The organism is Stenotrophomonas forensis (assembly GCF_028752115.1).
Lineage (GTDB): Bacteria > Pseudomonadota > Gammaproteobacteria > Xanthomonadales > Xanthomonadaceae > Stenotrophomonas > Stenotrophomonas forensis.
The window spans coordinates 4,028,859-4,141,951 of sequence record NZ_CP082270.1 but is presented as its reverse complement, the minus strand read 5'-3'; the positions used below and the strand labels follow the sequence as shown (position 1 = coordinate 4,141,951).

Annotated in this window: 100 protein-coding genes (2 of these 100 cut by a window edge); 56 read left to right on the top strand and 44 right to left on the bottom strand. The window is 66.8% G+C overall.

Features of this window, described 5'->3' with window-relative positions; genetic code table 11:
- From K5L94_RS18975 to gnd, 8 genes are all read left to right on the top strand, one after another.
- On the top strand, positions 1 to 63 hold the final stretch of the coding sequence (locus tag K5L94_RS18975) for a CsgG/HfaB family protein (RefSeq protein WP_008267582.1). It extends 930 nt beyond the left edge of the window; the window shows 63 of its 993 coding nt (coding positions 931-993); the start codon falls outside the window, past its left edge; it ends in the stop codon at positions 61 to 63.
- Positions 64 to 233: 170 nt separating this feature from the next.
- A complete protein-coding gene (locus K5L94_RS18970) occupies positions 234 to 512 on the top strand; it encodes a YbeD family protein (protein WP_005411067.1) in 279 nt (92 codons plus the stop codon).
- Complete coding sequence (gene lipB / locus K5L94_RS18965; protein ID WP_006470564.1) at positions 500 to 1,210, top strand: lipoyl(octanoyl) transferase LipB; 711 nt, start codon at positions 500 to 502, stop codon at positions 1,208 to 1,210. The genes K5L94_RS18970 and lipB overlap by 13 nt, the downstream gene beginning before the upstream one ends.
- 18 nt (positions 1,211 to 1,228) lie before the next feature.
- Positions 1,229 to 2,239: a lipoyl synthase gene (gene lipA / locus K5L94_RS18960; protein ID WP_053450823.1), complete on the top strand. Its 1,011-nt coding sequence runs from the start codon at positions 1,229 to 1,231 to the stop codon at positions 2,237 to 2,239.
- 282 nt (positions 2,240 to 2,521) lie between these two features.
- Positions 2,522 to 4,699: a carboxy terminal-processing peptidase gene (locus K5L94_RS18955; RefSeq protein WP_053450822.1), complete on the top strand. Its 2,178-nt coding sequence runs from the start codon at positions 2,522 to 2,524 to the stop codon at positions 4,697 to 4,699.
- Between the two features lie 187 nt (positions 4,700 to 4,886).
- Positions 4,887 to 5,486 carry a DUF2242 domain-containing protein gene (locus K5L94_RS18950; RefSeq protein WP_049458253.1) on the top strand — a complete coding sequence of 200 codons (600 nt, stop codon included), beginning with the start codon at positions 4,887 to 4,889 and terminating at the stop codon, positions 5,484 to 5,486.
- A 23-nt stretch (positions 5,487 to 5,509) separates the two neighbouring features.
- On the top strand, positions 5,510 to 6,742 hold the full coding sequence (locus K5L94_RS18945) for a hypothetical protein (protein ID WP_187299781.1): 1,233 nt from the start codon (positions 5,510 to 5,512) through the stop codon (positions 6,740 to 6,742).
- Positions 6,743 to 6,752: 10 nt separating this feature from the next.
- Entirely contained in the window at positions 6,753 to 7,658 is a 906-nt protein-coding gene (gene gnd / locus K5L94_RS18940; protein ID WP_053450821.1) for a phosphogluconate dehydrogenase (NAD(+)-dependent, decarboxylating), read from the top strand.
- A 214-nt stretch (positions 7,659 to 7,872) separates the two neighbouring features.
- Here gnd and K5L94_RS18935 read toward each other — a convergent pair whose 3' ends face one another.
- Complete coding sequence (locus tag K5L94_RS18935) at positions 7,873 to 8,916, bottom strand: oxidoreductase (protein WP_180879402.1); 1,044 nt, start codon at positions 8,914 to 8,916, stop codon at positions 7,873 to 7,875.
- Positions 8,917 to 9,087: 171 nt separating this feature from the next.
- Here K5L94_RS18935 and K5L94_RS18930 point away from each other — a divergent pair, with 171 nt between their 5' ends.
- The 4 genes from K5L94_RS18930 (at position 9,088) to K5L94_RS18915 (ending at position 13,446) form a co-directional block, all read left to right on the top strand.
- Entirely contained in the window at positions 9,088 to 9,471 is a 384-nt protein-coding gene (locus K5L94_RS18930; RefSeq protein ID WP_006470382.1) for a BON domain-containing protein, read from the top strand.
- A 204-nt stretch (positions 9,472 to 9,675) separates the two neighbouring features.
- On the top strand, positions 9,676 to 11,493 hold the full coding sequence (locus tag K5L94_RS18925; RefSeq protein ID WP_164087034.1) for a sensor histidine kinase: 1,818 nt from the start codon (positions 9,676 to 9,678) through the stop codon (positions 11,491 to 11,493).
- Positions 11,490 to 11,930: a response regulator gene (locus tag K5L94_RS18920; protein WP_005411057.1), complete on the top strand. Its 441-nt coding sequence runs from the start codon at positions 11,490 to 11,492 to the stop codon at positions 11,928 to 11,930. The genes K5L94_RS18925 and K5L94_RS18920 overlap by 4 nt, the downstream gene beginning before the upstream one ends.
- Positions 11,931 to 11,934: 4 nt before the next feature.
- Complete coding sequence (locus K5L94_RS18915; protein ID WP_274511160.1) at positions 11,935 to 13,446, top strand: ATP-binding response regulator; 1,512 nt, start codon at positions 11,935 to 11,937, stop codon at positions 13,444 to 13,446.
- A gap of 82 nt (positions 13,447 to 13,528) precedes the next feature.
- On the opposite strand, the gene K5L94_RS18910 is transcribed toward K5L94_RS18915, so the two are convergent.
- Positions 13,529 to 14,272 carry a proteasome-type protease gene (locus tag K5L94_RS18910; RefSeq protein ID WP_274511159.1) on the bottom strand — a complete coding sequence of 248 codons (744 nt, stop codon included), beginning with the start codon at positions 14,270 to 14,272 and terminating at the stop codon, positions 13,529 to 13,531.
- A 91-nt stretch (positions 14,273 to 14,363) separates the two neighbouring features.
- On the opposite strand from K5L94_RS18910, the gene folK reads away from it, so the two are divergent.
- Positions 14,364 to 14,849 carry a 2-amino-4-hydroxy-6-hydroxymethyldihydropteridine diphosphokinase gene (folK, locus tag K5L94_RS18905; RefSeq protein ID WP_164087068.1) on the top strand — a complete coding sequence of 162 codons (486 nt, stop codon included), beginning with the start codon at positions 14,364 to 14,366 and terminating at the stop codon, positions 14,847 to 14,849.
- Positions 14,850 to 14,909: 60 nt separating this feature from the next.
- On the opposite strand, the gene K5L94_RS18900 is transcribed toward folK, so the two are convergent.
- On the bottom strand, positions 14,910 to 15,647 hold the full coding sequence (locus tag K5L94_RS18900) for a pteridine reductase (RefSeq protein ID WP_008265570.1): 738 nt from the start codon (positions 15,645 to 15,647) through the stop codon (positions 14,910 to 14,912).
- 59 nt (positions 15,648 to 15,706) lie between these two features.
- Between K5L94_RS18900 and K5L94_RS18895 the strand changes: the two genes are divergently transcribed.
- Together K5L94_RS18895 and K5L94_RS18890 are read left to right on the top strand one after the other, a co-directional pair.
- On the top strand, positions 15,707 to 16,891 hold the full coding sequence (locus tag K5L94_RS18895) for a class I SAM-dependent methyltransferase (protein WP_274511158.1): 1,185 nt from the start codon (positions 15,707 to 15,709) through the stop codon (positions 16,889 to 16,891).
- Positions 16,888 to 17,280 carry a VanZ family protein gene (locus K5L94_RS18890; protein ID WP_049458854.1) on the top strand — a complete coding sequence of 131 codons (393 nt, stop codon included), beginning with the start codon at positions 16,888 to 16,890 and terminating at the stop codon, positions 17,278 to 17,280. Before K5L94_RS18895 ends, K5L94_RS18890 begins: the two co-directional genes overlap by 4 nt.
- A gap of 135 nt (positions 17,281 to 17,415) precedes the next feature.
- On the opposite strand, the gene K5L94_RS18885 is transcribed toward K5L94_RS18890, so the two are convergent.
- From K5L94_RS18885 to K5L94_RS18875, 3 genes are all read right to left on the bottom strand, one after another.
- The gene (locus tag K5L94_RS18885) at positions 17,416 to 19,773 is read right to left on the bottom strand and encodes a beta-N-acetylhexosaminidase (RefSeq protein WP_274511157.1); all 2,358 of its coding nucleotides are present in this window, start codon (positions 19,771 to 19,773) and stop codon (positions 17,416 to 17,418) included.
- A gap of 111 nt (positions 19,774 to 19,884) precedes the next feature.
- Positions 19,885 to 22,548: a TonB-dependent receptor gene (locus tag K5L94_RS18880; protein WP_274511156.1), complete on the bottom strand. Its 2,664-nt coding sequence runs from the start codon at positions 22,546 to 22,548 to the stop codon at positions 19,885 to 19,887.
- 143 nt (positions 22,549 to 22,691) lie between these two features.
- Positions 22,692 to 23,708 carry a glucokinase family protein gene (locus K5L94_RS18875; protein ID WP_053450812.1) on the bottom strand — a complete coding sequence of 339 codons (1,017 nt, stop codon included), beginning with the start codon at positions 23,706 to 23,708 and terminating at the stop codon, positions 22,692 to 22,694.
- Positions 23,709 to 24,084: 376 nt separating this feature from the next.
- On the opposite strand from K5L94_RS18875, the gene K5L94_RS18870 reads away from it, so the two are divergent.
- The 6 genes from K5L94_RS18870 to K5L94_RS18845 all read left to right on the top strand — a co-directional run bounded on the left by K5L94_RS18870 (position 24,085) and on the right by K5L94_RS18845 (position 33,035).
- Positions 24,085 to 25,374, top strand: a complete 1,290-nt coding sequence (locus K5L94_RS18870) for a sugar MFS transporter (protein WP_053450811.1) — start codon at positions 24,085 to 24,087, stop codon at positions 25,372 to 25,374.
- Positions 25,375 to 25,413: 39 nt separating this feature from the next.
- A complete protein-coding gene (locus tag K5L94_RS18865; RefSeq protein ID WP_006391719.1) occupies positions 25,414 to 26,481 on the top strand; it encodes a LacI family DNA-binding transcriptional regulator in 1,068 nt (355 codons plus the stop codon).
- Between the two features lie 7 nt (positions 26,482 to 26,488).
- Positions 26,489 to 27,517: an SIS domain-containing protein gene (locus tag K5L94_RS18860; protein ID WP_053450810.1), complete on the top strand. Its 1,029-nt coding sequence runs from the start codon at positions 26,489 to 26,491 to the stop codon at positions 27,515 to 27,517.
- Positions 27,517 to 28,665 (top strand): N-acetylglucosamine-6-phosphate deacetylase, encoded by a 1,149-nt coding sequence (gene nagA, locus K5L94_RS18855; protein ID WP_053450809.1) that lies wholly within the window; start codon positions 27,517 to 27,519, stop codon positions 28,663 to 28,665. The genes K5L94_RS18860 and nagA overlap by 1 nt, the downstream gene beginning before the upstream one ends.
- Positions 28,665 to 29,732: an acyltransferase family protein gene (locus tag K5L94_RS18850; RefSeq protein ID WP_053450808.1), complete on the top strand. Its 1,068-nt coding sequence runs from the start codon at positions 28,665 to 28,667 to the stop codon at positions 29,730 to 29,732. Before nagA ends, K5L94_RS18850 begins: the two co-directional genes overlap by 1 nt.
- A 273-nt stretch (positions 29,733 to 30,005) precedes the next feature.
- On the top strand, positions 30,006 to 33,035 hold the full coding sequence (locus K5L94_RS18845) for an autotransporter family protein (protein WP_053450807.1): 3,030 nt from the start codon (positions 30,006 to 30,008) through the stop codon (positions 33,033 to 33,035).
- A gap of 163 nt (positions 33,036 to 33,198) precedes the next feature.
- Here K5L94_RS18845 and K5L94_RS18840 read toward each other — a convergent pair whose 3' ends face one another.
- Positions 33,199 to 33,630, bottom strand: a complete 432-nt coding sequence (locus K5L94_RS18840; RefSeq protein ID WP_053450806.1) for a hypothetical protein — start codon at positions 33,628 to 33,630, stop codon at positions 33,199 to 33,201.
- Between the two features lie 374 nt (positions 33,631 to 34,004).
- Between K5L94_RS18840 and K5L94_RS18835 the strand changes: the two genes are divergently transcribed.
- The 10 genes from K5L94_RS18835 to K5L94_RS18790 all read left to right on the top strand — a co-directional run bounded on the left by K5L94_RS18835 (position 34,005) and on the right by K5L94_RS18790 (position 47,378).
- Positions 34,005 to 35,039, top strand: coding sequence for a S41 family peptidase (locus K5L94_RS18835; RefSeq protein ID WP_080374965.1), 1,035 nt, complete (start codon positions 34,005 to 34,007; stop codon positions 35,037 to 35,039).
- A 3-nt stretch (positions 35,040 to 35,042) separates the two neighbouring features.
- Positions 35,043 to 35,378 (top strand): hypothetical protein, encoded by a 336-nt coding sequence (locus K5L94_RS18830; protein ID WP_053450804.1) that lies wholly within the window; start codon positions 35,043 to 35,045, stop codon positions 35,376 to 35,378.
- A 49-nt stretch (positions 35,379 to 35,427) separates the two neighbouring features.
- Positions 35,428 to 35,862, top strand: coding sequence for an SseB family protein (locus tag K5L94_RS18825; protein ID WP_006470037.1), 435 nt, complete (start codon positions 35,428 to 35,430; stop codon positions 35,860 to 35,862).
- 224 nt (positions 35,863 to 36,086) lie between these two features.
- Positions 36,087 to 38,876 (top strand): type VI secretion system Vgr family protein, encoded by a 2,790-nt coding sequence (locus K5L94_RS18820; protein ID WP_274511155.1) that lies wholly within the window; start codon positions 36,087 to 36,089, stop codon positions 38,874 to 38,876.
- The gene (locus tag K5L94_RS18815) at positions 38,866 to 39,795 is read left to right on the top strand and encodes a DUF4123 domain-containing protein (RefSeq protein ID WP_053450803.1); all 930 of its coding nucleotides are present in this window, start codon (positions 38,866 to 38,868) and stop codon (positions 39,793 to 39,795) included. Before K5L94_RS18820 ends, K5L94_RS18815 begins: the two co-directional genes overlap by 11 nt.
- Entirely contained in the window at positions 39,792 to 42,710 is a 2,919-nt protein-coding gene (locus K5L94_RS18810; protein ID WP_274511154.1) for a T6SS effector BTH_I2691 family protein, read from the top strand. The genes K5L94_RS18815 and K5L94_RS18810 overlap by 4 nt, the downstream gene beginning before the upstream one ends.
- A complete protein-coding gene (locus K5L94_RS18805) occupies positions 42,707 to 43,456 on the top strand; it encodes a putative type VI secretion system effector (protein WP_148564998.1) in 750 nt (249 codons plus the stop codon). Before K5L94_RS18810 ends, K5L94_RS18805 begins: the two co-directional genes overlap by 4 nt.
- Before the next feature lie 39 nt (positions 43,457 to 43,495).
- Positions 43,496 to 44,686 carry a hypothetical protein gene (locus K5L94_RS18800; protein ID WP_053450801.1) on the top strand — a complete coding sequence of 397 codons (1,191 nt, stop codon included), beginning with the start codon at positions 43,496 to 43,498 and terminating at the stop codon, positions 44,684 to 44,686.
- Positions 44,683 to 45,438, top strand: a complete 756-nt coding sequence (locus K5L94_RS18795; protein WP_274511153.1) for a putative type VI secretion system effector — start codon at positions 44,683 to 44,685, stop codon at positions 45,436 to 45,438. Before K5L94_RS18800 ends, K5L94_RS18795 begins: the two co-directional genes overlap by 4 nt.
- 1,226 nt (positions 45,439 to 46,664) lie before the next feature.
- Positions 46,665 to 47,378 (top strand): putative type VI secretion system effector, encoded by a 714-nt coding sequence (locus K5L94_RS18790; RefSeq protein ID WP_148564995.1) that lies wholly within the window; start codon positions 46,665 to 46,667, stop codon positions 47,376 to 47,378.
- 44 nt (positions 47,379 to 47,422) lie between these two features.
- Here the strand turns inward: K5L94_RS18790 and K5L94_RS18785 are convergent, their stop codons facing one another.
- The 3 genes from K5L94_RS18785 to K5L94_RS18775 form a co-directional block, all read right to left on the bottom strand.
- Positions 47,423 to 48,643, bottom strand: a complete 1,221-nt coding sequence (locus K5L94_RS18785) for a multifunctional CCA addition/repair protein (RefSeq protein WP_053450797.1) — start codon at positions 48,641 to 48,643, stop codon at positions 47,423 to 47,425.
- A 113-nt stretch (positions 48,644 to 48,756) separates the two neighbouring features.
- Complete coding sequence (locus K5L94_RS18780) at positions 48,757 to 48,993, bottom strand: hypothetical protein (protein ID WP_053450796.1); 237 nt, start codon at positions 48,991 to 48,993, stop codon at positions 48,757 to 48,759.
- A 66-nt stretch (positions 48,994 to 49,059) separates the two neighbouring features.
- Positions 49,060 to 51,045, bottom strand: a complete 1,986-nt coding sequence (locus K5L94_RS18775; RefSeq protein WP_053450795.1) for a transglycosylase SLT domain-containing protein — start codon at positions 51,043 to 51,045, stop codon at positions 49,060 to 49,062.
- A gap of 151 nt (positions 51,046 to 51,196) precedes the next feature.
- On the opposite strand from K5L94_RS18775, the gene K5L94_RS18770 reads away from it, so the two are divergent.
- The 3 genes from K5L94_RS18770 to K5L94_RS18760 all read left to right on the top strand — a co-directional run bounded on the left by K5L94_RS18770 (position 51,197) and on the right by K5L94_RS18760 (position 54,987).
- Entirely contained in the window at positions 51,197 to 51,604 is a 408-nt protein-coding gene (locus K5L94_RS18770; protein WP_053450794.1) for an ExbD/TolR family protein, read from the top strand.
- 58 nt (positions 51,605 to 51,662) lie between these two features.
- Positions 51,663 to 51,893 (top strand): hypothetical protein, encoded by a 231-nt coding sequence (locus K5L94_RS18765; protein ID WP_274511152.1) that lies wholly within the window; start codon positions 51,663 to 51,665, stop codon positions 51,891 to 51,893.
- A 232-nt stretch (positions 51,894 to 52,125) separates the two neighbouring features.
- A complete protein-coding gene (locus K5L94_RS18760) occupies positions 52,126 to 54,987 on the top strand; it encodes a TonB-dependent receptor (protein ID WP_274511151.1) in 2,862 nt (953 codons plus the stop codon).
- A gap of 86 nt (positions 54,988 to 55,073) precedes the next feature.
- Here K5L94_RS18760 and fhuE read toward each other — a convergent pair whose 3' ends face one another.
- From fhuE to K5L94_RS18740, 4 genes are all read right to left on the bottom strand, one after another.
- Positions 55,074 to 57,233, bottom strand: a complete 2,160-nt coding sequence (fhuE, locus tag K5L94_RS18755) for a ferric-rhodotorulic acid/ferric-coprogen receptor FhuE (RefSeq protein WP_274511150.1) — start codon at positions 57,231 to 57,233, stop codon at positions 55,074 to 55,076.
- A 229-nt stretch (positions 57,234 to 57,462) separates the two neighbouring features.
- The gene (locus K5L94_RS18750; RefSeq protein WP_274511149.1) at positions 57,463 to 57,939 is read right to left on the bottom strand and encodes a hypothetical protein; all 477 of its coding nucleotides are present in this window, start codon (positions 57,937 to 57,939) and stop codon (positions 57,463 to 57,465) included.
- Between the two features lie 75 nt (positions 57,940 to 58,014).
- Positions 58,015 to 58,566 carry a M23 family metallopeptidase gene (locus K5L94_RS18745; protein WP_274511148.1) on the bottom strand — a complete coding sequence of 184 codons (552 nt, stop codon included), beginning with the start codon at positions 58,564 to 58,566 and terminating at the stop codon, positions 58,015 to 58,017.
- Positions 58,567 to 58,712: 146 nt separating this feature from the next.
- Positions 58,713 to 59,195 carry an Lrp/AsnC family transcriptional regulator gene (locus K5L94_RS18740; protein ID WP_040007093.1) on the bottom strand — a complete coding sequence of 161 codons (483 nt, stop codon included), beginning with the start codon at positions 59,193 to 59,195 and terminating at the stop codon, positions 58,713 to 58,715.
- A gap of 72 nt (positions 59,196 to 59,267) precedes the next feature.
- On the opposite strand from K5L94_RS18740, the gene K5L94_RS18735 reads away from it, so the two are divergent.
- Positions 59,268 to 60,137: an EamA family transporter gene (locus K5L94_RS18735; protein WP_049457692.1), complete on the top strand. Its 870-nt coding sequence runs from the start codon at positions 59,268 to 59,270 to the stop codon at positions 60,135 to 60,137.
- A 65-nt stretch (positions 60,138 to 60,202) separates the two neighbouring features.
- On the opposite strand, the gene K5L94_RS18730 is transcribed toward K5L94_RS18735, so the two are convergent.
- From K5L94_RS18730 to K5L94_RS18715, 4 genes are all read right to left on the bottom strand, one after another.
- Positions 60,203 to 60,940, bottom strand: a complete 738-nt coding sequence (locus K5L94_RS18730; RefSeq protein WP_180879119.1) for an endonuclease/exonuclease/phosphatase family protein — start codon at positions 60,938 to 60,940, stop codon at positions 60,203 to 60,205.
- Positions 60,941 to 60,993: 53 nt separating this feature from the next.
- Positions 60,994 to 61,827, bottom strand: a complete 834-nt coding sequence (locus K5L94_RS18725; protein WP_164087065.1) for a thiol:disulfide interchange protein DsbA/DsbL — start codon at positions 61,825 to 61,827, stop codon at positions 60,994 to 60,996.
- A gap of 106 nt (positions 61,828 to 61,933) precedes the next feature.
- Entirely contained in the window at positions 61,934 to 62,584 is a 651-nt protein-coding gene (locus K5L94_RS18720) for a thiol:disulfide interchange protein DsbA/DsbL (protein WP_053450786.1), read from the bottom strand.
- Positions 62,585 to 62,690: 106 nt separating this feature from the next.
- Complete coding sequence (locus K5L94_RS18715) at positions 62,691 to 63,491, bottom strand: c-type cytochrome (protein WP_053450785.1); 801 nt, start codon at positions 63,489 to 63,491, stop codon at positions 62,691 to 62,693.
- Between the two features lie 156 nt (positions 63,492 to 63,647).
- On the opposite strand from K5L94_RS18715, the gene yihA reads away from it, so the two are divergent.
- Positions 63,648 to 64,250 (top strand): ribosome biogenesis GTP-binding protein YihA/YsxC, encoded by a 603-nt coding sequence (gene yihA / locus K5L94_RS18710; RefSeq protein ID WP_053450784.1) that lies wholly within the window; start codon positions 63,648 to 63,650, stop codon positions 64,248 to 64,250.
- Positions 64,251 to 64,323: 73 nt separating this feature from the next.
- Here the strand turns inward: yihA and K5L94_RS18705 are convergent, their stop codons facing one another.
- From K5L94_RS18705 to K5L94_RS18695, 3 genes are all read right to left on the bottom strand, one after another.
- The gene (locus tag K5L94_RS18705) at positions 64,324 to 65,295 is read right to left on the bottom strand and encodes an MBL fold metallo-hydrolase (RefSeq protein ID WP_053450783.1); all 972 of its coding nucleotides are present in this window, start codon (positions 65,293 to 65,295) and stop codon (positions 64,324 to 64,326) included.
- Between the two features lie 632 nt (positions 65,296 to 65,927).
- A complete protein-coding gene (locus K5L94_RS18700; RefSeq protein ID WP_053450782.1) occupies positions 65,928 to 66,752 on the bottom strand; it encodes a helix-turn-helix transcriptional regulator in 825 nt (274 codons plus the stop codon).
- Positions 66,749 to 67,453, bottom strand: a complete 705-nt coding sequence (locus tag K5L94_RS18695) for a VIT1/CCC1 transporter family protein (RefSeq protein ID WP_053450781.1) — start codon at positions 67,451 to 67,453, stop codon at positions 66,749 to 66,751. Before K5L94_RS18695 ends, K5L94_RS18700 begins: the two co-directional genes overlap by 4 nt.
- Before the next feature lie 152 nt (positions 67,454 to 67,605).
- Here K5L94_RS18695 and K5L94_RS18690 point away from each other — a divergent pair, with 152 nt between their 5' ends.
- Entirely contained in the window at positions 67,606 to 68,970 is a 1,365-nt protein-coding gene (locus K5L94_RS18690) for a glutamate--cysteine ligase (RefSeq protein ID WP_053450780.1), read from the top strand.
- 49 nt (positions 68,971 to 69,019) lie between these two features.
- On the opposite strand, the gene K5L94_RS18685 is transcribed toward K5L94_RS18690, so the two are convergent.
- Both K5L94_RS18685 and K5L94_RS18680 read right to left on the bottom strand, forming a co-directional pair.
- Entirely contained in the window at positions 69,020 to 70,276 is a 1,257-nt protein-coding gene (locus tag K5L94_RS18685; protein ID WP_053450779.1) for an NnrS family protein, read from the bottom strand.
- 66 nt (positions 70,277 to 70,342) lie between these two features.
- Positions 70,343 to 71,401, bottom strand: coding sequence for an NAD(P)-dependent alcohol dehydrogenase (locus K5L94_RS18680; RefSeq protein ID WP_053450778.1), 1,059 nt, complete (start codon positions 71,399 to 71,401; stop codon positions 70,343 to 70,345).
- Positions 71,402 to 71,508: 107 nt separating this feature from the next.
- On the opposite strand from K5L94_RS18680, the gene K5L94_RS18675 reads away from it, so the two are divergent.
- Complete coding sequence (locus K5L94_RS18675) at positions 71,509 to 72,393, top strand: LysR family transcriptional regulator (protein WP_053450777.1); 885 nt, start codon at positions 71,509 to 71,511, stop codon at positions 72,391 to 72,393.
- Positions 72,394 to 72,460: 67 nt separating this feature from the next.
- On the opposite strand, the gene K5L94_RS18670 is transcribed toward K5L94_RS18675, so the two are convergent.
- Complete coding sequence (locus K5L94_RS18670; RefSeq protein WP_274511147.1) at positions 72,461 to 73,123, bottom strand: TetR/AcrR family transcriptional regulator; 663 nt, start codon at positions 73,121 to 73,123, stop codon at positions 72,461 to 72,463.
- A gap of 78 nt (positions 73,124 to 73,201) precedes the next feature.
- Between K5L94_RS18670 and K5L94_RS18665 the strand changes: the two genes are divergently transcribed.
- Positions 73,202 to 73,897, top strand: coding sequence for a DAPG hydrolase family protein (locus K5L94_RS18665; RefSeq protein WP_053450775.1), 696 nt, complete (start codon positions 73,202 to 73,204; stop codon positions 73,895 to 73,897).
- 12 nt (positions 73,898 to 73,909) lie between these two features.
- Here the strand turns inward: K5L94_RS18665 and K5L94_RS18660 are convergent, their stop codons facing one another.
- Both K5L94_RS18660 and K5L94_RS18655 read right to left on the bottom strand, forming a co-directional pair.
- Positions 73,910 to 74,326, bottom strand: a complete 417-nt coding sequence (locus K5L94_RS18660) for a VOC family protein (RefSeq protein ID WP_053450774.1) — start codon at positions 74,324 to 74,326, stop codon at positions 73,910 to 73,912.
- A gap of 59 nt (positions 74,327 to 74,385) precedes the next feature.
- Entirely contained in the window at positions 74,386 to 75,489 is a 1,104-nt protein-coding gene (locus K5L94_RS18655) for an alkene reductase (RefSeq protein ID WP_053450773.1), read from the bottom strand.
- A 131-nt stretch (positions 75,490 to 75,620) separates the two neighbouring features.
- On the opposite strand from K5L94_RS18655, the gene K5L94_RS18650 reads away from it, so the two are divergent.
- On the top strand, positions 75,621 to 76,526 hold the full coding sequence (locus K5L94_RS18650) for a LysR family transcriptional regulator (protein WP_053450772.1): 906 nt from the start codon (positions 75,621 to 75,623) through the stop codon (positions 76,524 to 76,526).
- Positions 76,527 to 76,536: 10 nt separating this feature from the next.
- On the opposite strand, the gene K5L94_RS18645 is transcribed toward K5L94_RS18650, so the two are convergent.
- Positions 76,537 to 76,956: an Imm70 family immunity protein gene (locus tag K5L94_RS18645; RefSeq protein WP_053450771.1), complete on the bottom strand. Its 420-nt coding sequence runs from the start codon at positions 76,954 to 76,956 to the stop codon at positions 76,537 to 76,539.
- Positions 76,957 to 77,141: 185 nt separating this feature from the next.
- On the opposite strand from K5L94_RS18645, the gene frmR reads away from it, so the two are divergent.
- The 4 genes from frmR (at position 77,142) to K5L94_RS18625 (ending at position 81,072) form a co-directional block, all read left to right on the top strand.
- A complete protein-coding gene (gene frmR, locus K5L94_RS18640) occupies positions 77,142 to 77,417 on the top strand; it encodes a formaldehyde-responsive transcriptional repressor FrmR (protein ID WP_008266233.1) in 276 nt (91 codons plus the stop codon).
- A gap of 59 nt (positions 77,418 to 77,476) precedes the next feature.
- Complete coding sequence (locus K5L94_RS18635) at positions 77,477 to 78,586, top strand: S-(hydroxymethyl)glutathione dehydrogenase/class III alcohol dehydrogenase (protein ID WP_164087579.1); 1,110 nt, start codon at positions 77,477 to 77,479, stop codon at positions 78,584 to 78,586.
- Between the two features lie 50 nt (positions 78,587 to 78,636).
- On the top strand, positions 78,637 to 79,467 hold the full coding sequence (gene fghA / locus K5L94_RS18630) for an S-formylglutathione hydrolase (protein WP_053450769.1): 831 nt from the start codon (positions 78,637 to 78,639) through the stop codon (positions 79,465 to 79,467).
- Positions 79,468 to 79,626: 159 nt separating this feature from the next.
- Positions 79,627 to 81,072 (top strand): GGDEF domain-containing protein, encoded by a 1,446-nt coding sequence (locus K5L94_RS18625; protein WP_053450768.1) that lies wholly within the window; start codon positions 79,627 to 79,629, stop codon positions 81,070 to 81,072.
- Positions 81,073 to 81,106: 34 nt separating this feature from the next.
- On the opposite strand, the gene K5L94_RS18620 is transcribed toward K5L94_RS18625, so the two are convergent.
- Positions 81,107 to 81,577, bottom strand: coding sequence for a hypothetical protein (locus tag K5L94_RS18620; protein ID WP_053450767.1), 471 nt, complete (start codon positions 81,575 to 81,577; stop codon positions 81,107 to 81,109).
- A 5-nt stretch (positions 81,578 to 81,582) separates the two neighbouring features.
- The gene (locus K5L94_RS18615) at positions 81,583 to 82,029 is read right to left on the bottom strand and encodes a universal stress protein (RefSeq protein WP_053450766.1); all 447 of its coding nucleotides are present in this window, start codon (positions 82,027 to 82,029) and stop codon (positions 81,583 to 81,585) included.
- Between the two features lie 141 nt (positions 82,030 to 82,170).
- On the opposite strand from K5L94_RS18615, the gene K5L94_RS18610 reads away from it, so the two are divergent.
- The 4 genes from K5L94_RS18610 to K5L94_RS18595 all read left to right on the top strand — a co-directional run bounded on the left by K5L94_RS18610 (position 82,171) and on the right by K5L94_RS18595 (position 87,285).
- Entirely contained in the window at positions 82,171 to 83,079 is a 909-nt protein-coding gene (locus K5L94_RS18610; protein ID WP_053450765.1) for a LysR family transcriptional regulator, read from the top strand.
- 176 nt (positions 83,080 to 83,255) lie between these two features.
- Complete coding sequence (locus K5L94_RS18605; protein ID WP_053450764.1) at positions 83,256 to 84,770, top strand: MFS transporter; 1,515 nt, start codon at positions 83,256 to 83,258, stop codon at positions 84,768 to 84,770.
- A 23-nt stretch (positions 84,771 to 84,793) separates the two neighbouring features.
- Entirely contained in the window at positions 84,794 to 85,876 is a 1,083-nt protein-coding gene (locus K5L94_RS18600) for an HlyD family secretion protein (RefSeq protein ID WP_053450763.1), read from the top strand.
- A complete protein-coding gene (locus K5L94_RS18595) occupies positions 85,873 to 87,285 on the top strand; it encodes an efflux transporter outer membrane subunit (protein ID WP_274511146.1) in 1,413 nt (470 codons plus the stop codon). The genes K5L94_RS18600 and K5L94_RS18595 overlap by 4 nt, the downstream gene beginning before the upstream one ends.
- Before the next feature lie 107 nt (positions 87,286 to 87,392).
- On the opposite strand, the gene K5L94_RS18590 is transcribed toward K5L94_RS18595, so the two are convergent.
- From K5L94_RS18590 to K5L94_RS18570, 5 genes are all read right to left on the bottom strand, one after another.
- Entirely contained in the window at positions 87,393 to 87,731 is a 339-nt protein-coding gene (locus K5L94_RS18590) for a hypothetical protein (protein ID WP_053443843.1), read from the bottom strand.
- 77 nt (positions 87,732 to 87,808) lie between these two features.
- Complete coding sequence (locus K5L94_RS18585; RefSeq protein WP_274511145.1) at positions 87,809 to 88,750, bottom strand: DegV family protein; 942 nt, start codon at positions 88,748 to 88,750, stop codon at positions 87,809 to 87,811.
- A gap of 95 nt (positions 88,751 to 88,845) precedes the next feature.
- Positions 88,846 to 89,478 carry a 2-hydroxychromene-2-carboxylate isomerase gene (locus tag K5L94_RS18580; protein ID WP_053450760.1) on the bottom strand — a complete coding sequence of 211 codons (633 nt, stop codon included), beginning with the start codon at positions 89,476 to 89,478 and terminating at the stop codon, positions 88,846 to 88,848.
- Between the two features lie 20 nt (positions 89,479 to 89,498).
- Complete coding sequence (locus K5L94_RS18575; RefSeq protein WP_080374963.1) at positions 89,499 to 90,782, bottom strand: amidohydrolase family protein; 1,284 nt, start codon at positions 90,780 to 90,782, stop codon at positions 89,499 to 89,501.
- Positions 90,782 to 92,191 carry an amidohydrolase gene (locus K5L94_RS18570; RefSeq protein ID WP_053450759.1) on the bottom strand — a complete coding sequence of 470 codons (1,410 nt, stop codon included), beginning with the start codon at positions 92,189 to 92,191 and terminating at the stop codon, positions 90,782 to 90,784. Before K5L94_RS18570 ends, K5L94_RS18575 begins: the two co-directional genes overlap by 1 nt.
- Before the next feature lie 159 nt (positions 92,192 to 92,350).
- Between K5L94_RS18570 and K5L94_RS18565 the strand changes: the two genes are divergently transcribed.
- The gene (locus K5L94_RS18565) at positions 92,351 to 93,127 is read left to right on the top strand and encodes an AMP nucleosidase (protein ID WP_005414446.1); all 777 of its coding nucleotides are present in this window, start codon (positions 92,351 to 92,353) and stop codon (positions 93,125 to 93,127) included.
- A 43-nt stretch (positions 93,128 to 93,170) separates the two neighbouring features.
- Complete coding sequence (locus K5L94_RS18560; RefSeq protein WP_008264653.1) at positions 93,171 to 93,710, top strand: DUF924 family protein; 540 nt, start codon at positions 93,171 to 93,173, stop codon at positions 93,708 to 93,710.
- A gap of 72 nt (positions 93,711 to 93,782) precedes the next feature.
- Here the strand turns inward: K5L94_RS18560 and grxD are convergent, their stop codons facing one another.
- From grxD to K5L94_RS18545, 3 genes are all read right to left on the bottom strand, one after another.
- A complete protein-coding gene (gene grxD, locus K5L94_RS18555; protein WP_049455915.1) occupies positions 93,783 to 94,709 on the bottom strand; it encodes a Grx4 family monothiol glutaredoxin in 927 nt (308 codons plus the stop codon).
- A 172-nt stretch (positions 94,710 to 94,881) separates the two neighbouring features.
- Entirely contained in the window at positions 94,882 to 95,499 is a 618-nt protein-coding gene (locus tag K5L94_RS18550) for an SGNH/GDSL hydrolase family protein (protein ID WP_180879096.1), read from the bottom strand.
- 3 nt (positions 95,500 to 95,502) lie between these two features.
- Positions 95,503 to 96,777: a pyridoxal phosphate-dependent aminotransferase gene (locus K5L94_RS18545; RefSeq protein ID WP_053450757.1), complete on the bottom strand. Its 1,275-nt coding sequence runs from the start codon at positions 96,775 to 96,777 to the stop codon at positions 95,503 to 95,505.
- 113 nt (positions 96,778 to 96,890) lie between these two features.
- Between K5L94_RS18545 and rsgA the strand changes: the two genes are divergently transcribed.
- Both rsgA and K5L94_RS18535 read left to right on the top strand, forming a co-directional pair.
- Positions 96,891 to 98,000, top strand: coding sequence for a ribosome small subunit-dependent GTPase A (rsgA, locus tag K5L94_RS18540; RefSeq protein ID WP_008265397.1), 1,110 nt, complete (start codon positions 96,891 to 96,893; stop codon positions 97,998 to 98,000).
- 176 nt (positions 98,001 to 98,176) lie between these two features.
- Positions 98,177 to 99,430, top strand: coding sequence for a flavohemoglobin expression-modulating QEGLA motif protein (locus K5L94_RS18535; RefSeq protein WP_274511144.1), 1,254 nt, complete (start codon positions 98,177 to 98,179; stop codon positions 99,428 to 99,430).
- Between the two features lie 429 nt (positions 99,431 to 99,859).
- On the opposite strand, the gene K5L94_RS18530 is transcribed toward K5L94_RS18535, so the two are convergent.
- The 6 genes from K5L94_RS18530 to K5L94_RS18505 form a co-directional block, all read right to left on the bottom strand.
- Positions 99,860 to 102,160 carry a TonB-dependent receptor gene (locus K5L94_RS18530; protein ID WP_053450755.1) on the bottom strand — a complete coding sequence of 767 codons (2,301 nt, stop codon included), beginning with the start codon at positions 102,158 to 102,160 and terminating at the stop codon, positions 99,860 to 99,862.
- Positions 102,161 to 102,308: 148 nt separating this feature from the next.
- The gene (locus tag K5L94_RS18525) at positions 102,309 to 102,851 is read right to left on the bottom strand and encodes a hypothetical protein (RefSeq protein WP_053509579.1); all 543 of its coding nucleotides are present in this window, start codon (positions 102,849 to 102,851) and stop codon (positions 102,309 to 102,311) included.
- Positions 102,826 to 103,446, bottom strand: a complete 621-nt coding sequence (locus tag K5L94_RS18520) for a hypothetical protein (protein ID WP_230078921.1) — start codon at positions 103,444 to 103,446, stop codon at positions 102,826 to 102,828. The genes K5L94_RS18525 and K5L94_RS18520 overlap by 26 nt, the downstream gene beginning before the upstream one ends.
- 207 nt (positions 103,447 to 103,653) lie before the next feature.
- Entirely contained in the window at positions 103,654 to 104,394 is a 741-nt protein-coding gene (gene phbB / locus K5L94_RS18515) for an acetoacetyl-CoA reductase (RefSeq protein WP_274511143.1), read from the bottom strand.
- A gap of 24 nt (positions 104,395 to 104,418) precedes the next feature.
- Positions 104,419 to 105,747: a CitMHS family transporter gene (locus K5L94_RS18510; RefSeq protein ID WP_053509619.1), complete on the bottom strand. Its 1,329-nt coding sequence runs from the start codon at positions 105,745 to 105,747 to the stop codon at positions 104,419 to 104,421.
- A gap of 75 nt (positions 105,748 to 105,822) precedes the next feature.
- Positions 105,823 to 106,959 carry an OprO/OprP family phosphate-selective porin gene (locus K5L94_RS18505; protein WP_274511142.1) on the bottom strand — a complete coding sequence of 379 codons (1,137 nt, stop codon included), beginning with the start codon at positions 106,957 to 106,959 and terminating at the stop codon, positions 105,823 to 105,825.
- A gap of 232 nt (positions 106,960 to 107,191) precedes the next feature.
- Here K5L94_RS18505 and K5L94_RS18500 point away from each other — a divergent pair, with 232 nt between their 5' ends.
- The 4 genes from K5L94_RS18500 to K5L94_RS18485 are packed head-to-tail and all read left to right on the top strand — an operon-like array spanning position 107,192 to position 110,996.
- Positions 107,192 to 107,881 (top strand): response regulator transcription factor, encoded by a 690-nt coding sequence (locus tag K5L94_RS18500; protein ID WP_053450752.1) that lies wholly within the window; start codon positions 107,192 to 107,194, stop codon positions 107,879 to 107,881.
- Entirely contained in the window at positions 107,874 to 109,265 is a 1,392-nt protein-coding gene (locus K5L94_RS18495) for a sensor histidine kinase (RefSeq protein WP_274511141.1), read from the top strand. Before K5L94_RS18500 ends, K5L94_RS18495 begins: the two co-directional genes overlap by 8 nt.
- Entirely contained in the window at positions 109,262 to 110,317 is a 1,056-nt protein-coding gene (locus K5L94_RS18490; RefSeq protein WP_274511140.1) for an ABC transporter substrate-binding protein, read from the top strand. The genes K5L94_RS18495 and K5L94_RS18490 overlap by 4 nt, the downstream gene beginning before the upstream one ends.
- 28 nt (positions 110,318 to 110,345) lie before the next feature.
- Positions 110,346 to 110,996, top strand: a complete 651-nt coding sequence (locus K5L94_RS18485; RefSeq protein WP_008268765.1) for a response regulator — start codon at positions 110,346 to 110,348, stop codon at positions 110,994 to 110,996.
- 534 nt (positions 110,997 to 111,530) lie between these two features.
- On the opposite strand, the gene K5L94_RS18480 is transcribed toward K5L94_RS18485, so the two are convergent.
- Positions 111,531 to 113,093, bottom strand: the 3' portion of a protein-coding gene (locus K5L94_RS18480; RefSeq protein ID WP_274511139.1) for a hybrid sensor histidine kinase/response regulator. It continues 1,080 nt past the right edge of the window; 1,563 of the gene's 2,643 nt are visible here — the last part of the coding sequence; the start codon falls outside the window, past its right edge; the stop codon is at positions 111,531 to 111,533.

Sequence of the window (113,093 nt, the reverse complement as noted above, 5' to 3'; positions counted from 1 at the left end):
GTGGAAGACGAAATGGGCAACAAGGGCTGGGTCAACTCCACCCTGATGGAAACGGCCAAGTAAGCCGCCTGCGTGCCGGCCCCGCGCCGGCACGCGCCGCCTGCCGGGGCCGGCCTTCGTGGACGGCCCTGCCAGGGGCGCGGCCCCGCTGCAACGCAGCGGCTCGCCGGTGCCGCCTTTGACTTTGATGAATACTCTTGGGTTTGTTGCCCTGCGGCCCGATAATGGGGGGCATGGAAATCAAGTCCGACAACCCCGACCACGGCTTCCAGTTCCCCGGCCAGTTCGAGCTCAGCGCGATGGGCCCGGCCAACCGCGGCCTGGAACATGAGCTTCCCCGCCTGCTGCTGGCGGCCGGCATTGATGTCGTCAATGAACGCATCAGCTGGAAACACTCAAGCAACGGCAAGTACGTGTCCGTCCGCATCGTGTTCAAGGCCGAGAGCCGCGAACAGTACGACCTGGCGCACCAGGCGCTGCGCGACCACCCGGAAGTGAAGTGGACGCTGTAGCCGACAGCTGCCCGGCCGAAGCCGCCCCGGAAGACCGCGCGCCGCGCCCGGCGGTGGTCCGTGACCTCGGCCGCCAGGCATACGAGCCGGTGTGGCGTGCCATGCAGCGCTTCACCGACCAGCGCAGCGACGCCGACGCCGACGAGCTGTGGGTGGTCGAGCACGACCCGGTGTTCACCCTGGGCCAGGCCGGCAAGGACGAGCACGTGCTGGCGCCGGGCGAGATCCCGGTGCTGCACGTGGACCGCGGCGGCCAGGTGACCTATCACGGCCCCGGCCAGATCGTGGTCTACCCGCTGTTGCGCCTGCCGCGGCTGGGCATTGGTGTGCGCGACTATGTCTGCCGCATCGAGCAGGCCCTCATCGATACCCTGGCCGAGTGGAACATCGGTGCCGAACGCCGCGAGGGCGCCCCGGGCGTCTACGTCGGCGGCGCCAAGATCGCCGCGCTCGGCATCCGCGTGCGCCGCGGCTGCACCTTCCATGGCCTGGCCTTCAACGTGTCCATGGACCTGGAACCCTTCCACCGCATCAACCCCTGTGGCTATCAGGGGTTGCAGGTGACATCGGTAGTAGACTTGGGCGGGCCCTCCGGGATGGAGGCCGTCAAGCCGGTGCTGCTGGACCACCTGGCCCGCCAGTTCGGCCTGCTGCTGCAGCACACGCCCGAACTGCCCGATCTTTCTGCGGCCGCCTGACCGCCCCCCGGAACTGCCATGACTGAAACCACCGCCCGTTCCATTCCCCTGCAGATCGTGCAGGGCGACTCTCCGTCCGCCGCGCCGTTGCAGGCCGGGGTCAAGCAGCTGGGCGGTGACAAGATCAACCGCTCGCCGGTGCAGTTCGCCGATGCGCCGGTGCTGCGCAAGCCGTCCTGGATCCGCGTGCGCATTCCTTCGGGCAATGCCGTGCAGAACCTGAAGGCCAAGCTGCGCGAGAACCGCCTGGTGACCGTGTGCGAGGAAGCCAGCTGCCCGAACATCCACGAATGCTTCGGCCACGGCACGGCCACCTTCATGATTCTCGGCGAGGTCTGCACCCGCCGCTGCTCGTTCTGCGACGTGGCCCACGGCCGCCCCAAGCCGCCGGATGCCAACGAGCCGGCCAGCCTGGGCCAGACCGTGGCCGACATGGGCCTGAAGTACGTGGTGGTGACCAGTGTCGATCGCGATGACCTGCGCGACGGCGGTGCCCAGCATTTCGTCGACTGCATCACCGCCATCCGCGAGAAGTCGCCGGGTACCCGCATTGAAGTGCTGACCCCCGATTTCCGCGGCAAGGGCCGCATGGAGCGCGCGCTGGAGATCCTGGCGCAGAACCCGCCGGATGTGTTCAACCACAACATCGAGACCGTGCCGGACCTGTACCGCAACGTGCGCCCGGGCGCCGATTACCAGTGGTCGCTGAACCTGCTGAAGAACTTCAAGGCGCAGCACCCGGAGGTGCCGACCAAGAGCGGCATCATGCTGGGCCTGGGCGAGGAGTTCGAGCAGATCAAGGCCACCATGCGTGACCTGCGCGCGCATGACGTGGACATGATCACCATCGGCCAGTACCTGCAGCCGACCGCGCACCACCACCCGGTGCTGAAGTACTGGACCCCCGAGGACTACAAGGCGCTGGAAGACTACGGCTACGAGCTGGGCTTCAGCCACGTGGCGTCCGGCCCGATGGTGCGCTCGTCGTACCACGCCGACGTGCAGGCCAAGGGCGCAGGGGTCTCCTGACGACCCAGGCGGGCGCGGCCCGCCGCCTTCGGTGGGTGCGAACCTTGGTTCGCACGCCTTTGCCTGCTGTAGAGCCGAGCCCATGCTCGGCTGCTTGCTGGTGGCCTGCCGAGCAAGGGCTCGGTCCCGCCTTCGCCTGCATTCACAATTTGCTACACCGGCCCCGCTAGGCTGGTTTTCCACCGAGCGCGGCTGGGTGACAAACCCGGCAACTTTCGGCACTGTCGTGGTGTCTGAACACCCTGCAGTCTCCCCCTTGGCAAGGCGCCTTCGAGCACGTCAATGAAATTCAAAGCCCCCGCATTCCTGATGGCCCTGGCGCTGGTCGCGCCGCTGGCGCTGGCGGCCAAGGCCGACTCGCCTGCATTGCCCGCGGCGGCCACCGCCGATCAGGTGACCACCTCCAAGCTGGTGTACGGCCTGTTGTCCGACAGCCGCTACGCGTACCGCCCGCGCGCGCTGGACGAGGCCACCTCCAAGGACGTGTTCAAGCGCTACCTGGAGACGCTGGACGGCGGCAAGCAGTACTTCACCCAGGCCGACGTGGCGCGCTTCGCGCCGTTCGAAGCCAATATCTCTTCGGCCATCCGTGGCGGCGAGCTGGAGCCGGCGTTCCAGGTGTTCGCCGTCTACAAGCAGCGCGTGGGCGAGCGCGTGGCCTACGCGCGCAGGCTGCTCAAGCAGGAGCCGGACTTCACCACCGACGAGCGTTTCGAATACGACCGCAAGAAGGTGCCGTGGGCGGCCAGCAGCGCCGAGCTGGATGAGCTGTGGCGCAAGTCGGTCAAGAACGACTGGCTGCGCCTGAAGCTGGCCGGCAAGAAGCCGGACGATATCCGCAAGACGCTGGACAAGCGCTATGCCACGCTGGAGAAGTCGGTCAATGAACTGAAGGGCGAAGACGTCTTCCAGTTCTTCATGAACTCGTACACCAGCGCGGTTGATCCGCACACTGATTACTTCACCCCGCGCACCGCCGAGAACTTCAACCAGGCGATGTCGCTGTCGCTGGAAGGCATCGGCGCACAGCTGCAGCGCCAGGACGACGTGGTGGTGATCCGCGAGATCATCGCCGGTGGCCCGGCAGCGGTCGACGGCACGCTGAAGCCGGGTGACCGCATCGTCGGCGTCGGCCAGGGCAAATCCGGCCTGGTCGAGGACGTGATCGGCTGGCGCATCGATGATGTCGTGGCCAAGATCCGCGGCGCCAAGGACACCCAGGTCAAGCTGGAATTCATTCCGGCCGCGGAAGGTGCCGACGGCAAGCACCACACCCTGGTGCTGACCCGGCAGAAGGTGCGCCTGGCCGAACAGGCCGCCAAGGGCGAGACCATGACCATTCCGGCCGCCAACGGTGAACCGGCACGGAAGGTCGGCGTGATCAAGCTGCCGACCTTCTACCAGGACTTCGAAGGCCGTCGCCGCAATGCCGCCGACTACGCCTCGGCCACCCGCGACGTGGCCAAGCTGCTGGCCGGTTTCAAGAACGACAAACTGGACGGCGTGGTGCTGGACCTGCGCAACAACGGCGGTGGTTCGCTGGATGAAGCGATCGAACTGACCGGCCTGTTCATCGAGCAGGGCCCGGTGGTGCAGGTGCGCGAGTCCGGTGGCCGCGTCACCGTCAACAGCGACCGCAACCAGGGCGTGGCCTGGGACGGCCCGCTGGCAGTGCTGATCAACCGCGGTTCGGCCTCGGCCTCGGAAATCTTTGCCGGCGCCATCCAGGACTACGGTCGTGGCCTGGTGATCGGTGAAACCAGCTTCGGCAAGGGCACCGTGCAGAACATCGTCGACCTCGACCGTTGGCCGAGCGGCGAAACGCAGCGCTTCGGCCAGGTCAAGCTGACCATCGCCCAGTTCTTCCGCATCAGCGGCAGCAGCACCCAGCACAAGGGCGTGGTGCCGGACCTGGCCTTCCCGGCCAGCGTCGATGCCACCGAGTTCGGCGAAAGCACCTACGACAACGCATTGCCGTGGACCCGCATCGCTGCCGTGCCGCACACCCAGTACGGCAACTTCGCACCGCTGCTGCCGAAGCTGGAAACCCGCCACGACGCGCGCATCGCCACCGACAAGGAATTCCAGTGGTGGAACGAGGACGTGCAGCAGTTCCGCACCGAGGCAGCGAAGAAGTACATCTCGCTCAACGAGGCGACCCGCCGCGCCGAACGCGAGCGCCAGGATGCCCAGCGCAAGGAACGCCAGGTGCAGCGCAAGGAACTGGGCCTGGCCCTGGACCCGCTGGCCGATGACAGCAGCGACGACGGCCTGACCGGCAACGAGCGCGACATCGTCAAGGATGCGGCGCGCGAGAAGGCGGCCGAGAAGCGTCCGGACCCGCTGCTGCGCGAGTCGGCCTCGATCCTGGCCGATGCGGTGAACCTGCTGGCCAACGACCGCCCGCTGTCGGCGCAGGTGCTGCCGCAGTCCACCGGCGCCGGCCGCTGGGCCGACTGATCCGCCAGCCCGCTTGAAAAGGGGACGGAGGGGATTAAGTCGTTTGTGGCACAAACGACTTAATCCCCTCCGTCCCCTTTTTTGTGCATGAACAGGCCGCAACGGCGGGGGCGGGCAGGAGTACTTTCGACCTGCCGCACACGGCTGCGGGACTACCCTTGGCGGTACCGTCCTCGCAGGAGTACCCATGCGGGCCTCCCGTCTTACCAGCGCTGCCGTGGCCCTCAGCAGCGCCCTGATCCTGTCGGCCTGTGGTGGCCGTGCCGCCGACAGCACCCTGCTGCGTGAATCCTTTGATTCCGGCGACACCTTCTCGCGCACCGTCGATGGCCGTCCCGGTGATGCCTGCGAAGCGGCGCGGCGGACCCTGCTCAGCCAGGGCTATGCCATTGCCCGCTCGGACGAGGCACAGGTGGAGGGCAACAAGAATTTCCAGCCCCGCGACGACGATCACGAGCAGCTGGTGCTGCGCATCTCCTGTGCGCCGCGTGGCAGCCAGACGCTGGTGTTCGTCAGCGCGGTGCAGGACCGCTATGCGCTGAAGAAGAGCCCGACGTCGGCCAGCGTGGGCGTGGGTGCACTGGGCTCGGTGTCGCTGCCGTTCGGCAGCAACGATGATTCGCTGGTGAAAGTCGCCAGCAGCACAGTCACCGATGCGGAGTTCTATCGTCGTTTCTTCCAGCGCCTGCAGCAGTACCTGCCTGCGGACGCAGCCACGCCCGCGCCGCCTGCTTCGCCCGTACCTGCGACTCCGGAACCTGCACCGGCCAGCACGGACCAGGGGTGAGCGTGCGCGGCAGGTTGATCGGCATGGCCCTGCTGCTGGTGCCCGTGCTGGGGACGGCGGCCACGCCCGTGGACTGCACGCAGGGCCTGCTGCAGCGGCTGGGCTGGCGCTTCGAAGAGGCGGCGGTGACCACGCCGCAGGTGCACGGCGGTGCCGTGTGCACGCGCGCCACGTTGGCCGAGGCGCAGGCGGCGGGCGATCTACGCGTGCAGTGGCCGGCCGCAATGCCCGCTGCGGCCCGACAGGCACAACTGCGGCAACTGCTGGACAACCCGGCCACGGTCTGCGCCTATGCGTTCGAGCTGGGGGCCGCCACGCAGCGTGCGGCGACCGCATTGCAGGACAATCCGACGTTCCGCTTCTCCGGTCCGCAGCTGGGCTGGATCGGTTTCGGCGTGAAGGGTGCCGGGGCGCAGGGCTGGCAGCGCACGCGCAGTTTCGGCCGCGGTTACGTACCCAGCGCCGGCAACAGCCGTGCATTGCAGACGTTCTACAGCGGCAGCGTGCGTGCCGAATGTGGCGTCGGCCGTCAGGTCGCGCAGCTGGCCACGCAACGCGAACTGTATGGCGATGCTGCGTTCGATACCGAGTTCAAGCCCGCGGAACTGTCGATTGGCACGTTCCTGGCGCTGCATGACACCGACAGCATCCTGCTGGGTGCAAGCGCAGGTGATTTCTTCGCCGATGGCAAGGCCGTGCGCACATCGATGATGGGGCGGCAGGCGTTCGTTGGTGTGCCGGGTTTCATCGAACATGTGTACGACAAGGGCACGCTGGACGATCTGAGCAACCAGGCCGAGAACTTCGTGGTGGTCGAGGTGGGCGAGGGCGCTGCGCAGGCGCTGGCCCTGCACGGCGGGCTGGCCTGGTACGACCAGCGTAATGCCGAGTTGTGGAAGCTCGCGCAGGACATCCCGCGCATCGGCCAGCGCTACTTCGAGCGCCTGCTGTTCGAGCGCGACCCGGACCTGCGCGCACGGCTGGAACCGCGCTACCACGACACGCTGGCACGCATGGACCAGCTGCTGGACGATCCGTTCTACCAGCAGTTCGTGATCTATGTGCACCCGCGCGGTATACGTCCCGTCGGCTACCACGTCGCCCGCCTGCTTGATCGCAACCCACGAACGCCGTTTTCGATCGACCTGGCGGTGCACAATCTGCATACCACGCTCTACCGGCGTTGGCGCGAGGCGCAGCTGCGCCACTGCGCGGCTACCGGCAGGCCAGGCAGCCTGACCCTAGACCCCAACTGAAGGTGAAACAATGGATATTGCAATGATCGGCCTCGGCCGCATGGGCGCCAACATGGCCCAGCGCCTGCATCGCGGCGGCCACCGCGTGGTCGGCTACGACCCGGGCGAAGGCGCCCGCCAGCGCGCCGCCGAGGCCGGCCTGGAAGTGGTGGATTCGCTGGCAGCTGCCGTCGCCGCGCTGCCGGTGCCGCGCGTGGTGTGGCTGATGGTGCCGGCCGGCGAAACCGTCGACCAGACCCTGGGCCAGCTGACCCCGCACCTGGCCGAGGGTGACATCGTCATCGACGGTGGCAACTCCAACTACCAGGACTCGATCCGTCGCGCCAAGGCGTTGGCCGAAGACGATCTGGGCTACGTCGACTGCGGCACCAGCGGTGGCGTGTGGGGCCTGCAGGAAGGCTACAGCCTGATGGTCGGCGGCGACGCCCCGGTGGTGGAGCAGATCGCCCCGTTGCTGCGCACGCTGGCACCGGCCGAGGATCGCGGCTGGGCCCGTGTCGGTCCCTCCGGTGCCGGCCATTTCACCAAGATGGTCCACAACGGCATCGAGTACGGAATGATGCAGGCCTACGCCGAAGGCTTCGCGCTGATGGAGCGCAAGCAGGAGATGGAACTGGACCTGGCCCAGGTGGCGGAGGTGTGGCGCCATGGCAGCGTGGTGCGTTCGTGGCTGCTGGACCTGAGCACCGAAGCGCTCAAGCGCAATCCGTCGTTGGACGGCATCGCCCCGTACGTCGAGGATTCGGGTGAAGGCCGCTGGACCGTGGCCGAAGCGATTGCCTTGGACGTGCCGGCCCCGGTAATCACGCTGTCGCTGCTGGAACGCCTGCGTTCACGCGAATCCAATTCGTTCACCGACCGTCTGCTGTCGGCGATGCGCAATGAATTCGGCGGCCACGCCATCAAGAAGTCATAACAGAGAAAACGCATGACCACGCGATCCACGCATGGCGTGGATCCGTGTCGACCAAGGTCGACACCTACCGTCGGGCGCGGAAAACTGTCGAAGCTCCCAGGGATGGGTTTACGGCGTCCCCCGCAACCGGACCCACCCTGCCATCCCACGGATAGCTTGCTTTTGACGTTGACGTTGACGTTGATTCGGCAGGTGCAGGGCGCAGCCCTGCCGATCACCCCAACGCGATTCGCCGCCCTTCGCGCGCACTGTCCATCCCGGCCTGCAGCAACCGCATCAGCTGCAGCGCTTGCGCCGCACTGACCGTCGCTTCACCATCACCGTGCATCGCCGCCGCGAACTGTGCATACAGCCGCCGGTAATCGCCGGGCAGGTTGTCGACGGTGCTGCGCTGCACGTTGTCCTCGGCATCGCAGCGCAGCAGCTCGCCATGCCGCGGATCGATGCCCCAGCCCGGCGCACCCGGTGCAACACCGCGGCGCAGCTGCGCCTCCTGCACATCCAGGCCGTGCTTGATCCAGCTGCCCGTGCTGCCATGCACACTGAAGTGCGGTGTGGGTGCCGCCACCAGCGAACCGGCATGCACGATCGCGCGATGCCGTGGGTAGTGCAGCACCGCGTGGAAGTAATCGATGCCGCTGCCGCCTTCGCGCTGCACCGCCAGATCGGCGTCGATGGCCTCGGGCCAGCCGAACAGCACCAGCATCTGGTCCAGCAGGTGCGGGCCCAGGTCGTACCACACGCCGCTTCCAGGGCCATCCTGTTCGCGCCAGCGCTCGCGTACCTGCGGCCGGTAGCGGTCGAAATGCGCATGGCACTCGGCCACGTCACCAAGCGCACCCTCCGCCAACAGCGCCTGCAGGGTGAGGAAGTCGGCATCGAAGCGCCGGTTCTGGAACACGGTCGCGATGCGTCCGGCATCGCGCGCCGCGGCCAGTATCGCTTCGGCTTCGGTGACGTCGAGCGCGAATGGCTTGTCGACCAGCACATGCTTGCCCGCCGCCAGTGCGGCGATCGCCAACGGCGCGTGCTGTTCGTTGGGCGTGGCAATCACCACCGCATCCACCGCCGGATCGTCGAAGACCTGCTGTGGCGTGGCCCGCACGTGCACGTTGCTGAACGTACGCAGGAGCGTGTCGCGCTGCGAACTGACCACACTGTGCAGCACCAGCCCGGGCGTGTGCTGGATCAGCGGCGCATGGAAGACCCGGCCGGCGAGGCCGTAGCCGATCAGGGCCAGTTGCAGGTCGGGGCGCATCGCACAGCTCCGGCAGAGGGAAAGGGCAGGGTAAACGACCGGCGATCAGCGTCCAAAACTGAACCGTTGCCGTTGGAAACGCTTCGATTCACAGCGGCATGACTGCAACGCCACGCCTGCTCCACGGCGGCGTGTCCAGACTGGCAGCACATCCCGAAGGAGTACGACACGATGAGCAATACCACCCGCACGCTGATTGCTTCTGCCCTGACCCTGGGCCTGGCGCTGTCCTCCTCGGCCGCCTTCGCCAAGGACCCGGCCGCGAAGAGCCCGCCGACCAGCACCCATCCGGCAACCCATGCCGATCGCCATGACTCCAACGAGCCAGTGACCGATACCTGGATCACCACCAAGGTGAAGGCCGACCTGCTGGCCAGCAGCAACGTTCCGGGCACTGAAATCAAGGTGGAAACCGTGAACGGCGTGGTCAGCCTGAGCGGCGCCGTGGCGACCCAGGCCGAGAAGGACAAGGCGGTCACCACTGCCAAGGGCATCAAGGGCGTGACCCGCGTCGATGCCGCAGCACTCAAGGTCAGCGCCGCTGCCAAGCGCTGAACCTGGTGGGCGCCCCAGCTGGGGCGCCCAGCGGATTCTTTGGAGCCGGGCCCTGCTCGGCGCCACCAAGAAGGGGACGCCCCCTACCCGTTCAGCCAGCCGCGCCCTGAATCCCAGAGTTGTGACCGCCTGCGCTATATTGCCGGTTCCGCCGCAGCCGGGCTGGTCCCGGCAGGTGCTCCGCGGCCGTGCTGACGAGGAACTATGGCGCTGGTTTTCAGTGACGACATCTGGGACCGCTGGCGGTTGCCGGCCTTGGCGCTGGCGGCCGTCGCGATCATCGTGGTGCCATGGTTGACCCTGCGCAAGCTGCAGCAGGACAGCGAGCAGGCGATGGCCTGGGTCAACCATACCCAGGCCGTAGGCAATGCCCTGCAGCAGTTGCAGGCGGACGTGCGTGACGTCGAATCGGCCGCGTTGACCCTGTCCAAGGGCGTGGATGCGCCCGGCCTGCGCGAGCGCATGGCGCGCGCCAACGAGATTCCGGGGCGCCTGGCCGAGCTGGGCCGGATGACCCGCGACAATCCCGACCAGCTGATCCGCATCGGTCGTATCGAATCGATGCTGGAGGGCCGCATGGCGCTGGCCCGCGAGCTGGCCAGGTCCGAACCCAACAGCGATCAGCGCGGGCTGGTGCAGGATCTGAGCACGCGCTATCCCATCCGCGGCCTGGTCGAGGAATTGCAGGCCAGCGAGCAGGAACTGCTGGCACTGCGTGCGGAACAGGCGGCGCGCCAGCGCCGGCAGACCGAGTTTGTGTCCTGGAGCTCGCTGGTGGTGCAGCTGGCCCTGCTGGGCCTGGTGCTGTGGCTGCTGCATCGCCAGATCGGCCGTCGCCTGCACGCCGAGCGGCAATCGCTGCGTTCGGCTGCGCGTGCGGCATCGGTGCTGCAGACCGTGCGCGAGCCCATTGTTCTGCTTGATCGTGAACTGCGCGTGCAGCTGCACAATCCGGCGTTTGCCGAGCTGTACGGTCTGGAGGACGAGCGTGCCGACGGCCTGCTGCTGGAAACCGTCGGTGACGGCGCCTGGCAGGACCCGGTGATGCGCCAGCGTCTGTCCGACGTGCTGCTGCGCGGCCGCGAACTGTGGGACTTCGAGCACGAGCAGCGCGCCGCCGACGGCATGGTGCGCTACATGCTGCTCAACGCACGGCGCATGCCGCTGCCGGATACCGATGACGAAGTGGTATTGATGACCGTCAGCGACGTAACGGTGCAGCGTGCCGTGCAGCTGCGCGTGGAAGATCTGAACCGGCAGCTGGAAGGCAAGGTCGCGCAGGTGTCCGAGGTCAACCGCGAACTGGAGGCCTTCAGCTATTCGGTCTCGCACGACCTGCGCGCGCCGCTGCGCCATGTCGCCGGATTCTCGGACAAGCTGTCACGCCATCTGGGTGAGCAGGCCGATGACAAGAGCCGCCACTACCTGGAGGTGATCTCCAGCTCGGCACGGCGCATGGCGGCGCTGATCGACGACCTGCTGGTCTACTCGCGGCTGGGCCGCGTGGCGATGCGCCAGCAGGCGGTGGACATGCAGTCGCTGGTGGCCGATACCCGCGCCATGCTCGATTCCAACCTGCAGGCCGAGGCCGAAAACAGCGGCCACGCGCACCAGGTCGAGTGGAGCATTGCGCCGCTGCCGATCGTGGTGGGCGACGAGAACATGATCCGCCAGGTCTGGCTGAACCTGCTCGGCAACGCGGTGAAGTATTCAGGCAACCGCGAGCCGGCAAGGATCCGCGTGGACTGCCAGCAGCAGCCCGATGGCGGCCATCAGTTCACGGTCAGCGACAATGGTGCAGGCTTTGACATGGCCTATGCCGGCAAGCTGTTCGGCGTATTCCAGCGCCTGCACAAGGCCAGCGACTACCCTGGAACCGGCATCGGCCTGGCCAGCGTGCGCCGCGTGCTGACCCGCCATGGCGGCCGGATCTGGGCCGAGGCCGAACCGGACGTCGGCGCCACCTTCCACTTCTACCTGCCTCCCGCGATCGACGCGGACAAACAAGGTCCTTCTGCATGACGACTCTGCGCACCATTCTTCTCGCCGAAGACAGCCCGGCCGACGCCGAGATGGCGATCGACGCCCTGGAGGAGGCGCGTCTGGCCAACCCCATCGTGCACGTCGAGGATGGCGTGGAAGTGATGGACTACCTGCTGCGTCGCGGCGCGTTCGCCAACCGCGAGGAAGGCCTGCCGGCGGTGCTGCTGCTGGACATCAAGATGCCGCGCATGGATGGCCTGGAAGTACTGCGGCAGATCCGTGAGCACGAAGAACTCAAGCGCCTGCCGGTGGTGATCCTGTCGTCCTCGCGCGAGGAGAGCGACCTGGCCCGCAGCTGGGACATGGGCGTGAACGCCTATGTGGTCAAGCCGGTGGATGTGGACCAGTTCTTCGGCGCCGTGCAGACGCTGGGCAAGTTCTGGGCGTTGATCAACCAGGCACCGGAACTCGAGTGAGCCCATGCCCCTGACCGGTCCCGCCCTGGGGGCGCTGCGCATCCTGCTGGTGGAGGATTCACCGGAAGATGCCGAGCTGATGTCCGAACAGATGCTCGATGCGGGGCTGGACGCCCGCTTCGAGCGCGTCGAGAGCGAGGCCGAACTGCGCCAGGCGCTGGCCGCGTTCCAGCCGGACATCGTGCTGTCCGACCTGAGCATGCCGGGCTTCTCCGGTGACGATGCGTTGCGCATCGTGCGCGAGACCTCGCCGGAAGTGCCCTTCATCTTCGTCTCCGGCACCATGGGTGAAGAGAACGCGGTAGCAGCGCTGCAGAAGGGCGCCAACGACTACATCATCAAGCACCAGCCGGCGCGCCTGCCGTCGGCGGTGGCGCGTTCGATCCGCGATGCGCGCAGTGCGGTCGAACGCGCACGCGTGGAAACCGAGCTGATGCGCGCGCAGCGGCTGGAAAGCCTGTCGCTGCTTGCCGCTGGCCTCAGCCACGACCTGCGCAACATCCTGCAGCCGCTGCTGATCATGCCGGACCTGCTGAAGGCGCGCACCGAAGATCCGCAGCTGCACCACCTGGCCGATGTCATCGCCGAGTGCGGCCGGCGCGGCCATGAGATGGCCGAGTCGATGCTGTCGTTCGTGCGCGGCTCGCGCAAGCCAAGCGAACGCATCGAGATCGACGGCCTGTTCGATGCGGTGGCGCTGCTGTTGCGCAGCAACGTGCCGGACGCCGTACGGCTGGAACTGCAGGTGCAGGACCAGGGCCTGGTGGTCGACGCCAACTACACCGAGCTGCAGCAGGTCATGTTGAACCTGGCGTTGAACGCGATCCAGGCCATGCCCGATGGCGGCCGCCTGAGCCTGATTGCCAGCCATGCCGGCCAGCGCGATGGCGTGGACTGGATGCACATCCGGGTGGCCGATGAAGGCATCGGCATGGATGCGGACACGTTGTCGCACCTGTTCAACCCGTTCTTCACCACCAAGGCCGACGGTACCGGCCTGGGGCTGATGTCCTGCAAGCGCATCGTCGAAGGCGCCGGCGGCAGCATCCATGTCAGCAGCCAGCCAGGGCAGGGCACCTGTTTCGAACTGCGCCTGCCGATGCATGAGGCCAGCGACGGCAGCGAGCCGATCGAGCAGCTGGTGGCGCTGGGCAGCGGCCAGTCGATCCTGGTGGTCGATGGCGAGGCGACGCGCCTTTCGCTGCTCGGCAATGCGCTGTCCAGCCAGGGATACCAGCTGCAGCTGGCCTCCGACGGCCCGGCCGCGCTGCGCTGGATGCAGCAGGAGGCGATGCCGGCACTGGTGATCGCCGATGCCGGTTCCAAGCTGCTGCCGGCCAGCCAGCTGCTGGGCGAGATGGCCGCGCTGGGTTACCGCGGCCCGGCACTGGTGCTGGAAGACACGACGGCAGCGGTGACGCCCGATGCGTTCCCGGCCGGCGTGGAGGTGCATGTGCTGCGCAAGCCGCTGCAGATGCAGCAGGTATTCCGCGCGGTGGCCGAAGCGCTGGGCTGATGGCTGATGCCTGGGTAGTGCCGGCCGCTGGCCGGCATCGGCGTGCGGCGGGATCACTGCGGTTGCCGGCCAGCGGCCGGCACTACCGTTCGGTGGTTTCCCACGGGAACCGCGGCAGGCTGTCCACCGCCTGTTCCAGCCGCCGCGACCAGTTCTGGTGGATGTCGGCATACAGCGCCGAGTCCGCGCCCAGCCGCAGTTGCTGGCCGATGTGCAGCTCGCCATCGCGCAGCAGCGCCAGGTCGATCGGCAGGCCCACCGACAGGTTGGAGCGGATGGTCGAATCGAGCGAGACGATCGCCGTGCGCGCCGCGTCTTCCAGGCGTGTGGCCGGGCTGAGGATGCGGTCGAGGATCGGCTTGCCGTACTTGGATTCGCCGATCTGCAGGTAGGGCGTCTCCGGCGAGGCGGCAATGGCATTGCCCAGCGGATAGATCATGTACAGCCCCGGCCGCTCGCCAGCGATCTGGCCGCCGAAGATCAGCGTGGCCTGGGTGTTGACCCCGTCATGGCCGTGCTCGCTGTGGACGCTGTGCACCTGGCTGTCGACCAGCAGCTGGCCGACGTACTCGGCGGCCTCGAACAGATGGGCCATGTCGCGCAGGTTGGGCGTGCGCCGTTCCGCGGCATCGCGCCCCAGGCGTGACACCAGCAGCTGGGTGGTGGCCAGGTTGCCCGCCGCCATCAGCACGTAGACCGCCTGGCCGGGATACTCGAACACGTGCAGCTTGCGATGCACGCGCACATCGTCCAGCGAGGCATTGGTCCGGGTATCGGCGGCGAAGACCAGGCCCTCGTCGACCTCGATTCCAACGCAATAGGTCATGTCGGTGCCCTATCATGTGCGTCCCGGATTGTAGGCAGGCCGCCGTGACGACGGCATGTCCACGCCCCCCAAGTGCCGTCACCTGAACCGCATGACCACCGTGCTCCTGAGCCTGGGCAGCAACGTCCAGCCCCGCCGCTACCTCCACGCCGCGGTGACGGCCCTGCGCGAGCGCTTCGGCGCGCTGCAGGTGTCGCCCGCCTACCGTACCGCCGCGGTTGGCTTCGATGGCCCGGCCTTCCTCAACAACGCAGTGGCGATCGAGACCGGCCTGCCGCTGCAGGAGCTGGATGACTGGCTGCATGCGCTGGAAGACGCGCATGGCCGTGATCGCAGCGGGCCGCGCTTTTCCGACCGGACCCTGGACATCGACGTGGTGTTCTATGGCGACCTGGTGGTGGAAGGCCCCGGCCACCTGCGCATTCCGCGCCCGGAACTGAAGCATGCCTTCGTGCTGAAGCCGCTGGCCGACATCGCGCCGGATTTCATCGATCCGGTCAGCGGGCAGGACCTGGCTGCGCTGTGGCGCGCGCACCCGCAGTTCGGCGAGGCGTTCGAGGTGGTTGACCTCGGATGACGGAGGTTGCCGGCCAGCGGCCGGCACTGCCGGTAGTGCCGGCCGCTGGCCGGCAACATTTCAGCTGACCGTACGCCCACCGTCCACGCGCAGGGTATGGCCGGTGACGAAGCTGGCCTCGGCCACCAGCCAGTACACCGCCTCGGCGATCTCCTCGACCGTGCCGATCCGTGCCAGCGGCGTGCGCGCCAGCAGCGCCTCGCGGGCGAAATCATCCTTGCCCTGTTCCGGCCACAGGATCGCGCCGGGCGCCACCGCATTGACCCGCACCTTCGGCGCCAGCTCCAGCGCCAGCGAACGGGTGGCCATCTCCAGCGCGGCCTTGGCCATGGTGTAGGCGATGTGGTCACGCATCGGATCGGTGCCGTGCAGGTCGGTCAGGTTGACGATGCAGCCCTGCTGGCGGCGCAGGTAGGGCGCGGCTGCCTGTGACAGCAGCAGTGGCGCGCGCGCGTTGACCGCATACAGCTCGTCCATCGCCTCGGCAGTGACCTGGCCGAGCGGCGTGGGGAAGAAGTTGGAGGCGTTGTTGACCAGCGCGTCCAGGCGGCCGAAGTGGGTGACGGCCTGTTCCACCAGGTCGGGCAGGGCGTCGGCGTCGCGCAGGTCGGCCTGCAGGGCCAGCACGCTGCCCGGGCGTACGTTGTCGAAATCGAACGCGGCCTGCTGCAGTTCGGCGCTGGAGGTGTTGGCGTGCAGCACCACCGACCAGCCACAGGCGTGGAACTGGCGGGCGATGGCCGCACCGATCCGGCGCGCGCTGCCGGTGATCAGGACCACGGGGTGGGTATCGCTCATCGAGGGTCCTCCAAGGCTCGGCTATCCTGTGCACCATTGTCACCGCATTCGAAGACGCCATGCAGCCCACCTTCCCCCTGCCCGAAGCCGATGCCCTGGCCCACAGCGACCAGCTGGCCGCCGCCCTGCGCGCCGAGATCCTTGCGCAGGGCGGGGCAATGCCGTTCTCCCGCTTCATGGAGCTGTGCCTGTATACCCCGGGCTGGGGCTATTACAGCGCCGGCGCCAGCAAGTTCGGTGGCAGCGGCGACTTCACCACCGCGCCTGAGCTCGGCAGCCTGTTCGCAGGCAGCGTGGCCAATGCCCTGGCGCCGGTATTCGCCCAGCTGGGTGCGCAGGCGCGGATGCTGGAGCTGGGCGGCGGTACCGGTGCCTTCGCCGAGGCGGTGCTGCTGCGCCTGGCAGAGCTGGATGCACTGCCCTCGCGCTACGCCATCCTCGAACCCAGCGCCGACCTGCGCGAGCGCCAGCAGCAGCGCCTGCAGCAGAACCTGCCGGCCGAGCTGGCCGCGCGCGTGGACTGGATCGACCGCCCGTTCGAAGAGGACTGGGAGGGCGTGGTGTTCGCCAACGAGGTGATCGACGCGCTGCCGACGCCGCGCTTCCTGATCCGCGATGGCGAAGTCTATGAGGAAACCGTCGAGCTGGACGCCGAAGGCCGCTTCATGCGCGGCGCGCAGCCGGCCGACATCCTGCTCAACGGCGCGGTGCGCCATATCGAGCGCTATCTGGAGAAGCCCTTCGCCGAGGGCTACCGTTCCGAAGTGCTGCCGCAGCTGCCGTACTGGTTGCAGGCAGTGGCCGGTGGCCTGCAGCGCGGTGCGATGTTGTTCGTCGACTATGGCTACAACCGCGGCGAGTTCTACCAGCATGACCGCGACGATGGCACTGTGCGTGCGTTCTACCGCCACCACGTGCACAACGACGTGCATCGCTGGCCGGGCCTGCAGGACATCACCGCCTCGGTGGACTTCACCGCGATGGCCGAAGCGGGCCTGCACGGTGGTTTCGAGCTGGCCGGCTACTGCAGCCAGGCCAGTTTCCTGCTTGGCAACGGGCTGGACCAGGTATTGCTGCTGGCCGAGGAGCGCACCGATGAAGTCGGCCGCATCCAGCTGCGCGACCAGGTGAAGAAGCTGACCCTGCCGACCGAAATGGGCGAGCGCTTCCAGGCAATCGGCCTGCAGCGTGGCGTCGATTTCGAGCCGGCCTTCGAATTGGGTGACCTGAGCTGGCGGCTGTGAGTGATGCTCGGCCGCTGATCAAGCCGCTGCGCAGGCCGCGGCTATGGACCGTGCTGTGGGCGCTGGCGGTGCTGCTGGTGATCGTGGTGTGCCTGATTCCGCCGCCGCCGATTCCGTTGCCGGAAAACAGCGACAAGGGTGAGCACTTCCTGGCCTATTTCATCCTGGCCGGCAGCGCAGTGCAGCTGTTCCGGCGCGGCCGCCCGCTGCTGTGGGTGGGCGTGGGACTGGTGCTGATGGGCATCGGCATCGAGTTCGCGCAGGGCGCGCTGACCAGCAACCGCACGGCCGATCCGATGGATGCGCTGGCCAACACGATCGGCGTGCTGGCCGGCATGGCTACCGTATTGACCCCGCTGCGCGACCTACTGCTGCGCTGGCGCGGGTAAAGGCGTGCCAACCAAGGTTGGCACCTACCGGTAGATCCACGGCACGCATGGAGCCGTCCCGTAGATCCACGCCATGCGTGGATGAACTACCCGGGGTGCCGACCAAGGTCGGCACCCACCAGGACAGACCTGCCCTCATTTCCCCAGCGTCACCTCATCCAGCACCCACATCGCCGGGCGCGTATCGCCGGTGAAGTTGATGCACAAGTCGCCGTTACCCTGGCTACCCTTCGGCAGCGTTGCACGCAGGGTCACGAAGCCATCGGCATCCGGCTGGGCCGGCAACGCAACTTCGGCCAGCACCTTGCCGCTGCAGTCGCCACGGCGCACCTGCATCTCGCCATGCGCACGCTTGGCTTTCTCGAAGCGACGCTTGGGTTCGTCATGGGCCAGCTGGAAGTAGTACGGAATACGGCCCGCACGCACTTCCACGCTGCCGACGCCGTCCAGCTGCGCCTGCGGCCAGCGCCAGCAGGGCTGGAAGATGTCGACGTTGAACACCGCGCGGGTGCCTTCGCGCGGGCCATCGTCTTCCAGGCGCAGCACCAGGCCCTTCTGGCCCACACAGCTGAGCAGCTCATCGCTGCGGCGGCTGAGCAGCGACTGCGCGGTGAACGCGGCGACGGTCGGCTTTGCGGCCAGCATCTGGCCCTGATAGAACGCGGCGGCCTGCACCGTGGCCGGCAGCGTCGCGGTCAGCGGCTGCTGGTACAACGGCGACTGCGCGCTGACCGGCTGGCCATCGATGCTGTAGCGCACCTCATAGCCCAGTGGGTTGGCCAGCGATACGGTCACGGTGTTGGCGGTGCGGTTGTCGGTGTAATCCACGCCCACTTCGAACGGCGTCTGCGCATAGGCCAGGCCCCAGGCGCGGTAGCGCTGCAGCTGCGCCGGCAGGCGCGCGAGGAAGTCGCGGAAATCGCGATGTTCCGGCGTGCTCCAGCCGGTCTCGGCCACCGCCGCCAGTCGCGGGAACAGGTTGTGCTGCAGGCGTGCATAGCTGCGCGTGTGCTCGGTGAACATGTTGGCCTGCAGGCCCAGGATGTGCCCGCGCTTGTCGGCAGCCAGTTCGGCCGGCACCGGCTCGAAGTTGTACAGCTTGCCGAGATTGACCTGGGCCGGACGGCCCGGCGGCTCGTTCGGCGAGGCGGTCTGCAGGTAGTCCAGGTACAGGTAGCCGACCGGCGACATGATCACGTCATGGCCGGCACTGGCTGCGGCCAGGCCGCCTTCGGTGCCCTGCCACGACATCACCGTGGCCTGCGGTGGCAGACCCCCTTCGAGGATCTCGTCCCAGCCGATCAGGCGCCGGTCGTGCTCTTCCAGGAACGTCTCCAGGCGCTTGATGATGTGGCTCTGCATGGCCATCTCGTTGTTGATGCCCAGCGCACGCATGCGCTGCTGCACCTGCTTGGAGGCTTCCCACTGGTCCTTGACCGCCTCGTCGCCACCCACGTGCACGTACTTGGCCGGGAACAGTGCGATCACTTCTTCCAGCACGTTCTCCAGGAAGGTGACGGTGCTGTCTTCCACGTTGAACAGGTTCGGGAACACGCCCCACTCGCTGATCGGCTTCAGCGGGGTGCTGATCGAGCCCAGTTCCGGGTAGGCCGCGATGGCGGCGGTGGCGTGGCCGGGCACGTCGATTTCCGGAATGACCTGGATATGCAGTGCGGCCGCATAGGCGATCACGTCGCGGATCTGCTCCTGCGTGTAGAAGCCACAGTACGGATGTTCCTGGCCACTGACCGGATCGATGCCGCCGTCACCGGCGGGCAGGCGGCAGCTGCCCACCTCGGTCAGCTTCGGGTAGCGCTTGATCTCCATGCGCCAGCCCTGGTCGTCGGTCAGGTGCCAGTGGAAGGTGTTGAGCTTGTGCGCGGCCATCGCGTCGAGCACGCGCTTGATCTCGTCCAGGCTCTGGAAATGCCGCGCCGAGTCGAGCATGAAGCCGCGCCAGCTGAAGCGCGGCGCATCCTGGATCTGCACCGCTGGCAGCACGCCGTTGCTGCCGCCGGTGGCGAGCTGGGCGAGGGTGGTTGCGCCATAGAACAGGCCGGTCTCGTTGCCGGCCTGGATCACCACGCCCTGCGCGGTGCTGTCCAACGTGTAGCCCTCACCGCTGTCGCGGAAGGTGGGCACGATCTGGAAACGGATGCTGCCGGCCTTGCCTGCTGCCTTGCCCTTGGCCAGGGCCAGGCGCGGGCCACCACTGCGGGCCAGCAGGTCGGCAAACTGGGTGGCGACGCGTTGCGCGGCTTCGCCTTCGGCGTACAGCACGGTATCGGCACGGACAGTGATGCCGCTGCCCTGGCCACGCTGCACGTTGGACGGCGCGGGAATCAGCATCAGGCTGCCGGCGCGCAGCTGCGGGCCGGGCGCTTCTGCGGCGGGCGTGGGATCGGCGGCGAGTGCCGGCATCGCCGGCAGCAGGGCGAGCAGGCTGCCCAGCAGCACTGCGCTGCGCATCCGGGCGCGGGAAGGCTTGACCATCGGTACGACTCCTTGGAACGGTGCGATGAACGCTATACATGAAAAACGCCGGGCCCGGAATGACCCAGGCCCGGCGTGCGTGCACGACTCGGCGATGTTGCCGCCGCTGGATCAGTACTTGAAGCGGAAGTTGAGGTAGTACTGGCGACCGTTGCTGTAGAACGAGGTCGGGATGGCCGCGGTCTGGTAGTACTTGTAGGTCGGGTTGTTGAGGTTCAGGCCATCCAGGCTGATGCTCAGCCAGTCGGTGGCCTTGTAGCTCAGCGATGCCGACAGCGTGCCGAAGTCATCCTGGTAGTACGGGTTGGTGCCCGACAGGCTGATCAGGAACGAGGAACGGCGGGTGTAGCTGACCCGGGCGCCGAAGCGCTCGTTCTCGAAGTAGGCACCCACGTTGTAGGTGTTCTTCGAGGTGCCCAGCAGGTTGTGCGAGCCATCCGACCAGGTGTGCGAGGTCGTGCCATTGGCGTAGGTGTAGTTGGCATTGATGCCGAAGTACTCGCCGATCGGCTGTTCGTAGGCCACTTCCACGCCGGTGACCTTGCCGTCGGCATTGATCGGGGTGGAGATCTGGTAGGTCTCAAGCCGGTTGGTCAGTTCGCTGTACAGCTGGCGCGAGACCACGTCGAAGGCGATGTAGTCCTTCAGGTCCATGTGATAGGCGCCCACCGACAGCATGCCGCGCGGCATGAAGTACCACTCCAGGTTGGCATCCAGGTTGGTCGACAGGGTCGGCTTGAGGTTCGGGTTGCCACCGCCGCCGGTCCGGTTCAGGTCCGAACCGTACGAGGAGGCACCCAGCGCCGAGTAGTCCGGCAGGGTCTGCGTCTGCGAAGCGGCGACGCGCAGCACCAGCTTGTCGTCCAGGTCGAACTTGATGTTGGCGCTGGGCAGCACACGGTTGCGCTTGTTCTGGAAGGCCAGGCGCTCCCACATGCCGAACAGGCTGCTGACATCGGCGTCGGCGGCCTTGCTGACGGCGTTGTAGGTGTCAATGTCCTGCTTGATGTTGACGTAGCGCAGGCCGACGTTGCCGCTCCACCAGTCGCCGCGGAAGTTGGCCTGCACGTAGCCGGCGAAGTTCTTTTCCTTCACCTTCCACTCGGCGCCGTAGTTATGGCGACCGGTCGGGCCATCATTGCCGGCCAGCCAGGTGGAGTTGTTGGTCACCGCGTCCTTCAGCGCACCCGGGGTGAAGTACCAGAGGTTGCGCGGGAAGGTGCCGCCGATGTCACCGGCAAAGCCACTCGGATAGTTGGCCGTGGCACCGTTCTTCAGCGCGCTCCAGATGTCACCCGGGGTTGCACCTTCCGGCGACAGCGCTTCGCGCTTGTGGTCGGCGAAACGCAGGCCGAAGTCGATCGAGCTCAGCACGCCGCCATCATTGAAGTACTGGTTGAAGTCGAGCGTGGCCCACTTCTCCTTGTCTTCAGCCGTGACCTGCTGGTTGCCCCAGGTGCCGAAGCTGGTCACGCCGTTGGGCGAGATATCGCCGCCGACATTCCAGTCGATCGGCGAGCCATTGCCGTGCGTGGCCCAGCTGGCGCCGCCACCGTTGGCCAGGGTGACCTCGGCGATGTACTGGCGCGGCGTTTCGCCGGTGCCCTTGGTGCTGCCGGCCTGGAACTTGGCGGTCAGGTTGTCGTTGATCTGCCAGTCGGCATCGAAGGTGACATAGCTCGACTTGGCCTTCGACTCGCGGTAGATCATGTCGTACACCGCGTAGTCGGTGCCCGGCACGCCCTTGTAGGTGGCGTTGGTCAGCACGCCATCCTTGATCACATAGCCCGGATCCGGCGCCTGCGACTTGGCGAAGCTGTTGCCGAACATCATGAAGTTGCGGTTGTAGTTGTTCGCCTTCAGTTCGGAACTGAAACCGTTCAGGCCCAGGGTGAGGCTGTCGCTCGGCTTGAACTGCAGCGAGACCAGGCCGCCCTTGCGCTCACGGGTCTGTTCGAACAGGGTCGAACCCAGCAGGCCCGGTACATTGACGCCGATCAGGTCGGGGTTGGTCTTGGCCACCGGATCACCGGCGCCGATCTTGAAGAAGCCGCCCGGGATTTCCTGCGCTTCACGGCGCAGTTCGCGCTTCTGGCTGAAGCCCTGCACCATCACGCCGAAGGTGCCTTCGTCGTTCTTGTAGTTGAACAGTGCCGAGTACTGCGGGTCGTTCGACTTGGCCTGGTCCGAACGCACCATGCCGATCGAGCCTTCCGCGGTGAACTGCTTGGAGAATTCCAGCGGCTTGCGGGTGATGATGTTGACGGTACCGGTGGTGCCGCCGTCCTGCAGCTTGGCCTGCGAGGACTTGTTCACTTCCACCGAGCTGACCAGCTCCGACGGCAGCAGCGAGTAGCTGACGCTGCGGCCGACGTTGTTGCCCTGGCTGAGCACGAACCAGTCGGCCGAGCCGACGGTATGGCCGTTGATCAGGGTCTGGGTCAGGCTCGGGCTGGTGCCGCGCAGGCTGACACGGTCGGCTTCGTCGAAGCCGCCTTCGTCGGCGCTGGACGAGCTGATGTTGACGCCGGGCAGGCGCTGCAGGGTGTCGGCGACGTTGTGCGCCGGCAGCTTGCCGACGTCTTCGGCGGTGACCACTTCCACGCGCGCATTGGCTTCGCGCTTGGTGTCCAGCGACTTTTCCATCGAACCACGGATACCGGTGACCGTCACGGTGTCCAGGTCGGTGGCGGTCTGGGCGGCCTGCTGTGCATGCGCACTGAAGGCGATGCAGCTGACGATGGCGGCCGAAAGCAGGGTCTTGCGGGTGTTCATGATGTCTCTCCTCATCACTCGATTGGATGCCGGCGGCGGTGTTCGATTACGGTTGCGAAGACATGCGCGGGGTGGCGGCGAAGTCCCGTGCGTTGGCGTGCCACGTACTGCGTGCTGCGATTGCGTTGAAGCCTGTTGCGGTGTCAGGCGGCCGACTGCTGCAGGTACCAGCTGGCAGCGCCGACCACGCCCAGCTGGCCGTGCTCGACGACCTTCACCGGGATGCGTGCCAGTGCTTCGCCCATCGGCCCCTTCTGCAGGTAGCGTTCGACGAAGGTGCTGGCGTGCAGGTATTCGCGGATCTGCGGCAGGATGCCGCCGGCCAGGTAGACGCCACCATGGGCGCCGTAGAACAGCGCCATGTCACCGATGGTGCTGCCGAGCAGGCCGCAGAACACATCCAGCGCCTGGCGTGCGTGCGCATCGGTATCGGCCATGGCGGCGGCGGTGACCGCATCCGGGCTGGTCAGGGTCGGTGCCTGCCCCTGCAGCGCACATACCGCGCGGTACAGGTTGATCAGGCCCGGGCCGGAAATCGCATGCTCGATCGACACGTGCGCGCGGTCGCGCTGCATGTGGCGGACGATGGCCATTTCCAGTTCGGTGCTGGCGGCCAGGGTCGGCTGGCCGGCTTCCGTCGGCAGCACCACCGGGCCGTGCGCGGTGGGAATCCACAGCGCGGCGCCGAGGCCGGTGCCCGGGCCGACCACCAGGGTCGGGCCGCGCGCAGCGGTCTCTGGTCCGCACAGGTGCAGCACGCCGCTGGCGTCCACCTGCGCGGCGGCGTAGGCCACCGCTTCAAAGTCGTTGACGATGTAGACCCGCTGCAGGCCGACGTCGGCTTCCACCTGGCGCGCCGACAGCGGCCACGGCAGGTTGGCGGTGATCACCGTGCCGTCCTCGCGGGCATAGCCGGCGCTGGCAACCACGCAATGCGTGGGCCGCGGGCCTTCGCCGAGGAAGTCGGACAGGATCGCGCTGAGGCCGGCATGGTCGGCATTGCGGTACTTGCGGTATTCCAGCACCTGCACCGGGTGGGCGGTATCACCACTGGCCTGGACCCGGGCCACGCGCACATGGGTGCCACCGACGTCGGCGGCCAGGAACGAGGGCGCGACTCGGGACAGGACATGGGCCGGGGCGGGGTGGCTGGCGGTCACGCGGGCTCCTGCTGCAGGTGGGGCCGACCCCGGGATCAGGGGCGGCGATTGGGGCGGAGTCTGTAACCCCGCTGACAACGATGTCAACGAGTTCGTGACACTTTCGTTGCTGCGCCGCAACGAATACGACATGCAGTAAACGTTTACATGGCGTGAGCATGGGTTTCACACGGGAACCGTTGCTGCATGGGACTCAAGGGCTACAGCGCATTCAGCCCGATCGGCCGGGATCGGCTTGCGCAGTGCAGCACGAGGTTCGCGGGGCGGTGCAGGGAAGTTGACAAACCGCCGTTGTCCATCGAAAGAATGTGACAACGTTGTTCCCAGCCACTCTCCGACGCCGCGTTCTGCGGCCGTCGCCGCAGGAGCCCTCCTGATGTCCGCCGTCCCCGCTGCAAGCGCGCGCCCGAACGTGGCCACCTCCATCGCCATCGTCGGCGTGTTGTTCTTCCTGATCGGTTTCTTCACCTGGCTCAACGGGCCGCTGATCACCTTCGTCAAGCTCGCCTTCGAACTCAGCGAGGTCGGCGCCTTCCTGGTGCTGATGGTGTTCTACCTGTCCTACTTCTTCCTGGCCCTGCCGTCGTCGTGGATCCTGCGCCGCACCGGCATGAAGAAGGGCCTGAGCCTGAGCCTGCTGGTGATGGCCGGTGGTGCCGCGCTGTTCGGTGAATTCGCCACCCAGCGCTGGTACCCGGGCGCGCTCGGTGGCCTGTTCGTGATCGGCAGCGGCCTGGCCCTGCTGCAGACCGCGATCAACCCCTACATCTCCATCCTCGGCCCGATCGAGACCGCGGCGCGGCGCATCGCGCTGATGGGCATCTGCAACAAGATCGCCGGCATGCTGGCGCCGGTGCTGATCGGTACCGTGGTGCTGCACGGCATCGGTGACCTGTCGGCCAGCGTGGCCGTTGCCGATGAAGCGACCAAGGCGCAGCTGCTCAACGATTTCGCCGCCAAGATCCACGCCCCATACCTGGCCATGGCCGGTCTGCTGGTGCTGCTGGCGGTGGCCGTGCTGTTCTCGCCGCTGCCGGAAATCAAGTCCGCCGAAGCCAACGCCACTCCCACCACCGCCGGTGCCGCCGAGCGCCGCAGCATCTTCCAGTTCCCGCACCTGTGGCTGGGCGTGCTGTGCCTGTTCGTGTACGTGGGCGTGGAGGTGATGGCCGGCGATGCGATCGGTACCTACGGCCACGGCTTCGACCTGCCGCTGGACCAGACCAAGATGTTCACCTCGCTGACCCTGTTTGCCATGCTCATCGGCTACGTGGTCGGCCTGCTGCTGATCCCGAAGGTGGTCTCGCAGTCGCGCTACCTGACCATTTCCGCCGTGCTGGGCGTGGTGTTCTGCCTTGGCGCCTGGGTCACCCACGGCTACGTCTCGGTGGGCTTCGTGGCCGCACTGGGCTTTGCCAACGCGATGATGTGGCCGGCGATCTTCCCGCTGGCGATCCGTGGCCTGGGCCGCTTCACCGAAACCGGTTCGGCGCTGCTGGTGATGGGCATCGCCGGCGGCGCGATCATTCCCCAGCTGTTCGCCGTGCTCAAGCAGCACATCGACTTCCAGCTGGTGTTCGTGCTGCTGATGGTGCCGTGCTACCTGTACATCCTGTTCTACTCGGTGATCGGCCATCGCGCCGGCCTGCCGCAGGACAAGGCCTGATCGGCGATGATGGACGGCAGCCAACCCCAGGGAAAACCCATGCGCAGAGCGACCATCAAGGACGTTGCGGAGAAGGCCAAGGTCTCGCTGAAGACGGTCTCGCGGGTGATCAACAACGAGCCCTCGGTGATGCAGGCCACCCGTGCACGGGTGCTGCGTGCCATCGCCGAGCTCGACTACGAGCCCGACCCGTCCGCGCGCAACCTGCGCAGCGGCACCACCTTCGTGATCGGGCTGGTCTACGACAACCCCAACCCGTACCACATCATCGGCGTGCAGAACGGCGTGCTGGCCGCGTGCCGCGAGACCGGCTTCGGCCTGCAGATCCATCCCTGCGATTCCAGCTCGCCGCTGCTGGCCGATGAACTGGCCGACTGGGTGCAGCGTTCGCGCCTGGCCGGGCTGGTGCTGACCGCACCGATGTCCGAGCGCCGCGACCTGATCCAGGCGTTGACCGCGCGTGGCATCAAGCTGGTGCGCATCATCGCCGCCACCGAAGACCCGGCCGACGGCGCCTGTGTGTTCGTCGACGACCGCGAGGCCGCCTACGAAATCACCGAGCACCTGATCCAGCTGGGCCACCAGCGCATCGGCTTCCTCTGGGGCGGCATCTCGCACCGCTCCTCCGGCGAGCGCTATGCCGGTTACGAGGCTGCGCTGAAGGACTACGGCATGACCGTGGACAAGCACCTGGTGGTGCAGGGTGATTACACCTTCGACGACGGTTTCCGCGGCGCGCGCCGCCTGCTGGCGCTGCGCGAGCCTCCCACCGCCATCTTCGGCTCCAACGATGAAATCGCCGCCGGCGTGCTGGCCGCCGCCAAGTCGGCCGGCATGAACGTGCCCTATGACCTGTCCATCGCCGGGTTCGAGGACAGCCCGTTCTCGCGCCAGTCGTGGCCGCCGCTGACCACCGCCAAGCAGGCCACCGAGGACATCGCCCGCCACGCCGCACGCCTGCTGATCGCGCAGCTGCGCAGCGACGCCTACGACGACGCGCCGGCACCGCTGCACAACCAGGGCTTCGTGCCACAACTGGTGGTGCGCGGTTCTACGGCGCCGATGCGCCCGGCCGGCGCACGCCCCCTTCCTTCCGATCCTGCCTGAGCCTGCCATGTCGCTGTCAGACCCCACTTCCACCCTGATGTTCGCCGAGGCCGCTGAAGCAGCCGACGTGGTCGCCCGCCAGTTCTCGCGCAACCACGCCACCATGGAAACCCTGGCCGCCAGCCTGCGCGCGGCGCCGCCGCCGTTCGTGGTCACCTGCGCGCGTGGCAGCTCCGACCACGCCGCCACCTACGGCAAATACCTGCTGGAAACCCAGCTGGGCCTGGTGGTGGCCTCGGCCTCGCCGTCGGTGGGCTCGGTGTACGCCGCACCGCTGCAACTGCGTGGCGCACTGTTCATCGTCATCTCGCAGTCGGGCAAGAGCCCGGACCTGTTGCGCAATGCGGAAGCCGCCAAGGCGGCCGGTGCGCGCGTGATCGCGCTGGTCAACGTCGAGGATTCACCGCTGGCGCAGCTGGCCGACACGGTCATTCCGCTGCATGCCGGTGCCGAGAAGAGCGTGGCGGCCACCAAGAGCTACCTGGCTTCGCTGGCTGCGCTGCTGCAGCTGGCCGCGTACTGGAAGCAGGACAGCAACCTGCGTGCCGCACTGGACCTGTTGCCGGATGCGATGCGTGCGGCCTGGCAGTGCGACTGGAGCGCGGTGACCGACGGCCTGGTCGAGGCCACCAACCTGTTCGTGCTCGGCCGCGGCCTGGGCCTGGGCGCAGCGCAGGAAGCCGCGCTGAAGTTCAAGGAAACCTGCAGCCTGCATGCCGAGGCCTACAGCTCGGCCGAGGTCAAGCATGGCCCGATGGCGCTGGTCGATCGTGGCTTCCCGGTGCTTGCCTTCGCACAGCCGGACGAGACCGGTGCCGGCACCCGCGCAGTGGTCGATGAATTCACCGCGCGCGGTGCACAGGTATGGCTGGCCGGTGCTGGCGGCAACCTGCCGGTCGCGGCCGCGCCGCATCCGTTGTGCGCGCCGCTGCTGACCGTGCAGAGCTTCTACCGCGCGATCAACGCGCTGGCGCTGCGCCGTGGCTTCAACCCGGATCTGCCGCCGCACCTGAACAAGGTCACGGAGACGGTCTGATGGCCACGGTCCTGCGTAACGCCCGCATCCTTGCAGGCGATGAATTCCGCGACGATCTGGCGGTGGTGATCGAGGACGGCCGCATCAGTGCGCTGCTGCCCGATGCCGCGCCGCAGATCGGCCAGGCCGCCGAGCAGGTGGACCTGGGAGGCGGCTGGCTGCTGCCCGGCTTCATCGACGTGCAGGTCAACGGCGGCGGCGGTGCGCTGTTCAACAACACGCCGGACGTTGCGTCGCTGCGCACCATCGCGCAGGCGCACCGCCGTTTCGGCACCACCGCGATGCTGCCGACGCTGATCAGCGACGACGTGGGCGTGATGCGCGAGGCCATCGGTGCGATGCGCGAGGCCATCGCACAGGGCGTGCCGGGCGTGATCGGCATCCATCTGGAAGGCCCCTACATCGCACCTGCGCGCAAGGGCACCCACGATGCCAGCAAGTTCCGCGTGCCGGACGAGGATGAGATCGCGCTGGCCGCGTCGCTCGACAACGGCGTGACCCTGCTGACGCTGGCGCCGGAACGCGTGCCGCTGGAGACCATCCGTGCGCTGGTCGAGCGAGGCGTGATCGTCGCCGCTGGGCATACCGCAGGCACCTACGAAGAGATCCGTGCGGGCCTGGATGCCGGCGTGCGTGGCTTCACCCATCTGTACAACGCGATGTCGCCATTGCAGGGCCGCGAACCCGGCGCAGTGGGCGCCGCGCTGGAAGACCGCGACAGCTGGATCGGCATCATCGTCGATGGCGTGCATGTGCATCCGGCCAGCCTGCGCGTGGCCCTGGCGGCCAAGCCGCGTGGCCGCCTGCTGCTTGTGACCGATGCAATGCCGCCGGTCGGTGCCGATGACCCGAGCTATGTGCTGTACGGCGAAACCATCACGGCCATCGACGGCGTGGTCCGCAACGCCGCAGGTGCACTGGCCGGTTCGGCGCTGGACATGGCCACCGCCGTGCGCAACACGGTGCAGCTGCTCGGCCAGCCGCTGGCCGAAGCCGCACGCATGGCCTCGACCTACCCGGCGCAGTTCCTCAATGTCGATGACCGCCTCGGCCACATCGCAGAGGGCTACCAGGCCGACCTGGTGCTGTTGGATGACGCCCTGCAGGTGCGCGGCACCTGGATCGCCGGACAGTACGAGGCCGCCTGATGAACGCTACGCCGCCACGCCGGCTGGGCTCGATCGATGCCCTGCGCGGCATCACCGTGGCGGCGATGCTGCTGGTCAACAATCCGGGTGACTGGAGCGCGGTGTTCGCACCACTGCGTCATTCGGAATGGCACGGCTGCACGCCCACCGATCTGGTGTTCCCGTTCTTCCTGTTCCTGGTCGGTGTGTCGATGGCCTTCAGCGTGGCACCGCGCGCGCTGGACGCGTCGGTCCGCCCTGCGTTGGCGCGTGGCGTGCTGGAACGCGCGCTGCGCATCCTGCTGGCCGGTGCGCTGTTGCATCTGTTGATCTGGTGGGCGCTGCATACGCATCACTTCCGCATATGGGGCGTGCTGCAACGCATCGCGGTATGTGCGGCGCTGGTGGGCGTGCTGGCGGTGTATGCGCGGCCGCGCGTGCAGGCGGCCGTGCTGGTCACGCTGCTGGTGGGGTACACCGTACTGCTGCTGGGCATCGGCGATCTGGCGCCGTGGACCAATCCGGCCAGCCGCCTGGATACCGCGCTGTTCGCCCCGTGGATCTACCAGTGGCATGCCGATACCGGGCTTGGCCATGACCCGGAAGGATTGCTGAGTACCCTGGGCGCCCTGGCCAGCACCGTGCTCGGCCTGTTTGCCGGCGGCCTGCTGCGCAACGGGCGTTCGGCGGCCCTGGCCGGGCTGGGCGTGGCAACCGCTGTGCTCGGGTTGCTGCTGGCCACCGTGCTGCCGTTGAACAAACAGCTGTGGACGCCCAGCTATGTGCTGTGGACCGGTGGCCTTGCCGCACTGGCGCTGTGGCTGGGCCACGTGCTGATCGACCGCAAGGGTTGGCCGGCGCTGGGGCGGCGCTTCGGGGTCAATGCGATCACCGCCTATCTTGGCGCGTCGGTCATGTCCGTGGTGCTGATGGCTACTGGCGCCTGGGGCTGGATCTGGCAGCAGCTGGCCGATGCGATGCCACAGGCGCTGGAGCTGGCGTCGATACTGCAGGCGGTGGCATTCGTCGCGCTGTGGTGGGGCGTGGCCTGGTGGTTGGACCGGCGGAAGATCTACCTGAAGATCTGACCCGCCTCATCCACGCATGGCGTGGATCGTCCGGGATGCGCGTGCTGGTTCAGTAGATCCACGCCCTGCGTGGATGCTCTTCTCGCTACTGGTGGCCTTCAGAAAAATGAATGGTTTCAGTCACGTAGAGGCCAGGTGAGAGTCGCTCGAGTTCGCAATTGAAGTGTGATCACTGGCACGTAAATTCACCTGTCGAAACCATTCACGACAAGGCAGACTGCGCTCGCAGTACCGCATATCCGCAGTTCCTGATCCCCTGTCCAGGAGTGCTGTATGTCCCGTGCCGTCCCGCGCGCGTTTCGTCCGCGCCGCCTCACCGTTTCCGTGCTGCAGGCCCTGGCCGTTCCCTCCGTCATGCTGATGTCCGCCAGCGTCGCCTGGGCCGGCTGTGACGCCATTGCGCCCGTTGCCGGCCAGACGGTCACCTGCACTGCCAGCGCACCCAACCCGCAGACCGTTCCCATCGCTGCCAGCGGCGCGGCCGGCATCACCGTCAACGTTGCCAGCAGCGCGCAACTGCAGCAGAGCGGTGGCGGTTCCGCCATCTCGCTGGTCGGCGCAGGGGGCCATCTGCTGTCCAACCAGGGCGCGATCAGTTCGGTCAGCGGCGTGGCGGTGCAGCTCGGCGGCGGCAGCCGCGTCGAGAACCTTGGCAGCATCAGCACGGGCAACAACATCGCCCTGCAGTTCGTCGGCAATGGTGACAGCGTGCTGGTCAACCGCGGAACGCTCAGTGGCGGAACCGGCGTGCAGTTCGGTGCCGGCAATGATCGCCTGGAGATGCAGGCCGGCAGCATCACCGGCGGTGTCCTGCAGGGCGATGGCAACGATGTGCTGCTGCTCAACGACGGCACCCTCGACCGTGTCGACCAGGGCAGCGGCGATGACCAGATGACGGTGACCGGCGGCACCATCACCGGCGTGGTCGCGCAGGGCAGTGGCCGCGACGATTTCGTCATGACCGGCGGCACCGTCGGCGCCCTGCAGCAGGGCGACAACATCGACACCTTCCGCATGAGTGGTGGCCGCATCATCGGTGCCTTCGAAGATGGCGACCGGGCCTGGATGACCGGTGGCCGCATCGGCCGGGTCAACATGAAGCTCGACAAGAACCTGTGGGACATGTCCGGCGGTACCGTGGACGGCAACGTGGTGACCGGCTTCGACACCGACACCATCATCATTTCGGGCACGGCCTACATCGGCGGCAACATCAGCGTCAGCGGCGGTGCCGACAGCGTGACCATCACTGATGGCACCGTGCGCGGCCAGGTGCTGCTCAGCACCGGCAATGACACCTTCAACTGGATTGATGGCGGCATCGTCTACGGCGCGATCGACATGGGCCCGGATGACGACGTTGCGAACCTGGCCAACCTCACCCAGACCCACGTCGGTGCAGTCCCCCTGTTCGACGGCGGCAGCGGCATCGACCAGCTCAACCTCACCAACGTCAAGACCACCGGCGTCGGGCGCTTCCAGAACTGGGAAACGATCAGCCTGGCCAGCAGCACCGAACTGACCTTCGACGGCAATCTGGTTCTGGGCGATGCCGGCACCGGCACCGGTACGCTCACCGTCGACGACACCAGCACATTGTTCGCTGGCGGCGGCAACCATGCCATCCGTCCGTTCATGGCATCGGGCCTGGTCAACATGGTCAATGCCGGGCGCATCGACCTGACCGCCAGCGGCAGCGCCGGTGATGCCTTCACCGTGCGCGGCAATTACCGCGGCGACGGTGGCGGTCTGTACCTGAAGACGGTGCTGGGGGCCGATGATTCGGCCAGTGACACGCTGGTGTTCGACGGCGGCACGGCCACCGGCAGCACCGGCGTCGGCATCCTCAACGTGGGCGGCGGTGGTGCGGCGACACGTACCGACGGCATCCTGGTGGTGCAGGCATTGAATGGCGCCACCACCGCGCCGGGCGCATTCTCGCTGTTTGCGCCCGTGGCGGCCGGTGCCTATGAGTACTTCCTGTTCAAGGGCGGGGTCAGCGCGGGCACCGGCGAGAACTGGTACCTGCGCTCGACGCTGGTGCAGGGACCAGCCCCGGCGCCCAATGGCGGCGGTACCGTCACGCCACCACCGCCAACACCGCCGGTGGCCCCGCCGCCGCCGATCACGCCGGCGCCACCCCCGCCGCCCGAAGGCGCCACCGATCCGGACCTGACCGCCGGTGAGACCGCCCCACCGCCACCGCCGCCGGAGCCACCGCCGGCGCCGCCGCCGACCGATCCGGAAGTGCCCGAGGTGCCGGTGGCCGGTGGCAGTCTGCCCGGCACGGGCGCGCCGCCGACACCGGATGCGCGCCCGGCAGAGGGCGCCGTGGTGCCGCTGTACCGCGTGGAGACCGCCACCTACGCGGTGGTGCCGCCCCTGCTGCGCGAGGCCTCTCTGGCCAGCCTCGGCACGTTCCACGAACGGCAGGGCGAGCAGCGCCTGCTGTACAACCAGGGCGCGCTGCGCACCGCCTGGGGCCGGCTGGTCGGGCAGAGCAGCGAGATTCACTGGAAGGGCGATGCGCAGCCCGGGTTCGACGGCGATGTGATGGGCCTGCAGGCCGGCCTTGATGTGTGGGCTGCGGCCAACGACAACCATCGCAACCAGATCGGCGTGTTTGTCGGCCGTACCCGCGCGCAGGGCAAGACCACCGGCCTGGCGCTGGGCTGGGAGAACGTGCAGGTGGGCCAGAACCGGCTGGACGACAAGCACGTGGGCCTGTACTGGACACTCACCGGCAGCAACGGTGGCTACATCGATGCGGTAGCGATGCAGAGCCGTTACGACGGGCGCGTGCGTTCCTCGCGCGGGCTGGGCTTCGGCATCAAGGGCGATGGCACCAGCGTGTCGGTGGAGGCCGGCAAGCCGCTGCTGCAGTTCGGCCAGTCGGCCTGGTGGCTGGAGCCGCAGGTACAGGTGATCTGGCAGCGCACCGCGCTGGATGACCGTCGTGATGCGGTATCGAGCGTGCGCTTCGACAACGACAACGCCTGGACCGGCCGCATCGGCCTGCGCCTGACCGGTGACTACCAGTTGGCCGACAACGGCTGGCAGCCGTACTTCAAGCTCAACTACTGGCACGGCGGCTCCGGCGAGGATCGCATCCGCTTCGACGGCGACGTGATCGTCAACTCGCAGCGCTCGCGTGCGCTGGAAGCCGGCGTGGGTGTGGTCGGGCGCTTCAACCGCACCATCAGCGCCTACGCGGTGGCCGATTACACCCGCGAACTGGGCGGCGATCGCAACGAGAAGCGCCGCATCATCGAAGGCAACATCGGCCTGCGCGCGGACTGGTGACGGCCGCGCGCCCGGGTGGGTGCCGACCTCGGTCGGCACTCATCCCATCACCGCCATGATGCGCTCTGGATTCCAACCGGCGCCATGACCTGCTCCGGGTTCCAACCGACGCCATAATCTGCTCTGGTGGGTGTCGACCTTGGTCGACACGAATCCATCGGCGTCACGATCCCGCGCGTGCACCGGGTGCCACCAACCCGCCCGCATGATCGGCCAGCACCACCACCGCATGCAGCAGGCCTTCCTCCACCTGCGGCGGGCACTGCGCTGCCGCATCATCCATCTCGCGCGCCGACTGCGCCGCCAGCAACACACCCCCGCAGGCGGACACCGCCGCGAGGCACCGCGTGGCCTCGGCCAGTTCCCGGCCACGCGACTCGCTGAGGTGCCGTTCGCGCCAGGCCTGGCCATCGGCAGCGTGGCTTTGCGCGATACCACGCAACCGGGCGAAGAAGGCCGACGGCGCGGCATCGCCGTCGCCCTCGCACAATGCATCTTCCAGCGCTTCAGCCACGGGAGTGGGCAGCGCCAGGCCGGGCAGGGCATCGCCCAGCAGGGCGTGCAGACGGGGATAGGCGGGGTAGGGCGTGTTCATGGCAGCAACCTCACAAGGCAAGGCCACCTGCGGGATGCAAGGTGGCGGGCGGTGCGGGTTGGCGTGCCGGTCAAAATCGAAGCGAAAAAAGCCGACGGATCTCGAGGATCCCCACGCACCGCCCGCCATGGGCGAGCCGGTGCATTGTCGCGATTGCCGTTGAGGCGGCAACTCGATCACTTCGATGTTTGATTCAGGACGCCAATCCCGGCCAGCGCAAAGCGCGCCGGCAGAGCCACCTTCGCGCTTTTGCCCGAGTGGCAACATGAGCAAAGTTGCAAATGTTGCTGTGCGCGGCGCGTGCCAAAGCCGACATACAACGACAGCGGCAAGCGCGTATGCTGCGGTACTCATCCAAGACGAAGGAACGTCGAATGTCGCTTGATCTTCGCGTGATCGCTGCTGCACTGGGCGCCCTGTTCTGCAGCAGCGCGCAGGCTGCCGCCCCGGCCGTCATCGACCTGCCGACAGCACAGGCGCAGGCCCAGTTGCTGGACATGCTGGAGAAGGAGTCGCTGTACCGCGACCGCGTGGACTGGCCGGCCATCCGTACGCGCCTGAAGGCGGCGCAGAATGATCCGGCCCAGGCCCGCGCGGTGCTGCAGGAGGCCACCGGCCGCAGTTCCGGCGGGCATGGCGAGTGGATCAGCGCAAAGCAGCTGCAGGCGAAGGCAGAACGCCTGGCGCGCGCCAATGGCGCAGCGACAGCGGCTCCGAAAGCAACGACGGCCCCGGCCGAAGTACTGGACCCGCGTATCGGCCGGGTGGAGATCGAGGGCTACGGTGTCATGCAGGGCCCGACGGCGCACCAGCAGATGAAGGAGCGTGCCAAGCGCTGGCAGGCGATCATCGATGACCAGGACAATGGCAGCCGCTGCGGCTGGATTGTCGATCTGCGCGGCAACACCGGTGGCAACATGTGGCCGATGCTGCTGGGCGCGGCGCCGCTGTTGCGCGTCACGCCCAGCGCCGACGAGGACGTGGGGTCCTTCGCCGCCGCGGACGGCCCCACGCGCTGGCAGCTGACACCGTCCAGCGTGCGGCTTGGCGAGCGCGTGCGGGTCGACCTCGGCGGGCCCGGTTATCTGCTGAAACACCCAGGCGCGCCGGTGGCGGTGCTGACCGGGCCGCGCACCGCCAGTTCCGGCGAGGCGACCGTGCTTGCCTTCCGCGGCCGCCCGCAGACGCGCAGTTTCGGCCAGCCCACCTCGGGGCTGTCCACTGCCAACGTGATGCGGCCGCTGGTCGATGGCAGCGCACTGCTGCTGACCACCAGCGTGATGCAGGATCGCAATGGCCAGGGGGATGGGCTGAAGATCGAACCAGACCAGCGCACCGACAGTGATGCCGCCACGCTGGCTGCGGCGCAGCAGTGGTTGCTGCAGCAGCCCGCCTGCCAGGCGCGCTGATCCATGATCCTGATCGGCCAGCAGGAACGGGTGATGATCGTCGGTCCTACGGAAGCCCACCACTGCCTGCGTTGCGGAACGGAAACCGACTTCGCGCCGCAGCTGCGCTACAGGATGGCGCGCATCGACCTGCTGTTCGGCTTCGCCTACCAGCGCCGTTATGAGCTGGCCTGCACCCGGTGCGAGCACGGCTGGTTACTGGACACCGAAACCATGGACCAGCAGCTGGGTGGGGTGCCGATCCCGTGGCGGCACCGCTTCGGCCTGCCGCTGATGCTGGTGGTCGTGGCTGGCCTGGCCCTGCTGGGCTGGCTGTGGCGGCACGGATTCATCGGTTGAACGCCGGGGCTGTTAAAGTCTGCCCTGCAATCACGTACCGGAACCCACCATGGACCACGACACCCCGTTCGAACCCCTCAACGACCTCGAGGTGCGCCTGCTGCAGGCCCAGGACGGGACACTGACCGCATCGCAGTTCCTCGATGGCCTGTTGACCTCGACGGCGTTCGTGCTGCTGGACAAGGCCATCGGCGAAGATGGCGCCTGGGACGAGAGCATCTCGCCGCTGGTGCTGACCAGCGAGAGCGGCGAACCGATGTTCGCGGTGTTCACCTCGCCCGAGCGCGCCGGCCTGTGGCACGAGCAGCTGCCGCAGTTTGCCCATGCCATGCCGATCGCGGTGCACGCGCTGCTGGCCGGTATCGGCGACGGTGTCGGCCTGGTGCTGAACCCGGGCCTGGACGTGGGCATGGAGATGATTCCCGATGCCGTGGCCCAGCTGAAGCAGCGCGCTGCGGCGATCACGCGTGGCATGGCGCATTGATTCCTGCCTTGGCTGGCTCGCTGCTGTTTTCAGGCTGGTCTCTTGGCGGGTAACACCCTCCTGTTCTGCATGCGATCGGCATTTCGTAGTTTTCCTAGCGGGCGCGACACCTAGGTAGCGCCTGCGTTTCACGGTGGACCTGTCTGCCGTGTCGCAATTCCCTCTTCCTCGGCCCCTGTTTCAGCAACACGCTCACGGCCCCTTGGCCCTGCGCGCGTTGCTCCATGGATGGCTCCGTTCCTGCTCCGCAATGGCCCGCCCTGCGCTCTGCGCTGGCCGGCCCTTCGCACGCCCTGCGCTCTGCGCTGGCCGGCCCTTCGCACGCCCAGCGCTTCCTGCGGCTGCACACGTCGCTGGGGAGCGATGTGCTGGTGGCCGAAACCCTTGATGGCGTCGAGCAGATCGACGGCATGGGTTTCCAGTGGACAATCACCGCACTGTCGCTGGATGCCGGCCTGCAGCTGGCGCCGCTGATCGGACAGGGCGCGCTGCTGCAGCTGCAGCAGGCCGACGCCAGCCTGCGCCCGTTGCACGGTCGCATCACCGCCGCCGAGCGGCTGGGCAGCAATGGCGGCCTGGCGCGCTACCGGCTGCGCCTGCAACCGTGGCTGGCGTTCCTGTCGCAGCGGGTGGACAGCTACGTCTTCCACGACAAGACCGTGGTCGAGATCGTCGAGGACCTGTTCGCCGACTACAGCGGGTTGGCGCCGGCCTGGCGCTGGTCGCTGGGTGACGCCAGCCAGTACGCGCGGCGCAGCCTGACCACCCAGTATCAGGAAAGCGATCTGGCCTTCGTGCAGCGGCTGCTGGCCGAGGAGGGCATCTATTACTGGTTCGAGCATGCCGGCGAGCCCGGCGGCGCGGACTTCGGCACGCACACCCTGGTGCTGGCCGACCACAGCAACGACACCGCGGAGCTGGGCCGCGTGCGCTTCCATCGCCGCGACGAGAGCGAGCGCAGCGACAGCGTGCAGCAGTGGTCCACCGCGCACCGCTGGCGGCCGGGCAAGGTCGAACGTACGACCTGGGACTACCGCACCCTGGAGCGTCGCCAGGCCAGCGCCGAGGCCGGGCAGGGCAACGACCTGGGCATTGTCGACCGTGATACCTGCGGCCCGTATGGCTGGCAGGACAACGCACGCGGCCAGCGCCGCGCGCAGCAGCATCTGGACGCGCTGCGCGTGCGCGCCCATACCATCGATGGCGCCGGCCAATGGCGGGCACTGGCACCGGGCGCGCGCTTTGGCCTGTCGCAGCATCCGCAGGTCGGCGAGGACGCACAGTTCCTGTGCCTGTCGGTGCTGCACCAGGCGCGCAACAACCTCGATGCCGACGTGTTCGACGCACTGGAACAGACCCTGGGTCCGGCCAGCGTGGCGGTGCCGGCGCTGCCGGACGCGCTGTCCGGGCTGGCCTATGGCCAGGCGCCGGGCGAGGTGTCCACCGCGTTCTACGACAACCGCTTCGTCGCCATCCCGGCCGAAGTGAACTACCGGCCACAGACCGAGGACGGCCACGGCGCGCACCTGCATCCGCGGCCGACCATCACCGGCACGCTCAGCGCGGTCGTGGTCAGCGACGGCGACCCGCTGCTGTCCGACCGCGACCATCGCATCAAGGTGCAGTTCCCGTGGCAGCGCGGCGGCAACGCCAGCAGCGGCCTGGCCCATCCCGGCGGCGACGACAACGCCCCGGCCAACGGAGGCGCCTGGACCTGGGTGCGGGTGATGACCCCGTGGGCCGGCGACAACTGGGGCGGCGTGGTGCTGCCGCGGCGTGGGCAGGAAGTGCTGGTGGCGTTCCTGGAAGGCGATATCGACCGCCCGGTGGTGGTCGGTGCGGTCTACAACGGCCGTGGCCAGCAGGACGCACAGCACAACCAGATCAACGGTGGGGGCGCCACCGCCACCGGCAACGCCGCCGCCTGGTTCGAGGGCAACGACCACGCCGCGGTGTACACCGGCTTCAAGAGCCAGGCGCTGGCCGACAGCCAGGGCGGCACCGGCGGCTACCAGCAGCTGCGCTTCGACGACACGCCCGGGCAGGGCCGCGCGCAGCTGTCCACCACCCAGCACGAGACCACGCTGACCCTGGGCCACCTCAAGGGCGGCCAGGACAATGTGCGCGAAGGCGAGCGGGGTTTCGGCGTGGAGCTGTCCACCCAGGCACAGGGCGCGCTGCGTGCCGGACGCGGCCTGCTGCTGACCACCGAGCAGGGCTCGCCGCAGATGGCCGCGCCGCAGGCATTGAGCCAGCTGCAGGAAAGCCAGCAGCTGCTGCAGCAGCTGGCCGAATCGGCCGCCAACCAGCAGGCGCAGCTGCCCGGCGAGCCGACCGAGCTGCCGGTGGACACCACCCTGACCGAGCTGCAGGAGACGCTGCGCGCCACCTACAGCGGCAGTGCCGCCGGCAGCATCGCCGGCGGCGATGGCGAGGCACCGGGCTGGAGCGCGCCCGTGCTGCTGGGCAGCGGTGTGGCCGGCGTGCTGAGCCTGACCCCGGCCGACCAGGTCTGGGTGAGCGGCACCCACACCACGCTGGCCAGTGGCGTGGCACTGAACTGGATGACGCAGGGCTCGCTGACGATGGCGGTGGCCGGCGGTCTGGTGATGTACACCGCCGGCGTGCAGCCCAGCGGTGAAAGCCCGAACCAGGAGCGCGGCATCGCGTTGCACGCCGCGCAAGGCAAGGTGAGCGCGCGTGCGCACAAGAACCAGATGATCGTGGCGGCCAAGACCAAGGTACGCATCGCCAGTACCGAAGCGGACGTGCAGCTGTCGGCGCCGAGCAAGCATCTGCTGGCGACGGCGGCGGGGGCCTACATTCGCATTGAGGGCGACAACATCGAGCTGGGCGCGCCGGGAAAAGTGGAGTTCAAGGCCAGCCAGCGGGATTGGGTGGGGCCGCTGATCAGTTCGGAGGAGACCGACGTTCCAGCTGGGCAGTTCAGTGGCTGCGAGCCGCACTTGAACGCAGCAGTATGCCGACAGGAAGGGTGCGCCGATGTCGGTTGAATCGTTGTGCGAACAGCTGATCGATATCGATCGCAGCAGCGCAGGGCAATGCCACCTGCTGATGCAGCCAGCGGTAGAGCGATGCGAGATGGACGAGGCTTTCGATGCGCTGCTGGACTCGGCTGGGATCCAACCCGTTCCGATCACCATTCGGCAGATACCGGCAGCCATGTGGCCTTCCCTGATCCCGCTCGACCTGAGCAGAGGCATGCATTCCCTGCTGTCCGGCCAGGCGATGGCAATGGCGATGGAGCAGCGCTCCGTGACGTCGTTACTGACCGGACGCCCGCAACGCGCGTGTGCCTGGCTTTGGACGCCATTGCTGCCCCGGCATCTGGCCAACCAGCTTGCCGCGCAAGCGATCGCTCACTGCCCGCACGCCCAAGGTCGAAAGCGGTGGCTACGCTACTACGATCCCATGGTGACGGACCTGTTCCTGCACACCTCATCGCGTTCGCAACGGGCGTATCGGTTTGCGGGCGCCACAACGTGGACATTCCTGGATCGCTGGGGGCAATTGACCATCAACAACATGGTCGCGCCCGCGCTGCCCGGCGACCCGACCGTCTCCTGGTCGGAGGTGGAATGCATCGGCGCATTGAACCAGGCCTGGATCGGAGCGCTGCAGACCGGCGATCTGCCCGACCGTTCGACCTTCGCACACGTACAACGTTGTGTAGAGGAAGCGCACCGTCGCGGCGTGGCCAATGGACATGAGCTCGATCTATTCGCAAAGCATGCGATCTCCTTTGGCCCTCATTTCCACCGCCATCCCATCCTTCAGGCGCTGCTGGCGCAGGTGGAGCAGGGCGAACGGTACGACGAACTGGCATGGCGCATTGAAGACGCAGAGTGGCAGGACATACGCGCGGCGGCGTCGGGACACGCCGCTGAGACCAAGGGAGGGTTGTACACATGACGCAGCATGGCGAGGAAGAAAACGACGTGAGCGGTTCCTATACCGGCAGCAGCAACAGGGGAGTTCGCGGCAAGGACAGCCAAACCGTATCTGACCTTCCTGTTGTTACCGCCGCACCGCCGGATTCGCAGAGCCGCGCGGTCTGCGACATCTGCCGCTCTACCGGGCTCGCCATTCTGCCGGTGCGCTATACCTTGGTGCCCGACAATTGTGACGTCGACCTGGGCGGCCTATCACCCTCGCATGTGCCCGACGCTGACATGAGTGCAGCGGGACTTGAGCATGCTCTCAGGACCATGCGCCAAGGCATGTTGTACCTGTACTACGAGAAGGGGCCTTACGGACCTCGGTACTGGGAATGCTACGCCATTGCCGAAAACGGTACGTTGTGGCGGCAGCCCTCCGTCACGAGCGCCCGCCCCGTCGTTGGAGCGGGGCTGCCGATCTGTGGGCGGAAAGGACATGACTATATGCGCACCGAGTTCATCACCATACCGCGGCCTGATGTGTGCGGGACGGTCTGGCTCGCTTTTTCCCAGCACCCATGGACACCTGCGACGCTGGATCGCTATGGGTCCGATCCGGTCCTGCGCGCCGAGCGGATGCAGCCGATCGAGCCTGCGAGATGGATCCGGTCGGCGAGAGCGGAGGGCGACCAAGCGCCGTTGAAGGACGCCGCCGGGCTGGCATCGATCATGGAATATCGTTGGATGGAAAGTCCCACGGGAGATCCGCCGGAACTTCCTCACATCAGCGCGCTCCCAGCTGCCTCCACACCGGATGGCGCACTCAGCACCGCACGGCTGCGAAAGCACGGCACGCGTTACCCATGGTCAAGGCGGGATTACCCCCGCAATGGTATCGATCCGAGCGAACTGCGCTTCCAGCTGCTACAGAAACACAGCAGTAACGGGCGAATTGGTGATGATCGCCAGGAGTACCCGCCCATGCTGCTGGGATTGTGGGACGCGGTGGGTGCTGTGCATGAGCTCAGTGGCTACTGCAACGATCTGGCTGCCTGCATCGGTCAATTCAAGCGGGAGCGCGAGCTGGAGGTTTCAGCGGTTGACCAGATCGAACAGATCTCGCGATTGCTGGAACTCAACGGCGCGGTGATGGCAGGGAACTATGCAGCGCAGACCGTGCGGGAAGAAGAACGGCAGCTCCGCCTCGGGAATCCCTCGCTTCCGTCATGGAACCCGAGAGTGAAGATCTCCGAGGAGGAAAAACGGAAGCGGGAGCAGGCATACAAAGACATGTTCCTGCCGCTCTATCTGCAGGATGCGCAGGACGCGTGGAAGAACAAGTACTGGCCGCTGATTGATGAGCCCCGCTTTACCGCGTTCAAGAGGAACATGGATGCAATGGCGCAGATGGTGCTCGACCGGTTGGGCCCAGAGATGGCTGTGCTGGTTGCCTGGCTCCGCCATGATCTGTTTCTGGCAACGCTGGAGGACTTTGACGGCCAGTCTGCGGCGCAAGGCGTGTGGTTCGAGGAAGTAATCACCGATGCCATTGCGGCGCTCGGCATGCACGAGATCGGCCGTGCATTTCTGACTGAATCGGCCAACGACACAAAAGTTACCGGAAGAGGATCCCTGCTCTGGCGAGCTATCGCGAAGAACCAGGAAGAGGCTCGCAAGGAGCTGGAGCAGACACTCTCGGCGGCGCAGGTCGGGGCCGACACAATTCTTGAGGTGACGGGCGCAAGCTGGGCGGCATTCATTGCAGGCACCGCACATCTGAAGTCTTTCTTGAGCCTTTACCGCAAGTTGGAGGTGGCGCAGAAGGAGGCTGCGCCCCCCACCGCCAGTGCCCGCATCCTTCGCGAGAGTGGCGTCGATCGCTTCGTCACTACCGCAGGTGCGTACCTTCTGAATCGATTTCCGATGAAGGGCATCCAGGACACTGTCGGCAATGCCATGGTCCGCGTCGTGCTCCTGACGCGGGCATTGATGGAGCGCGACGAGGCGATCAGCCTGGTGGCCGAAGAGCTGAGCAGCGGCCAACAGGGCAAGCGCTATTTCCTGGAGCGCATCCAGTTCTATCGCAAGAAGGGGAGTGCACTGCCGATGCAGTTCGCGCTTCGCGATCTGGAGCTGCACCATGGTGCACTGGCAATGCGCAAGCGCTGGCAGGCAGCGGCGGAGAGCAGCCGTAATGTTGTCCGCCTGAACTCCCTTACGGGCGTGTTGGAGATGGTGAACTTCATCCATCTGGCAACCAAGGTCGATAAGGACACGCGCGACTATGCGACGTTATTGGCGTCCGGCATGTCGCTTTTGGCTGTGTATACCAGTGTGCATGAAACGGTAGCCAAGGACTTCTTTGGGGCGGGTAGTGTCAGTGCCATTCGGATGAAGGTTGCCGGCAGTGTGTTGGCGGGAGCGGGTAGTTTTATTGGGGCGTACTACAGCTATTTAGACGCGGAAGCTGCGGACAGGCAGCAAGAGCTTGCTGCCGACATACTTTTGAGTACTAAAGCGTTCGTGACGGCGTCTGTGGGCGGTGCGCAGTTCCTGACCGCACTCGCCTACTCATCTCCGATCATCGAGCGCAGTCTGGGGCGCAATTCATTGACTTTGGGTCTCAGAGGGATGAAAGCAGGGCTTGAAGCGGCAGCGGCGACAGAAGGGGGGGCTGTAGTTGCGTCGCAGGCAATGAAGCGACTTGGTGTGTGGATTCTGCGATTGGGTGGCTGGCAAGTTGCATTGGCTCTTCTTGTCATTGAAGTCTTGATATGGGCCATCAGTCCGAACGATCTGGAAAAGTGGTGTATGAACAATGCATTCGGAACAAATGCGGGCCTTAGAAAAGGTGAGCGAACATTTGGTGGCGAGCCCTATTCAACACCGCGAGAACAAAAGCAGGCGTTTGACAAGGCTATCGGCTCGGTTACGTTGAGGGTGCGATGAAAACTGAGGTCGATGTGTCGTCAGAGAAGAACTCGCTTGATATCGAAATCGGAATCATCTCCGATCTGCGGGTCAAGCACGTTGTGGAAAATGTATTCTGGCGGGAGGGTGATCCATCAGGCATCGCGGCTACAGGCGCCATTGCCGCCGCACTGGGGCTGAGTGGCCCTGCAGCTGGAATGGCGATGATGTCTGCTGAGGAAATGGCTGAGCCAGTTACCAGAGTGGAGTTCCGGCTTGGCGAAACCCAAGTGGAAGGGTTGCTTTGGAACTGGCCATTCAGTGAAGGGGACCGAGTAAAGGTCGTTGGAAAGAGGGGCGAAGATGGGAAATTCTTTGCTCTGTCAGTTCTGGACGAGAATAAGCGGCTGATTGTGTCATACCCCCATGTCAGCTCTGGAAGTTGGGCACATTGGATCGGTGTCATGAAGTACACGCTGATGTTCTCACTGCCAAGTGCTGCGCTATACGTTCTGGTTGCCGGCTTTGGTTCGATTAATGAAGGTCCCTGGGACTGGTATTCTCTGAAAAGATTTTTTTACATATTTATTAGTTGCATTTCTGTCTCGTGCTTCATTGGGGTTAGGATTGGTTCTCGCTTCACGCGTTATGCAAGGATGGCTGATGCAATCTTCAAATCTCTTGGTTGGGTCAATGGTAAATATATAAATCTAAGGCGTATCACGAAGTTGAATAAGAGTGTGGATGACCATCCTGCTTTGGGTGATACGTACTTCAGGTACTGACTTGAACTGAGTTGTGGTAACCAGGAGTGGTTGTCCGTTATGGCTGCCAAAAGCCGTCAGTATGAGCTTTCAGTTTGCCTGCTCCGCAAGTTGGAGGCGGCGCAGAAGGAGGCTGCGCCCTCCACCGCCAGTGCCCGCATCCTTCGCGACAGTGGCGTTGATCGCTTCGTCACTACCGCAGGTGCGTACCTTCTGAATCGATTTCCGATGAAGGGCATCCAGGACACTGTCGGCAATGCCATGGTCCGCGTTGTGCTCCTGACGCGGGCATTGATGGAGCGCGACGAGGCGATCAGCCTGGTGGCCGAAGAGCTGAGCAGCGGCCAGCAGGGCAAGCGCTATTTCCTGGAGCGCATCCAGTTCTATCGCAAGAAGGGGAGTGCACTGCCGATGCAGTTCGCGCTTCGCGATCTGGAGCTGCACCATGGCGCGCTGGCGATGCGCAAGCGTTGGCAGGCAGCGGCGGAAAGCAGCCGCAATGTCGTCCGTTTGAATTCCCTTACGGGCGTGTTGGAGATGGTGAATTTCATCCATCTGGCAACCAAGGTGGATAAGGATACGCGTGACTACGCAACGTTACTGGCGTCCGGCATGTCGCTTGTGGCTGTGTATACCAGTGTGCATGAAACGGTAGCCAGGGAGTTCTATGGGGCGGGTAGTGTCAGTGCTATTCGGATGAAGGTTGCCGGCAGTGTGCTGGCGGGAGCGGGTAGTTTTATTGGGGCAGCCTACAGCTTGTCGGACGCGGAACAAGCCTATGCGTATCCAAACAAGATGGCGCTCGTAGCGCATCTTGCCAAGGCCCTGACGCTGGCGACGGTCGGATCATCTCAATTCCTAACCGCGCTCGCCTACTCATCCCCTGTAATCGAGCGCAGTATTGGGCGGAATTCGTTGACCTTGGCGCTGAGAGGACTGAGGGCTGGGCTTGAGGCGGCGGCCACGGAGGGTGGGAATGTCATTGCATCGCAGGCGATGAAGCGAGTCGGTGTGTGGATGCTGCGATTGGCAGGATGGGAGGTTGCATTGGTTCTGCTCGGCATTGAAATATTTGTATGGGCCATTAGCCCAAATGACTTGGAGGCGTGGTGCATGACAAATGCGTTCGGAAAGAAGGGAAACAAGGCTTTAGGAGGAAATCTCTTGTCTAGCAAGAGCTATGTAACTTCACTAGAGCAGCAACTGGCTTTTGAAAAGGCTATCGGCTCAGTTTCCGTGAGGCCGCAGTGAGTATCGAACTCCAAGTAAACCCTGCCGAACATGGGCCGCTCGATACTCACGCTGGCATCATCTCTGACTTGAAAGTTCAGCATGTAGTGCAGAACGTCTTCTGGCGGAGAGGAGACCGTGAGGGGATGGCGGCGACTGGCAGCATTGCGGCAGCGTTTGGGCTCAGCGGTCCGGCCGCAAGTATGGCGATGATGTCCGCTGAGGAAATGGAGGAGCGGGTTGCGTGCGTTGAGTTTCGGCTCGGCGCAGTCAAAGTAAAGGCAGTGCTTTGGAACTGGCCATTTCTGGAGGGCGACGATGTCCGAGTGGTTGGTCGACATGAGGACGACGGAAACTTCTTCGCCCTGTCAGTTCTGCAAGAACAGAGTAGGCTGATTGTGTCTTATCCGCACGTTAGTGCGGGCACGTGGGCTCATTGGATGACGGTGGCAAAATATTCCCTGATGTTCTCGGTGCCTTGGTGCGCACTTGTTATCGGATTTTTTTGGCTGGTTCAGCTTAAAGATAGTATTGGCAGGAACGAAGGCGGAAGTGTGTTGGTAGCTCAAGCCTATTTGGTCTGCGTTTTGCTCTTCTGCTTCATCGGATACAGAATGGGGCGGCGTTTCACTCGGTTCGCAAAGATGGCTGATGCAATATTCCAGACGCTTGGTTGGCCCAACGCAAAGCGGATCAATCTGCGGCGGATCACCAAGCAGAAGCGGCAGCCAGGCGATCATCTTGCCTTGGGCGATACCTACTTCAGGTACTGACGGCAGCGTCTAGCACCATGCTTCCCCAGTAAACAGTACGTCTTCTTGAGCGTCATCTGGGGCGAAATAAGTTGAGTTTGGGTCTTCGTGGGTTAAGGGCCGGGATAGAGGCTGCGGCCGCGAGGGAAGGGGAACTCGTCTTGTCCAGTCAGGCTATGAAGCGCCTTGGCGGTTGGATACTGCGCTTGGGCGGTTGGGAGATTACGTTGGCACTGCTTTTGATTGAAGCGACCGTGTGGGTAATCAGCCCGAACGATCTCGAGAAGTGGTGCGAGTCCAACGTATTCGGGAGGGCAGCTAGTAAAGCTCCTCCCTCGGCCAGCGATAGTAGGAACCTCCAGGAGGCCGTTCTGAAGCAGAACGACGCGTTTGACAAAGCAATAGGGAAAGTAACTACAAGGTCGCAGTCGTGAAAGGCGCACATTACATGGATGTTCCGAGCAAAATTCCGCTGGATACAGAGGCTGGTGTGATCTCAGAACTTTTCGTTGAACATGCGTTCGAGGATGTTCTGTCCCGTTCTGACGATCGAGAGCAAATGGCCGCAGTGGGTGCAGTTGCAGCAGCGCTCGGCTTGAGTGGGCCATCAGCAGGCATGGCCGTGATGTCAAGCGAAGGGGGGCGGAGCCAGTGGTGCGAGTCAGGTTCATGCTGGGAGATCTATCGGTGTCTGCTCTGCTGTGGAACTGGCCGTTCAGGCAGGGGCAGAGCGTTAGAGTGGTGGGCAAGCGATGGCCCGACGGAACATTCTTTGCAATCTCTGTATTGGACGAGGATGAGAGGCTGATCGTTTCCTATCCTCATGTTACGGCAGGCAGTACCTCGCACTGGCTGCGTGTCTTCTGGATTTCCTTGGCGATCTCAGTAGTTTGGTGGGGGGGCGGCTGTTCTCGCAACTGTCTTTGTTTGGGACGTCAAATCCGATAGTAAGTTCGAAGTTATTTCTGGCGCCTGCATTGCCGGAGCCTCAATTTTTGGAGTGATTGGATGGAGGATCGGGCGTCGTCTATCTAGATTTGCGAGGATGGCAGACCGCGTATTCACTGCGCTGGATTGGAGCGATCCCACGAAGATTAATCTCAGGTCTGGGAAGTTCGCTCAGACGCGAGAGGGCGATAATTCCGGCGTTGGGGATACCTACTTCAGATAGTAGCTGTTATCAATCTGGCAGTGTGGGGGCGCTACTGGTCTGGTTTCGATTCGGCCCCTCAAGGAGTGGTATGCAAATGAGTGACGGCAAAGAGGCTCTACTTGAAATGGAGAGCGGAGTTATCTCCGGTCTCAAAGTTCAATGCGTGATGGAAAATATTTTCTGGCGAGAGGGCGATCGCGTAGGAATGGCTGCGACCGGTGCGCTGTCCGCCGCATTAGGTCTCAGTGGTTCGGCTGCCGGCTTGGCGATGATGTCTGTGGAGGAAATGGAAGAGCCAGTTACTAAAGTTGAGTTCAGACTTGGTGAAATGGATGTGGAGGGGCTTCTCTGGAATTGGCCTTTTAACGAGGGTGATGTTGTTCGAGTTGTCGGCGCACGGAACGATGAAGGAAGGTTTTTTGCTATCTCAGTTCTTGATGAGGATAGAAGGATCATTGTTTCCTATCCGCATGTTAGTGCTGGTACGTTGGCGCATTGGTTCTCAGTGTTTAAATACTCGCTTGTGATCTCAATTCCGTGGTGGGGGTTGGTAATAGCTTTCTATGCGTGGAAATTCTATGCGCCATTTCACCTGTTGGTTCAGTCATATTTGGTGGGGGTTCTTGTCTTCTGTGTGATTGGGTATCGAGTTGGCCGTAGGTTTGTCAGTTACGCCAAATTGGCGGATTCAGTTTTTTCTACGCTTGGATGGAAAGGTGCGAGGCGAATGAATCTTCGGAGAGTGACCAGGAGCAAGCGTCAGCCGGGCGACCACCCCGCCTTGGGCGATACCTATTTCAGGTACTGACCATCAGCAACTGACACCGCGCCTTCCCAGCAAGCCGCACATTCCTATCGCGCTGCTGCAATCGCCTTCACCCTGGCCCTCGCCAGGGCCTCGCCCACCGCAGGGCCCTTCAAATGGACTAGGTCCAAATCCCGCGCCTGTACCGACAGCGCCGCCTGGTGCAGGCGCTTGAGCGTTTCACCCTGCGGGTAGTCGGCGTCCTCAAATCCGAGCCGGCCGCGCTTGTCGGCCTCGCAGCACAGCGCGATGCGGGCCACGCGCTCGGGCCGGCGCAATGCATCGCAGCGGCCCAGCAACTCCAGCACGGTGGCATCGCGTAGCTCATCGATGCGGTGCACGTTCAAGTGCTCGCGGCAGACCGCTTCGGCCAGTTGCTGGTGCTCGGTGGGAATCTTCAGGCGCGCGCACAGCGCCTTGAGCGGCTTCAGGCCGCGCTGCTCGTGCATGATGTGGCGCGGCCATTCGTCCGGCGGGGTCAGGCCCTTGCCGAGGTCGTGGGTGAGGGCGGCGAAGCCGACCAGGTCATCACCCGGCGCCAGTTTCGCGGCCATGTCGCTGACCATTTCCTGGTGGATGCCTGTATCCACTTCCGGGTGGAACTCCGCGCGTTGCGGCACGCCGTACAGTGCTTCCAGCTCGGGCAGGATCGGGCCCAGCGCATGCGCATCGTGCAACGTGCGCAGGAAGGCGGACGGGCGTTCGCAGACCAGCGCCTTGCGCAGTTCCTGCCACACGCGCTCCGGTACCAGTGCATCAAGCTCACCGCTGGCGGCCACCTCGCGCATCAGCGCCGTGGTTTCTTCGGCGACGCTGAAACCCAACGGTGCGAAGCGCGCCATGAAGCGTGCCGCGCGCAGCACACGCAGCGGATCTTCGACGAACGCAGGGCCGACGTGGCGCAGCACGCGCTGTTCAAGATCACGCACGCCGCCATAAGGGTCGACCAACGCGCCGGTGTCCTCGTCGCAGGCAATGGCGTTGATGGTGAAGTCGCGGCGCTGCAGGTCCTCTTCCAGCGTCACCGCCGGATCGGCGTCGACCACGAAGCCACGATAGCCGCGGCCGGATTTGCGCTCGGTGCGTGCCAGTGCGTATTCCTCACCGGTCTGCGGGTGCAGGAATACCGGGAAATCGCGGCCCACGGCGGTGTAGCCCTGCGCTTCCATCTGCGCGGGCGTGGCGCCGACCACCACCCAGTCACGGTCGCCGGCAGGGCGTTGCAGCAGGCGGTCGCGCACGGCGCCGCCGACAAGATAGATCTTCATGGGGCGATGATCGCATGGTCGGCGCAGATGCACCGGTAGTGCCGGCCGCTGGCCGGCAACCCCTGGACAATAGCGGTTGCCGGCCAGCGGCCGGCACTACCCATGCAGAGGCATTACGCCAGGCCGCGCCACCCCGGCACGAACAGGCCGGCCAGGAACCACAGCCCGTAGACGATCCACAGGCAGAGGAAATACAGCTTGATCTGCGCCTCGTCCCACAGGCTGCCCCAGCTGTCGACGAAGGCCAGTGACTTCCAGCCTTCCATCCAGGCCGCGCCACCCCAGCGCAGCACCCAGGTGGCGAGCAGGCTCCAGGCGACGAACATCCCGATCCAGGCCAGCAGGCTCATCGTTTCCCTCCCCAGGGAGTGGATACCGGGGAGTGTCGGCCAGCGGCCGGCACTACCGTGTTGCGATCAATCGCCGCCCTGATCGGCGTTGGCGGCGCAGCTGAAGCTCTTGCGCTTGTCCACCAGGCGGCCCATCAGACGGTCGCTCAGCGGCAGCGCATCGCCGTTGAGGCGCCAGTCGTAGATCACGCTGAAGGCCAGCACGCGGGCCACGTACTCGCGGGTTTCCTTGTAGCTGATCGTTTCGATCCACAGGTCCGGATCGAAGCCCGGTCGCTGGCCCTGCCAGCGGGCGGTCGGGGTCGGGCCGGCGTTGTAGGCGGCGATGGTCACATATGGCAGGCCGTCGTACTTGTTCATAAGCTGGCGCAGGTACGCCGTACCGATGGCGATGTTGGTGTCCGGGTCGTACAGGCTGTCGGCGCCGCCGTAGCCGGTCAGGCCGATCGACTTGGCCACGCCGGCACCGGTGGCCGGCAGCACCTGCATCAGGCCCATTGCGTTGGCAGGCGAACGCGCGCGCGGGGTGAAGGTGCTCTCCGCGCGGATTTCCGCCGCCACCCAGGCCGGGTCGATGGCATTGCGTGCCGATTCGCGGCGGATGGTGGCGTCGTGGTGCAGCGGGAAGCGCAGGTCGTACAGGCGCTGTTCCTGCGGCTGCTTGCCGAGTGCGAACACGGCGCGGTCGAACCAGCCGTTGTCCTGCGCCACGCGCACGGCAAGGCGGCGCTGGGTGTCATCGAAACGCGACAGTGCGCTGTTCCATTCGGCCACGGCCCAGCCGGTGCGGTCGATCTGGTACAGCGCCATCGCACGCTGGATGGCCGGGTCGCGCGCGATCACGGCCTGCGCCTGCGCGCTGTCGTTCGGCTTCCACGGGCACAGCGTATAGCCCTGCTGCAGCTTGTCGGCGGCGAGGAAGCCGTGGAAGGTGGGGGCGCGTGCGGCATCGCGGAACAGCGCCTGGGCCTGCTGTGCCTGGCCGGTCTTCTCCAGCATGCGGCCTTCGAAGTAGCGCCAGCGCGGGTCGCTGCGTTGCTTGCTGCCCATCTTGCGCAGCGCGGTCAGTGCCGCCGGCCAGTCGCCACGCGACATGGCCTCGCGCACGCGCCATTCGTGCAACCGCTCGTCATACGCCGACTCCGGCACCGCATTGAGGCGGCGCGCCGACTCCGGCAGATAGGAGGCCACCGTCCACAGCGCGATCTGGTACAGCACCTGGCCCTGCTGGTCGGCACTCAGGCCGAGGGCCTGCGCGTACTGCGGCAACTGCTGCTCGGTGGCGCCCGGGTCGGCCTTGGCCAGTTTGGCCAGGCCATCGGTGGCGATGCGCCGGCTGCGCTCGTTGCGCGGCCAGTTCAGTGCGCTGGCGTTGGGCTTGTCGACGAACGCGGCGTACGTGTTGGCCAGTGCCAGGTCGGTGGCGGGCAGACCACGCGCCGCACTGCGCATCACCGCCGGCTGCTGCGCGTCGGCGGCGGCGTCGATGCGTTCCCAGCGCAGCGCGTCACTCAGCCCGCCCTGCGCCTGCAGCACGGCGAAAACCGCATCGCAGCCGTCGGGCAGCGACTTGCCGTTCTTGCGCCACAGGTCCTGTGCCTCGCTGATCCACTGCGGATCGACCTTGCCGGTCACCTGGCGCGCGGTCAGCTGGGCGCAGCGCAGGCCGGCGTTGTCGGTGGGCGCCCAGTTGGCCAGCAGGGTCGGCCAGTCCTGGCGGCGCGCGACCGAGGGCAGCCACACGCTGCGGAAGGTGGTGGCCACGGCCTGGCCGTCGTAGCGCTTGAGGAAGGCCTGTGCCTGTGCGGTATCGACGGTATCGATGTTGCGGCGCAGGTTGGCGTATTCCAGCCAGCCATAGGCCGGGTGGCGGCTGAGCGCACCGGCCTGGCCGGGATCGAACTGGCCGCGCTCGGCGGCAGCGATGGCGGCTTTCAGCTGCGCATTCTGGGCATCGAGGGACTGGGCATTGGCGCAGCCGATCAGCAGCGTGGTGGCCAAGGGCAGCAGGGACAGGGCGGTCGAAGAGCGTCGGGTCATGGCGTCCAGCATAGCGGGCGCTGGCTGAATTCAGTTTCGCATTGCGTGCACGCCGCCGCTCGGCAACGGCAGCTGAATGTTGCAGGTAGCGGCACTGCCACATGGGGCGGGACGCGCCGTAGTGTCGGCCTTGGGCGAACGGCCCGGCTGCAGGGAGCGGCACATGGCGTTCAGTAGCGCAGGACGAAGCGGCCCACTGGCGGAGATCAATGTCACGCCACTGGTGGATGTGATGCTGGTGCTGTTGATCATCTTCATCGTGACCGCGCCGATCGTGGCCCGGCCGATTGCCGTGCAGTTGCCACAGACCACCGATCGCACGATCGATCGCCCCGAACCGCCAGTGCCGATCGAGCTGCGCCTGGATGCGTCCAACCAGCTGAGCTGGGACGGGCAACCGATGGCGATCGGCGATCTGCAGGCGCGCCTGCAGGCGCAGGCGGGTGAGCACGCCGGCAACCTGCCGGAGCTGCGTATCGCCACCGATCCGGCGGCCGAATACGAAGGCATGGCCAGGATCCTGGCCGCCGCCGAGGCTACCGGCATGGAGCGCATCGCCTTCGTGCGGTGAGTTCGTCAACGGGCGGCCTGCTATCGGCAGGCCGCCCTTCCTGGATGCCGCAGGAGGCATGTTCCTGAAGGGGCAACCGCTGGATATGCCGGCGCTGCAGCAGGTGCTGGCGCAGGCGCAGCAGCTGCCACTGCCGCGTCGCCCGGCGGTGCGCCTGTCGACCGCCGACGACACCGATTATCAGGACATGGCGCGTGTGCTGCTGGCTGTCAGCCAGCACGGCCTGCGCGTGGACGCACTTGCCCGCCCTTGGCGGCACTGGCAAGACGGCTTGATGAAAGACGGTTGATCTCGGCGCGCGCTGTCGCAGCTGGCATCTGTGCTGCGCACGGCGAACAGTACCGTCCGGTCTTAATCTGTCGCCATTTGACGTAATCAGCTGTCAATTGCGTCAATTCCGCGTGAAAGGGTGTCGATCATCACGCCGTGATTTTTACCGCTTGTTTACAAAGGAGACGCTGCCGCCATGCAGGGGGGAGCGCGGCAGCCCATGTCCCGACATTCCTTTGGAGAGAGAGCGAATGATTCACCTGCATCACCGCCCGTTGGCGGTTGCCGTCGCGCTGTGCGTGACGGCCCTGGCACCGCTGGGTGCCGCTGCACAATCCACCACCAACCTCGATGCGGTGGAAGTCACCGGTACCCGCATCAAGCGCGCTGAAGTCGAAGGCCAGGTGCCGATCCAGACGCTGACCCGCGGTGACATCGAGCGCACCGGCCTGACCTCGATCGGCGAGGTGCTGCAGCAGCTCACCGGGTCCGGTTCGGCACTCAACGCCAAGTTCAATTCGTCCGGCAATTTCGGCTTCCCGCCCGATGGCAGTGGCGTGGGCGCCGGTTCGGCGCAGGTCGATCTCCGCCACCTGGGCGCCAAGCGCGTGCTGGTGCTGGTCGATGGCATCCGCTGGGTCAATGAATCGTCTGCGTCGGGCGTGGGCTCGGCCACCGACCTCAACACCATTCCGCTGGCCATCGTCGAACGCATCGAAGTGCTGGAGGATGGTGCGTCATCGCTGTACGGCTCCGACGCCATTGCCGGTGTGGTCAACATCATCACCCGCCGCGATTTCGATGGCGGCCAGGTGACGCTGAACTACGGCGAATACAGCAAGGGCGACGGCACGCAGAAGGGCGTTGACCTGGCCTGGGGAAAGAGCGGCGATCGCTTCAGCCTGTTCCTGGGCGCCAGCTGGACCAAGCAGGACCCGGTGTTCGCCAAGGATCGCGAGCAGTCGCGCTTCCCGATTCCGGGCACCGGCCTGGCGTTCGGCAGTGGCGGCATTCCGCAGGGCCGCTTCGCCTTCGTCGATCCGAACACCGGCGCCTCGCAGAACATCGTGCCCAATACCGGTGTGAGCAATCCGCGTTACGACGGCAGCGCCGGCTGCAACCGCACTGATGACTACCATTGCTTCACCAGCGCCGACCGCTTCAACTTCGCCGAATACAACATGGTGCTGACGCCGTCGGAGCGCAAAGGCCTGTTCGGCCAGTTCCGCTTCGACATCACCGACAACGTGCAGTGGTACGTCAAGGCACTGGGCAACCGCCGCGAGTCGACCAACCAGGCCGGCCCGGAGCCGCTGTTCTTCGGCCCCGACGGTGCCACCGGCAATCCGCTGGCCGACAACATCGTGGTCTCGCGCCTGAACCCGTACAACCCGTTCGGCTTCGACCTGGTGTCCGGCGACAACATGAGCCTGATCGGCCGCCGCCCGGTGGAAGGCGGTGCGCGCGTGTTCAAGCAGAAGGTGGACACCACCTATTTCGCCACCGGCCTGGTCGGCGACTTCCATGCCGCCGACCGCAGCTGGTACTGGGATGTCAACGGCATGTACAGCAAGAACAAGGCCGAACAGACCAACTACGGCAGCTATGACATCTACAAGGTGAACATGGCGCTGGGCGATCCGGCGGTGTGTGCCGCGACCCCGGGCTGCGTGCCGCTGAACATCTTCGGCGGTGTCGGCTCGATCACCCCGGACATGCTGAAGTGGATCCAGCCGGTGGTGCGCGACCGCAGCCAGAACGAACTGAGCCTGTTCACCGCCAACCTGTCCAGCGAGCTGTTCTCGCTGCCGGCCGGCCCGGTGTCCTTCGCCACCGGCGTCGAGCATCGCAGGTACAAGGGGTCCTACCAGCCTGATCCGCTGACGGTGATCGGCCACTACAACGGCGTACCGTCGCAGCCGACCTCCGGCTCCTATGACGTCAACGAGGCCTACCTGGAGTTGAGCGTGCCGATCTTCGCCGACTCGCCGTTCGGCAAGAAGCTGGACCTGAGCCTGGCCGGGCGCTACTCGGATTACTCCACCTTCGGTGGCGAGTTCACGCCCAAGTACGGCCTGCGCTGGCAGGTGACCGACGACTTCGTGCTGCGCACGACCTATGCCGAGGGCTTCCGTGCGCCGTCGATCGGCGAACTGTACGGCTCGGCGGCGCGTGCCGACCTGCAGCTGTTCGATCCGTGCTCGGTAGGCCTGGGTGGCACGCCGCCGCGTGGCAGTGCGGCCAACTGTGCCGCGCTGGGCGTACCGGCAGGCTTCCAGCAGGCCAACTCGCAGATCTCGGTGACCACCGGCGGCAACCGTGAGCTGGATCCGGAACGCTCGCGCAGCTTCAGCGCCGGCTTCGTGTGGAGCCCGTGGTTCGGCAACAACGCGTCGTGGTCGGAGCGCTTCGATGTGGAGGTGACCTTCTACCGCCATGCCATCGACGGCGCGATCCAGGCGATCAATGCGCAGACCCAGCTGGACCTGTGCGTGGATACGCTGGACCCGATCTACTGCAATGGCATCACCCGTGCCAGCACCGGTGCGGTCAGCAGCTTCAACAACCGCCTGACCAACCTGGGGTCGATCAAGACCGATGGCTGGGACGTGGACCTGTTCTGGACGTTGCCGCAGACCTCCATCGGCCAGTTCAAGCTGGCCTGGAAGAACACCTTCGTCGGCCGTTACGAGGCCACCGGCGCGGCCGGGCAGAAGCAGCCGCAGAAGCCGGGCGTGGAGGTGGCGGACAGTTCGATTCCGGAGTGGACCAGCAACGCCAGCATCGGCTGGACGATGGACCGCTGGAGCGCCAACTGGACGGTGCGCCACATCTCCGAGCTGACCGAGAACTGCGGCGATGCTGCGGTGTTCCCGGTGTGCAGCAACCAGGCGGCCGGCACCAACACGCTGTCGGCCACCACCTTCCACGACATGCAGGTGGGCTACAAGATCGACTGGATGAAGGGGCTGCAGCTGACCGCTGGCCTGAACAACGTGTTCGACAAGGATCCGCCGATCTGCCTGTCGTGTTCGTTGAATGGCTACGACGCCTCGACCTACGACATCCCGCGTGGCCGCTACTGGTACCTGCGCGCGGACCTGCGGTTCTGACCTCGGGATGCCGCGCCGGGACCCTCCCGGTGCGGCGCTCGACGCTACGGAATGCACGGCGCCGGGTTACCCCGGCGCCGTTTGTATCAGAACGACCAGGTGAACGTCAGCGAGCCGTTGCGGCCATCACCGAAGGCGCCGTAACCATTGATCTGCGACAGGTATTTCTTGTCCAGCAGGTTGTTGAGGTTGGCCTGCACGCTGAACTCCGGCGAGATGCGGTAGCGCACGAAGGCGCTGACCAGCGCATAGCCGCTCTGCTCGATGCGGCCATAGGCCGGCACCGTGTAGTAGATGCGGTTCTGCCAGTTGGCGCCGCCGCCGACGGTCAGTTCCTGCAGCGACTGCGGGGTGTAGCTGGTGAACAGCTTCAACGCGGTCTGCGGCAGGTTGGTGTTGATGTCGCTGCCGTTGATGTCCTTGGCCACGTAGCGCGATGCGCCGAAGGTGGCATTCCAGCCCGGTGCCAGCTCGCCGTTCACTTCGAACTCGAAGCCGCGGCTGACGGTGCCACGCGCGGCAATCGAAGCGAGTTCACCCGGCCGGCCGATGATCGGTTCATTGGTGGCCTGGGCGACGTTGTCCTGCTCGATGCGGAAGACCGCCAGCGAGGCATTCAGGCGATTGTCGAACCAGGCGGCCTTGACGCCCACTTCGTAGCTCTTGCCATCCACCGGATCGAGGTAGCGATCGTTGCGGTCGCGTGCGGTCTGTGGCTGGAAGATTTCGGTATAGCTGGTGTAGGCAGACCAGGTGTCGTTGATGTCGTACACCAGGCCGGCGTAGGGCGTGGTCACCTTGTGTTCGCGGTCATCGTTCTCGCCTTCGCTCTTCCAGTCGGTGTAGCGCGCACCGAGAATCAGCTTCAGCGGATCGGCCAGCGTCAGGCGGGTGGCGAGGTAGCCGGCCTTCTGGGTGATGGTGCCGCGGCTGGCCAGCGCCAGCGGGTTCCAGTTGGGCTGGCTGATGTTGCCGGTCCAGTTGAAGTAGCTGGCAAACGGATCCCACGGCAGGTTGGCGCCGCCCACCTGGTAGTCGCCGTAGTTGGCGTACTCACGCTTGTTGTAGCTCAGGCCGGCCATGAACTGGTGTTCGCGGCCGAACAGGCGGAACGGACCATCCACGTAGCCATCGACGGCGTTGACCTTGCGCTCGGTGTTGTAGAAGCCGGCCGACGGCGAGATGCCAGCACCGGTGGTCTTGTTGAAGTTGGAGGCCCCGGTGACCCAGTTGTTGTAGGCCGGATAGAACAGCTTGTCGTCGGCCTTGGTCTCGTCGTGGGTGGCGCCGATCTTGAACTTCCAGCCGTTGCTGAAAGCATGCTGCAGCGTGGCGAAGGCACGCTTGCTGGTGGTGTCCCAGTAGGTCCAGTCCGGGCTGGCATTGAAGGACTCGTCATACGGCGTACGGCTTCCGTCCGAGTACAGCATCGGGAAGCCACCCCAGGTGGCGCCATTGGCACGCTTCTGCTGGTAGTCGTAGCCCACGCTCAGCTGGGTGTCCGGGGTCAGGTCGGCATCGATGACCGCGTAGCCCAGCGTCTTGCGCTGGTTGTAGCGGTCCATCTGGCCGTCGGTATCCAGGTAGCTGCCGATGACGCGGCCACGCACGGTACCGCTGGCATTGAGCGCGCTGCCCACGTCCACGGTGGTGCGGGTGCGGCCCCAGCTGCCCACGTTCACCGAGACGCTGCCGGTCAGTTCGGCGCTGTCGGCATGCTTGCGGATCAGGTTCACCGATGCCGACGGATTACCGGCACCACTGAGCAGGCCGGTGGCACCGCGCACCACTTCCACGCGGTCGTACAGGGCCAGATCGAGGCCGGAATCACCGTAGCTCCAGTTCTGCACCATCTGCGTCGGCAGGCCATCGAACTGGTAGGCATCGATGTAGAACCCGCGCGCGTAGAACTCGGTGCGCTCGCTGTCGGACTGGGTGCTGGTCACGCCGGTGGTGTTGGCCAGCACGTCGATGATGTCGTCCAGCTTCTGGTCTTCGATGCGCTGGTGGCTGATGATGCTGATCGACTGCGGGATCTCGCGCGGCGCCAGGTCGAAGCGGGTACCGGCCGAGGTGCGGCGCACCGAATAGCCTTCGGCGCGCTCGCCCTTGACCACGACCTTGTCGAGGGTGGTCGGGTCGGCGGCAGCGTCGGCGAAGGCGGCCGGAGCGATGGCCAGGCTGAGGGCGGACAGCACCGCCGCGGACAGGCGATGGGGCAGAACGGGGGAGGTCGAACGGATCATTGGGGTTCCTGGACGGGCACGTGCGTGCGTCCGACCGGCTTCCCGGATGGTCTGGCGCCGCGGCTGGTGGGGATCTCACGCCGCTGGCGGAACCCTGCGTTCAGGGCGGTGGCTGGGCAATGCGAGCACGGACGAACCGTCCTGGCCGTCCGCAAAACGCAAATAGCGTAATGGGAATTGTTTTCGTTTACAAATGGGCGAGGGCGGTGCGCATGCTGTCGCGGCCGATCTAGTCCTGCGGCGGCAGGCGTTCGGCCTGGACCTTCATGCGCGGCCGTTCCCCCTCGATGCCGACGGCGTATTCGACGGTGATCACTACGTCCGCCTCGAGTCCGCGCACATCCAGGGACTGCACCTTCCCGGTCACGTATTCCGGGAACAGCCGTTCCGAGCCGACGTAGTTCGTCCCGGGGGCCAGGCAGGCCAGGGTGCGCTGGATGTTGATCGTGGCGAATTCGGTGGACGTATTGGGCAGCAGCCAATCGCAGAACTGCCTGCCCGCAAGGGTGCCGCCATGCGTGCAGTGCTTGCTGAAGCTGCTCCAGTCGCTGACCAGTTCAATCGCCGGCTGGGTGCCGAGCGAGGCGCTGTTGGCGAAGGCAAGAAGATGCGCACACAACGGGTCGTGGCGTGCCTGCAGGGTACTGCAGCCGGTGGCCAGCAGCACAAGGGCCACCAACGGCGCGGTGGTGCGAAGGCGGGTCATCGGTGTGCTTTCCCTGTCACTGCGCTTGATGATGCGTCTGGCCGGGCGTGGCGTCGAGCCTGGTCGACGAAAGGGTCAGCGCAGCAGCGGCAGCGGGTCGCGCGCGCCTTCGGCGCCGTAGATGCCCCAGTGCAGGTGCGGCGGCGTGCCCTTGGCGTTGCCGCTGTCGCCCACGTGGCCGAGCAGGTCGCCGGGCCGGACCACCTGGCCGCGCGCCAGGCCATCGGCCCAGCTTTCCAGATGCGCGTAGTAGTAGCGTTCCCGTCCCGGCCCGATCACCCAGACCTGGCGGCCGCCAAGCCCGCGTTCGCTGACATCGGCGACGACGCCGGGCGTGGCGCTGCGCACCGGCGTACCGCGCCTGGCGAAGATGTCGATGCCCGCGTGCGTGCGATCACGACCGCGCGGCGCACCGAAGGTGTCGGCGATCTGCCTTGGGCGCACGCCCTGCACCGGCACCGGCAGCGCGGTGGCGGCGGGCATCCGCGAGAGTGTCCACAGCATCTTCGGTGCGGCCGCCCACGGGCTGTTCCACAGCGCCAGGGCTGCAACGATGGCAATGGCCAGGAACAGGCCGCGCAGCAGCCAGTGGCGCAGGCGATGGGCAGGGGAGGTGATTGTGCTCATGGCTTCGGACTGTAGCTTCGAGCCACGCTCGACGGCTGTTGCTTTGCGGTCAAAGGGGAGTCGTCAAAGGGCAGTCGAGCAAGCTCGACGGCTGTTGCTTTGCGGTCAAAGGGGAGTCGTCAAAGGGCAGTCGAGCAAGCTCGACTCTACAGGGGCGGTAGCAGCGGCACTTCGAAACTGCGTTTCAACGTGCCCAGTGCTACCGAGGTCCGGAACCGCTCGATGTTGTCATCACCGCCGAACAGGCGCTCGGTGATCGCCTCGTATTCTTCCATCGACGCCGCTGAAAGCAGCAGCAGGAAGTCGCCGTCGCCGGTGATCGAGTAGCACTGCTGCACCGCCGGGTCGTCCTGCACGCGGCGCTTGAACGGCGCCACGCGCTCGCGCTGCTCGCTGACCACGCGCACCTCGACGATGATGGTCAGCGGTCGCCCGACCTTGGCTGCGGCGACCACCGCCACATTGGCCGCGATCACGCCGCTGTCCTGCAGGCGCTTGATCCGGCGTTGCACGGCCGGGGTGGACAGGTGCACGGCCTCGGCGATTTCGCGCTGCGGCAGGGTGTTGTCCCGCTGCAGCAGGTCGAGGATGGCGCGGTCGAAACTGTCGAGCACGGGGGCGATGGCCATGGCGAGCAGAAATTGCACGAACGGGCTGTCAATTGAGCCAAGTGCTCGGCGTGGGCGCAATAGACTTTGCCCATGCAGACCTCACGATTCGCGCCGATGTTGCCGGCGCTGGCGGTGCTGGGCTCGGTCACCTCGCTGGCCATCGGCACCTCCTACGCAAAACACCTGTTTCCGCTGATCGGCGCGCAGGGCACCAGCGCGCTGCGCGTGGGCTTCTCGGCGCTGTTGCTGCTGCTGTTCTGGCGGCCGTGGCGCTGGAAAACCACGCGTGTGGATGCGATCACCATCCTGCGCTACGGGCTCACCCTGGGCCTGATGAACCTGCTGTTCTACATGGCCCTGCGCACGATTCCCTTCGGCATCGCGGTGGCCATTGAATTCACCGGGCCGTTGACGGTGGCGATGCTGTCATCACGACGACCGATCGACTTCGTCTGGGTAGGCTGCGCGGTGGTGGGGTTGTTGCTGTTGCTGCCGTTGGGGGGCGGCCCGGCGCTGGACCCGGCCGGTGTGCTGTACGCGATGGGTGCGGCGGCGTGCTGGGGCCTGTACATCGTGTTCGGCAAGCGCGCCGGCCACCTGCACGCCGGGCATTCGGTGTCGCTGGGGCTGCTGGCGGCGTCGCTGGTGGTGGTGCCGGTGGGCGTGGTGCATGCCGGTGCGGCGCTGCTCGATCCGAAGATCCTGGCGGCGGGGCTGCTGGTGGCGCTGGTATCCAGTGCGATCCCGATGTCGCTGGAAATGATGGCGCTCAAGCGCCTGCCCAAGGAGACCTTCGGCATTCTGATCAGCATGGAACCGGCGGTGGCCGCGCTGTGGGCGATGCTGCTGCTGCACGAGCACCTGCATGGGCTGCAGTGGCTGGCGATCGGCTGCACCGTGCTGGCCTCGGTGGGCAGCACGATGACCGCGCGAAGGCTGAAGGTGCCGGTCACCGCATGAAAAAAGGGACGGAGGGGATTAAGTCGTTTGTGCCACAAACGACTTAATCCCCTCCGTCCCCTTTTTCAGCGCAGGGCGTCGGCCGGGACGTCGATCGCCATCGCCAGGGCGAGGTGGTCGGAGAACGCGGCCGGTACGGCTTCCACGGTGCGGGTCTGCAGCCCGCTGCTGACCAGGATGTGGTCGATGGCGCGGTCGGGGCGCCAGCTGGGGAAGGTCGGCACGATGCAGCCGGGCGGCTGCAGCCGGGTCTTCTGGTATAGCACCTGCATTTCCGGCCGTTCGGCCAGGCAGTTGAAATCGCCCATCAGCACCGCGTTGGGGTGGTCGGACAGCAGTTCGGCGATGAAACCCAGCTGCGACATCCGCGAGCCCGCGCCAAGTGACAGATGCGCCACCGCCACCGCCAGGCCGTCGGTACCGTCGCCGAACTTGGCCAGCAGCACGCCACGCCCGCCGATGCGGCCGGGCAGGGCGTGGTCCTGCACTTCCACCGGTTCCAGCTTGCTCAGCAACCCGTTGGCGCTGGAGGCGACCCCGCCCATGCGCCGGTTCGGCTGGTGGCTCCAGTAATTGAAGCCGGCGCGCTGGGCCAGGTAATGGGTCTGGTTGGTGAAGCCCGAGCGCAGGCTGCCCGGGTCGGCCTCCTGCAGGCCGACGATGTCATGTTCGCGCGCCAAGGTGGCAATCGCGTCAAGGCTGCTGCGCTTGCGACCCGCCGGCAGCGCATGTGACCAGCTGCGGGTCACATAGTCGCTGTAGCGGCGGGTACTTGAGCCGGCCTGGATGTTGGCCGTCAGCAAGCGCAGGGTCCGTGTACGGGGGGAATTCACGGCCGGGGAAAACGTCTCTTGGATCAGTGAGCCTGGGCCGCACCGCGTTCGCGGGCGATCAGGTGGTCGGCAATGCGCAGCATGTCCGGGAAGCTCTTGCCCTTCACCAGGTACTTGCCATTGACGATGATCGACGGCGTGCCGCTGATCTGGCTGCGCTGGGCGAACTGCTTGGCCGAGTTGGTCTTGGCGTTCACCGCGAAGCTGCCCATGGTGGCGGCGAACTGCTTCGGATCCACGCCATAGGCGCCGTAGAACTTGGCGATGTCGTCGACCGAGTCACGGCCGCGCTCGCCCTTCAGGGTCTTCTGCGAGTGGATGGCGGCGTACAGCGCTTCGTGGGTCTTCTCCTGCACGCCCAGGGTCTGCGCGGCGTAGAAGGCACGGGCGTAGTCATCCCAGGTGCCGCCGAACATGGCCGGCACGTAGACGAAGTTCACGTCGCTCGGCAGGCCGGCCTTCCACGGGCCGACCAGCGGCTGGAACGCGGCGCAGGCCGGGCAGACGTAGCCGAAGATCTCGGTCACTTCGATCTTGCCGGCGGCCGGCTGGAACGGCTGGCCGTTCGGGATGACCTGGTAATCGGCGCCTTCCACCGGGGCCGGGCCGGTCAGCGCGGCGGTGGTCGGGGCCGGAGCGGCCGCCGGAGCGGCTTCGGCCGCAGCCTTGTCGCCTTCGGCAGCCGCCGGGGCAGCGCCCTCGGCGCCCGCCGCCGGAGCCGCCGGCTCGGTGCTGGCCGGAGCCGGTGCCGGTTCGGCCGGAGCCGCGGTGGTGTTGGCGCTGCCGTCATCGGCCTTGCAGGCGGCCAGGATCGGCAGCAGCGCTGCGAGGGCGAGGGCGGCGAAACGGGTCTTCATGGAAACGTCTCCAGCATCTGGAATGGTGGGGCCGGCGTCAGGCACCGGCCAGAGGGAAATGATGACACGCGGCGGCGACAGCGCCGTGTCGATGGTGGGTGTTGGTTCAGCGGCCGCGGGCCGCGCGGGCCTGGGCGATCAGCGCCGAGGCGATGCGCAGCTGGTCGTCGAAGCTGTTGCCACGCACCAGGTACTGGCCGTTGATGATGATGGCCGGGGTGCCCGGCACCTTGGTGCGCTGGGCGAACGCGCGGGCGGCATCGACCTTCTTCTGCACGGCCTCGCCCCGCAGCGCCTGCAGGTAACGGTCCGGGGCCACGCCGTAGGCTTTGTAGAAGTTGGCGAGCTCATCGGCCGAGATGTTCTGCATCGGCAGCGCGCCGTCCTGGTGCAGTGCCTTGAACACGGCGGCATGGCTGCGCTTGGCCACGCCCACTTCGTCAGCGGCGTAGTAGGCCAGGGCCCAGGCATCCCAGGCGCCGCCGAAGGCGGCCGGCACCGGGGTGAAGCGCACGTCGGCCGGCAGCTTGGCGGCCCAGGCCTCCAGCTGCGGCTCGAAATGGGCGCAGTGCGGGCAGGTGTAGCCGAAGACCTCGACCACTTCGATCTTCCCGGCCAGCGGCTGGAACGGGCCCGGCTGGGCGATACGTTCGTAGTCTTTGCCTTCCACCAGCGGTGCGTTGGCAGGGGCGGCGGCACTGGCGGCCAGCGGCAGCAGGACCAGCAGGGACAACAGCAGGCGGGGAATCAACCTCATCGACACGCATCTCCGTTGAAAAAAGCAACGCCGGCGCGGTCGCCGGCGTGAAGGAAACATACCGCAGGCAGGGGCCGCGGTGGCGGCCCGGGCCGACCAGTGGTGGTCAGGGGGCGGCAGCCGGTTGCGTTGGCGTGGCCGCAGCGGCCAGGTCGTCGGCCTTGTTGTGCAGGCCCTGCAGGTAGCTCGACAGCGCCTGCACCTCCTGTTCGCTCAGCTTCTGCGCGACCGTGGCCATGATCTGGAAATGGGTCTTGTCGGTCTCATGGGTCTGCCCGGCCTGGTACTCCTGCAGGCGTCGCGCGACATAACTGGCGTGCTGGCCACCGAGATGCGGATAGGCGGGCCCCGGATTGCCCGCGCCGCTGGGGCCGTGGCAGGCCATGCAGGCCGGCAGGCCGCGCTTGGCGTCGCCACCGCGGTACAGCTGCTGGCCGATCTCGTAGAACTTCATGCCCTTGTAAGGGCCGTCGGTGACCGCGGTGTCGTCGGCGATGCCGGCCGTGGCCTTCTGGGTGGCGAAGTAGGCGCCGATGTCGCGCATGTCCTGCGGCGTAAGGTTCTGCACGAACGGCACCATCGCCACCGCCGCGCCGGAACTGCGCTGGCCATTGGCGATCAGGGCCATCTGCTGGGCCACGTAGCGTTCGCTCTGGCCGGCGATGGACGGGTACATCTCCACCGTGGCGTTGCCGTCGGCGCCGTGGCAGGCCGCGCAGGCCGAGGCCTTGGTCTGGCCAGCCTTGGCATCGCCCCAGTGGGTCTTGCTGAAATCCACCTCCAGCGAGGCGGTGTTGATCGGCCCGTTGTCGGGCAGCGGGGTCAACGTGGTCTGCGCGAACGCAGCGGCGGCAACGACTACGGCAGTGGCAAGGGCGGATACGGCAAGAACGCGAGCGTGGCGCATGCTAAAGCTCCGTATGGACCGGGCCGGGCGGTGGCCGCCGGCATCGCCCGGATTATCAACGGCGTTTCCGCGCACGGTCAACGCAGCAGTGCAGCAAAATGCCCGCAACGGCCGCCGGCACGGGCGCGCGGCGCCGCAACATGCGATCCTAGGCACATGTCATTGCTCATCGAACGCGCCCGTTACCACCTCTCGGCCCACAACGTGCGGCAGCTGCCGCCCGATGAGGGCGCCGAAGTGGCCTTCGCCGGTCGCTCCAACGCCGGCAAGTCCAGCGCCCTCAACGCGCTGACCCGCCAGAACGCCCTGGCCCGCGTGTCAAAGACCCCCGGCCGCACCCAGCAGCTGGTGTTCTTCCAGATCACCCCGGACGCCCACCTGGTCGATCTGCCCGGTTACGGCTACGCCAAGGTGCCGCTGGACCTGCAGGCGCACTGGCAGGCCTTCATCGACCGGTACTTCCGCACCCGCGAAGCCCTGAAGGGCCTGGTGGTGGTGATGGATATCCGCCACCCGCTGAAGGATTACGACCGGCAGATGCTGTCCTACGCGGTGCAGCGCGGCATGCCGGCGCACGCACTGTTGACCAAGGCCGACAAGCTCAGCCGCAGCCAGCAGATGCAGACCCTGCAGAAGGTGCGCAAGGAGCTGCACTCGGCCTACGGCGACAGCGTCAGCGTGCAGGTGTTCTCCGGCGAGGACCGTACCGGCGTGGACGAGGCCCGCGCCGTGATCGGCGGCTGGCTGGGGCTGGAATAAGCATTCCCCCGTCGCCCGGCTGGCAGCCGGGCGCTACCCGATCGGGTGGGTGCCGACCTTGGTCGGCACCCCCTCACAACGGCGAATACTCCGCCGGCACCCACGCATAGGCCTGGCCTTCGCTGCGCACATGGCCCAGGCCCGGGAACGGCAGGTGCGCACCGGCCACCCACCAACCGTTGGCGGTGGCCTGCTGCAGCAGGCCGCGACGGCTGGCCGTGGCCGCCTTGCGGTCCGAATCGGCCTCGAACGCGGCCTCCGGGTGCGCGAACTGCACCGCGTGGAAGTGCAGCACATCGCCCCACACCAGCAGTGACTGGCCCTGGCTGTCGAATCGGTAGGAGACATGGCCAGGCGTATGGCCATGGGTGTCCATCGCCACCGCGCCACCGGGCAGGGCATCGCCGGGGCTGAAGGTGCGCAGGTGGCCGCTGGCCTGATAGGGCGCTACCGCGTTGCGCGCCAGCGGGAAGGCGAAGCGCACGCCCTTCGGCGCGGTGGCCTCGCTGGCCGGGTTGAGCCAGTAGTCGGCATCGGCCCTGGACAGCCACACGGTGGCATTCGGGTAGGCCGGCTTGCCCTGCGCGTCGAGTACGCCGCACAGGTGGTCCGGATGGGCATGGGTCAGCAGCACCTCGTCCACCTCGGCCGGGTCCACGCCGGAGGCGCGCAGGTTGCCCAGCACCTGGCCCAGGCCGGGGCCGAAGCACTGCGCGGTGCCGGTGTCGACCAGGGTCAGGTGGTTGCCCTGGCGCACCAGGAAGGCGTTGATGGCGGTCTGCAGGCCCTTCTTGTCTTCCGGTACGTAGCGGCCTTCCAACAGGCGGCTGACCAGCGTTGGCGGTACGTCCACCACTTCCTGCCGGCCGAGTGCGACCACGCCATCGAACAGGGCGGTGACCTGCAACGCACCGATGCGCTGATGGTAGACGCCGGGCACCTGCCGGGTGGGAGCGGGCGAGCTGGCTTCGGCCAGCGCGGCCAGCGGCAGGGCGGACAGGGCCAGCAGCAGGGCGCTACGCAGGGGCAGGTGATGCAGGGTCATGGCAGTTCTCGGTGGATGACGGGCGGTTCCGTTGCCGGACAGCGTGCCGTGGCCAGCGTGTGCGCGGCGCTCAAAGCAGTGCGCGGAATGCTCAGGGAGGGGTGTTGCCTGCAGGGCTGCGCCCTGCACCCGCTGCAGGCAACAGCAACAGCAAAAGCAACAGCAACAGCCGAAGCAACGGCGGGCTTCCTGTGGGGAGGCGGGGTGGGTCCGGTTGCGGGAGACGCCGTAAACCCATCCCTGGGGGCTTGGCCGCGGCATCCATGCCGCGGACACTCCCGCAACCGGACCCACCCCGCCTTCGACAGATTTCTGCGATCTGTCGGAACGGCGTTCTGCTCTGGTGGGCGTCGACCTTGGTCGACACGGTAGATCTGACCCAAATTTGATTATCGATATCCGACAGATGTGTCGACCAAGGTCGACACCTACCAACAGCACACGGAATCTGTCAGAGGTGGGGCGGTGTCGGAGTGCGGGGTGTCAGCCGCATGGATGCGGCTGCCAAGCCCCCAGGGATGGGTTCACGGCGTCCCCGCACTCCGGCACCGACCCGCCACCCCACGGAATGCCCGCTGTTGCTGTTGCTTCAAGGCTTCGGCGGGTGCAGGGCGCAGCCCTGCCGAACCCCCTTAAATGTCTGTGGGAGCCAGTCCGTACTGTTCGGCGAAGCGCTTGCTGAAACTGGCCGCAGACCGGTAGCCCGCGCGTGCGGCGACGGTCTTCAGCGGCAGGTCGGTGGTGTAGAGCAGCTGCATGCCATGCGCCAACCGTGCCTCGGTCAGCAGCTGGCGCAGGCTGGTGTGCTCGGCGGCAAGGCGGCGGCGCAGGGTCGCGCCACTCAGCGCGAACTGTTCTTCCACATCCCGCGATTGCCAGTCGCGTGCCGGTTCGGCGGCAATGCGGTCGCGGATCTGTTCGCCCAGGCTCGGTGCCTGTGGCAGCAGCAGGTTGCCATGGCCCTGCCGGCACAAGGTCAGCACCAGCGAGGCCAGGGCCAGGCGTGCGTCGCTGTAACGGCCGTCCTGCAGCGACTGTCGCCACTGGCGCAGCACCGCACCGTGTTCGATCAATGGCAACCGCGCCATCGCCGGGCCCGCACTGGGCAGTTCCTCGTTCCACAGCGTGCGCGCTGCCGCCAGCACTTCGGCACACAGCGGCACGATCGCGCTGAGGTAGCGGCCACTGTGCGGATCGGGGCTGTTGACCACGTCGATGCGGCAGCGCTGGGTCAGCAGCAGGATGTCGCCGGGGAAGAATTCCAGCGACTGGTGTGCGGTGCGCACCTGCTTGCGGCCTTCCAGCAGGATCGCGAACTGCGGTTGCGGAATCTCCACCGAACTGGCGCCATGCTCGCGGCGTGCGGTGATGCAGGCATAGCCTTCGGCGCGTTCGCAGCCGGCCAGGCCGGTCATCTCGGCCAGCAGGGCGGTGGCGGCGGGCAGCATGGCGGTCATGACACGTGCGCGCCCAGCAGGCGGCCGACAGCGGCGGCGGCGGCCATCGCCAACGCGCCCCAGAACATCACCCGGACAGCGCCGCGCACGGGCGGCGCACCACCGGCCTGCGCCGCCATCGCGCCGGTCAGGCACAGACCGAGCAGGGTGCTGGCGGTGGTGATCATCGCAACCTTGTCGACCGGCGCGAGCAGGGCGGTCAGCACCGGCAGCGCGGCGCCGCAGGTGAACGCCCCGGCCGAGGCCAGCGCGGCCTGCAGTGGGCGGGCACGCAGGGTGTCGGTAATGCCCAGTTCGTCGCGGGCGTGGGCGCCCAGCGCGTCGTGGGCGGTGAGCTGCTCGGCGACCTGCCGCGCCAGCGCCGGGTCCAGGCCGCGGTGGCGGTAGATTGCACTCAGCTCTTCCAGTTCACTGTGCGGGTCTTCGTGCAATTCACGTTTCTCGGCCGCCAGGTCGGCTGCTTCGGTGTCGGCCTGGGTCTGTACCGAGACATACTCGCCGGCGGCCATCGACATCGCGCCGGCCACGGTGCCGGCCACGCCCGTCGCCAGCAGGGTGCTGGCCGAGGCGCCGCTGGCGGCCACGCCGACCACCAGCCCGGCCACCGAGACAATGCCGTCGTTGGCCCCCAGCACAGCGGCACGCAACCAGCCGACACGCTCGGAGCGGTGCAGTTCGGGGTGTCGTGAATGGCGACTCATGGCCGTGAGTGTACGAGGGTCAAGAGGGCGTCGGTAGGATGCTGAAACCCGTCACCGTCGCATGACGTGACGGAGTGCCACGCTATAGTGCGCCCTTGCGATGGAAGGCCTCCAGCCCCACATCCCCCGCCACAGTCCAGCGAGCCTTCCCCTTGTCGAGCCCCAGCCACGTCGCCGATACACCCATTACCGACCGCTCGCAGCTGGTGGAGGTGATCGCCTCCGGCGAGAAGCCCCGCACGCAGTGGCGCATCGGCACCGAGCACGAGAAGTTCGGGTTCCGCCTGGATGACCTGCGCCCGCCGACCTTCGACGGCGAGCGCGGCATCGAAGCGCTGCTCAACGGCCTGGTCCGCTTCGGCTGGGAGCCGGTGCAGGAAAACGGCAACACCATTGCCCTGCTGCGCGACGGCGCCTCGGTGACGCTGGAACCGGCCGGCCAGCTGGAACTGTCCGGCGCGGCGCTGGAGACCATCCACCAGACCTGCGTGGAAACCGGCACCCATCTGAACGAAGTGGCGCAGGTGGCCGGCGAACTGCAGCTGGGCTTTCTCGGCATGGGCTTCCAGCCGAAGTGGAAGCGCGATGAAATGCCGTGGATGCCGAAGGGCCGCTACAAGATCATGCGTTCGTACATGCCCAAGGTCGGCTCGCTGGGCCTGGACATGATGACCCGCACCTGCACCGTGCAGGTGAACCTGGACTACGCCACCGAAGCGGACATGGTGAAGAAGTTCCGCGTGTCGTTGGCGCTGCAGCCGATCGCCACCGCGCTGTTCGCCGATTCGCCGTTCACCGAAGGCCAGCCGAACGGCTACCTGAGCTACCGCTCGCACATCTGGACCGATACCGACGCCGACCGTACCGGCATGCTCGACTTCGTGTTCGAGGACGGCTTCGGCTACGAGCGCTATGTCGACTATCTGCTCGACGTGCCGATGTATTTCTCCTACCGCGATGGCATCTACCACGACGCCAGCGGGCAGAGCTTCCGCGACTTCATGCAGGGCAAGCTGCCGGTATTGCCGGGCGCGTTGCCGACCCTGCGCGACTGGTCGGACCACATGACCACCGCGTTCCCGGAAGTGCGCCTGAAGAAGTACCTGGAAATGCGCGGCGCCGATGGTGGCCCGTGGAGCCGCCTGTGTGCGCTGCCGGCGTTCTGGGTCGGCCTGCTGTATGACGACACCGCGCTGGATGCCGCCTGGGACCTGGTGCGTGACTTCACCCTGGCCGAGCGTCATGCGCTGCGCGACGGTGTGCCGAAGCATGCGATGAACCTGCCGTTCCGTGCTGGCAGCGTGCGTGACCTGGCCCGCGAAGCGGTGAAGATTTCGGTGGAAGGTCTCAAGCGCCGCGGCGCTCGCAATGCCGACGGCCAGGACGAGAGCAAGTTCCTGGACGTGCTGCAGGAAATCGTTGAATCCGGGCTGACCCCGGCCGAGCGCAAGCTGGCGCTGTTCCATGGCCGCTGGCACGGCGATGTGGATCCGGTGTTCCGCGAGTTCGCGTACTGAGTGATTACGGTGGCCGCCGGGCATGGCCCGGCGCTACCGCTGAAGGCTGTCAGCCTCGCTTGCCGTCGCGTCGTGGGCTCAGGTAGATCCAGCCCAGCCGTGCCACCCACGGGGCCAATGCCAGCAGCCAACCGATGGCGGCAGCGAAATGCCCGGCGTAGGCGTCGGGCATCAGCTCGGCAATGATGCGCATGATCGCCACCGCCTGCAGCGCGACAAACGCAAACCAGGCCACTGCCGGCATCACCAGCGGCCGTCCGGAATGGCCCTGGGTGACCCGGGTCACCATCGCTACCAGCAGGCTGCCGAACAGGCCCACGGCGAGTGCGTGCAGCGGTGCGCGGCCGAGCAGCTGCAGATGGCCGAGCATTTGACCGATGTCCTGCAGCAGATAAAGCGCGAAGCTGATCGGCAGCCACGCCAGCGCCAGAAACAGGGCTGCGAGCAGCCCGGGCATCGGCCCGCGTGGCCACCAGTGCCACAGCGCCTGCAGCGCCAGCGCCAGCAGCGGTGCGTCGGCCACCCACAATGCGTTGTCGATCTGCAATGCGGTCAACAGCAGGCGCAGCATCAGCAGTGCCCACATCGCGGCCAACCAGCGCAGCGGGCGCCACGGCACGTAGCCCTCCACCACGTTGTTGGCGAAGAACGGGATCATCCGGTGGGCGACAGTGAGGTAGACCGGCAGCAGCAGGCCGAACGTGCCAAGTGCCACATTGACCGGCATCAGCGTGGCGTGGCCCTGCACCACCGCCATGAACAGCAGCAACCCCAGCCACCCCAGCAGCAGTGCGGCATAGCAGGCATGAGCATGCCAGTTGCGGTTGGGGCCGGCGGCCTTGAGCACGCGTCCCAGCACGATCAGTCCAGCGCTCCAGCCGGCCAGTGCCAGCAGCAGGCCGGGCCACAGCCCGGGTGCCCACCCGCAGGCGGCGGCAACCAGCAGCGCCTGCCCGCCAAACAAGCCGATGCCGACAGGCGCATAGCGGCTGCGTGGCAGCTCGGGTTGCCCCATCCAGCGCGGGAACACGGTGAGCAGGAAGCCGAAAATGAAGCTGGGCAGCACCAGGTACTGCATCAGCAGCGCATGCAGCCAGGCCGGTGGTAGCGGCGGTGGCGGCGGTGTCCACAATCCGCGCAATGCGCCCAGCCACAACGCCCACCACAGCATCGCCAGCAGCAGGTTGCTGGCGCCGATGAAGAACAGCAGACGGTGCGGCGCACGCATCAGCATTGCAGGGGAGGGCAGGCGGGCCATGCGGGAAGTCTGCGCCCGGGCGGTGGCCGCCTTCTTGACCTTCGTCATGCCCAATGCAGGACCAGAAAAAACCCCGGCATTGCCGGGGTTTTTCATTTTTGCATCTGCCTTGGATCAGGCGGCGTTCTTCATCGTCGCCATGTCGATCACGAAGCGGTAGCGCACATCGTTCTTCGCCATGCGCTCCCAGGCCTCGTTGACGTTCTTGATGTCGATCATCTCGACATCGCTGACGATGCCGTGCTCGGCACAGAAGTCCATCATCTCCTGGGTTTCGGCCATGCCGCCGATCGCCGAACCGGTCAGGTGCTTGCGGCCGAAGATCACGCTGCCACCGGTCAGCGGCGGGTCCAGCTCGGTCAGTACGCCGACCAGGCACATGGTCGCCTCGCGCTTGAGCAGGCCCATGTATGGGTTGGTGTCATGGCCGACCGGGATGGTGTTGAGCAGGAAGTCGAAGCTGCCGGCGTGTGCCTTCATCTGTGCAGCGTCGCGCGAGACCAGCACTTCGTCGGCGCCCAGGCGCTTGGCGTCGGCACCCTTTTCCGGCGTGGTGGTGATCATCACCACGTGCGCGCCGAGTGCCTTGGCAAACTTCACACCCATGTGGCCGAGGCCACCGAGGCCGATCACGCCGACCTTCTGGCCCGGGCCGACCTTCCAGTGGCGCAGCGGCGACCAGGTGGTGATGCCGGCACACAGCAGCGGCGCGGCGGCCTTCAGGTCGAGGGTGTCGGACACCTTCACCACGAAGCGCTGCTCGACCACCACGTGGTCGGAATAGCCGCCGTAGGTCGGTGCACCGCTCTGGCGTTCGCGGCCGTTGTAGGTCCAGGTCGCGCCTTCGGCGCAGTACTGCTCCAGGTCGTGCTCGCAGGCGTCGCAGTGGCGGCACGAGTCGACCATGCAGCCGACGCCGGCGTGGTCGCCGACCTTGAAGCGGGTGACGTTGCTGCCGACTTCGGTCACGCGGCCGATGATCTCGTGGCCGGGCACCATCGGGTAGATCGAGCCACCCCAGTCGTCGCGGGCCTGGTGCAGGTCGGAGTGGCAGATGCCGCTGTAGAGGATCTCGATACGGACATCGTCCGGCCCGACCGCGCGGCGTTCGAATTCGTACGGGATCAGCGGGTCGGTATGTGAATGGGCGGCGTAACCACGGGCGAGGGACATGGGGAATCCTTGGCAGGGTTTGTCGAAAGGCGTTTTACAATACGCCCCGCACCCAGCGGCAAGAAGCCCGGATATCGGCATGATTCATCAAGTGAAACTGCACAATCATGGCCACTGACAATCTATCCCACCTGGCCGCGTTCGCGGCGGTCGCCCGTCACCGCAGCTTCCGCCGTGCCGGCGCCGAGCTGGCGCTGTCGACCTCGGCGGTGAGCTATGCGATCCGTGCGCTGGAGGAACGGCTGGGGGTGGGCCTGTTCCACCGCACCACCCGCAGCGTGGCCCTGACCGAGGCCGGGCAGCGCCTGCTGGAACGCTTGCAGCCGGCCCTGGGCCAGGTGCATGACGCGCTGGAAGAGATGAACCAGTTCCGCGCCGCCCCGGCCGGCCTGCTGCGCATCAACGCCACCCGCGCGGCGGTGGCGACCCAGCTGGGGCCGCGGCTTGCGCGCTTCCTGCACGCGCATCCGGACGTGCGGGTGGAGCTGACCGAGAACGATGGCCTGGTCGATATCGTTGCCGAAGGCTACGACGCCGGCGTGCGCCTGCATGAGTTCATCCCCGAGGACATGGTGGCAGTGCCGATGGGGCCGCCGCTGCGCGGGCTGATCGTCGGCGCGCCGGACTACCTGCGGCGACGTCCAGCCCCGCAGCATCCGCGCGATCTTGCTGCGCATGAATGCATCCGCTTCCGCTTCGCCAGTGGCCATCTGTACAAGTGGCAGTTCGAGCGTGGTGGGCAGGCGTTGGAGATCGACGTGCCCGGAAGGCTGACGCTGGGCGAGCAGGGCACCGTGGTCGGCGCGGTGCTTGATGGCATCGGCCTGGCTTACGTGCTGGAAGACACCGCGCGGCCATACATCGACTCGGGGCAGATGGTGGCGGTGCTGGAAGACTGGAGCGAACCGTTCGCCGGTTTCGCGTTGTACTACCCGAAGCAGCGGCAGATGCCGGCGGCGCTGCGTGCGTTCGTGGACATGCTGCGCGAGTGAGTCGCTGCAGGAGTGCCGACCAACGATCGGCACCCACCGGGACAGGGCATTCCTGGATGGCGCCAGGCTACGGCACCTGCAACACCGGCCCCAACAACGCCACGCACTCATGTAGATGCACGTCCACCGGCGCATCCTCGGCCACCACGCCGATCACGCGCTCGCGCAGTGGCTCGGCCACGGCCATCGCCAGGATCAGCCTTGCCGTGCACGGGTGGTCTGCATCGCGCAGCAGCCCGCGCTGCTGCTGCCGCGCCAGCCAGTCGGCCAGCAGCACGCGGCCGCGTTCGATGCCGTTGTGCAGATAGGCCTGCAGCAGCGCGTCCTTGCCGGGGAAGTCGGTGGCGAGCAGGCGGAACACCTGCACTGCCTGCGCCGACAGCGCTTGTGCGCAGACCGCCTGCAGGATCGCGTGCAGCAGCGGCAGCACTTCGTCGGCGTTGCGGGCATCACGCTGCAGCTGCGGCGCGAAGCCGTCGGTCCACTCACGCACCGCCAACCCCACCAGTTCCTCGCGGTTGCTGGCATGGCGGTACACGGTCTTCTTCGCTACCCCGGCATGCGCTGCCACCGCTTCGATGGTGGTCGCTTCGTAACCCTGTGCCAGCAGCAGTTCCAGGGTGGCCTGCAGTACCGCATGGCGGACTTCGGCTTCCGGTCGCGCGGGGCGACCGCGGCGACGGGTCGGCGTTGTGGGCTCGGGCAGGGTGGTGCTGTTCATTGCGCCCATCTTACCGCATTGGGTTAATTGCGAAACGTAGATCGTTTCCGTATTGTCGGGCTTCTCAACCCCGCAGGAGACCCCCCGATGGATACCGCTGTGAACGCTCGCGCCTGGCTGGACCACCACGATCTGCTCGACCCGGCGCCGATGCGTCTGGAGACCGGCATCCAGCGCCGCGAAGACGGCACCCTGCGGGTGGCCGTTCGTACCGATCTGCACGGCTGCAAGGGCCGCATGCTCGACTGGTGGTTCACCTTCTTCGAGACCACCCAGCACATCCGCTGGTGGCATCCGCTCGATCACGTCGAGCATCGCGGCTGGGACGCAGCCTGGCAGCGCGGCCGCAGCTACCATGGCGCCAGCATCCATGCGGTGGAATCGCTGGCCGACATTCCGCCGGTGGCAGCGCGGCTGAAGTTTCATGACCCGCGCACGCTGCTTGCACCCGAGCGCCTGCAGGCGGCGCAGGATGCGGGTGATGTGTCGGCGGTGATCGCCGCACGCATCGGTTTTGGCGATCACGTGCGCCTGGATGCGCATGGCGACCCTTGCGATGGGCAGATGTTGCACGTCGCGCGCGATACGCCGTTCGGCTGCGTGCTGCGCAGCCGATTCGTGCTGGGCCTGGACAGCGCCGAACCGCAGCGCGATGCCAGCGATGCGGTCGGACTGGGCCTGCTCAAGCACTGCTACACGGAGTTCAGCTTCCTCTCGCGCCTGCTGCCGTCGCTGTACTACGGCGAGCGCGCCAACGGCGAGGCGGTGCCGTTGCCGTGGTGACCGGCGCGCCGGTCAGTCAACCAGCGCGTCGTAGCCTTCGCCACTGAACTGGATCAGGCAGAAGCCGTGGCCGAACGGATCGGCCAGTACCGCGATGTGGCCCCAGTGACGCTCGCGCACCGGCTGCTCCAGCGTTGCTCCAGCCGCAACCGCACGCGCCAGCGCGGCCGCGATGTCATCCACCACCCAGTCCAGATGCAGCGGCGTCCAATGGCGCTCGTAGTCGCGCACGTCGCCGTCCTCGGTGGCGGCGCTGCCTTCCTCGTTGTGCAGCAGGTACAGCGGGGTCGGCCCGCCGAGCAGTTCCACGGCGCCCGGGCCAAGGCGGCGGCCGATGCGCAGGCCGAAGGCTGCGGTGTAGAAGGCTTCAGCCGCGGCCAGATCGGGGACGTCGAGATTGACGATGAACGCTGCGGTGGGCGTATCCATAAGCAGGCTCAGTGGATGCGGGCAGGCAGTGTACGCCCGCATCCACGCATGGCGTGGATCTACTGCGCGCGCGGGTAATCGAGATAGCCCGCCTCGCCGCCACCGTAATAGCTGCTGCGGTCCGGAGTGGCCAGTGCGATGTCGTGCTGCAGGCGCTCGACCAGATCCGGGTTGGCGATGAACGGCTGGCCAAACGCGGCCAGATCGATGGTGCCGGCCTCGACCAGCTGCAGGGCGCGCTCGCGGGTCATGCCGCCAGCCAGGATCAGCGTGCCGCCGTAAGACTGCTTGAACTGCTGCAGGAACGCCTCACCCAGCACCGATTCACCCTGTTGCAGATTGTCGTTGAGGTGCACGTAGGCCAGCCCGCGCTTTCCCAGTTCCTCGGCCAGGTACAGATAGGTGGCTTCGTTGTCGGGGTAGAACGGCATGTCGAAGGTGAGGTTGTTCGGGGCCAGCCGCACGCCGATGCGGTGCGCGCCGATGCGTTCGGCCATCGCATCCACCGTCTCCAGGATCAACCGCGCACGGTTCGGCAGCGAGCCGCCGTAGCGGTCCTCGCGCTGGTTGATGAGCGGGTTGAGGAACTGTTCGAACAGGTAGCCGTTGGCGGCATGCAGTTCGATGCCGTCGAAGCCGGCGGCGATCGCGTTGTCGGCACCGCGCACGAAGTCGTCGACGATGCCTGGAATCTCGGCCGTATCCAGCGCACGTGCCGGAGTGGGATCGGCGTGGCCGCGGCTGCCGTCGTCCAGGTACACGAACGAGGTGTTCTTCGGTGCGCTGGCGACCGGGCGGGTGCCGGCGCTGACCGGCTGGCCACCTCCGGGCTGCAGCGAGGCATGCGACATGCGGCCCACGTGCCAGAGCTGGGCGAAGATCGTGCCCTGCGCGGCATGCACCGCCTCGGTGACCTGCTTCCAACCCGCCACCTGTTCGGCCGACCAGATGCCCGGCACGTCGATGTAGCCCTGGCCCTGCGGCGAGACCGGCGTGCCTTCGCTGATGATCAGGCCGGCACTGGCACGCTGCCGGTAGTACTGCGCGGTGAGGTCGTTGGCGACCGACCCGGGGTTGCGGGCACGGGTCATCGGAGCCATCGCGATGCGGTTGCGCAGGGCAGTGCCGGCCAGGTCGAACGGGTGGAACAGGGTGGCGGTCATCTCGGTTATCTCGGTGCGGGGGGAGGGGCGCCAGCGGCGCCATGCACACAGGATGGAGTTGACATGCGGGCGCATAAAGCGCTTCGATTTCCCTTGGTGCGGGACTATTTGTCCCTAATGAGGGATTGAAGATGCTGCCGCTGGAATCCTTGAATGGCCTGGTCACGTTCGTCACCACGGCCCGCTCGGGCAGTTTCACCGAGGCCGCCGATACGCTGGGCATCTCGCGCTCGGCCGTGGGCAAGGCCATCGCCCGGCTGGAAGCGCGGCTGGGCGTGCGCCTGTTCCATCGCACCACGCGGCGCATCGCGCTGACCACCGATGGCGAGGCCTATTACGCTTCGTGTGCGGCCGCGCTGGAAGAGATTTCCGCCGCCGAGGCCTGCCTGGGCTCGGCCGGCCTGCCCAGCGGGCGGCTGCGCATCGACATGCCGTCCTCGTTCGGGCGGCTGGTGGTGCTGCCGGTGCTGTTGCGCCTGTGCCGGCAATACCCGGACCTGCAGCTGACGATGACCTTCACCGATCACTTCGTCGATCCCGTCGAGGAAGGCATCGACCTGCTGATCCGTTTCGGCGGCCTGCACCAGGCCGAGCACCTGGTCGCGCGCCGGCTGGGCCGCCAGCGCCTGGTCACCTGCGCCGCGCCGGCCTACCTGCAGGCGCACGGCGTGCCGGGCAGTGTGGAGGAACTGGCACAGCACCGCAGCATCGTTGGCTTCCGCCACGGGCAGCCGGTAGCGTGGCGCATCGGCAGTGATGATGCCGAAGGAACCTTCATCCCCAACGCGGCCTACCAGCTCAACGACGGCGATGCGGTGATCGACGCCGCCATCGCCGGGCTGGGCATCTGCCAGATGCCGGCGTCGCTGGTACGCCGTCACCTGCAATCCGGCGCGCTGCAATCGGTGCTGGACGCGCACATGCAGCGCCACATCGACATCCACGCGCTGTGGCCGCCAACCCGTCACCTGCGGCCGAAAGTGCGCTACGTGGTGGATGAACTGACCCGGTTGGCGGGTGAGGGGCTGTTCGATTGAGCCGGACGCATCAATAGCTGACGATCCGGGCAGACGTGTCTCCGCCTTCCTGAAGTGCTTCAAGTACATCAATCAGAAGCGCAATCAGATCACGCCCATGTGCAGTGACGAAATAGTTCCCCAAGCTATCAATTTCGGGAGCGATATCGTCTCCCCACGGCGGACGCTGCGCTCGATCGTCGAACGACCAGATGGCATGGGTCGGTGGCATTTCGGCTAGCTCAGTGCGGATGACGTGCATTTCGAACAGCGCGGTGGCCGCATCTGATTTCTGCACGCAGCCGGCATAGAGCTGCTCCATGATGATCGGGAAGCGGCTTCCCCATCCATCCGGTTCCAGATTGCCGCTGATTGTCGAGAAGAACGCATACAGAAAATCGCTGCTGCCGATCTCATCGGTGATGCGCCCGAGTTGGATGCCAATGCCCATTATTTGATTCCAGATGTTGCCCCCGATAGCTTGCCTGACACAGCGTTGGTGGCCGCTGGGTCATTTCAAGCAATTGATTTTGCTTGATTAAAAGCTGCCGTCCCGGAGCTCCAGGAAGCCATTTGCGTCAAGGCAATTGCTTCCATGTATACTATCCTCCAGTATAGTTCAGAGGTGGCCCCGCCATGCCGCACTCCCCCGAAGAGAAAAAGAAGGTGCTGGCCCGCGTGCGCCGCATCCGCGGCCAGTGCGATGCGCTCGATCGCGCGCTGGAAGCCGGTGCCGACTGCGCGCCGGTGCTGCAGCAGATCGCCGCCATCCGGGGCGCGGTCAACGGCCTGATGTCCGAGGTGATGGAGGCGCATCTGCGCGAGGAGTTCGGCCAGCCTGCGGCTTCCGATGAACAACGCGCCGAACGCGTGCGCGACATGAGCGCGTTGATCCGCTCGTACCTGAAGTAAACGACGGCGCAACGTTGCGCCGCGCATCCTGTTACTGCCTGTCTTTGGAGAAGCCACCCATGAAGTCCCGTGCCGCCGTCGCCTTTGGTCCCGGCCAGCCGCTGCAGATCGTCGAGATCGACGTCGCCCCGCCGAAGGCCGGCGAAGTGCTGGTCAGGATCACCCACACAGGTGTGTGCCACACCGATGCGTTCACCCTGTCCGGCGACGATCCGGAAGGCCTGTTCCCGGTGGTGCTGGGCCATGAAGGCGCGGGCATCGTGGTGGAGGTGGGCGAGGGCGTGACCAGCGTCAAGCCGGGCGACCACGTGATTCCGCTGTACACCGCCGAGTGTGGCGAGTGCCTGTTCTGCAAGAGCGGCAAGACCAACCTGTGCGTGGCCGTGCGCGCCACCCAGGGCAAGGGCGTGATGCCCGACGGCACCAGCCGCTTCAGCTACAACGGCGAACCGCTGTACCACTACATGGGCTGCTCGACCTTCAGCGAGTACACCGTGGTGGCCGAGGTTTCGCTGGCGAAGATCAATCCGGACGCGAACCCGGAACACGTCTGCCTGCTCGGCTGCGGTGTCACCACCGGCATCGGCGCGGTGCACAACACCGCCAAGGTGCAGGAAGGCGACAGCGTGGCGGTGTTCGGCCTCGGCGGCATCGGCCTGGCGGTGATCCAGGGTGCGCGCCAGGCCAAGGCCGGCCGCATCATTGCGGTGGATACCAATCCGTCCAAGTTCGAGCTGGCCCGCGAGTTCGGTGCTACCGACTGCATCAACCCGAAGGACCACGACAAGCCCATCCAGCAGGTCATCGTCGAGATGACCACCTGGGGCGTGGACCACAGCTTTGAATGCATCGGCAACGTCAACGTGATGCGCGCGGCGCTGGAATGCGCGCACCGTGGCTGGGGCCAGAGCGTGGTGATCGGCGTGGCCGGTTCGGGCCAGGAGATCTCCACCCGCCCGTTCCAGCTGGTGACCGGCCGCAAGTGGATGGGCACCGCCTTCGGTGGCGTGAAGGGCCGCAGCCAGCTGCCGGGCATGGTCGAGGACGCGATGAAGGGCGATATCGAACTGGCCCCGTTCGTCACCCACACCATGGACCTGGACAAGATCAACGACGCCTTCGACCTGATGCATGAAGGCAAGTCGATCCGTTCGGTGGTCCACTACTGAGCCGCGCCGGGTGGCAGGCTTGAGGGCCTGCCGCCCCTCGGGAGGAACCCATGGAACGCATCGAACACCGCGCCTGCTTCGGTGGCTGGCAGGACGTCTACCGTCATCATTCGACCACGCTGGGCTGCGACATGCAGTTCGCCGTGTACCTGCCGCCACAGGCGGAGACGCAGGCGCTGCCAGTGCTGTACTGGTTGAGCGGGCTGACCTGCACCGAGCAGAACTTCATCACCAAGGCCGGCGCGCAGCGCTATGCGGCCGAGCACGGCGTGATCATCGTTGCGCCCGACACCAGCCCGCGTGGCGATGACGTGGCTGATGCCGAAGGCTACGACCTGGGCAAGGGGGCAGGGTTCTACCTCAACGCCACCCGTGCACCGTGGGCGAAGCATTACCGCATGCACGACTATGTGGCCCAGGAACTGCCGGCGCTGATCGAGGCGAGCTTCCCCGCGACCGGCGCGCGTGCGATCAGTGGCCATTCGATGGGCGGCCACGGTGCACTGGTGATCGCGCTGCGTAATCCGGGGCGCTACCGTAGCGTGTCGGCGTTCTCGCCGATCGTCGCGCCCAGCCATGTGCCATGGGGGCAGAAGGCGTTCCACGCCTACCTGGGCGACAACCCGGCCGACTGGGCGCAGTGGGATACGTGCGCGCTGGTGGCGACGGCCAGTGAGCGCCTGCCCCTGCTGGTCGACCAGGGCGGGGCCGACGAGTTCCTGCAGACCCAGCTGCAGCCCGAGCGCCTGCAGCAGGCCTGCGATGCGGCCGGCCACCCGCTGACCCTGCGCCTGCAGCCCGGCTACGACCACAGCTACTACTTCATCGCCAGCTTCATCGGCGAGCACGTGGCACACCACGCCCGCGCCCTCCAAGGCTGACACCCCCGGAAAAGGGGACGGAGGGGATTAAGTCGCTTTTGCCATTGTGCCGAAAGCGACTTAATCCCCTCCGTCCCCTTTTTTCTGCGCTGGATCACGCCATCGTGGCGCGACGCCGCGCTATCGTGCGCGCATACGGCCTTGCGGATCGGGGGAGGCATGCCGGTAGTGCTGGCGCTGCTGTACGTGCTGTGCCATGGCTTGGTCGTGGCCCTGTGGCCGGGGGCGACCGGCGTGGGCTCCTTCGTTTTCCTGACCGGCGCGCCGCTGCTGGCGGCGATGGCCTGCCTGTGGCGGGCACGTCGCGACCGCGCCGCGCTTGGCTGGCGTGCCACGGCGCTGGCGCTGCTGCTGTGGGCTGGCGGCATGGCCTTCAACATGATCGATGCACTCGGCGCCGGTCGCGCCGATATCACGCCGCAGGCCAGCCTGTTCCTGTACGTGCTGTACGGCGTGCCGCTGGTGTTCATCCTGGCCCGCGCGCGCCGTGAGCGCCTGAGCATCAGCCTGATCGACGCCGCGATGGCGGCGCTGCTGGGCGTGCTGTTCTTCGTGCATACGCAATCGTTCGCCGCCCGTATCGATATCGACGATTCGGCGATGGCCAGCATGCAGCGCATGTTCGATATCCAGAACCTGTGCATCGCCGGGTTCGCGGTGGTGCGCTGGCTGGCCGGTGATGTGCCCGAGCGGCGCGGCTTCTTCCGGGTGCTGGCGCTGTACGCGCTGGCGTACCTGCTGGTGGCCTACTACATCAACCACTACACCTCGGGTGATTCCTTCGGCGCCTACAACGATCTGCTGATCGACCTGCCGTTCCTGCTGCTGGCGTTGCTGGCGTTGAGCCGGGCACCGGTACCGGGCTCGGCGCCGCATCCACGGCTGGCGCGCACCGTGCAGGCTGCGGGGCCGATGATCCTGCCGTTGCTGCTGCTGGTGGTGGGCACGCTGGTGGTCGACCACGCGCGACCGCTGGCGGTCAGTGGCTTCGTGGTGGCCACGCTGGGCTTCGGCCTGCGCAGCATCCTGCTGCAGACCGACCTGATGGAACGCCAGGCCGGCCTGGACCAACTGGCGCGCCAGGATGGCCTGACCGGGGTTGCCAACCGCCGCGAGTTCGACGCGCTGCTGCTGGCGGAGTGGAACCGCGCACGGCGCAGTGGCAGCCCGCTGGGCCTGCTGCTGGTGGACATCGACCATTTCAAGGCCTTCAACGACCAGCACGGCCATCCGGCTGGCGATCGCTGCCTGCAGGCCGTGGCCGCGGTGTTGAAGGCCATCGCCGGCCGCGCTGGCGACAGCGTGGCGCGCTATGGCGGCGAGGAATTCGCGGTGATCGTGCCTGGAAGCGCGCTGTCGGGCGTGCTGGCGCTGGCCGAACGGCTGCGCGAGGCGGTGGAGGCCCTGCCGCTGCCGGAAGGGTCGGTCAGTATCAGCATCGGCGTGGGCTACCTGCATCCACCGGCCCTGGCCAGTGCCGATCAGTTGCTGGCGGACGCCGATGCCGGCCTGTATGCCGCCAAGCGGGCCGGCCGCAACCAGGTGGTGCTGCACGCGCATGTGCTGGATGACGAAGGCAGCACGCACGGCACGATGGATTGCTGAAGGCCATGGTTCCCGTGGTGCCTGCGCGTGCGCATCATCGCTGCCGCAGCCAGCCGGCCGGATCGAGCAGGCGGAGCCCGACCGGTGACAATGAGCGCTGCCGCAGTGGCAGCTTCGCCGCGTGCACCACGAATGCACAGCGTGCCAGTTGCCGGCGCAACGGCGCCAGCGTGTCGTCGTCGCGGGGGCGTGCGTGCCGCCACTGTGCAATACGCAGCAGGCAGGCCAGCAGGTCCAGTTCGCTGGCGGCGATGAACGGCGAGCCGGACCGCAGCAGATCTATCGGCGCGGCAGGCGTGGCCAGCAGCGGCAGCAGGTTGATGAACGCGCCGCAGCCCTCGGGATCAAGGCCGAGGTCGCTCAACCCGGCCAGCCCATCGGCCCGCAGGTCGGGCTCGCGCAGTTGGCGTATCGCAGCGAGCAGTGCCTGCTCGCCACGACCCAACTGGCGGCCGAATGCCCGGTAGTTGACGCGGGTAGGAAACAAGGGGGAACGGGAGGCCATGGCAGCTAGGGTTGGGGGTCGCGGGTTTCCACCAGCACCGGACAGGGCGCGTGGTCGATGGTCCATTGCCCGATCGAGGGTTCGAACAGGCGTTGCAGGCGGGACAGGTGGCGGTGGCCGATCACGATCAGGTCGCACTTCAGGCGCTTGGCCTGTTCGCTGATGACTTCGCCGGGATCGCCGGAGGGAATCTGCGCGATGGCATCGACGCCGCGTTCGCGCAGTTCGGCCAAGGCTTCGGCCAGCACCGCTTCGGCGCGCGAGCGCTGGCGGGCGGCTTCCGGATACTCGATGCGGTCGGCTTCGCTGGCATCGGCGGCCAGCGCGAATTCGGGATCGAGCACGCACAGCAGGTGCAGGCGACTACGCGGGCCGGCGATGGCCGCGGCGAGGTCCAGCACGCGCGCGTGCTGGGGGCCGCCGTCCAGGGCGACCAGCAGGGTATTGAACATGGATGTCTCCTTGGCAGGCCGGGGATGGTCGCCGATGTCACCGCGCGCACCCATGCCGTGCGGCGCAGGCAATACGTGCATGGCATGCAATCGACTTTTACTTGGAGTGTCGTAGAGTCACTCCATTTATTGGAGACTGCCATGCCCTTGCCCGATCTCAACCTGCTGCTGGCCCTGGATATCCTGCTGGACGAAGGCAGTGTCGCCGGAGCGGCTCGGCGCATGAATCTGAGCGCGCCGGCCATGAGCCGCACCCTGGGGCGGATCCGCGACGCGCTGGGCGACCCGGTGCTGGTACGCGCCGGCCGCGGCCTGGCGCCGACCCCACGCGCGCTGGAACTGCGCGAGCAGGTGCGCGACGTGATCGAGCAGGCCCATCGGGTGTTCAACGAAGGGCGCGAGGTGGACATCCAGACCCTGGAACGTACCTTCAGCATCCGCGCCAACGACGTGTTCATCGGCAGCTACGGCGGCCGCCTGCGGGACGTGTTCCGCGAGCAGGCGCCAGGCTGCACGCTGCGGTTCATGCCCGAAGGCGATACCGACGATGACGCGATGGTGCAGGGCCGGATCGACCTGTATATCAGCACTGCCGGCAAGCACACCCAGGAAACCAAGGTGCAGAACCTGTTCACCACGGCCCTGCTGGGCGCAGCGCGCAAGGATCATCCGCTGTTCGACGGCGATATCACCGCCGAAAGGTTTGCCGCATGCGACCACATCGCCGTCTCGCGGCGCGGCATCGCGCATGGGCCGATCGACGACGAACTGGCACAGCTGGGCCTGCAGCGGCGGGTGGCGATGGTCATCCCCACCTTCCATGGCGCGATCTTTGCTGCAGCCGCCTCGGACCTGGTGCTGCCGCAGATGCCCAGCGTGATGCTCGATCGCATCGCCTACATGGGGCTGCCACTGCGCATGTTCCCGTTGCCGGTGCCGGTACGCACGGTGGCGCTGGTGCAGGCCTGGCACCCGCGCATGGACAACGACCCGGCGCACCGCTGGCTGCGCCGTGCGATCAAGAGCATGTGCGACGCCGACGCTGTGTAATCGTGTGCCGACCAACGGTCGGCACCCACCCAAACCCGTGCGTCCCGCGCACGCCTGGCATCGCATCCACGCCATTTTTCGCAGCAGTGGGCCTGCCTAGACTGCGCTCCCCACATTCACGGAGCGCACGCCATGTCGCTTCACCTGCCGTGCGCCGCACGGATCGGCCCGCGCCCATGAGCGCGATCACCGTGCCACAGGCCCCCGCCGCCCCGCTTGCCCCCGCGTTCGATCGCCGCATCGTGGTCGGATTGTGCGGCGTGCTGCTGGTGGTGCTGCTGTCGGGCTTCAACGAGAACGTCACCAAGGTCGCGCTGGCCGACATCCGCGGTGGGATGGGGTTCAGTGCCGATGACGGCAACTGGATCACCGGCATCTACAGCGCCATGTCGGTCAGCGCGATGGCCTTCGCGCCCTGGTGCGCAGCCACCTTCTCGCTGCGCCGCTTCGGCCTGGTGATGATCGCCGCCTTCATGGTGCTGGGGGTGCTGTGCCCGCTGGCGCCGAACCTGCCGACTTTCCTGCTGCTGCGCGCATTGCAGGGCCTGGCCGGCGGTGCGCTGCCGCCGCTGCTGATGAGCGTGGCGCTGCGCTTCCTGCCGCCGGGCATCAAGCTGTATGGCCTGGCGGGCTACGCGCTCACCGCAACGTTCGGGCCGAGCATGGGCACGCCGCTGGCCGCACTGTGGGTCGAGCACGCCGGTTGGCAGTTCGCGTTCTGGCAGATCGTGCCGTTCTGCGTGGCCGGCATGGTGATGGTCGGCTGGGGCCTGCCGCAGGACCCGATGCGCCTGGAGCGCTTTGCCCAGTTCAACGGCGTGGGCCTGGCCCTGGGGTTGCCGGCACTGGTGATGCTGGTGCTGGGCCTGACCCAGGGCGCGCGCCTGAACTGGTTCGATTCGCCGCTGATCACGGTGCTGCTTGGCGGCGGCACCGGCCTGCTGGTGTTGTTCTTCATCAACGAGTGGTTCCACCCGCTGCCGTTCTTCAAGCTGCAACTGCTGGCCCATCGCAATCTCAGCTATTCGCTGGTCACCTGCGTGGGCGTGCTGTTCGTGCTGCTGGCGGTCATCTCCATCCCCTCCGGCTTTCTCGCCAGTGTGCAGGGCTACCGCCCGCTGCAGACCGCGCCGATGTTGTTGTGGGTGGCGCTGCCGCAGGCCATTGCGTTGCCGCTGGTGGCTGCGCTGATGAACCAGCGTGCGGTGGACTGCCGCTGGGTGCAGGCGGCCGGGCTGCTGCTGCTGGCGGCGGCGTGCTTCCTGGGCGCACACCTGGATGTGCAGTGGAACCGCGACACCTTCCTGTGGGTGCAACTGCTGCAGGTGGTGGCACAGCCGATGGCGGTGCTGCCGTTGCTGCTGCTGGCGACCACCGGCCTGGCGCCGCAGGACGGTCCCTATGCCTCGGCCTGGTTCAACACCGTCAAAGGCTTTTCGGCGGTGTTTGCCGGTGGCGTGCTTGATGCGGTCGGACAGACACGGCGCCACCTCCATTCCACCGCGCTGATCGATCACCTGGGCAACCAGCCGTGGTTGCCCGCCAGCGCCGATCTGCCCGCGCGGCTGCACGCCCAGGTGCAGGCGCTTACCTCGGCGGACCTGTACTGGCTGGTCGCGCTGGTGGCCCTGGGCTGCCTGCCGCTGCTGCCGTGGGCCACCCGTGTCCACCCGCCACGTGCCGTGGCCTGACCCTCACCCGCAAGGACTCCCCCATGAGCCTCAACAAGACAACCCTCAACACCGGCCTCGTGCTGGGCGTGCTGGCCCTGGCGACCGGCAGCTGGCTGCTGCTGCGCGACGGGCGTTACCAGCGCACCGACAACGCCTACGTCAATGCGGATTTCACCGTGGTCGCACCGAAGGTGGCCGGCTTCGTCAGCAGCGTCGAGGTGGACGACAACCAACCCGTGAAGGCCGGCGACGTGCTGGCGCGCATCGACGACCGCGACTACCAGGTGGCCCTGCAGGCAGCGCGTGCCGACCTGGCCAACGCCCGTGCACAGCTGGCCAATGCACAGGCCGCACTGGCCCAGCAGGGCTCGCTGATCGAACAGGCCAGGGCCAGTGTCGATGTCAGCCGCTCCGAACTGACCCTGGCCAGCGCCGACCAGCAGCGCTACCGCGAACTGGCCCGCGACGGCGCCGGCACCGTGCAGAACGCGCAGCAGGCGCAGTCGAAGCAGGCGGTGGCCAGTGCGCACCTGCAGCAGGGCCAGGCCGCGTTGTCGACCGCACGCCAGCGCACCGACATCCTGACAGCCGGTGTGCAGGCCGCGCAGGCCGCGGTACAACGCGCCGAAGCCGCGCAGGCGCGCGCCGAACTGGATCTGTCGCACACCGTGCTGCGCGCACCGATCGACGGCATGGTCGGCCGCCGTGCGGTACGCGTTGGCGCCTACCTGACGCCGGGAACGCCGGTGGCCGCCGTGGTGCCGTTGAAGCGCGCGTTCGTGGTCGCCAACTTCCAGGAAACGCAGATGACCCGCATGCAGGCCGGCCAGCAGGTTGAGCTGAAGGTGGACGTGTTCCCGGGCAAGCCGCTGCGTGGCCACATCGACAGCATCGCACCGGCGACTGGCGTTACCTTTGCCGCCATCGCGCCGGAAAACGCCACCGGCAACTTCACCAAGGTGGTGCAGCGCATTCCGGTGAAGATCGTGCTGGAGCCGGGCCAGCCGCTGCTGGAGCAGCTGCGTGCCGGCATGTCGGTGGAAGCCCGCGTTGACCTGGACAGCCGCGTGCGCGTGCAGAGCGCGCAGCGCGTGCAGGACCGCACGGACGGGGAGGACGCATGAGCGCTGGCAGCGTGTTCCGAACCTTCGTTGCGGCCACCCTGTGCACGGCCCTGGCCGCCTGCACGATGGGCCCGGACTTCGTACGCCCGCGGGCAGAGCTGCCCAGCCACTGGCAGGGTGAGGCGGTCGCCGGCAACGCCATCGACCAGGACGCGGCCTGGTGGGCCGGCTTCGACGATCCGCTGCTGGGCCAGCTGGCGAGCCAGGTGCTGGCGGCCAACCTGGACCTGCAGTTGGCGGCCAACCGCGTGCAGCAGAGTCGCGCCGCGCGCGGTGCCACCGCGGCCGACCGTCTGCCCAGCGTCAGCGCAACCGCCAGCGGCGCACGCGCACGCAACAGCGAGGTGGGCTTGAGCGATCCGTCCGGCAACGGCGGGCGCGAGGACTACGGGCTGTTCCAGGCCGGCATCGGCCTGAGCTGGGAGCTGGACCTGTGGGGCCGCGTGCGCCGCCAGGTGGAAGCGGCCGATGCACGCGTGCAGATGGCCGAGGAGGATGCACACGCGGTGCGCATCGCGCTGCTGGCGGAAACCGCGCGTGACTACCTGCAGCTGCGCGCGACGCGGCAGTTGCGGGCGATCACCGAGGACAATCTGAGCATCGCCCACGATATCAAGCGCCTGACCGAAGCGCGCCAGCGCCAGGGTGTGGCCAGCACCTTGCAGGTTTCCAGTGCGGCGGCGCAGGTCGCTTCGCTGCAGGCGCGCATCGCACCGCTGCAGCATCGCGAATCGCAGCTGCGCAATGCGCTGGCATTCCTGCTGGCACAACCGCCACAGGCGCTGGACGCACAGCTGCAGGACGCGCGCCGTGACTGGCCGACGTTGCCGACGGTGGCGGTGGGCGTGCCCAGCGAACTGGCCGAACGTCGCCCGGACATCCGCCGTGCCGAAGCGGCATTGCATGCGGCGACGGCGGGCATCGGCGTGGCTCAGGCCAGCTTCCTGCCGCGCATCACCTTGAATGGCGATGCCGGTTTCCAGGCCAGGCAGCTGGATGACCTGGACGGCTGGAACGCGCACCGGTTCAGCATCGGGCCGTCGATCAGCCTGCCGATCTTCCAGGGCGGGCGGTTGAAGGCCAACCTCGCATTGAGCCGGCTGCAGCAGCAGCAATCGGCGCTACAGTTCCGTCGCACCGTGCTGCAGGCCTGGCATGAAGTGGATGATGCCATCGATGGCTACGCAGCCGAGCAGCAGCGTACCGTGCAGCTGCATGTGGCGGTGGACGAAAGCGAGACCGCATTGGGTGCGGCGCGCCGGCAGTACCAGGCCGGCGTGGTCGACATGCTGGACGTGCTGACCACCCAGCGCATCGCGCTGGACAACCAGGCTGCGCTGACCAACAGCCAGGCCACCGCGGCGATTGCACGGGTGGAGCTGTACCGCGCGCTGGGCGGTGGCTGGTAGTGCCGCCCAGCGGCCGGCACTACCGTGTGTGACCCGGTAGTTGCCAACCTTGGTTGGCGGTTTTCCCGGAAGCGCCAACCAAGGTTGGCATCTACCCGGGGCAGGCCTCAACGCACGTCGCGCAGTTCCCAGTGATGGCCGGCCAGCAGGCGCAGGCGCTGCTTGAACACATCACTGTCGATGCGGGTGGTGGCCACCAGGTTGATGCGCAGGTCTTTCTGCTCACCGGTCACGGTGGCGTCCGGGTCGGTGACGCCCCACTGCGGTTCCACCGCATCCGGGTCGGGCTGCTTGGCCTTCCAGCGCTCGAACAGCGCGCCGCTGCGCAGGGCGTCCTGCAGCTCTTCAGCGAAACCGGCGGCGCCCTGCGAATGGAAGGACAGGTCAGGGTCGTTGCCGCGGGCCTTGGACGGGTCGGGCAGGCTGATGTGGTACTGCGCAGGCATGGTGTTCTCCTTGAAGTGCGGCAAGGCTGGCACAGTCGTGGTGGAATCGATGTGCAGATTCCGGCCGTCGCCAGCGCTCATTCGAACCGATGCGGCCCATCGGCAAAGCCCACGGTGACCGCGCCCTTGCCGACGTTGACCATGCCGGTCAGGCTCATCACCGATTCGTACACGATCACGCCGTGGCTGGCGCAGACCTCTTTCAGCGGTGCATAGCCGGGCAGGGTGCGCAGCTCGTCCAGCTCACCGCCGTAGCTGACACACACGGTCGGCGTCATCAGTCCGGCACGCACGCGCTGGCCAACCACCGCAAACAGCTTCTGCACCGCGTTGTCGAAGCCCTTGATCTTGGCCACCGGCCCGGTCTCGCCGCGGTAGCCGTGCAGCACCGGCTTGATGTCCAGCGCGCTGCCCAGCGCGGCGCTGAGCAGGCCGACGCTGCGGTCGCCCTTGTGCCGCGCACGCGCGCGCATGTAGTACAGGTCGCGGGTGACCATGTAGCCGTGCACGTTGCCGGCCAGTTCCTCCAGCCGCTCGCGGATCTGCTGCACGCTGGCGTTGCTGTCGCGCAGGCGCACCGCCTCCACCGCGGTCACCGCCTGCGCGGCGAACAGGTTCTGGGTATCGAGCACGCGCAGCGCGAACGGCGAGTTGTAGCCCGCCGCCTGCCGCACCGGCTTGTAGTCGTTGAGGATGGCGAAGCTGGCCTGCAGCGCGTTGTCGTGGATCGGGCTGCGGGTCTTGGTGATGGTCATGCAGAACACGTGGTCGTAATCGATCACCAGCTGCTGCAGGAACAGGTCACGGATCTGGTTGACGCTGAACGGGATGGTTTCCGCTTCCGCACCATGCTCGGCCACGTGCGCGTGCAGGAAGCTCAGCGTGGCCTGCTCATCGCGATGATCGGCCAGCACGGCTTCGCCGATCCGTACGGTGATCGGCAGCAGCACGATGTTGTGCGCGGCAATGAAGTCCTGCGGCAGGTCGCAGGCCGAGTCGACGACGATTCCGATGCGCATCCGCGGCTCCCCCTCCAGGGCGGTTGTAGGTTCGGAAACGTGAAATCTATCTCAAAACCGGGCGTGGCGCGCGAGGGAAACGCGCCACGCCCTGTTCAGCGGTTGCGCTGCACCGCTACCGGCAGGCTGGCCAGGCGCTGCCATTCGGGCTGCAGCAGCAGGCCTGGGTCGGCCAGCACGGCGGCCATCAACGGGTGCGCGTCGTTGCCCCAGAACAGCTCGTCGTCGATGGCCAGGGTGGGGACCCCGAACACGCCCGCGGCAATCGCGGCCTCGGTATTGCGCCGCAGCTGCTCCTTGACCGCCGGCTCGGCGATGGCACGGTCGGCATCCTCGATGCCCAGCCGCGCGGCCGGCTCGCGCAGCGCATCGGCACTGTCGGCGGCGTTGCCGTCGCGCCAGATCCAGTCGAACAACACATCCACCGCCTGTGCGCTGGCGCCGGCGGCCAGGCACAGCCGCAGCGCCGACAACGGGTTGAACGGATGGCCCGGCGGGAATCGCAGGGGCGTACCCTCGGCCTGCGCGGTCCACAGCAGCTGGCGGTAGATGAAACGACGCTTGGCGGGAATCTCGGCCGGACCGAGGTTGCCCAGGTGATGCAGCACCGCACCGAAGGCAATCGGCACCGGCTGGATCTGCGCGAACTGCGGCAGCTGCTTCAGCTTCTGCCAGTGCAGGTAGGAATACGGCGAGACGAAGTCGAAGTACCAGCGCAGCGTGGCCATTGGAATTTCCTCGTGTACGGTCAGGGCTGCGCGTTGCGCTGCAGGTAGCGGTCGCGCAGTTCGGTCTGGCGCGAGCGCATCGGCATCGCACGTCCCCCCAGCCAGACCTGTTCGGCATAGTGCGCCACGTCCAGCGGGTCGCCTTCCCACAGCACCAGGTCGGCGCGCTTGCCGGGCTCGATGCTGCCGATCTGGTCGGCCACGCCGAACGCCTGCGCCGGTACCCGGGTCAGGCCGGCCAGGCCGTCGGCCCAGGGCAGGCCATGGGCGACCGCATTGCCGGCCAGCTGGCGCATCTTGCGGGCGTTGTGGGTGGCGTCGCCGCGCTGCACGAAGGAGACCGCCACACCCGCGCGCTGCAGGCGTGCCGCATTCTCCAGCGTGGCCCCGATCTGGTCGAAGCTGGCCGGCAGGTTGGCCAGCACATCAACGAACACCGGCACGTGGGCAGCGGCCAGTTCCGGCGCCACCTGCCACGCTTCGCTGGCCCCGGCGATGGCGATCTTCACCTTCTCGCGGGCGGCCCAACGCAGCAGCTGGCGGATGTCGGCGGCACGGTCCACTTCCACCACGATGCGGCCCTGGCCGGCCAGGTAGCGGCTCAACGTGCGGCGGCCGGCCGGGGTCAGCAACGCATGCGGCGAGTCTGCGGCCACCTGGCCACGCGCCTCGTCGATCATCTGCTGCAGCAGCATCCACTGCGCGGCGCGCGACTGGCCGGTCAATTCCGAGGCGGCTGCGCCGATGCGCAGGAACAGGGCGCGCGGGCCGATCGGATCGATGCTGCCATCGAGCCGCATCACGCCGCCCTGGCCGGCCACGAAGCCACCGCCGGGGGTTGCCCCCAGTGCGGTGAAGCCGATCCCTTCCAGCCGGGTCACCGGAATCAGCACCGAGGCCGGGTTGTAGGCCAGGGTCACGTCGAACTCGGGCCGCAACGGTTGCTCGCCGATCTTCAGTGCGCTGTCGACGGTGCTCCTCTCGACCAGTACTTCTTCGATGCCGGTCTCGGTGATGCCGCCGAACAGTGCAGGGGTCAACGGGCGGCCACTGGCCTCGACCACGGTTGCGCCAGCGGGCGCGGACAGGCCGTTGCCCACCGCACGGATGATGCCGCCCTGCACCAGCACGTCGGCGTTCTGCAGGCTGCCGCGTGCGCTGGCGGTGTGCACCGTGGCGTTGCGCACCAGCAGGTCCTGCGCCTGTGCGGATGCGGAGATGCACGCCAGCACCATGGCGGTAGCGCCGAGCCAGGCCCGGCTGCCCTTCGCGGCAGAGTGCAGCCACTGCTTGAGCACCCTCATCAGCGCACCTCCTGGCCAAGCTGGAAATCGGAACGCGGCGTCGCCGCCGGCGCACTGCGGTCGTACAGGCGGCGGCCGTCGATGAAGACCTGCTCGGCCAGCGCGTAGGAACTGAAGGGATTGCCGTTCCACACCACCACATCGGCCATCTTGCCGGCCTCCAGGGTGCCGGTCTGGCCCTCGATGCCCAGCGCCTTGGCGGCGTTGGCGGTCATCCAGGTGATGGCGTGCTCGGGTGTGATCTCCGGCATGCGTGCACGTCGCGCCGAGGCCATCACCTTGGCGGCTTCCTGGTTGAGGCGCTGGATGCCTTCGGGTGAATCGGAATGGACGATGGCACAGCTGTTCTTCGGCCGGTCGACCAGCGCGATGTTCTCCGGAATACCGTCGAAGGCCTCCATCTTGAAGCCCCACCAGTCGGCCCACAGCGCGCCGCAGACGCCATCGGCGGCCAGCCGGTCAGCCAGCTTGTAGGCCTCCACGCCGTGGTGGAACGCGGCCACCTTGAAGCCGAATTCCTTGGCCAGGTCGAGCATGGTGGCCATTTCGTCGGCGCGGTAGCAGTGGATGTGCACGCGGATGTCGCCCTGGATGGCGCCGGCCAGCGTGTCCAGCTTGAGGTCGCGCTTGCCGCCGGCATCCCCGGCGCTGTCGCCCTTGTCGCTGCCGAACCAGCCCTTGCGCTTGGCCGGCTTGGGCTTGTTCTTGGCGATGTAATCGGCGGCATCGATGAAGGCTGCGCGATAGCCGGCCACGTTGCCCATGCGCGTGGCCGGGGCCACGCCCTTGCCTTCGCCGTAGACCCGCTTGGGGTTCTCGCCGCAGGCCATTTTCAGGCCCCACGGCGCGCCGGGGAACTTCATCGCCTGGTAGGTCACCGCCGGTACGTTCTTCAGGGTCACGCCGCGGCCACCGACCAGGTTGGCCGAACCAGGCAGTACCTGCATGCTGGTCACGCCGCCGGCCAGCGCCGTGGCGAAGCCCGGGTCCTGCGGCCACACCGAATGCTCGGCCCAGACGTTGGCGGTGACCGGCGCGGTCATCTCGTTGCCGTCGCTGTGCGCACCGACGCCCGGGCTGGGATACACGCCCAGGTGCGAGTGCACGTCGATCAGTCCCGGCGTGACCCACTTGCCCTGGGCATCGATGCGGGTGACGGCGGCGTCGGCCTGCAACTGCTGGCCGACCGCTACGATGCGGCCCTCGCGCAGCAGCACGTCGGCGTTGTCCAGGCGCTGGCCGGTGCCGGTCAGCACGGTGGCGTTCTGGATCAGCACCGGCGCATCGGGATGCGCCTGGTAGGTGCTGGGGTAGGGATCGGCGAGGAAGCGCGAGGCGCCCACCGCCGGTGCCGTACTCAATGAAAGCAGCGCCAGTGCCACCCCGGCGCGCAACAACGTCGATGCCATGCAGTTCCCCTTGCTTGCGGCTTGGTCCAATCGCCGACGCTAGCCGGGGCGTGGTGGGCTTGCCAAGTGACCTTCTTCACAGGCTGGCCGCTGGCGGCTCGACGGCACCGCCGGTCTGGCCGAAAATAGCCGGTCCCCCGCCGTCCCGGACCCCGGCCCATGAAGAGCAAGCAGGAAATCGTCGACAACTGGCTGCCGCGCTATACCGGCGTGCCCCTGGACCAGTTCGGCCAGCACATCCTGTTGACCAACTTCGGCGGCTACCTGCATACCTTTTCCGAGCTGACCGGCGCGCCGGTCATCGGCCTGGACCGGCCGATGGCCAGTGCCACCATCGACGGCATCACCATGATCAACTTCGGCATGGGCAGCCCCAATGCCGCGATCATCATGGACCTGCTGTCGGCGGTGATGCCCAAGGCGGTGCTGTTCCTGGGCAAGTGCGGCGGGCTCAAGCGCAAGAACCAGCTGGGCGACCTGGTGCTGCCGATCGCCGCGATCCGCGGCGAGGGCACCTCGGGCGACTACCTGCCGCCGGAAGTGCCGGCGCTGCCGGCGTTCGCGCTGCAGCGTGCGGTCTCGACCATGATCCGCGACCTCGGCCACGACTACTGGACCGGCACCGTCTACACCACCAACCGCCGGGTCTGGGAACACGACGAGGCCTTCAAGGAGCGGCTGCGGGCGATGCGCTGCATGGCCATCGACATGGAAACGGCCACGGTGTTCGCCGCCGGCTTCGCCAACCACATCCCCAGCGGCGCGCTGCTGCTGGTGTCCGACCAGCCGATGATCCCCGACGGGGTCAAGACCGAGGCCTCCGATGCCAAGGTCAGCTCCCAGTTCGTGGAAAACCATATCCAGATCGGCATCGAGGCGCTTAAGCTTATCCGGCGCAACGGCAAGTCGGTCCGCCACCTGCGCTTCGACGAATGATGATGATGGCCTGGCGCGGCGCGCCGGCCCTGGGGAGTAGGTGATGGACGTTGCCGCGCAAGTGGTGGAATTCTGGAAGGAGGCGGGCCCGGAAAAGTGGTTCGCCCGCGACGATGCGTTCGACGCGCAGTTCCGCCGGTTGTTCCTGGATGAGCATTTCGCCGCGGCGTCGCGCGCGCGCGAGCATTGGCTGGGCAGCGCCGAGGGCGCGCTGGCGCTGATGCTGCTGCTGGACCAGTTCCCGCGCAACTGCTTCCGCGGTACCGCCCATTCCTACGCCACCGATGGCCTGGCCCGGCACTACGCGATGCGCGCGATCGAGGAAGGCCTGGACCTGCAGCTGGTGCCGAAGCTGCGCGCCTTCATCTACCTGCCGTTCGAGCACTCCGAGGATCCACTGGACCAGGACCGTTCGGTGGCGATGTTCGACGCACTGGGCGACAAGGAATACCTGCAGTACGCCGAACTGCACCGCGACATCATCCGCCGTTTCGGCCGCTTCCCGCATCGCAACGCGGTACTGGGCCGCATTCCGGCGCCGGAAGAGCTGGACTACCTGGCCGAAGGCGGGTTTGCGGGGTAGATCCACGCCATGCGTGGATGCAAAAAACGCCGGCGTTCGCCGGCGTTTTTCGTAGGTTTCAACCGCTGCCGATCAGTACTTCGGCACGCCGTTGTCCACGTCTTCCGACCAGGCGTTGATGCCGCCGGTGACGTTGAACACCTTGGTGAAGCCCAGCGCACGGAACTGCTCGGCGGCCTGCGCGCTGCGGCCACCGTGGTGGCACATGAACGCCAGCGCCGTGTCCTTCGGCAGGGCTTCCAGCGCGGCGCGGCCGTTGCCGTCGAAGCTCTTGAACGGCACGCCGACGGCGGCGATGGCGCGTTCGTCAGCCGGGCGCACGTCCACCAGGGTGATGTTGCCGGCGCGCACCAGGTCGTCGGCATCGCGAACGCTGATTTCCTGCACCGGCTTGGGCGCGTTCGGGTTGTCGATGGCCAGGCCCTTGCCGCGGATGTCGTCCACCCAGTCGATGGTGATGCCGTTGGCGCGACGGGCGCTGGCCAGGTCGAACTGCACGCGCAGGCCGTTGGACTCGGCGGCGATCGCGCCTTCGTCGTGCGGGGCCAGCTGGAAGTTCGGCTGGAAGCCAGCGTCGATGGTCAGCTGCAGCGCGGCGCCCGGGGCGTCGGCCAGCGCGCCCTTCAGCATTTCCACGGCAGCCGGGGTCACGGTGATGCTCGGCGGGGTGCGGTCCGGCGCGGCCAGGCCCAGCACGCTGCTCAGCTCGCCGCTGGCGGCCATCTGCAGCACGATGTCGCTGCCGCCGACCAGTTCGCCGTCGATGTACAGCTGCGGGATGGTCGGCCAGTCGCCATAGGCCTTGATGCCTTCACGGATTTCCTGGTCGGCCAGCACGTTGACGTGGGCGAACTCGACGCCGAGGTCCTGCAGGGCGCCCACGGCCTTGGCCGAGAAACCGCACTGCGGCATCGACGGCTGGCCCTTCATGAACAGCACGACGCGGTTGTCGTTGAGGATGGATTCGATGCGCGAACGCAGGGCGGGATCGAGGGACATGGACGTCGGGGTTCCGGGAATTCGAATGATCAATTCTACCCCCGGCGGCATCGCGCGGGATGAGCAGGGCAGGAACATTGCGTCGCATCGCCCCACGGCGCGGTGGGGGCTGCCAGGCCCGGGGTGTCGCAGCCGGCCCTGATCCTGGCCCGGACCGCCCCGCTGGGGGATGTCAGCCGGCGCGGCCGAGCAGGTGCGCGGCCACCGGCAGCGCCCGTTCGCTCCACAGCGCGTACATCCGCGCCGAGGGATGCAGGCCATCCTCGGCGATCATCGCCGGGTCCTCGCCCTGGGCGCGGCTGATGTCGGTGATATCGACGAAGGCCACGTTGTGCTGGGCGCTGATCACCTCGGCGGCCGCGTTGAACTCGTCGGTCTCGATCTCGATCGCGGCCAGGTCACGGCCGCTGCCAGCGCCGAACGGGGTCGCGCCCCAATCCGGGAAGGACAGCACCAGCACCCGCTCGGGGCGACCAGCGGCAAAGCCGATCGCGCGCTGCAGCAGGGCCGCGAACTGGGCACGGTACTCGTCCAGCGGGCGCCCGCGGTACTGGTTGTTGACACCGATCAGCAGGCTGACGAAGTCGAACGGGCCCTGTGGCGCGGCCAGGTCGATACCGGCCTCCAGTTCATCGGTGGTCCAGCCGGTGGTGGCGATGGTCTGCGGATCGGCCAGGTCCACGCCCTGCGCACGCAGCGCGGCGGCCAGCTGGTGCGGCCAACGGCCTTCAACCGCAACCGCTTCGCCGATGGTGTACGAATCGCCCAGCGCCAGATAGGACAGCGCCACCGCTCAGGCCACCGAACGGCGCGGCTTCAGCGGCACGACCTTGGTCGCGTCCTCGGCACGTCGGGCCAGCACGCGGTCGATGCGGGCGAACACATCGCGCATCACCGAGGCTTCCGGCATCAGGGTCACGCGGAAGTGGTGGCGGTAGGGCACGTTGAAGCTGGAACCCGGCACCACCAGCACGCCTTCGTTGTTCATCAGGTCCAGCGCGAAGTTGTGGTCGTCGAAGCCCTTGGCGGCGGCGCCGACCACGGCCGGGAACGCATACAGCGCACCGGCCGGCGCGACCAGCGACAGGTGCTCGCTGGCTTCGCAGGCCTCGATCACCGCGCGCCGGGTCTCATACAGGCGGCCACCGGGCGTGCACAGTTCGGAAATGGTGTCCGGGCCGTTCACGGCGGCCTCGATGGCGTACTGGCCGGGCACGTTGGCGCACAGGCGCAGCGCGCCCAGCAGGTCCAGCGCTGCACGGAAGTCGCCGAGCCGGGCATCGTCGCCGCTGAGGTGGGCCCAGCCCACGCGCCAGCCGCAGGCGCGGTGCACCTTGCTCAGGCCGCTGAAGGTCAGGCACGGATGATCGCCGGCCAGCGGAGCGACCGGCTGGAACACCGCGTCGTCGTACAGGATCTGGTCGTAGATCTCATCGACCAGCAGCAGCAGGTTGTGGCGGCGTGCGATCTCCACCACGCGTTCCAGCAGTTCGCGCGGATAGCTGGCGCCGCTGGGATTGTTCGGGTTGATCAGCACGATGGCGCGGGTGCGCGAAGAGACCAGCGTCTCGATCTCGCTCGGGTCCGGCTGGAAGCCGTTCTCCGGCGCGCAGCGGTAGTACACCGGGCGGCCATCGTTGAGGATGGTCGAGGCCGACCACAGCGGGTAGTCGGGCGAGGGCACCAGCACTTCGTCGCCCGGGTTGAGCAGGGCGCGCAGCGAGAGGTCGATCAGTTCGCTGACGCCGTTGCCGAGGAAGACACGGTCCGGGTGCGCATCGGGCGCGCCACGGCGGGCGTAATAGCCGGCGATGGCTTCGCGTGCGACCGGCAGGCCCTGCTGGTGGGTGTACGGGTCGGTGCGGCCCATGTCGTCGGCGATCGCGCGCTGCAGGTGCTCGGGCGCACGGAAGCCGAAGGCACCGGGGTTGCCGATGTTGAGCTTGATCAGCTTGCGGCCCTGCGCTTCCAGCTCCCGGGCTCGCCGCGCCAGTTCTCCGCGGATTTCGTAGCGCACTTCGGAAAGGCGCTCGCGGATGGCCAGGGGCTTGGGCGAGGGGGTGGACATGGGGGCTGGGCCGTCAAAAGGCATGGGGTTTCCATCCTACCGGAATTGCTGCAATGCATGGCAAGGGCGCGGGCCTGCCGTTGCTGGGCTGGCAGGGCATCGGGCCGGTTAGAATGGCGGCGATGACCCAGACCCCCGATTTCACCGCCCTGCAGACCATCGGCTGGCCCTGGCCGGGCCCGGCGCAGCAGGCCGACTGGCAGGCCGCGATGGCTGCCCATCCGCAGGCCCGCCCGGCGCGGGTGATCGAACAGCACCGCACCCATTACGTGGTGGCCGACGGCCCGGATGCATCGATCAAAGCCGAGTCGCTGCCGGAATGGCAGCGCCCGCGCTTCCCCAGCCATGAGCGGCCGGCGGTGGGCGACTGGGTGCTGCTTGATGGCATCCGGATCGTCGCCCTGCTGCCGCGCCGGACCGCGATCAAGCGCGGTGCGGCCGGCGAGCATTACCACCAGCAGGTGATCGCGGCCAACATCGATACGGTGTTCATCGTCTGCGGCCTGGACGCCGACTTCAATCCGCGCCGTATCGAACGCTACCTGCTGCTGGTTGGCGGCGGTGGTGCCGAACCGGTGGTGGTGCTGACCAAGGCCGACCAGACCGAATACAGCGAAGACGCACTGGCGGTGCTGGAAGAACTGGAGATGCAGGGCATCGCGCTGCATGCGATCAACGGCCTGGATGCCGACAGCGTGGCGGTGCTGCAGCCGTGGCTGGGCCCGGGCCGCACGGTGGTGCTGGTCGGTTCTTCCGGTGCCGGCAAGTCCACGTTGACCAACACCCTGCTTGGCGAGCAGCGGATGAAGACCAATGCGGTGCGCGCCAACGACTCGCGTGGCCGCCACACCACCACCCATCGCGCGCTGATGCCGCTGCCGACCGGTGCCTGCCTGATCGACACCCCCGGCATGCGCGAGTTGAAACCGACCGGCGAAGAAACGCTGTCCGAGGGCGGCTTCGCCGATATCGAAGCACTTGCCGCACAGTGCCGCTTCAACGACTGCAAGCATCAGCAGGAGCCGGGCTGCGCCGTGCGCGCAGCGATCGACGCCGGTGAGATCGAAGAGAGCCGGCTGCTGAACTACTTCAAGCTGAAGGAAGAAGTGGCCGCCGCGGCCGCCAAGCTGGCGGTGCGCCAGGCCGAGACCGCGCAGGAGCGCGGCGGCAGGAAGGGCAAGGGCCAGCAGTTCCGCCCGGCGGGCAAGCCACGCCGGCGTTGAGCCGTTTCTGGTAGGTGCCAACCTTCGTTGGCACGAATGGATCCGAAGCCCGCCTCTGCCTGCCCTTGGTAGGTGCCAACCTTGGTTGGCACGGAATATGTCCGACGCCCGCCTGCGGGGGGTGCCAACCAAGGTTGGCAGCTACCAACGCGCGGGCTGGGCGTTATAGTCCGCGCATGGAACCGACCGCGACGCTGGACCGTGACGTGGCCCACCATGCAGCGCTCGATGCGCGCCTGGTCGAGGCCGTGGGTGGCATCCGCCTGCTGGGCCTGACCAGCTGGCCGGCGACGGTGCAGGCACCGTTCCTGGACAGCGTGGCGCGCGGCCAGCCGGTGCTGCCGAAGGTGGACTATCCGCGGTTGGATTTCAGCGAGGAGCGCAGCGCGCTGGCCGCGATCGCCGCCGACTGCGACGACAGCCATCCACTCGGTCATTACGTGCGGCAGTCGGCGCAGAGCTGGGACCTGGCCGCGCAGCTGCTGGAGGGGCTGGGCACCGCCGCCGTCGATACCTGTTCGGTGCAGCTGTTCGGCGCGCCCGAGCAGCCGCTGCCGGGCAATGGCCCGAGCACGCGCGAAGCGGCGCGGCACTTCATCCAGATTGCCGCCGAACTGGACCACGAACTGCTGGCGCCGGAAGAGCAGGTGCCGGTGTCGGCCATTGCCCTGCAACTGCAGCTGCAGAACGACCTCGATGCCTTCTTCGAATCGCGCATCATCCAGGTGCAGCTGGATCCGGAGCTGGTCTCCAAGGCGGCTGCCGGCCCGACCCGCATCCGCCTGCGCACCAGTGCGCGTTTCAGCGCCTACGACCGCGCGCAGCTGTTCCACCATGAAGCACTGGTGCATTCGCTGACCGCATTGAACGGCCGCGAACAGCCGGTGCTGCCGAGCCTGGCGCTGTCGTCGCCGCGGGTGACCGCGACCCAGGAAGGGTTGGCAACGTTCGCCGAACAGATCACCGGCAGCATCGACATCGAGCGCCTGAAACGCATCAGCCTGCGTACCGAAGCGATTGCGATGGCGCGCGAAGGCGCCGATTTCATCGAGGTGTTCCGCTATTTCTGCGATGCCGGGCAGAACACCGAAGAAAGTTTCGCCTCGGCGCAACGCGTGTTCCGCGGCGTACCGCCCAGCGGTGGCCTGGCCTTCACCAAGGACACGGTGTACCTGCGTGGCCTGGTGTCGGTGCACACCTTCTTCCGCCATATGCTGGCCGAAGACCGGCTGCAGGTCTGCCGCTGGTTGTTCGCCGGCAAGATGAGCCTGACCGATGCGATCGCGTTCGCGCCGCTGTTCGAGAGTGGGGTGCTGAAGCCACCGCGCTGGCTGCCGCACTGGGTGAGCCGGGCGAACGGACTGGCCGGCATGCTGGCGTTCTCGTTGTTCGCCAACCGGATACGGATGGACCAGCTGGCGCCGGAATGAAATGCGTTGGCGGACCCGCCAGCGCCTGCCTGCTATCGGTGGGGAGGAGGCGGGGCACCCTGGCCAGGACACGCAAAAGCCCCTCCATGGTGCTCGATGGCGCCATCCATGGCGCCAACGGTCCTGGCCAGGGTGCCCCGCCTCCTCCAGACAGTTTCCCGCGGGCGCGGTAGCAGGTACGCCGAAGGATTGCGCTTGAAAAGCAAAGAGCCGGGCAATGCCCGGCTCTTTGCTTTTTGCTCTTGCTTTTCATTGCCTCCGCGCCGGCGCAGGGAATTGTCGAGCGCGGTGGGACGGGCTGAGGCAGGACCGTGAGGCGCATGGATGCGCCGACCGAGCCTACATGGACGTACTTGCGGCGTGTCCTGCCTCGGCCCGTCCCACCTCGCCCCGCTGCGGTACTGATGCGCCGCAGCGCCCGCTTCTGACTTAGAACTCCGCCGCCACCGTCATGAACACCTGACGCGGCGCGCTTGCATGGATCGCATAACGCGTGCCGTTCGGATCGGTCGGTGCGAACGAGCTCAGCTGGCCGGCATAGCGCTTGTTGGTCAGATTCGTCGCGTTCAACGACACCCGCACGTTGCGCAGGCCGAAGCCCGGGCCGAAGTCGTAGCCTGCACCGGCGTCGAAGGTGGTCACGCCCGGCACCGACTGATCGTTGGTGTAGGTGTAGTAGCGCTTGCCGGTGTACTTGGCGCGCAGGCTGGCGAAGAAACCATCACGGTTCCAGCTGATTTCACTGGAGGCCATGCGCTGCGGCGTGTCCACGGTGATCTTGCCGGCCACTGGCACGATCGCACCGCCCGAGGTGTAGTCATCCTCGTAGGTGGTCTTGTTCCAGGACAGCGCGTTGTACCACTGCAGGCCGTCGATCGGCTTGAGGATGAAGGTCAGCTCCGCGCCGTGGCTCTTCACCGAGCCGACGTTGATGAAGCGCGTCACGCACTCCGGACGCGTACCCACTTCGATGCTCGAGCACGGGTTCAGCGACAGCAGGCGGTTGTCGAACTTCACGTTGTAGGCGGCGATGGACGCCTGGTACTTCTCGCCGAAGGTACGGAAGCCGGCTTCCAGGCTCTTGGATTTTTCCGGTTCCAGCCCGGCGCTGGCCGCGAACGATTCCGGCGAGACCTGCAGCGGGCCGCCGCTGCCACCACCGACGAAGGCAGCAATGTTCTCGGCGTACGAAGCGAACAGCTCGTTGTTGGCGTTGAGCTTGAAGCCCAGGCCGACCTGCGGCAGCACCGATTCCTTCGCGGTCAGCGTGCCCGAGGCGATGCTGGTCTCCACGCCCGGGTTGGCGGTGGCGCGCATGCGGGTGTTCGGGCTCTTGATGCCGACGTCCACGGTCAGGCGCTGGTCCAGGAAGCGCATGCGGTCCTGCACGTAGAACTGGCGCGTGCGGATGTCGAAGTCCTGGTTGAACAGCAGGCGGTCCGGGTTCTTCAGGTACAGGTCGTCCAGGAACGGGCCGCTGATGTAGTAGAAGTTGCGCGAGACGTTATGGTCGTTCTGCTCGAACCACAGGCCGGCTTCCAGCTCGTGGATGCCCACCGTCCACGACAGCGCGGCGGTCAGGCCATCGCGGTTGATGGTGTAGTTGGTGCTGCGGATCGAGATCGGCAGCATCTTGTCGGTACCCGGGTAGGACGGCTGGCCCGGCGCCCACCAGTGGCCCTGGCCACGGTTGTCATGATGGTAGGCCAGCAGCTTCAGGCGGCCCTGCTCGCCCAGGCGCAGGTCGGCATCCACCGAGTACAGGTTGTCGTCACGCAGCGCACGGCTCTGATAGTAGGCGTCGTCGATGCTGCGGACATTGCCGCTGAATTTGCACTTCGAAGCATTGAAGGTACCGGGCGCGCAATACGCGGCGGCCACGGCGCGATCCCAGTCCGGCGCGTAGATGTTCCAGTCATAGCCCAGGCCGCGGGCCAGCATGTCCTTGGACAGGTAGGCGTAGTTGGCCTGGCTGGCACGCGAGGTCGCCACGAACGCACCGAAGCGGTGGTCGCCGACATTCCACACCGCCTTGGCGTTGAACTGGCGCGTGGTCTGGTTCTGGTGCGGCGCGGCCCACATGTCCTGGTCCTGGTGCACGCCGGACACGTAGGCCGAGAAGCCATTGATGTCCCCGGTATCCACGCGCAGGTAACCACGGCGCTGGTTGTTGTCACCCACGGTGACGCTGGCGCGGCCGCCGAACTCGGTGGACGGATCCATCGAGAAGTACTGGATGGTGCCACCCAGGTTGCTGGTCGAGGCTACGCCCAGCGAACCGATGCCCTGCGACAGTTCGGCGCCGGCCAGGTTCTCGGCGATGATCGCGCGGGCGATGCTCAGGCCGTTGTAGTTGCCGTAGCTGTTGTCGCCCAGCGGGATGCCGTCCAGCGTGTAGCCGAGGCGGCTCTTGTCGAAGCCACGCAGGCTGATCGTCTGCGATTCTTCGTTGGCACCGAAGGCATCGTTGGACTGCACCGACACGCCGGGCAGGCGGTCGAGGATCTTCTGGCCGCTGGTACCCGGCGGCAGCACCTGCTTGTCGACCGCGGTGATGCGCTGCACCTGGCGGGTCTCGCCCTGGCCGATCACGGAGACGGTATCCAGCGTCTGCGCGCTCAGTGCGGCATCGGTGCTGGCATTGGCGCCGGCATCGGCCACGGTGGCGGCATGGGCGCTGGCGGCGGAAAGCGCGATCGCCACGGCGATCGTCAGGTGTCGGGTCTGCATGGTGGTCCGTTGCATTGGGGGTGGTCACCGGCATGCATGCGCGGTGCATGGCCACTATGCGAACGGAACATGAAACCTTCTTTACGAAAAACCAACGAACGGTGCACGCGCGTGATGCGTGTCCAGCACTACCTTCGACAAGGCGGGATCAGAAGCGCTCGCCGGGCCAGCTGAACCTGAGCTGGGTCATGCAGTCACGGTCATGTTCGGAGAATGAGAATCCGATCTGGATTCCGCTCATCACGGTGCCGAACACCGTCGACTCGTCCAGGCTATGTCCTGATGGAACGGATAGAACACTGAAGTTGGGGAAGCGGCGACCCATCTGCTTTCGCGAGATGCAGGCGCCGCCCAGCGAGAGCGTCACGCCTTTGATGATTCGCCCGGAGGCATCGGTATGGATCTGGCCAGAAGGCCCTTTGATCCTCCCGGCGACCACGAATGGCGCCAGATCGATGGTTGCGCTGTCGCCCCGGCCGATTCTTGCTTCCGAACGCGAGTTGGCCGGAGCCAGTGGTGATAGCTGCACGACAAGGTCAGAGCGCGCCAGCTGCGAGGACCAGCGCTCCACGAGCCGCCATGTTGCGTCCGCCTCCTCTGCACTGGCGGCGGGCGTGGCTGCTGTCGCAGAACCGGCAATCAACAGGCTCAGGAGCAGAAGAAGTTCAGGGACGGGCTGCGATCGCTTCATCGTAGATCCTGCCGTAGAAGTCGTTGTAGTTCTCGCCGGTGGTTGAAGTTACGTTGTTGTCGCAGAACAGCTTTCCCACCTGCCGGTCCAGTTCTTCACCGCCAGCATCGGCCCGTGCGATGAGGCTGGGGCCGTTGGACGCCGCCACACCGATGTCGTAGTACCCCAGGCTGGTTACCAGAAGCTCGCTGCGCGCGGTGAGGTTGTTGAGTACCGCTTTCCCCTCCATGGTGCAGAAGTGCTGGATGAACGCACTTCGGGTACTCAAGGCGATGCCGTCGAAGTACAGTGCGTGCCCGACTTCATGGGCAATGGCTGCGATCCGGAAGTAGTAGCCCGCAATGTCGGAGGAATCGCAGTCGAAGGACTGGATGTAGATCCGGATGGGATCGCGATTGGTATAGGACGCGGGCGCCCAGGAGAAGGTCCACTCCGGATGCCCGGTGATCTGTGCATCGAGAGTGGGGGCACCTGGTATCAGCCAGTCGGGGCAGCCCAGACCCGTGATCACCCGCATCGGCGGGGGCTCCGCCCGGGCCTGTGTCGTCAGCAGCGTAGTGGCGACCACAAGAAGCGCAATCAGCAATGCACGCATGCCAACCTCCTTGATCCGCGATTCCAGCCGTTGGTCCATCAGGCTCAGTGAGCGTTGGCAGATATAGCATCGGTTCTGCCGATGTATCGGGCAGTGCGTCCCAGAATTGCAGAAACAAAATGGGGCCGGATCCCCCTCGCACGCGAAGGTTCACCGGCCCCGCGCACTCCGTGGGGGAGGCAGTCCACGCGTTGCGTGGAAGCGGGCTCACCCCATGTACAGGCCGCCGTTGACCGGGTAGTCGGCGCCGGTCACGTACGAAGCCTCGTCCGATGCCAGCCAGGCCACCAGGCCCGCCACTTCCTCGGGGCGGCCAAGGCGGCGCACCGGCACCGATGCGGCCAACCGGTCCAGTACATCCGGTGGGAAGCTGCTGATCGCCTGGCTGGCGATGTAGCCCGGCGACAGCGTATTGACGGTGACCCCGCGCGAGGCCACTTCGGCGGCCAGTGCACGGCTGAAGCCATGCATCGCCGCCTTCGCCGTTGCGTAGTTCACCTGGCCGATCTGGCCCTTGTGCGCGCTCACCGAGCCGATGTTGATGATGCGGCCCCAGCCACGCGTGGCCATGCCGTCGACCACCTGCTTGGTCAGGTTGAACAGCGAATTGAGGTTGGAGGCGATCACCGCGTTCCAGTCGTCCACCGTCATCTGCCGGAACAGCAGGTCGCGGCTGCCGCCGGAGTTGTTGACCAGCACGTCCACTTCACCGACTTCGGCGCGCACCTTGGCGAACGCCGCGCTGGTCGAGGTCCAGTCGGTGGCGTTGCCTTCGGACGCGATGAAGTCGAAACCCTGTTCGCGCTGTTCGCGCAGCCAGTTGGCCTTGCGCGGCGAATTCGGCGCGCAACCGGCGACCACGGTGTGGCCGCTGCGGGCCAGGCTCTGGCAGATGGCAGTACCGACACTGCCCATGCCGCTGGTGACGTAAGCGATTCGAAGCGTCATTGCAGAAGGCTCCTTGGTAAGGGGTCAGGCGGCGAGCGGATACAGGCCGAACAGCAGGCTGCCGACCATCAGCAGCATCGAGATGGCGATGGCCCACTTCAGGGTGAACTTCTGGTGGTCGGCGAACTCGACCTTGGCCAGGCCCACCAGCAGGTAGGTGGACGGCACCAGCGGGCTGAGCAGATGCACCGGCTGGCCAGCCAGAGACGCGCGCGCCATTTCCACCGGGGTGATGCCGTAGTTGCCGGCGGCCTCGGACAGGATCGGCAGCACGCCGAAGTAGAACGCGTCGTTGGACATGAAGAAGGTGAACGGCATCGACGCCACCGCGGTGATCACCGCCAGGTACGGCCCCCACGACTCCGGAATCACCGCCAGGAAGCTGTGCGACATCGCTTCGACCATGCCGGTGTTGTTGAGGATGCCGGTGAAGATGCCAGCGGCGAAGATCAGCGAGACCACCGACAGCACGTTGCCGGCGTGGTTGACCACGCGGCGGCGCTGTTCGGCCAGGTTCGGGTAGTTGATCACCAGTGCGATGGCGAAGCCGACCATGAACAGTACCGGCATCGGCAGTACGCCGATGATCAGTGCGGTCATCAGCGCCACGGTCAGCGCCAGGTTCACCCACAGCAGCTTCGGGCGCTTGATGTCTTCGGCGTCTTCCACGGTCGGCAGCGGGTTGCTGTCGTCGGACACGCTGTTGTCCATCCAGCTGCCGCCCTTGGGCAGGGTCACCACGCCCAGCCGGCGGCGTTCCTTCAGGCCCAGGTACCAGGCCAGCAGCAGCACGCCGGCACAGGCGATCACCATCGACGGGATCAGCGGCACGAATACATCGGCCGGGTCCACATGCAGCGCGGTGGCCGCGCGTGCGGTCGGCCCGCCCCACGGGGTCAGGTTCATCACGCCGCCGGCAAGGATGGTCACGCAGGTCATGTTCAGCGCGTTCATGCCCAGCCGCTGGTACAGCGGCAGCATCGCCGAGACGGTGATCATGTAGGTGGTCGAGCCGTCACCATCGAGCGAGATCAGCATCGCCAGCACCGCGGTGCCGAGCACGATCTTCATCGGATCGCCCTTGACGAAGCGCAGGATCACCCGCACCAGCGGATCGAACAGGCCGGCATCGATCATCACGCCGAAGTAGAGGATGGCGAACATCAGCATCACGCCGGTCGGCGCGATCTTCTTGATGCCCTCCAGCATCATTTCGTCGATGTCGGCGCCGAAGCCGCCCAACAGGGCGAAGATGATCGGGATGGTGATCAGGGCGACCAGCGGCGACAGTCGTTTGCTCATGATCAGGTACATGAACGTAATGACCATGCCAAAGCCGAGGATGCTCAGCATCATCTGCGGACTCCTTGCGAAAACAGGATGTGGGGGAGTGGAAGCGGCCCGGGCGGCATGCCCGGGATGCCGGGCTTAGAAGTCGTACTGCAGGCGACCGGTGACCGCGCGCGTGCGGTCCACCGTGACCCCGGCCAGGCGGTCGCGGTTGCGGCTTTCGATCACGTTGAGCATGAAGCGCAGGTTGTCGCGCAGGTACCAGTTGCCGCCCAGTGTCCACGCTTCGGTGCTGCCACGGCGCAGGTCGGGCGCACCATCGAGATGCTGCGCGCCCCACATCTGGTCGTAGCGCAGCGCCACCTCGAAGGCACCGGCCTTGTGGCGGATGTCCTTGACCCGCGCGAAGCGGCCGGTCTTACGGTCGTAGGCGCGGCTTTCGCCAGTGACGAACCAGCTGAGCATGCCGTAGGCGGCCATCACGTCGCCGCGCTGCGCACCGTCATCGAAGGTGGCACCGCTGAACTCGCCCTGCCACGACAGCGGGCCGCGGACCTGCGCGTATTCCAGCGACCACTTGTTGACGTCGGTATCGCGGCCGGCGGAGAAGTCGACCAGGGTCAGGCGGCTCTCGTCGGACAGATGGCCAGCCGGGCGCGGGCGGATCTTCAGGCCCGGAACGCCGTTGGCACCTGGGTTGTCATAGGCTTCGCGGGCCAGCGACAGACCCAGGTGCAGCACGTCACCGTCGCGGGGTGAGGGCGCCCAGGTGACCCGGCCGCCGGCGGCGCGGCCCTTCACCTGCCAGGCATCGATGCTTTCCAGGCTGTAGACGCTGGCGGCCCATGTGAAATCACCCGGATTGGCCTGCCACGACGCGCCCAGCCGGTACAGCGGTGCCAGCGTGGTGCCGGCGTTGCCGCGCTCCAGGAAGCTGCCGTAGTTGGAGCTGGTGCGGTCATCCAGCGAGAAGTACTGCTTGAACTGGCCCACGGTCAGCTTGCCGGCCTTGCCAAAGCTGCGTGCCAGGTACACGTCCTTGGCCTCGACATGGTCGCCGGAGAAGTCGGCTTCCAGCTTGTAGTCGACCACGAAGAACTTGCCGGACACATCGACCCAGGCGCGGCGGATCTCGGTGTCGTCCTTGTTCGGCGTACCGCGGTTGTCGTTGTCGAAGGTGGCGAAGTCCAGGTGCAGGCGGCCACCGAGGGTGGCGGTGACCGGACGGTCGTCTTCGGCGAAGGCCGGCGCCGACAGGGCAGCCAGAGCCATCATGGCGGCAGGACGCCGCCAGGCAAACGTGAATTCCACAAACCCTCCCAGGTGCGCGCCAGGCGCGCGGCAATCGTGGGCACCGGACGGTGCGCGGCCGCAGTCTGGGTCGCCGTAGCTGTCATCGTCCTGTCAACGATTTGTGCGGTGCAGCGTAAATGGTCGCCGGGCAGGGCCGGGCGGGCGCACCCTGCGCCATGCGGTAGCATTCGTTTCCCCTCCCACCCGTGTGCCCATGCGCCTGCTGCTGGTCGAAGACAACCCCGATCTGGCCGATGCGATCATCCGTCGCATGCGTCGTAGCGGCCACGCCGTGGACTGGCAGGCCGACGGGCTGGCCGCGGCCAGCGTGCTGCGCTACCAGAGCTTCGACCTGGTGGTGCTGGATATCGGCCTGCCCAAGCTGGATGGCCTGCGCGTGCTGGCCGGCATGCGCGAGCGCGGCGACAGCACGCCAGTGCTGATGCTGACCGCGCGCGACGGCATCGAAGACCGCGTGCAGGCGCTGGATGTGGGGGCCGACGATTACCTGGGCAAGCCGTTCGATTTCCGCGAGTTCGAAGCGCGTTGCCGCGTGCTGCTGCGACGCGCGCGGGGCCAGGCCAGTGAAGTGGTGCAGATTGGCGGTTTCCAGTTCGACAACGCCGCGCACCGGGTCAGCCTCGACGGCGAGCCGATCGAGCTGCCGAACCGCGAATACCGCTTGCTGGAGATCCTGGTCGGTCGCCTTGGCCAGGTGGTCGGCAAGGACGAGATCGGCAATGGGCTGTTCGGTTTCGACGACGAGGCCGGGCCCAATGCCATCGAGCTGTATGTCGGGCGCCTGAGAAAGAAGCTTGCTGGCGCTCCGTTGCGCATCACTACCGTGCGCGGCGTCGGCTATCTGCTGGAAGCCAGTGACGGCAGTGCCGACACCGATGGTTGACGCGCGCGCTGCGAACGCCGCACCGGGTTCGCTGCGGCGTACGCTGCTGCTCTACCTCGGTGCGTTGCTGGCGGTGTTCGCGGTGGCGCTGCTGTTCGCCGCGCGCGACTACGGCCAACGTGCCGCCAACCGGTCCTACGATCACCTGCTGGTGTCTTCGGCACTGTCCATCGCCGATTCGGTGGCGCTGGTCGATGGTCAATGGCAGGTCGATCTGCCCTATGCGGCGCTGGACCTGCTGGCGATGGCGCCGGAAGACCGCGTGTTCTACAGGGTGGCCGACAACCGCGGCAACCTGATCACCGGCTACGGCGACCTGCCGGCGCCGCCGCGCCGGCCCGGCACGCAGCCGCAGCTGTTCGATGCTCCCTACAGCGGCGAGACTGTGCGTTTCGTGGTGGTCGGCCGCAGCTTCGCGGCGGCCTCGGCGCAGGGCGAAGTGCAGGTACAGGTGGGCCAGACCCGGCGCGCGCGCGAAGCTGTGGCACAGGACATGGTCAATCGCGCGCTGCTGGCAATCGGCGTGCTGTCCGGGCTGCTGCTGGCGCTGGTGGCCTTCGGCGTGCATCGGGCGTTCCGGCCGCTGGTGCGGGTGGAGCGCGAGCTGTCGCGTCGCGAACCCTCCGACCTGAAGCCATTGGACGCACGCGTACCGCGCGAGATGGACCAGATGGTGGCCGCGTTGAACCGCTTCATGGAACGCCTGTCCAGCAGCAACGAGACGCTGCGTGCATTCATGGCCGAGGCCGCGCACCAGATGCGCACGCCGCTGGCCGCACTGCGCGCGCAGGCACAGCTGGCGCTGGATGACGATGACCCGGAGGATATGCGTCGCAGCCTGCAGGCGATCGAGCGCAATGCCACGCATATGAGCCGCCTGCTCAACCAGCTGCTCAGCGATGCCAGCGTGATCCATCGTTCCCACCTGCAGCGCTTTGCTGCGGTGGACCTGGCCGAGACCGTGCACCAGGCCCTGCTCGAAGCCCTGCCGCAGGCGGGCCCGGCACCGCGGGTGCAGCTGGCGATGACCGCCGAGCCGGTGCAGGTGCACGGCGACGCACTGCTGCTGCGCGAGGCGATCAAGAACCTGGTCGACAACGCGCTGAAGTATGGCGGCGACGGTTCATTGCAGATCGCGTTGACCGTGGAGGGCGGGCAGGCGGTGCTGACCATTGCCGATCACGGTGCAGGCATCGCGCCCGCCGATGCCGAACGCGTGTTCGAGCGCTTCGCGCGCGGCGAAGGCGCGCCGTCAGGCGGCGCCGGGCTTGGCCTGGCCATCGTCAAGCGGGTGGTCGACAGCCACGGTGGCCGCATCGACCTCAGTAACCGCCCGCAGGGTGGGCTGGTCGCTACCATCCGCCTGCCCCGGAGCAGTTCATGATCCGTCTGTTCGCCACGGCCATCGCCCTGCTGCTGACCCTGCCGGTGCTGGCCGCGCCGGGCGACGTGCGTCGTTTCCCTGCGCAGGGAAATGCCACCGCTCAGCTGCGCATCCACGGCACCACCGACATCGAAGTGTTCGCGGTGGTCATCGCCGATTACCAGCGCCTGCATCCCGGCACCGAGGTGGTGTACGAGGACATCATCACCCAGGACCTGTACGCGCGTTACCTGCACGACCGTGCCGGGCCAGCGTCTCCGGACCTGCTGATTTCCAGCGGCATGGACCTGCAGACCAAGCTGGTCAACGATGGCCATGCGCTGCCGCACCGCTCGGCGCAGACCGCTGCGCTTCCGACGTGGGCGCAGTGGCGCAACGAGGCGTTCGGGATCAGCTACGAACCGGTGGTGATGGTCTACAACACGCGCACGCTGCCGGCCGCGAAGGTGCCGCATACGCGCCGCCAGCTGTTGGACCGGCTGCGTGCCGAAGGTGCGCCGCTGCGCGGCAAGGTCGGCACCTATGACATCGAGCGCAGCAGCGTCGGCTATCTGCTGGCCACCCAGGACGCACAGCGCGGCAGCATCGCAGGTGCCTTGCTGGGCGCTCTCGGCGACAACGACGTAGTGCGTGAGGAACGCACCGGCGTGCTGCTGGACAAGGTGGCCAGCGGCCAGCTGTCGCTGGTCTACAACGTGCTCGGCTCCTACGCGCAGGCGCGCATCGATGCAGGCGCGCCGCTGGCCATTGTCGAGCCCGAGGACTACACGCTGGTGGTGCTGCGTACCGCGGTGATTCCGCGCACCGGCCCGCACCCTGAAGAAGCGCGGCGCTTCCTCGACTACCTGCTGTCGCCGCGTGGCCAGCAGGTGCTCTCGCGCGAGGCACGGCTGATGCCGATCGTGACCGGCAATGCGCGCAGCGATGACGCGCCGGGACGCAGCCGCCGCCCGATCCAGCTCGGCCCCGGCCTGCTGGTGTACCTGGATGCGCTCAAGCGCCGCCAGTTCCTCGACGCGTGGCGCAGCAGCGTCGAGCCGGCAGGGCGCTGACGCGGCGGCCTGCCCGTACAATGGCGGCATGAGCGAATACACCATCCTGATCGCCGACGACCACCCGCTGCTGCGTTCGGCGGTGGTGCAGTCATTGCGGCAGAGCCTGCCGCTGGCACAGGTACGCGAGGTGGCCAGTGCCGAGGCCCTGGCCGAAGCCCTCGACGCGCACCCGGATGTGGACCTGGTGCTGCTCGACCTGACCATGCCCGGCGCACACGGTTTCTCCGCGCTGCTGCACGTACGCGGCTCGCATCCGGATATTCCGGTGGTGATCCTCTCGTCCAACGACCATCCGCGGGTGATCCGCCGCGCGCAGCAGTTCGGCGCGGCCGGTTTCATCCCGAAGTCGGCCCCGGCCGAGACCATCGGCGAGGCGGTGCAGGCCGTGCTCGACGGCGGCCTGTGGTTCCCGGCGATGGCCGCCGAGCGCTCCGAGGCCGACGCGCTGCTGGCCAGCCGCCTGGCCCAGCTGACCCCGCAGCAGTTCCGCGTGCTGCTGTGCCTGGCCGATGGCCTGCTCAACAAGCAGATCGCCTACACGCTGGGGCTGGCCGAGAACACGGTGAAGGTGCACGTCACCGCAATTCTGAAAAAACTCGAATGCCACAGCCGCACGCAGGCAGCGGTGCTGGTGAAGGCGCTGGAGCCGGAAGGCGACGCCGGCGCCGGGCTGTAGTTTCCAGCCAACGGCGCAGCCCCTCGTGGGTGGTGTTTGGGTTGGTCGCTGAAAGCCGAAGCCGCGAGTGGACCGGTCGGGTCGGGTGCGCGGGGGACGCCGTGAATCCGTCCCTGGAGGCTTGGCAGCCGCATCCATGCGGCTGACACCCCCGCGCACCCAACCCGACCGGCCTCTGACAGATTTCGGTGGCCTGCACCCACGGAAAAGAAAAAGAAGATCAAAAGCGGGTCGCGCGCTGCGCTTGCTCGTGTAGAGCCGAGCGTGGGCTCGGCTCTACAAAAGGCGGCCTGCCACGCTGCTTTTGCTTTTGATCTTCTTTTTCTTTTCCGTGGGTGGCAAACATCCGGAATCTGTCAGCGGCCGGGTGGGTGGGTAGTGCGGGGTGTCCGCGGCATGGATGCCGCGGCCAAGCCCCCATGGACGGGTTCACGGCGTCCCCGCACTACCCACCCACCCGGCCAGCCCTCAGCAATCCGGCTTTCCGCGACCAACCCAAACCCACCCACGAGGGGCTGCGCCGTTGGCTGGAAACTACCCGCGATGGCGGATCAGCAGCTGGCTCATCAGCGCCCGCAGCGCTGGCGGCTTCACCGGCTTTGCCATCATCCCCCAGCCGCGCTCGGCGGCCATCTCGCGCAGCCCCGCATCGCGCTCGGCGGTCACCAGCACCACCGGCGGGCGTGCCAGCCACAGTTCCGCCAGCGTCTCGTACAGCACCGGGCCGTGGTGATCGCCCATGCGCACATCCAGCAACACCAGTTCCGGCACGGTTGTGGCACTGGCCAACTGCAGCGCCGCCTGCGGGCCGTCGGCCAGCACCACCTCGCAGCCCCAGCGTTCCAGCAACGCGCGGCTGGCTGCGCAGACGTGAGGATCGTCATCGATCACCCAGACCCGACGCCCGCGCAGCGGATTGTCCGCGGCCGGTTCCTGCACCAGCACCGGCGCCGGTGCCGTAGTGGGAATCGCGCTGGCGTCGCCGAACGGCACACCCACCGCGAATACGCTGCCCTGGCCTACCTGCGAGCGCAGCCGGATCGGGTGGCCGAGCAGGCGGCCGATGCGGTCGACGATCGCCAGGCCGAGGCCGGCACCGCGCTGCTGGCCGTCGTGCAGGCGGCGGAATTCCTCGAAGATCTCGCCCTGCAGCGCATCGGGAATACCGGGTCCCTGGTCGTGCACTTCGATCCACAGCAGCCCGTCGCGGCGCCGGCAACCGAGCAGCACGCGGCCGCGTTCGCTGTAGCGCAGCGCATTGGACAGGAAGTTCTGCAGGATGCGCCGCAGCAGCGCTTCATCGCTGACCACCACCGCATCGGTATCGATCCAGTCCACCACCAGCCCGCGCGACTGTGCGGCGATGCCGAACTCGCGCGCCAGTGTCTGCAGCAGCGGGCCCAGCCGGAATGCCTGCACGCGGGTTGGCAGGCTGCCCGATTCCAGCCGCGCGATATCCAGCAGGCTGTTGAGGATTGCGTCCTGCGCCGCGAGTGCGGCGTCGATGTGGTCGCTGGTCTGCTGCTGTGCCGGATCGCTCAGCTTGCCGCGCAGTACCGAGACGAACATGCGCGCGGCATTGAGCGGCTGCAGCAGGTCGTGCACCGCCGAGGCGACGAAGCGGGTCTTGTAGCGGTTGGCCTGCTCGGCTTCGCGGCGTGCTTCGTCCAGGTCGTGCGTACGCTCGGCGATGCGATGCTCGAGTGCGTCGGCCAGCGAGCGCAGTTCGCGCGCGGCGTTCTTGTAGCTGGTGATGTCGGCATAGCTGGTGACGAAGCCGCCGTCGGGCAGCGGATTGCCGCGGATCTCCAGCACCGTGCCGTCGTCCTTCTCGCTTTCGCGCATGTGCGGGCGGCCACTGCGCAGGTGATTGAGGCGGCGCTCGATCGCCTCATCGACCGGGCCCGGGCCAAGCAGGCCGCGACGCGCGTTGAAGCGGAACAGCTCCTCGATGGGCCGGCCCACGCGCACCAGGTCCAGCGGAAAGCGGAACAGCTCGAGGTAGCGCGAATTCCACGCGACCAAGCGCAGCTCGCGGTCGATCACCACCACGCCTTGTGGCAGATGTTCCAGGCTGCGGCTGAGGCCACTGTCGGC

Excerpts from the sequence above, each read along its gene's own strand:
- K5L94_RS18970 (WP_005411067.1), top strand. The coding sequence starts at position 234 with ATGGAAATCAAGTCCGACAACCCCGACCACGGCTTCCAGTTCCCCGGC.
- lipA (WP_053450823.1), top strand. The coding sequence starts at position 1,229 with ATGACTGAAACCACCGCCCGTTCCATTCCCCTGCAGATCGTGCAGGGC.
- K5L94_RS18955 (WP_053450822.1), top strand. The coding sequence starts at position 2,522 with ATGAAATTCAAAGCCCCCGCATTCCTGATGGCCCTGGCGCTGGTCGCG.
- K5L94_RS18950 (WP_049458253.1), top strand. The coding sequence starts at position 4,887 with ATGCGGGCCTCCCGTCTTACCAGCGCTGCCGTGGCCCTCAGCAGCGCC.
- K5L94_RS18945 (WP_187299781.1), top strand. The coding sequence starts at position 5,510 with ATGGCCCTGCTGCTGGTGCCCGTGCTGGGGACGGCGGCCACGCCCGTG.
- gnd (WP_053450821.1), top strand. The coding sequence starts at position 6,753 with ATGGATATTGCAATGATCGGCCTCGGCCGCATGGGCGCCAACATGGCC.
- K5L94_RS18935 (WP_180879402.1), bottom strand. The coding sequence starts at position 8,916 with ATGCGCCCCGACCTGCAACTGGCCCTGATCGGCTACGGCCTCGCCGGC.
- K5L94_RS18930 (WP_006470382.1), top strand. The coding sequence starts at position 9,088 with ATGAGCAATACCACCCGCACGCTGATTGCTTCTGCCCTGACCCTGGGC.
- K5L94_RS18925 (WP_164087034.1), top strand. The coding sequence starts at position 9,676 with ATGGCGCTGGTTTTCAGTGACGACATCTGGGACCGCTGGCGGTTGCCG.
- K5L94_RS18920 (WP_005411057.1), top strand. The coding sequence starts at position 11,490 with ATGACGACTCTGCGCACCATTCTTCTCGCCGAAGACAGCCCGGCCGAC.
- K5L94_RS18915 (WP_274511160.1), top strand. The coding sequence starts at position 11,935 with ATGCCCCTGACCGGTCCCGCCCTGGGGGCGCTGCGCATCCTGCTGGTG.
- K5L94_RS18910 (WP_274511159.1), bottom strand. The coding sequence starts at position 14,272 with ATGACCTATTGCGTTGGAATCGAGGTCGACGAGGGCCTGGTCTTCGCC.
- folK (WP_164087068.1), top strand. The coding sequence starts at position 14,364 with ATGACCACCGTGCTCCTGAGCCTGGGCAGCAACGTCCAGCCCCGCCGC.
- K5L94_RS18900 (WP_008265570.1), bottom strand. The coding sequence starts at position 15,647 with ATGAGCGATACCCACCCCGTGGTCCTGATCACCGGCAGCGCGCGCCGG.
- K5L94_RS18895 (WP_274511158.1), top strand. The coding sequence starts at position 15,707 with ATGCAGCCCACCTTCCCCCTGCCCGAAGCCGATGCCCTGGCCCACAGC.
- K5L94_RS18885 (WP_274511157.1), bottom strand. The coding sequence starts at position 19,773 with ATGGTCAAGCCTTCCCGCGCCCGGATGCGCAGCGCAGTGCTGCTGGGC.
- K5L94_RS18880 (WP_274511156.1), bottom strand. The coding sequence starts at position 22,548 with ATGAACACCCGCAAGACCCTGCTTTCGGCCGCCATCGTCAGCTGCATC.
- K5L94_RS18870 (WP_053450811.1), top strand. The coding sequence starts at position 24,085 with ATGTCCGCCGTCCCCGCTGCAAGCGCGCGCCCGAACGTGGCCACCTCC.
- K5L94_RS18865 (WP_006391719.1), top strand. The coding sequence starts at position 25,414 with ATGCGCAGAGCGACCATCAAGGACGTTGCGGAGAAGGCCAAGGTCTCG.
- K5L94_RS18860 (WP_053450810.1), top strand. The coding sequence starts at position 26,489 with ATGTCGCTGTCAGACCCCACTTCCACCCTGATGTTCGCCGAGGCCGCT.
- nagA (WP_053450809.1), top strand. The coding sequence starts at position 27,517 with ATGGCCACGGTCCTGCGTAACGCCCGCATCCTTGCAGGCGATGAATTC.
- K5L94_RS18850 (WP_053450808.1), top strand. The coding sequence starts at position 28,665 with ATGAACGCTACGCCGCCACGCCGGCTGGGCTCGATCGATGCCCTGCGC.
- K5L94_RS18845 (WP_053450807.1), top strand. The coding sequence starts at position 30,006 with ATGTCCCGTGCCGTCCCGCGCGCGTTTCGTCCGCGCCGCCTCACCGTT.
- K5L94_RS18840 (WP_053450806.1), bottom strand. The coding sequence starts at position 33,630 with ATGAACACGCCCTACCCCGCCTATCCCCGTCTGCACGCCCTGCTGGGC.
- K5L94_RS18835 (WP_080374965.1), top strand. The coding sequence starts at position 34,005 with ATGTCGCTTGATCTTCGCGTGATCGCTGCTGCACTGGGCGCCCTGTTC.
- K5L94_RS18830 (WP_053450804.1), top strand. The coding sequence starts at position 35,043 with ATGATCCTGATCGGCCAGCAGGAACGGGTGATGATCGTCGGTCCTACG.
- K5L94_RS18825 (WP_006470037.1), top strand. The coding sequence starts at position 35,428 with ATGGACCACGACACCCCGTTCGAACCCCTCAACGACCTCGAGGTGCGC.
- K5L94_RS18820 (WP_274511155.1), top strand. The coding sequence starts at position 36,087 with ATGGATGGCTCCGTTCCTGCTCCGCAATGGCCCGCCCTGCGCTCTGCG.
- K5L94_RS18815 (WP_053450803.1), top strand. The coding sequence starts at position 38,866 with ATGTCGGTTGAATCGTTGTGCGAACAGCTGATCGATATCGATCGCAGC.
- K5L94_RS18810 (WP_274511154.1), top strand. The coding sequence starts at position 39,792 with ATGACGCAGCATGGCGAGGAAGAAAACGACGTGAGCGGTTCCTATACC.
- K5L94_RS18805 (WP_148564998.1), top strand. The coding sequence starts at position 42,707 with ATGAAAACTGAGGTCGATGTGTCGTCAGAGAAGAACTCGCTTGATATC.
- K5L94_RS18800 (WP_053450801.1), top strand. The coding sequence starts at position 43,496 with ATGGCTGCCAAAAGCCGTCAGTATGAGCTTTCAGTTTGCCTGCTCCGC.
- K5L94_RS18790 (WP_148564995.1), top strand. The coding sequence starts at position 46,665 with ATGAGTGACGGCAAAGAGGCTCTACTTGAAATGGAGAGCGGAGTTATC.
- K5L94_RS18785 (WP_053450797.1), bottom strand. The coding sequence starts at position 48,643 with ATGAAGATCTATCTTGTCGGCGGCGCCGTGCGCGACCGCCTGCTGCAA.
- K5L94_RS18780 (WP_053450796.1), bottom strand. The coding sequence starts at position 48,993 with ATGAGCCTGCTGGCCTGGATCGGGATGTTCGTCGCCTGGAGCCTGCTC.
- K5L94_RS18775 (WP_053450795.1), bottom strand. The coding sequence starts at position 51,045 with ATGCTGGACGCCATGACCCGACGCTCTTCGACCGCCCTGTCCCTGCTG.
- K5L94_RS18770 (WP_053450794.1), top strand. The coding sequence starts at position 51,197 with ATGGCGTTCAGTAGCGCAGGACGAAGCGGCCCACTGGCGGAGATCAAT.
- K5L94_RS18765 (WP_274511152.1), top strand. The coding sequence starts at position 51,663 with ATGTTCCTGAAGGGGCAACCGCTGGATATGCCGGCGCTGCAGCAGGTG.
- K5L94_RS18760 (WP_274511151.1), top strand. The coding sequence starts at position 52,126 with ATGATTCACCTGCATCACCGCCCGTTGGCGGTTGCCGTCGCGCTGTGC.
- fhuE (WP_274511150.1), bottom strand. The coding sequence starts at position 57,233 with ATGATCCGTTCGACCTCCCCCGTTCTGCCCCATCGCCTGTCCGCGGCG.
- K5L94_RS18750 (WP_274511149.1), bottom strand. The coding sequence starts at position 57,939 with ATGACCCGCCTTCGCACCACCGCGCCGTTGGTGGCCCTTGTGCTGCTG.
- K5L94_RS18745 (WP_274511148.1), bottom strand. The coding sequence starts at position 58,566 with ATGAGCACAATCACCTCCCCTGCCCATCGCCTGCGCCACTGGCTGCTG.
- K5L94_RS18740 (WP_040007093.1), bottom strand. The coding sequence starts at position 59,195 with ATGGCCATCGCCCCCGTGCTCGACAGTTTCGACCGCGCCATCCTCGAC.
- K5L94_RS18735 (WP_049457692.1), top strand. The coding sequence starts at position 59,268 with ATGCAGACCTCACGATTCGCGCCGATGTTGCCGGCGCTGGCGGTGCTG.
- K5L94_RS18725 (WP_164087065.1), bottom strand. The coding sequence starts at position 61,827 with ATGAAGACCCGTTTCGCCGCCCTCGCCCTCGCAGCGCTGCTGCCGATC.
- K5L94_RS18720 (WP_053450786.1), bottom strand. The coding sequence starts at position 62,584 with ATGAGGTTGATTCCCCGCCTGCTGTTGTCCCTGCTGGTCCTGCTGCCG.
- K5L94_RS18715 (WP_053450785.1), bottom strand. The coding sequence starts at position 63,491 with ATGCGCCACGCTCGCGTTCTTGCCGTATCCGCCCTTGCCACTGCCGTA.
- yihA (WP_053450784.1), top strand. The coding sequence starts at position 63,648 with ATGTCATTGCTCATCGAACGCGCCCGTTACCACCTCTCGGCCCACAAC.
- K5L94_RS18705 (WP_053450783.1), bottom strand. The coding sequence starts at position 65,295 with ATGACCCTGCATCACCTGCCCCTGCGTAGCGCCCTGCTGCTGGCCCTG.
- K5L94_RS18700 (WP_053450782.1), bottom strand. The coding sequence starts at position 66,752 with ATGACCGCCATGCTGCCCGCCGCCACCGCCCTGCTGGCCGAGATGACC.
- K5L94_RS18695 (WP_053450781.1), bottom strand. The coding sequence starts at position 67,453 with ATGAGTCGCCATTCACGACACCCCGAACTGCACCGCTCCGAGCGTGTC.
- K5L94_RS18685 (WP_053450779.1), bottom strand. The coding sequence starts at position 70,276 with ATGACGAAGGTCAAGAAGGCGGCCACCGCCCGGGCGCAGACTTCCCGC.
- K5L94_RS18680 (WP_053450778.1), bottom strand. The coding sequence starts at position 71,401 with ATGTCCCTCGCCCGTGGTTACGCCGCCCATTCACATACCGACCCGCTG.
- K5L94_RS18675 (WP_053450777.1), top strand. The coding sequence starts at position 71,509 with ATGGCCACTGACAATCTATCCCACCTGGCCGCGTTCGCGGCGGTCGCC.
- K5L94_RS18670 (WP_274511147.1), bottom strand. The coding sequence starts at position 73,123 with ATGGGCGCAATGAACAGCACCACCCTGCCCGAGCCCACAACGCCGACC.
- K5L94_RS18665 (WP_053450775.1), top strand. The coding sequence starts at position 73,202 with ATGGATACCGCTGTGAACGCTCGCGCCTGGCTGGACCACCACGATCTG.
- K5L94_RS18660 (WP_053450774.1), bottom strand. The coding sequence starts at position 74,326 with ATGGATACGCCCACCGCAGCGTTCATCGTCAATCTCGACGTCCCCGAT.
- K5L94_RS18655 (WP_053450773.1), bottom strand. The coding sequence starts at position 75,489 with ATGACCGCCACCCTGTTCCACCCGTTCGACCTGGCCGGCACTGCCCTG.
- K5L94_RS18650 (WP_053450772.1), top strand. The coding sequence starts at position 75,621 with ATGCTGCCGCTGGAATCCTTGAATGGCCTGGTCACGTTCGTCACCACG.
- K5L94_RS18645 (WP_053450771.1), bottom strand. The coding sequence starts at position 76,956 with ATGGGCATTGGCATCCAACTCGGGCGCATCACCGATGAGATCGGCAGC.
- frmR (WP_008266233.1), top strand. The coding sequence starts at position 77,142 with ATGCCGCACTCCCCCGAAGAGAAAAAGAAGGTGCTGGCCCGCGTGCGC.
- K5L94_RS18635 (WP_164087579.1), top strand. The coding sequence starts at position 77,477 with ATGAAGTCCCGTGCCGCCGTCGCCTTTGGTCCCGGCCAGCCGCTGCAG.
- fghA (WP_053450769.1), top strand. The coding sequence starts at position 78,637 with ATGGAACGCATCGAACACCGCGCCTGCTTCGGTGGCTGGCAGGACGTC.
- K5L94_RS18625 (WP_053450768.1), top strand. The coding sequence starts at position 79,627 with ATGCCGGTAGTGCTGGCGCTGCTGTACGTGCTGTGCCATGGCTTGGTC.
- K5L94_RS18620 (WP_053450767.1), bottom strand. The coding sequence starts at position 81,577 with ATGGCCTCCCGTTCCCCCTTGTTTCCTACCCGCGTCAACTACCGGGCA.
- K5L94_RS18615 (WP_053450766.1), bottom strand. The coding sequence starts at position 82,029 with ATGTTCAATACCCTGCTGGTCGCCCTGGACGGCGGCCCCCAGCACGCG.
- K5L94_RS18610 (WP_053450765.1), top strand. The coding sequence starts at position 82,171 with ATGCCCTTGCCCGATCTCAACCTGCTGCTGGCCCTGGATATCCTGCTG.
- K5L94_RS18605 (WP_053450764.1), top strand. The coding sequence starts at position 83,256 with ATGAGCGCGATCACCGTGCCACAGGCCCCCGCCGCCCCGCTTGCCCCC.
- K5L94_RS18600 (WP_053450763.1), top strand. The coding sequence starts at position 84,794 with ATGAGCCTCAACAAGACAACCCTCAACACCGGCCTCGTGCTGGGCGTG.
- K5L94_RS18595 (WP_274511146.1), top strand. The coding sequence starts at position 85,873 with ATGAGCGCTGGCAGCGTGTTCCGAACCTTCGTTGCGGCCACCCTGTGC.
- K5L94_RS18590 (WP_053443843.1), bottom strand. The coding sequence starts at position 87,731 with ATGCCTGCGCAGTACCACATCAGCCTGCCCGACCCGTCCAAGGCCCGC.
- K5L94_RS18585 (WP_274511145.1), bottom strand. The coding sequence starts at position 88,750 with ATGCGCATCGGAATCGTCGTCGACTCGGCCTGCGACCTGCCGCAGGAC.
- K5L94_RS18580 (WP_053450760.1), bottom strand. The coding sequence starts at position 89,478 with ATGGCCACGCTGCGCTGGTACTTCGACTTCGTCTCGCCGTATTCCTAC.
- K5L94_RS18575 (WP_080374963.1), bottom strand. The coding sequence starts at position 90,782 with ATGAGGGTGCTCAAGCAGTGGCTGCACTCTGCCGCGAAGGGCAGCCGG.
- K5L94_RS18570 (WP_053450759.1), bottom strand. The coding sequence starts at position 92,191 with ATGGCATCGACGTTGTTGCGCGCCGGGGTGGCACTGGCGCTGCTTTCA.
- K5L94_RS18565 (WP_005414446.1), top strand. The coding sequence starts at position 92,351 with ATGAAGAGCAAGCAGGAAATCGTCGACAACTGGCTGCCGCGCTATACC.
- K5L94_RS18560 (WP_008264653.1), top strand. The coding sequence starts at position 93,171 with ATGGACGTTGCCGCGCAAGTGGTGGAATTCTGGAAGGAGGCGGGCCCG.
- grxD (WP_049455915.1), bottom strand. The coding sequence starts at position 94,709 with ATGTCCCTCGATCCCGCCCTGCGTTCGCGCATCGAATCCATCCTCAAC.
- K5L94_RS18545 (WP_053450757.1), bottom strand. The coding sequence starts at position 96,777 with ATGTCCACCCCCTCGCCCAAGCCCCTGGCCATCCGCGAGCGCCTTTCC.
- rsgA (WP_008265397.1), top strand. The coding sequence starts at position 96,891 with ATGGCGGCGATGACCCAGACCCCCGATTTCACCGCCCTGCAGACCATC.
- K5L94_RS18535 (WP_274511144.1), top strand. The coding sequence starts at position 98,177 with ATGGAACCGACCGCGACGCTGGACCGTGACGTGGCCCACCATGCAGCG.
- K5L94_RS18530 (WP_053450755.1), bottom strand. The coding sequence starts at position 102,160 with ATGCAGACCCGACACCTGACGATCGCCGTGGCGATCGCGCTTTCCGCC.
- K5L94_RS18525 (WP_053509579.1), bottom strand. The coding sequence starts at position 102,851 with ATGAAGCGATCGCAGCCCGTCCCTGAACTTCTTCTGCTCCTGAGCCTG.
- K5L94_RS18520 (WP_230078921.1), bottom strand. The coding sequence starts at position 103,446 with ATGCGTGCATTGCTGATTGCGCTTCTTGTGGTCGCCACTACGCTGCTG.
- phbB (WP_274511143.1), bottom strand. The coding sequence starts at position 104,394 with ATGACGCTTCGAATCGCTTACGTCACCAGCGGCATGGGCAGTGTCGGT.
- K5L94_RS18510 (WP_053509619.1), bottom strand. The coding sequence starts at position 105,747 with ATGCTGAGCATCCTCGGCTTTGGCATGGTCATTACGTTCATGTACCTG.
- K5L94_RS18505 (WP_274511142.1), bottom strand. The coding sequence starts at position 106,959 with ATGATGGCTCTGGCTGCCCTGTCGGCGCCGGCCTTCGCCGAAGACGAC.
- K5L94_RS18500 (WP_053450752.1), top strand. The coding sequence starts at position 107,192 with ATGCGCCTGCTGCTGGTCGAAGACAACCCCGATCTGGCCGATGCGATC.
- K5L94_RS18495 (WP_274511141.1), top strand. The coding sequence starts at position 107,874 with ATGGTTGACGCGCGCGCTGCGAACGCCGCACCGGGTTCGCTGCGGCGT.
- K5L94_RS18490 (WP_274511140.1), top strand. The coding sequence starts at position 109,262 with ATGATCCGTCTGTTCGCCACGGCCATCGCCCTGCTGCTGACCCTGCCG.
- K5L94_RS18485 (WP_008268765.1), top strand. The coding sequence starts at position 110,346 with ATGAGCGAATACACCATCCTGATCGCCGACGACCACCCGCTGCTGCGT.